A 115,343-nucleotide genomic window follows, 5' to 3' on the forward strand; every position below is an offset into this window, starting at 1 on the left:
GCGGAGGACGATGTTGCGGCTGTGCCGCCGCGCCTGCCGCTCATATAGGGCTCGTGGCGCGGACCGACCTTGGTCGGGATCGCATAGACCGAATGGGTCGCGGTCAGATAGAGCGTGCGGAAATCCGGCCCGCCCCAGGCGAGATTGGCGACGAGCTCGGGCAGGCGGACCTTGCCGAGCAGGTCGCCGGCAGGCGAATAGACCCAGACGCCGCCGGGTGCGGTGACCCAGACATTGCCGCGCTGGTCGCACTTCATGCCGTCGGGCATGCCGGGCTCGAGCTCGGATCGAATGCCGCTGGCGAACACGCGCGGATTGCCGAGCGAGCCATCGGCCTGAACGTCGAAGGCGCGGATTAGCGCCTGCACGGTGTCGTTAACGTAAAGGATGCGCTCGTCGGGCGCAAAGCAGAGCCCGTTCGGCTGGTCGAATAGGTAGCGGTCGACCAAAAGTTTTGGCGCGCCGCCGCCGGGCGGTATCAGATAGACGCCTTGATACCCGAGCTGGCGCGGCCGCTCGACGCCATAGACCGGCATGCGGCCGTACCACGGATCGGAGAAATAGATCGCGCCCGACGAATGGACGCAGACGTCGTTCGGGCTGTTGAGCTCCTGGTTCCCGTAGTGCGAGGCCAGCATCTCGCGCCGCCCGTCGGGGCGCTCGCGGATCAGCGAGGAGGTGGCATGCTCGCAGACGATCAGATTGAGGTCCGCGTCATAGGTCATGCCGTTGCATTTGTTCGACGGGCGCTTGACCTCGACCACGCCGCGCCGCGCATCCCATCTTCGTCGCACGTCGCCGGGCATGTCGGAGAATAGCAGGAAGTTATCGAGCGGATGCCAGATCGGGCCCTCGGTGAAATCGAAGCCCGTTCCCACCTGGCCGACCGGCGCATAGGGATCGATCAGGTCCTCGAACTCGCTGCGCAGGGTGACATGGGTCATCGCGTCAGTCCTTTGCGCTCACGCCGGGAACCAGTTGCGCTGCGGCAGGCTCTGCACGACGGGTCCGGGCACCTGGTCATGCAGCCGGCCGACCACCACGCCGCCTTCGATCTTCGCCGGGCGATCATGCACCGGCAGCAGGTAGCGCGAGCTGGACAGCAGCTTCTTGATCGCAGCCTTCTCCGCCCGCTTGCTGGTGCCGTGATTGCCGGTGGTGCGCGGTTCGGCGTCGTGGATCTCGTTGAAGGGGGTGACGATCTGGTCGTTGAAATCGTAGATGACGTCGCCGCAGATCGTCGCGATGCCATCGGCGGTGTGGACGTGGATGTTCATCGAGCCCTCGGTGTGGGCATTGGCCGCGTCGCAATAGACGCCCGGCATCAGCTCGACCGGACCGGTGATCTCGAGGTCGAGGAAGCGCAGCGCGCTCTTGGTGTGCAGGCGGTCGATCAGGTGCTTGATGTCGGGTGCCGGGTATTGCGGATGCATCAGGCCGGAGACGGAATATTCCAGCTCCTTGCGATTGAGCACCACCGTCGTGTTCATCGGGAACAGATCGTCCTTGCCGGCGTGATCAATGTGGAGATGGGTGTGGCAGACGAAGCGCACGTCGCCCATCCGCACGCCGTGGCGGGCGAGCTGGTTCTCGATCATGTTCTCGTGAAACTGGAGGCCGCGCATGCCGAGCGTCTCCATGATCTGGTTGGAGCGATAGCCGGTATCGACCAGCACCGGATACGGGCCGCCGAGGATCAGGAAGCCGAGCGTGAGCACACGGCGGGTACGGCCGCAATTGTGCCCGAGCACGAGAAAGCTCGATTCCAGCTCGATATCGCCGTAATCCAGGATCTTGATCTCCAACGGCATTACATTCCTCCCAATTCGTGTTCGTGTTTGTGTTCGCAGCGCCTATGGTCCGAGCTGATAGACCCGCGCCGCCGTCGTGCTGAAGATCGCCTCGCGCTGCTGTGGGCTGAGTCGCGCGGTTGCCGCCTCGAAGGCCTCAACGAGCTCGCGATAGCTGGTCCACAGCTTCTCGATCGGAAAGTTCGAGCCGAACAGGCAGCGCTCCGCGCCGAACATCGCGACGGTGTCGGTCACGACATCGGCGATGTGTGAGGCGTCGTTGCGGTGGATGAAGGTGCCGAGCCCCGAGAGCTTCGACACCACGTTCGGACATTGCGCGAGCCGCGCCATGCCGGCTCGCCAGGCTGCGCGTCCCTGTGGCGATAGGTCCTCCAGCATGCCGGCATGCTGCAGGATGAAGGTCACGTCGGGACAGGCGGCAGCGAGGCCGGCCGCACCTTCCATTTGCGGTGCGAACACCTGCAGGTCGAAGCTCCAGCCATAGTCGGCGAGCCGCCCGACATTGCGCCGGATCTTTGGATCGGCGCAGAGATCAGCACGCGCCGCGAAGCGATAGAGCTCCTTCTCGTGCCAGTGCAACTGCATGCGCACGCCGCGGACCAGCGGATAGCGCTTCAGGCGATCGAGTTGCGGGCGGACGTCATCGACGGAGAAGTCGGCATAGGCGACGATCGCGTGCGGCCAGCCATGGTAGTCGGCCGTCTGCTGCACCCAGGCGGTCTCGTCCTCGAACCGATCGGTCGGCCAGTTGGTCTGGACGTAGACCGAACGGGTGACGCCGCTGCCCTTGAGGTCGTCGAGATATTCTTCAATCGGATAGTCGCGGCGGATCGGCTCATAGGGGCCGAAGATGCGGGGCTGCATCGGGCCGGACAGCCAGGCGAGATCGGCCTGACGCCAGATGTGATGATGGCCGTCCACGATATCAGTCACGCAGCTCTCCTTCGTCCGAACGACAGCAGATGCGCAACCACTGCCGCGCTCGACCCGCCGTCCACCAGATCATCGACAAAGCGCTGGATCGCGATCAGCGCTTCGGTTTGCGGCCGAAAGCCGGGCCCGGTTGCGAGCGGCGTCAGCCAACTTACGCGCCAGGCTCGGCGCGACAGTTTTGCAACCGCATCGCGCAGCGCAGCCGGATCGCCGCGCTCGAGGCCATCGGAGACGATCACGACGGCAGCGCCGCGGGCGTATCCGCCAAAGCGCGGAACGGCGAGGAAGGCTTGCAGCGCATCGCCGATCCGGGTGCCGCCGTCCCAATCGCTGACCAGGAACGCGGCCGCGTTCAGCGCCTGCTCACGGCGCTTCAGCCGCAGCGCGCGGGTGACGCGAGTGAGCCGCGTGCCGAAGGTGAAGACCTCGACATTGCCGGCCGCCTGCGCCAGCGCATGGGCGAGCTTCATGTTCTCTTCGGTGCGCGCCTTCATCGAGCCGGAGACGTCGATCAATAGCAGGATCTTGCGCGGGCGCGCGCGGCGACGCAGGCGCCCGAGCCGCAGCACCTCGCCGTCATTGCGGACGCTGTCGCGCAAGGTGCGGCGGAGATCGGCGAACGGACCGCTGCGAGCACGTTGGCGCCTATGGCCGCGCCGTCGCGGCAGCCGCCGTGCCGCCTCGCGCGACAGCCGCCGCAACGGATCGCTGGTCGAGGTCTGCGCGAAGCGGCGCTCGACCAGCGCCTCGGCGCGCGCCGCGGCGAGGCCGGACTCATTGGCTTCGTCGGCGAGCGGCGGCTCGCCCTCGCCGCGGCCTTCTTCCTGGAGGCGGACAGTCTCGTCGTCGTCGCCTTCGGCCCGCTCGATCGCTTCAGAGCCGCGGAAGTGGATGTCGAACAGGCGATCATACGTCGCGCGGCGCTCCGGCGGCGGCGCCAGTGTCGCGAGGCCGGCCTGGCGGATGTGCTCGAGGCTCCGCGGTCCCAGCAATTCGATCGCCGCCAGGAAGCTCGTGGTCTGCTCCGGCGCGATCGAGAAGCCGTTGGCGCGCAGCAGCGCGACAAAGGAGACAAAGACCTGCGCGGCGCGCGGTAGCTTGAGATCGTCGCTCACGCGGCGGCCTCCGCGATGATCGCATCGAGCCGGGGCGAGATGAAATGAAGATCCTCCTCATCCTTCAGCGCGACGCCGATCGAGCGCTTGAACGCGTCGGGCCAGCGCGCGCCGCCCTTGTAGAGCAAGGTCGCGGCCTCCGCCCAGTCGACGGCCTCGGCGATGCCCGGCGCCTTGCTGAGCGGCTCGCGGCGGAGCTTGCCGACTGCGGCGACCACGGCACGGGCGGTCGCCTCGGCGACGCTGGAGGCCCGCATCATCACGATCCGCGCCTCGCGCTCGGCGCTCGGATAATCGATCCAGTGATAGACGCAGCGTCGCCGCAGCGCTTCGTGCAGATCACGCGTCCGGTTCGACGTCAGCACGACGACCGGGTGTTCGGCGGCGCGCACGGTGCCGCGCTCGGGAATCGAGATCTGGAAGTCGGAGAGAAACTCGAGCAGGAAGGCCTCGAACTCCTGGTCGGCACGATCGATCTCGTCGATCAGCAGCACGGTCGCGTCGGGCGCGCGCAGCGCGGCGAGCATCGGGCGCTCGATCAGGAACGCCTCGCCGTAGATGTCGATGCTCTCCTCGCCCGCCTGCCGGATCGCCAGCATCTGGCGCGGATAGTTCCACTCGTAGAGCGCTGCGGCGGCGTCGATGCCCTCATAGCATTGCAGGCGGATCAGCTTGCGGCCGAGCACCGCGGCGATCGCTTTCGCCGCCTCGGTCTTGCCGACGCCGGGCGCGCCTTCGAGCAGCAGCGGCTTGCCGAGCGCGAGCGAAAGATAGGACGCCGTCGCGATGCCGTCGTCGGCAAGGTAATAGGCCGCGCGCAGCGCTTTCTCCAGCGCCTCGGGGCTGTCGATGCCGACGATGTTGGTGCGAACCGGCATGGCAAAACCTCAGCGTCGCGGCTGCGGCCGCGCGCCGCCCTGCGCCTTGATCGCGCGCAGCACCTTCTCCGGCGTGATCGGCAGATCGTCGATCCGTACTCCGACGGCGTTGAAGATCGCATTCGCAATGGCAGGCAGCACCGGATTGGCGCACATCTCGCCCGGTCCCTTGGCGCCGAACGGGCCGTCGGGCGCCGGGCGCTCCAGCACCGCGATATCGTGCGGGCAGATGTCGCCGGGTCCCGGCATCAGATATTCGACGAAGTCGCGCGGCCCGTGCACTGGATCGGGATAATAGGGCTCCGGCGTCTCGTAGAGCGCGTGGCTGACGCCCATCCAGGCGCCGCCGACGAGCTGCTGCTCGACCAGCCGAGGGTTGAGCGCGCGGCCGAGCTCGTAGGCAGAATCCATCCGGACCATCGCGACGTCGCCGGTCTCGTCGTCGACCTCCACTTCGGCCACGAGACAGGCATGCGCGTAGCATGTCGCCGGCGACATCTCGCCGGTCTCGGGATCGACATCGGAGAGCGGCACCAGGAAGATGCCGCGGCCGGAGATCGTCTTGCCCTGCTTGAACTGCGCGGCAATCGCGACGTCCTTGGTCGAGATCGAGCGATGCGGCGCGCCCTTGACGTGGATGTTGCCGCGGCCGTCGGTCTCGAGGTCGGCGGCGTTCACTTCCAGCTCGTCGGCGGCCGCCTCCATCATCACGCCGCGTGCCTCGCGCGCAGCCGCCATCACCGCGTTGCCGACGCGGTGGGTGCCGCGCGAGGCAAACGAGCCCATGCAGTGCGGGCCGGTGTCGGAATCGGCGGTGTCGACGTAGACGTCCTCGACCGGCACGCCGAGCGTCTCGGCGCAGATCTGCCGGGTCACCGACTTCATGCCCTGGCCGAGATCGATGGAGGACAACGCGACGGTGAACTTGCCGCTCGGATTGGAATGTACCAGCGCCTGACTCGGATCGCCGCCGAGATTCATGCCGATGGGATAATTGACCGACGCGATGCCGCGTCCACGATGCCGGGCCATGGTCAGCGCCTCCTGGTGCCGAAGACGGAGGAGAAGCGGGTCGCACCATGCGATGGCGCGCTCGGCCGCGGCGGCGGTGGTGCTGCCGGAGGAGGCGGTGGCGGCGGCTCGCGGCTTGCGACCGGCGCACGGTCATACGTGGTGCGCTGCTGGGTGGTTGCCGCCAGCGGTGCATGCGCCTCGCGCGGGGTCGGCGTCACGGCGGCGCGGGCGCCGCCGCCATCCTTCCGCGACGACATCCGCTTGAACTCCTCGCGGATCGGCCATTTGGCCTTCTCTGCGGCGACCTGCACGCATTCGATCAGTGCGGTGTTCTTGGCTTCGCGCCGATGCGCCTTCATGTCGCCGTCGCGATACGCATTGAGGATCCGGAATTCCATGGGGTCCATGCCGACCAGATGAGCGAGCTTGTCCATCTGGCATTCGATGGCGAAGTCCATCGCAGTGACGCCGAAGCCGCGCATCGCGGTCGCCGGTGTCCGGTTGGTGAACACGCAGTAGACGTCGCCATAGACGTTCGGGATGGTGTAAGGGCCGGGCAGATGCGCCGCGCATTTCACGGCCGCATAGCTCGACAGCCGCGTATAGGCGCCGCTGTCGAAATAAGCGCGCACCTTGCGGGCGACAACGCGGCCGTCACGCATCACGCCGTCCTTGATGTAGATGCGTTCGGCGCCGCGCGGCGGGCCGTATTGCATCTCCTCCTCGCGCCCGAACACGTAACGCACCGGGCGTCCGGTCAGCATCGCGCCGAGAATGCAGAGCGGCTCGGTCAGCGTATCGACCTTGCCGCCGAAGCCGCCGCCCACCGTGCCGCCGATGAAATGGAAGGTGTTGGAGGGAACATCGAGGATCTTGGCGCAGGTGTCGACCGAGAAGAACAGCGCCTGCGTCGAGGTGTAGACGATATAGCGGCCGTTGGTGTCGGGCGCCGCGATCGAGCCGTTGGTCTCGGTCGGAGCATGCTCGATCGGCGACATCTGATAGCGCTGCTCCAACACGTGATCGGCGGAGGCCAGCGCGCGGTCGGCGTCGCCGAACCGCAGCTTCTGATGATCGTAGGTCTCGTGATAGGTGAAGGTGTTCTTCGGATAGACCTCGTTGACGACGGGCGCGCCCGGCTTCAGCGCCTCCTCGACATCGAACACGGCGGGCAGTGGTTCATAGTCGATCCTGACCTTGGCGATCGCCTCATAGGCTTCGCGCGGACTGTCGGCGACCACGGCGACGATCGGCTCGCCCTTGTAGCGCACCTTGTCGACCGCGAGCGACGGCTCGTCATCCTTGCCGAAATTGATCAGGCTGAGCAGCGTGTTGAGGTTGCGCGGCACATCGGAGCCGCGGATGACCCGCCGCACGCCCGCTGACCGTTCGGCTTCCGAGGTGTCGATCCGGCGCAGCCGCGCATGCGAATGGGTGCTGCGGACGACCTTCAGATGCAGCATGCCCTGCAGCTTGTGATCGTCGAAATAGGGCGAGGTGCCGGTGACATGGCCGAGCATGTCCTGGCGCTGCGTGCCCTTGCCGATCTCCTTCAGATTGTCGTCACGCTCGTCGGCGAAGATGTCTTTGCGCAGTTCCAGCATGGCACTGTTCCCTTACGCGCGCGCCCGGCTGCCGGATGCGGCTGACAGCACGGCGTTGATGATCGGCTCATAGCCGGTGCAGCGGCAGATATTGCCGGAGATGGCCTCGACCACGTCCGCGCGGTTCGGCTGCGGATTGCGGTCGAGCAGCGCCTTCGCGGCCATCAGCATGCCCGGCGTGCAGTAGCCGCACTGGGCGGCAAAATTGTCGGCAAAGGCACGCTGCAGCGGATGCAGATTGGGGCCATCCTTCATCCCGTCGAGCGTCTCGACCGAGCGGCCGGCGACCGTTTCGGCGAGCGTCAGGCAGGCGAGATGCAGCTCGCCGTCGACAAGCACGCTGCAGGTGCCGCAGCCGCCCTGGCCACAGCCGAATTTCGGCGTCATGTCGCCGATCAGCTCGCGCAGCGCGACCAACAGGTTGGTGCCGCCGTCGACGAAGATCGCGACGTCACGGCCGTTGTGGCGGAATTGAAGAGCAGTCTTGGTCATGACGATCTATTCCTGACCGGACAACAGGCGGCGGAGGTGGACGCCAACGATCTCGCGGCGATACCAGGCGCTGGCGAGCGCATTGTCACCGGGAGAGGTTCCTTCGACGGCGGCGGCGGCCGCTGCATTGATCGTGGACGAATCCAGCGAGCGTCCTTCCAGCGCGCGCTCGGCGGCGCGGGCGCGGATCGGCGTTGCCGCCATCGAGCCGAACGCGACGCGCGCGCCGACGATGCGGCCGCCATTGGCGGGTAGATGCGCAGCGAGCGTGATCACCGCGCCGCCCTTCGGCTTGATCCGCGCGACCTTGCGGTAGCGGAAGGCATCCGCGCTGCCGGGCTTGGCGAAGGAGATCGCCAGCACCAGCGCGCCGGCCTGCCGGTCGCGCGACTGCAGGAATTCCTCGACCGGGATATCGCGGCCGCCGAGGCCGCCCTGCAGCGACACCGTCGCGTCGAGCGCAAGCATCGCAACCGTGAAGTCGCCATACGGCACGGGCGCGAACAAATTGCCGCCGACGGTGCCCATGTTACGCACCGCCGGACCGCCGATCGAGCGCGCAGCGGCGTGCAGGAAGGCAAGCTCACGCTCGGCCAATATACGCGCAAAAGTGACGCCGGCACCAAGCGTGATGCGGGAACCGGTGGCGTCGATCCTGCTCATCGCATGATCGTTGGCGCGCACGACGGTCGAGATCGAGATGTCGCCCTCGTTCAGCGCCCGCATCACCAGCGTGCCGCCGCCGAGATAGCGGGCGCTGCGATCCGACGACAATGCCGCCGCCGCGTCGTGGGTGCTGGTGAAGGTTTTCACCGTGATGGGCATGATGTCCTTCTCCGCTTACGCGGCCTCCTTCAGATGCCGGCGGATGGCTTCAAATCCCGCCTGGTAGATGTCTTCCGAAACCATTTGCGTGATGCGGTCCTTATCTTCCGGCCGCGTGGTAAAGCGTGATTCCCAGTGCCAGAAGGTGCGGTCGCCGTCGGTCACCGGCAGCAGCCGGACATGGGCCACGTAGTTGAACATCGGGATCGGTGTATCGAGCAGGCAATAGCTGAAGCTCTGCTCGAGGTCGGACAGCGCCAGCAACTGCTCGCGCAGCTCGGAGCCGTCCTTCAGCTTGAACCGCCTGATGCAGCCGATCTTGTCGGACGGCTGCGCGCGCTCGATGGCGCTGGTCGCGACCGCCGGGTGCCAACGATCGTGCCCGTTGAAATCGCGCAGCACGGCCCACGCCGCGTCGGTCGGCGCATCCAGGATCGTGCTCTTGACGATATGCGGCACGGTTACACTCCGGAGCTTCTGGGTCCAACGAGCCGTTCGTGCTCTTTCACCTCGCCCCGCTTGCGGGGAGAGGTCGGAATTTGCGCGTCGCGCAAATTCCGGGTGAGGGGGACTCTCCACGAGACAAACTCGGTCCGTCTCTGCGGAGATTCCCCCTCACCCCAACCCTCTCCCCGCAAGCGGGGCGAGGGGGCGCTGTGTGCCTTGATCGGAATGATTGCGATCACGTTCAACCTCCGAACGCCCGCTTCAGCGCGTCGAATCCGCCCTGGAATACGCCGCCGCCGATGTTGTTGACGAGCTCCGTCTCGCGTTCCGGCGCGCAATCGAATTCGGCGGTCCACTCCAGGAAGGTCTGGTCGCCGTCGGTGACCGGCGTGAGCCGCAGGGTCGCCACGTAGTTCTCCACCCCCATCGGCGATTCGAGGATCGAGTAGGTGCAGAACATGTCGTAGTCGGAGAGGCCGAGCAGCTTCTCGCGGATACGGTCACCGTTGCGCAACCGGAAGTCCCTGACGCAGCCGATCTTGTCTGCGGGTTCGCCACCCTCGATCCGGCTCTCCGCGATCGCGGGATGCCAGTTCGGCAGCCCGTTGAAGTCGCGCACGCGGGCCCAGACCCGATCGTTGCGGGCGTTGACGACGGTGGAGACGTAAACTCGTGCCATGGCGTGAGCTCAGTCCTTCTTGCGCGGCGTGCGCTCGGCCCGCGGCTCGCTGCTGCTCTCCGGCAACGCCTGCTTGGCATCGCCGCCGCTCTTTCGCGTGGAATCCTTGATGCCCTGCATGTCCCGGGCCTCGCGGATCAGGCCGGGCATTTTCGCCAGGCTGCCGCCCTCGACGCCGATGTCGGAGAGGATCGAGTCGATCAGCGGCGCCTGCACCCGGTAGCGCAGCGCGGAGTCGATCACCTCGTCGGTGGCGCTGCGGCCGGTGCCGTTGCCATGGCCGTTGCCGTTGAGGCCATCGACCTGGAGGATGCGGATGCCTTCGATCTTCTCCATCGGCTTCACGCTCTCGCGGACGATGCCCTCGATGCGGTCGAGCAGCTTGCGGCGGAACAGCGAGTAGCGCGCCTGGTCGGTCAGCACGTTCTCGGCCTCGTTGAGCAGGCGCTGCGCCTCGGCCTCGACCGCGGCGCGAACGCGCTCGGCCTCGGCCGCGATCCTAGTCTCCTCGGCCTGCTTCTCGGCGAGCAGCACCTCGACGGTCTTGCGCCGCTTGGCAATCTCGCTTTCGCGCGCGGTGACGACGCGCTCGGCGGCCTCGGTGGCGCGCATCCGTGCGTCTTCGGCGGCGGCGCGGGCCGCGGATTCCTCCAGCGATTTCTGATGCAATGCGATCGCCTTCTCCATCAGCGCGGTTTCGACATCCTTCTCCCTGTTCACCTCGAGCTTGCGCAGCTCGCGCTCGCGGCCGATCCGGGCCTCGTCGAGGCCGCGGTCGGACGCAATCCGGGCGCGCTCGACCTCCTCGCGCGCTGCGATCTCGGCTTCCTGCAACGATTGATTGCGGGCGACCTCGAGCTGCTCGATCGCACGGCGCCGCGCGATCCGCGCCGCTTCCAGCGCCTGCTCGCGGGAGACGTCGGTGGTGTCGACTTCCCTGCGGGCCACGATCTCGGCTTGCCTGACCTGCCGGTCGGCGTCGATGCGCTCGGAACGTTTGGCGGCGAGCGCAATCACGCGCTCCTCGTCGGCGAGCTCGATCGCCTTCTTCTGGTCGATGTTGAGCACTTCGCGGGTCCGCGACGAGGCAATTCGCTCACTCTCCAGCGCCAGCTCGACATCGATGCGCTGCCGCTCGATGGCGTCGCGGCGCTTCAGCTCGGCGGCCTCGATCGCTTCGGTGCGCTCGATCTCGAGCCCGCGGGTTTCCCGCTCGGCGCGAATGCGTTGCGCGGCGACCGACTTCTCCTGCGAGATCCGCGCGGCCTCGATCGCCTCGCGCGAGGCGATGTCGGCTTCCTCGATTGCACGGGTGCGTGCGATCTCGAGTGCCCGGACGCGTTCCTCCTGGGCGATCCGCGACGCCTCGGTGGCCTCGCGTGCGCTGATGCCTGCGATCTCGACCGCCTGGTTGCGCTCGATCTCGAGCTTGCGGGTGGTGTGGTCGGCGGTGATGCGCTCGGCGGCCAGCATTTTCTCGCGGGCGATGCGGGCGGCTTCCACCGCTTTCTGCGCCTCGATCTCGGCCTCCTGGATGGTGCGCACCTGCTGGATCTCCAGCGCGCGGGTCCGCTCGTCGGACGAGATGCGCTCGACATTGACCGTCATGGTCTGGGCGATGCGCGCCTTCTCGGTGGCCTCGCGGGCGGCGATCTCGGCCTCCTCGACCGCGCGCGTCCGCTCGATCTCGCGGCGGCGGGTTTCTTCCTCATTGGCGATGCGCGCGTCGGTGACGACGCGATCCTGCTGGATGCGCGCCTTCTCGATCGCTTCCCGCGCGGCGATCTCGGCTTCCTCGACGGTGCGCATCCGCTCGATCTCGCGCTGGCGGACCTCGCGCTCGGAGGCGATGCGGGTGGTGTCGACCGCGCGCTGGTTGGCGATCCGGGCCTTCTCGATCTCCTCGCGCGCCAGCAGCTCCTTCTCTTCCACGGCCCGGGTGCGCTCGATCTCCTTGTGCCGGGTCTCGCGTTCGGAGGCGATGCGCGCTTCGGTGATCGCCTGTTCGTTGGCGATGCGGGCCTTCTCGATGGCTTCACGCGCCGTGATCTGGGCCTGTTCCGCCTCGGTCTCACGCAGCGCGCGTTCGCGGGCCACTTCAGTGCGCTGCAGGGCGCGGCGCATCTCGATGTCACGCTCCTGCTCGAGGCGGGCGGTCTCGCTCTCGCGCTCGATCTCCAGCGCCTGCCGCTCGGCCTCGAGGTTGCGGGAGCGGATCTTGATCATCGAGTCCTGCTCGATGTCGTTGCGCAGCTTGCGCTTCGCCTCGATGTCCTCCATCAGGCGGGTCAAGCCTTCGGCGTCGAAGCGGTTCGAGGGATTGAAGTATTCGAGGTCGGTCTGGTCGAGATCGGTGATCGCGACCGACTCCAGTTCCAGTCCGTTCTGCGCCAACGCTTCCGCCGCGTTGGCCTTGACGCGGGCGACATATTCGCCGCGCTGCTCGTGCATCTGCTCCATCGTCATTTCAGACGCAACCGAGCGGATCGCCGAGATGAACTTGCCGGAGAGCAGGGTGTGGAGCTGTTCGGGCTCCATAGTGCGGCGGCCGAGCGTGGCTGCGGCGATCGAGACGGCCTCGCGGGTCGGCTGCACCCGAACGTAGAAGTCGGCCTCGATGTCGACGCGCATGCGGTCGCGGGTGATCACGGCGTCCTGCCTGGAGCGCACGATCCCCATCGGCAGCACGTTCATGTTAACCGGCGTGTAGTCGTGGATGAACGGCAGCACGAAGGCACCGCCGTTGATCACCACGCGTTCGCCGAGGAAACCGGTGCGGACGAAGGAGACCTCCTTCGACGAGCGGTGATAGAGCCAGTTCACGACGTACACGATGATGATGATCGCGACGATTGCGACGATGAGCCAGAGGATCAATTCACCTGCCAGCATCCCCGACATCTCTTCCTCCCTTGGTCACGGCGCTTCAGCGTGCGCCGATCGCCTTGAATTTACGAACCTGATCAGTCAGCGCCCGCTCGACCGGCAGGCGCTCCATCGAGGAGGCGCCGTAGAAGCCGTGGCAGTTGCGGGTTTTCTTCATGATGAAATCGGCATCCGCCGGGTCCGCGATCGGACCGCCATGCGCGAGCACGATGATGTCTGAGTTGACGCTGAGTGCGGCCTCGGCCCAGGTTTCGATGCGGGCAGGGCAGTCGGCCAGTGTCAGTGCGGTCTGCGCGCCGATCGTACCGCCCGTGGTCAGGCCCATGTGGCAGACGATGATGTCCGCGCCGGCGATCGCCATCGCGGCGGCTTCCTGCTCGCTGAACACGTAGGGCGTGGTCAGCATGTCCTTCTCATGCGCCTGCGCGATCATGTCGATCTCGAGCGCGTAGGACATCCCGGTCTCTTCGAGATTGGCGCGGAAGGTGCCGTCGATCAGGCCGACGGTCGGAAAGTTCTGCACGCCGGCAAAGCCGAGTGCCTTGAGCTGGTCGAGGAACACGTCCATATCGCGGAACGGATCGGTGCCGTTGACTCCGGCAAGCACCGGCGTCCTGGTCACGACCGGCAGCACTTCGCCGGCCATCTCCACCACGATCGCATTGGCGTCGCCATAGGGCATCAAGCCGGCAAGCGAACCGCGGCCGGCCATGCGGTAGCGGCCGGAGTTGTAGATTACGATCAGGTCGACGCCTCCCGCCTCCTCGCATTTCGCCGACAGCCCGGTGCCGGCGCCGCCGCCGACGATCGGCTCGCCGCGTGCGACCATGTCGTGAAACTTCTTCAACAGCGCCGCACGTTCAAACCTGGGCATGTGTCACCTCGCCACTCTCCGCCGTCCACCGGCGCGTCCAAGCAGCGGCCGGAATGCGCTGACGATGGCGGCGGTGAATTCGGGATCGTTGATGTTGCGCTTGACGTGAACGATTTGCCGATTGCTGGTCTGACGCACGGTGCGCTCCAGCGCACGGAACAGCGCGGCGTCCGCCTCGGGATCCCAGAACGGCTGGCCGGGAGCATCGAGCGCGGAGACGCCGCCCTCCGGCAGGAAGAAGCGTACTGTCCCATCCATCTGGTTGAGCCGCTCGCCGATCCAGCGGCCCATGCGTTCGTTCTCGTCCGGCGTCGTCCGCATCAACGTGACTTGCGGGTTGTGGACGTGAAATTTGCGCTGCCGGTAGCGCTCCGGGACCGTATCGGGCGCACCGAAATTGACCATGTCGAGCGCGCCGACCGAGCCGACATAAGGCACGCGGCTGCGGATGATGGCGCCGAAGCGGTCCTCCGTTGCCGGGAAGACGCCGCCCATCAGGAGGTCGCAAATTTCGGTCGTGGTGAGGTCGATGACGCCGGCGAGCTGACCGGACTCGACCAGCTTTTCCATCGAGCGGCCGCCGACACCGGTGGCATGGAAGACCAGGCACTCGAAGTCCTCGCGCAAATCGGCGGCGATCTTCTGCACGGCGGGGGTGGTGACACCGAACATGGTGATGCCGATGGCGGGCAGACTGGCGCCATCTCGCGGTTTGCCGGCCTGTTCGTCGAGCCGCGCCTTGACCATCCCGACCAGCGCATTGGCGCCGTTGGCGAGTACCGCGCGCGAGATCGAGTTGAGGCCCTGCACGTCGGTCACCGAATACATCATGGTGATGTCGGCTGGCCCGACGTAAGGGCCGACGTCGCCGGACGCGACCGAGGAGATGATGAGTTTCGGCACGCCGACCGGAAGCGCGCGCATGCCGGGCGCGACCAACGATGCGCCGCCCGAACCGCCGGCCGAGATGATGCCAGCGACATTGCCCTGGCGGCGCAGCCACCGCTCGAACGCGTCCGCCATCGCCGTCACCGAGGCACCACGATCGGCGCCGAACACGCCGGAGCCGCCGCGTCCATGGTTCAGCGCGATCTCCTGCGCGGTGACGTCACAGCTTGACGCTTTGCCGCTGGTCGAAACGTCGACCAGGCGCGTGCGCAGGCCGCTGCCCGCGACGATGTCGCGGATGAAGCGGAGCTCGGCGCCCTTGGTGTCAAGCGTGCCGACGACCAGCACGACGGGAGGTCCTGATGTCCTCGATGCTGCCGGTTCACGCCGCGCACCGGTTGCTTGTTCGAGCCGCGTGACGCCGGTCGACTGCGTTCGCGCCGCCGCCTCGATTCGGGCGATCGGCACCGGCTGCGACCAGCGCGTCGGCAGCACGGGATTGGAGACATAGATGCGGACCGGCCCCTTGCGCTCCGGCTGCGGCGCTCTCGCAGCCTCAGCTTTCTGTGGCGCCGCCTCGGCATCGGTTTCGTCGGCGCCGTGCGTGCCGACGCCGAGCAGTCGCTGCTGCAGCTCGCGGTCGGCGGCAAGCCGCGCGGAATCGATGATGCGGTTGACGCGGCCGTTGACCATGATGGCGACGTTGCGCGACACCGCCGTTGCCACACCGATATTCTGTTCGATGACCAGCACGGAGATGTCGCCTTCATCGCCGAGGCGCAGCAGCATGTCCTCGACCTGGGCGACAATGACCGGCGCCAGCCCTTCGGTCGGCTCGTCCATGATCAACAGATGCGGATTGGTCAGCAGTGCGCGTGAGATCGCGAGCATCTGCTGCTCGCCGCCGGAGAGCTGGCTGCCGCCATGGTTCCTGCGCTCGGCGAGGCGCGGGAAGGTGTCGTAGATGCGCTCGATGGTCCAGGAGCCGCGCCGCAGGCCGCCGGCAAGTTGCAAGTGCTCGTCGACGGTCAGCGAGCGCCAAAGGCGCCGGCCCTGTGGGACGTAGCCGACCCCGAGCCGGGCAATCCGCGCCGGGGGCAGCCGCGTCACCTCCTCGCCGCTGATACGGATCGAGCCGCTACTGGCCCGAACCAGGCCCATGATGGCCCTGCACAGCGTGGTCTTGCCCATGCCATTACGGCCGACCACCGAGAACACGCCGGAGTCGAGCGTCAGGTCGACGCCTTGCAGCGCGTGCGAATGCCTGTAATAGACATCGAGGCCTTTCACCTCAAGCGCGGGCGCGGTGCGGCGGTCATTCATGGCCGCCTCCGAGGTAGAGTTCCTGCACCTCGGGATCGGACTCGATCTCGCGCGGCAGGCCTTCCTTGAAGATGCGGCCGTTGTGCATCATCGTCACGCTCTCGACGACGCGAAGCGCAACGTCCATGTCGTGCTCGATGATGATGTAGCCGATGTGCGCCGGCAGCGAGGTCAGGATCTCGATCAGCTCGCGCCGCTCGGTCGGCGACAGTCCCGCGGCTGGCTCGTCGAACAGGATGAAGCGCGGCGCCCCGGCAAGCGCCAGCGCGATCTCGAGCTGGCGCTGCTGGCCGTGGGCGAGCTCGGCGACACGCTGGTCCTTCACGCCGGTCAGATGCACGGCCTGCACCAGCGTTTCGGTCGCGTGCATCAGGGCGTCGTTCTGTCCCGGACGGAGGAACGAGAACCGGCCGCGCGATACGCCGCGGCAGGCGAGATAGACGTTGTCCTGAACGGTGAGACCGGGGAACAGCGCCGAAATCTGATAGGTGCGGCGGAGCCCGCGGCGGATGCGCTCATAGGGCGGGAACTGGGTGATGTCCTCGCCGAAGAAGCGGATCGTGCCGGAGGAGGGCGGGAAGTCGCCGGTAATGCAGTTGAACAGCGTGGTCTTGCCGGCGCCGTTGGAGCCGAGCACGGCGCGCCGCTCGCCGGGGCGCACGGTGATGGTGACGTCGGTCAGTGCCGCGAGCGCGCCGAACAGCCGCGTTACGCCGCGCAGCTCGAGGGCCGCGCCGGCGCCGACCGCCGACAATCGCTGCGCGACGCTATCCATGGCGGCCCCCACCCGGGCGTTTCGCTGAGGATGCGTTGCGGCGCTGCCAGCGCTCCCACAGGCCGATCACCCCGTCGGACGACCAGAACACGATGGCGAGGAAGCCGAGCCCGATCAACAGTCGGAAGCGGTTGCCGTCGAGCCCGAGCTTGACCAGCAGATCGAGCGCGAAGGTGCGCAATAGGACGAAGATGAAGGCGCCGATGAACGGGCCGATCGGCCGGGTGATGCCGCCGACCACGGCGATGATCAGGACATCGATGCAGGCGCCGACGCTGACCGAGCCCGGCGAGATCTGCCGGTAATTCCAGACTTGCAGCACGCCGCCGAGCCCTGCGATGAAGGCGGCGAAGGCGTAGGCCGCGATGCGGTGCGCATTCGGATTGAAGCCGAGCGCCGCCATGCGGCGGGAATTATCGCGCACGCCCTGCAGCGCGAGGCCGAACGGCGCGCGCGAGACGTACTGGACGGCGAAATAGCAGACCGCGGCAACGCCCAGCGTCACGTAGTAGAAGGCGATGTCGGCGCGCCAGTCGACGCCCCAGAAATGCGGCGTCGCGACATTGTTGATGCCGGTGTGGCCGTTGAAGATCGCCCAGTTCTGGTTGGTGAAGTAGTAGAATGCCGCGCCGATCGCCAGCGTGATCATGATGGTGTAGATGCCCTCGGTGCGCACCGCGAGCGCGCCGCCCAGCGTGCCGAACAGCGTCGCCAGCGCCAGCGCCATCGGGGTCGCGAGCCACCACGGCCAGCCGAGGCTGATGTTGGCGTTGCCGCTGACGCCGAACACCGCGACCATGTAGCCGGCGAAGCCCGCGATCGTGAGCTGCATCAGGCTGACCATGCCGCCATAGCCGGCCAGGAACATCAGGCTGAGCGCGATGATGCCGAGGATCAGCGTGGTGCCGAAGATCTCGATCAGGAAGAAGCCGTTGGCGATCAGTGGCATGATCACCAGGATCAGCGCGACCAGCCAGGCCACCGGGTTCTGGAATTCAGGCCAGGCGCGGATGAAGGCGCGCCGTGCCTCCGAGGCTGTGGTCGGGTCGGGGCGAAGCTGGGTGCTCTGCAGCAACGACATGTCATCGCCTCGCGAGCAGGCCCTGCGGCCGCAGCGCCAGCACCAGCACCATGATCAGGAAGGTGACGACGATGGCGTAGGTCGGGATGTAGACCGAGCCGAGCTGCTCGGCGAGACCGATGATGACGGCGCCGAGTGCTGCGCCCGGGATCGAGCCCATGCCGCCGACGATCACCACGACCAGCGAGGCGAGCAGGAAGCGGGTGTCCTCGCCCGGCGACAGCGACTGGAAGGTGCCGCCGACGACGCCGGCGATTCCGGCGAGGCCCGCGCCGAGCGCGAACACCAGCACGAACACGAGCTGGATCCGCACACCGGTTGCGGCCAGGATGTCGCGGTCGTCGACGCCGGCGCGTACGATCATGCCGATCCGGGTGCGGTTGAGCGCGAGCCACATCGCGATCCCGATCACCACGGAGGCGGCGAAGATCACGAGCCGCACCAGCGGATATTGCAGATAGACCGGCTCGCCGGAGGATTTCACCGCGGTGAGCAGCGGGAGCTGCACCGGGCCGATCAGCCAGCTCGGCGTCTGGATCTGGTAGAAGTCGCCGCCGAACACCCAGAGCATCAGGTCGGCGAACACGATCGACAGCCCGATCGTCACCATGGTCTGGCGGAGATCCTGTCCCTCCATGCGGCGGAACACGGCGAGCTGCAGGACCACGCCGACCAGTGCCACCGCGATGAAGGCAACGATGAAGCTCAGGATCCACGAACCGGTCCAGGCGCTGATGGCGTAGCCGATATAGCCGCCGAACAGATAGAGCGATCCGTGCGCGAGGTTGACATTGCGCATCAGGCCGAAGATCAGCGTGAAGCCGCTGGCGACCAGGAAGTAGAGCCCGCCGAGCGTGATGCCATTCAGCACCGCGTTGAGGAACACGCGCTTGCGGCCGATCGCGGCTTCGAGCCCCGGCGGCCAGATCGCGAAGATCAGCCACAGCAGCACCGCGATCACGATGATCGCGATCAGCGCCCAGGCCGGATGGCGTTCGATGAACCGGGTCATCTCCGACGCGTTCCCTCAAGCCGCGTCCTCTCACGGGGCGCGTTTCGGGCATCCTATCGAGGGCGAGGGCGGCGGATTTGATCGAGAGTATCTTTTATCGCGCGAGGAACTCCCTCAGGGCCGTAACACCTTGGCGGCGCGGCGGTAGTCGGTCGGGGCCATGCCGACATTGGCGGCGAAGAAACGGGTGAAGCCGCTCTGCGAGGAGAAGCCGAGATCGAAGCCGATATCGGCGATCGGGGACTCGGTCGCCACCAGCGCGTCCAGGGCCTGCTCCATGATCAGCGTGTTCATGTAGAGATGAGGGGTGACGCCGGTCTGGGTGCGGAACAGCCGGTAGAAATGCGGCCGCGACAGGCCGGCTTCCCGCGCGATCGCATCGAGCTCGATCTCGGCGCCGGGGCTTTCCGACATCAGCTTGATCGACTTGCGGACGCGGAAGTCCGTGATCGCCGCCGCCGCGCGCGCCGCCTGCGCGGCCTGCCAGCTTTCCTCGTAGCAGGACTCGATCAATTGCCTGAGCTCGCTATCGAGGCTGCGCAGCGATGGCGCGCCGCACACCAGGGCTGCCGTGCGGCGGATCAACTTGTCGAGCGCCTCGGTGCGGGGAAAGAAGGTGCGGCCGAAGCGCAGGTTCTGCGCAGTCGCCGCTGCGGGCGCGAACCATTCCGCATTGACATAGAGCACGAAGAAGATCGCGCCGTGCTCCGTGTCCGATGGCAGAAAGTTGTGCGGCTCCCACGGGTTGACCGCGACCACGCTGTCGTCCTTGAGCAGCCAGCGCTGGTCCGAGACGTCTATTTGCGCCGGCGTGCCACCGACGTGAAAGATCAGGTGCCCTTCGCGGTGCGCATGCACGTTGAAGGGGCGGTTCAACTGATAGACCGTCGCGCGACCGAATCGGCCGTGGAAGACGGCAAGCGCCCTGCTCATGCCTCCCCTCCCGCGGGATGTTGTTGTCTTTTCGACAAGCGTTCAACATCCGCCAACGGAAAGCAAGGGCGAGCAGAGCGTCCGATACAACCGCGTCGCCGCCACGGCCGGCTTGCCCGCACTGCAACAAATACGTCAGTACTTCTTGCACTCCGGGATCGTGCGGCTGGGCAGGCCGATCTTGGCGAAGGTCGCGGGATCGTAGCCCAGCGTCTGGTTGACGTTCGGGATCACCTTCACGACCTTGCTGAACAGCGCGCCCTTGCCGTCGTCGACCACCTCGGTGACAAAGTTGGTGCCGATCGCCTGGCGGTTCGAGTCGAGCTTGATCTTGCCGTTCGGCGCGTCGATCTCGATCTTCGCCAGCGCGTCCTTGAGCTTGGCCTGGTTGTTGGAGAGGTCGCCATTGACCTGCCGCAGCGCCAGGATCAGCGCCATCGTCGAGTCGTAATAGTTGGTCGCCAGCAGCGACGGGCTCGGGAAGCGCTTCGCCGGCGGGAAGGAATCCTGGTAGGCCTTCACGAATTTCTGCCAGTTGGGATCGTCCCAGGTGTCGGCCTGGCCGCTCGCTGCGATGGTGCCGATCAGCGCGTTCTTGGCGCTGCCCTTCGACGACAGGATGGTCTGGTCGATCATGATCGAGCCGCCCATCAGATGCGCCTTGCCACCGGCCTGCTGATACTGGTTGAGAAAGTTGACGGCGTCGGCGCCGCCGAGCCCGAGATAGATCGCGTCGACATCGTCAGGCAGCGCGGCGATCACGGAGGCGAAATCCTTGGTGCCGAGCGGCACCCATTGCCGGCTGGTGACCTGGCCGCCGGCGCCGCAGAATTCCAGCACCAGCCCGAACACCTGGGTGTAGATGAAGGAATAGTCCTCGCCGACCGTCGCGATCTTGCGATAGCCCTTGGTCTCATAGGCGTATTTGCCGAGACCGACCTGCCACTGCGCACCATCCATGTTGTAACGGAAGAAGTTCGGCGCCGGGTCGACATAGGTCGCTTCCTGCGCGCCGGAGGCGGCGTTGACGAAGGTCAGCTCGGGATGGGTTTTCGCGAAATTCTTCACCGCGATGCCCTCGTCGCCGGACAGCGGCGACAGCAGGATCTGCACCTTGTCCTGCTCGATCAGCTTGCGCACCGCGCGCACCGCGGAGTCCGGCGTCGCGTCGGTCGAGGCGACGACGAAGTCGAGCTCCTTGTCGCCGATCTTCTTGCCGAGCACGTTGAGCGCAGTCTGGAAGCCGCGCATGCCGTCCTCGCCCAGCACCGTGTAGGTGCCCTCGAGCGTTGCGGTAACGCCGACCTTGATCTTCTCCTGAGCGAACGCCGTGCCCGAAAGCAACAGGCTGCCCAACGCTATCAGTCCCACACTGCCCTTCAACATTGCTCTCCTCCCTGCTGTTGTCGCCGGCGTCCGCGTTGTCAGGCGCAGACGTCCGGTTGTTACGCGCAAGGCTAGCCGATGGCGGGCGCGACGCGGATGTCGTCGCCCTCAGGCGGCTTAACGGGCAGTCTCATTTTGCTTGCTGCGCCGCAACGAGGTTGGTCGCGGCAATGTCGCCGGGAAGCGCCAGGTCCCGGCCTCCGCCGGGACGACGGCGAATGTGTTGCACCGCTGGTGAGTCAGACATCGCGTTCTCGCGACATGAATAGTCCGAGCTTTGCATCTCGTTTCGCCCTCGCATCGGACAGAGGGCGCAGGGAAAGCCCTTTCTTCCATGCGATATTGCCGGCCCATCGCGTCAATCAATTTCTGAGCGCGCGCCGCTGTGTTGGCCCATCTCATGCCGCCTTCAGCCCAGGGATACGCCTGCCTTTGCGCGGCTGATGCCGAGGGTCACAATGCGATGCAGCAGATCCGGGTAGTCCAATCCGTCATGCTGAGCCGCCGTGGCGAACTCCTGGCTCTTCGCGATTTCGGGATTGGGATTCGCCTCGATGAAATACGGAACGCCATCGGCAGAGAGACGAAAGTCGATGCGCGCGTAGCCGTCGAGCCCCAGCGCCCGGTAGATGCGTTTCGCGGTTCGCTGGATACGCGCGGATAGTTCCGGCGCAAGATCCTCGGCTGGTCCATCGACAATTCCGACGCGTTCCTGATAATCGGGATCGTGTTTGGCTTTCTCGGTGGCGATGTGCCGGGCGCCGCGACCGCCCATGCTGCCGAATTTCAATTCCCAAACCGGCAGAACGCGCAGCCGGTTGTTGCCGAGCACACCGACATAGAGCTCGCGCCCCTCGATATACTGCTCGGCGATGGCGGCAGATCCGATCCGCTCGTGGATGAAGGCGACGCGCTCCGCGAGCTTCTCGTCCGTGTCGACGATGGAGGCCTGCGAGATACCGAACGATCCATCCATGTTCAGGCTCTTGACAATGAGCGGCAGCGCGAGGCGCGCCGGCCGTTTGACCTTGTGGCGCATCGGGAACACGGCGAAGGCCGGCACGGCGATCCGGCGATGATGCACCAGCGTCTTGGACAGATCCTTGCCCCGCGCCAGGATCAGGCCGCGCGGGTTGCACCCGGTATACGGGATCCGCATCAATTCGAGATAGCTGGCGATGTGCTGGTCATACACGACCTCGTAGTGGAATTCCTCCAACAGCGTGAACACCACATGCGGCTTGAAGCCTTCGATCTCGTCGCGCACCGGCTTGATTTCCTCCTGTGCGCCGAGCGGGCGAACTTCGTGGCCGGCCGCGCGCAACGTGCTCACGACGTCGTATTCCGTCTTCCACGCGTTGATCTGCTGCGCGGTGTATCCATCGGTCGAGTCCGGAGGCACACAGTCCGGATGCATGAGCACGAGAATGCGAAGGCGTCTCATAGCGCGATCCATTTGCGCCGCGACGGCCCGAACAGCGCGTGCATGGTTTTGGCGGTCAACAGCACGGTGAAGTTGATCACGAGCTTCTGTTCCGGGCCGACGGCACGCAGGTCGAGCTCGCGGCAGCGAGAGATCATGTCGTCAAGCACAGAATCGAGCGTCAACTGGTTCTCGCCTGTCCACCGCGCGACGAGCTGCCGGATTTGGGCGCGGTGCCGCCTGATGAAGGCCGAGGCCGGCCGCCCCCGCCGATGCAGCGGATCGGCGGAAAACAGCCGGGAGAGATCGCGGTCGTAGGTCTTCGGTGGCGTGAAGGCGTAGAACGCCTGCTTCTTCTTGTAGTGCTCGCCGAGCGTTTGGCTGAGCTCATGCAGCGGGTCGACCCGCTCTCGCGTCGTGACCAGCGGTCGCTTCCCTGCAATCTCAGCCATCAACTCGTCGACATATTCGAGCTTCTTCAGCGCCGGCCATCCGGCATACCGCGTCCGCCAGTTCGAACGCGGCCGCAGCCACACCGCGAAGGTTTCAGCGAAATCCTCGTCCGGGTGGCTCTGCGCGTACCAGCGCCGAAGATGCTGGACATAATTGCGGCTGGCCGGATTGGGCCGGTAGTAGCGCGGGTAGTGCTTCGACGACGGGCCGAACAACTTCTGCCAACGCCTGCGGCGTTGCAGTTGATAGCCATGCTGCATGGCATGGCCGGCCTCATGACGGAGAATGGCCATGCACTCGGACCAGGCGCCTCCCTCGACATCGAGCATCATCTTCTTCTCGAGCTTCATCAGGCGGGGATGAGTGAGATAGAAGGGGATGGCAATGCCGGGCACGTTTGCCGGACTGAACCATTCGCTCGATATCCAGGCATGCGGCCGCAGCCGGATGCCCCGCTCCTCGAGCTCCTCATAGAGGGTGCTGAGACAATCCTCGAGCCAGGTGCCCTCGACCGCAACCCTCAAACTGCTGAGCCGTTGCTTGAGCAACTGCTCATCCGACAGTTCTTCCCAAGCATATCTCCGGCGCGGCATAGGACCCAGAAGTCGTGACAACCGATATTTGAATGGTGTCACAGGTTGCCGCAGGCAACAATCACTGAGTGCTCGCGCCGCGGGCCCTGCCGCGTCACCGGCGTGATCGGATGCTACTGCGCCGCAGCTATCGACGTGCTCGTCGAGCCGGCCAGGGTCGATCTGGGGTGGCAGGCTTACGCGGCATGCGACGGTCTGGCGCGAACCGGGCGGCCAAACCGAAATGCGTCGACGGGGGCGATCTCTCCATCGAGCCAATCCTGTTCGCGCGCCAGAGCCCTCCAGGAGTCTTCCATGCGCTTGAAGAGAGCTTTCGTCTGCTTGTTGTTTGAACGCCGGGCGAGCTTGGAACAGATCACCGCGTTGTCCAACAGAAGCTGCGACCGTTTCATGGAAAGTCCCTCCTGTCCTGTTCAGAAGAAACGTAGGCAATCGGGCAAGGCCGTTCAACGAATCCTCCATGACCATTTCGTAACGCTCGTGAACGCGTGTTCATCGCGACGTTTTCGGCCAAGAATATTTGCAGGGAGATGTCGGCGTCCCATGATCGCGTTCGTCGTTCCGATGTCCATCCAATGAAGTCCAGCTCAAGCGAGGAGACAGACGATGCGTGTCATGGTGATCGTGAAGGCGACCGAACAGAGCGAAATGGGGATTCTGCCCACGACCGAATTGTTGGAGGCAATGGGGAGGTACAACGAGGAGCTCGCCAATGCCGGCATCCTGCGCGCTGCCGATGGCCTCAAACCCTCATCCCACGGCAAGCGTATCGCGTTCGACGGCACCGGCCGTACAGTCACCGATGGGCCGTTCGCCGCGACCCGCGAACTGGTCGCCGGCTTCTGGCTCTGGGAGGTCAAGGACACGGACGAGGCGGTCGCCTGGGTGAAGCGCTGCCCAAATCCGATGGCGGGACCAAGCGAAATCGAGATCCGGCCGTTATATGAGATGACCGATTTTCAATGAGACGTCGGCGCCGAGGACGACTGAAATCGATCACTGAATGCGAGCTCGCCGGCAGCAACAGTGCCGGCGAGCTTCGCGGCGCTCCACTCGACTTCGAGCGGTTCGCCGGGACGACTTAGTGAGCCAAACATCGTCACATCAAGGACTGCGGGTCCGGCGCAGTCGTGAGGCTCAACCGCATGCTCGCGAAGGCAAGCGCAAAAGCATTATCGTGCAAACCGGCGAGGGGGCAACGGCCGTCCAGCGTAATAGGGATTGAACAGACAGGTCGCCGGAATTCCCGTGGCGGAGGCCTGGCACTGATTGAACGAGGTGAAGATGCAGTCCATTCGCTCGCCGATCAACGTACCGTAAACATGCATGCAGACCGGGTAGCGTGGATCATACATTTGCGCAGATGCCGGTCGTGTCATCCAAAGCGCGCTCAGTGCAAGCACCAGCGCTCCAACTAACTTCACATCAGGTCTCCCGCCGTTCGTCGCGAGCTTTCATCACTCGCTCTGGTGCATGATAGTCTCAGTGTTACGCTTTGATCCAGTCCCCGGGGAACGGACCCGCCCGGCTAAATCTCTCCGTCGTCCTGGCGAAAGCCAGGACCCATTACCACTGCAGTTGGTTGGACACGAGAATGTGGCCCGAGCGTCGTGCAACAGTGACCATTTGAGGTAACGGGTCCTGGCTTTCGCCAGGACGACGCTGGGGATAGTTCTCGCTCGACCACCGGGATCGTCGATCTGTCAGGTCACGGCTTCGCGCGCTCCGCGAGCGCAGGGACGATCTGGCGGGAGATTGCGATGGATTGGATAGAGCGTTGGGGCCCGCCGGGTATGAACCGGCGAGCCTATGTAGTGTCCGAATTTCGTCGGGCTGTCTGTGCTCAGGCCGTTTTAGCGAAGAGCGTCAGGATGCCGTTGGTGAGATTGACCGCGACGACTTGTGACGAGCTGAGGCCCTTTGCCTTGAGCGCCGATACGGCCTCCGGCGACGCGTCGACCGATTGCTGAAGCTTTCGCAGATCGTCTTCGCTTGCCTTTGCGACGACATTTTCGACCTTCGTGCGCAGCTCGGGCTCAAGGTCCTTGATGTTGACGACCTGTATGCTCCGGATGACGGTGGACTCGTCAGACTGAGACTGTGGCGGCGTCTTGGGTTGGGTTCCTTGCGTCTGCCCCCAAGCAGGCGTTCCGAGGGCGAGCGCCGCAACGATGACGGATGCGGTGGAGATCCGCATGAGCATTCCTTTCTTGGCTTGGTTTGACCCCCAACGCCGGCCAGAACGCGCCGTCCCTGCATATCGTTCCGGATCATATCGCGGCCCGCGACGCAGGATATCGAGATCGGCTTCGCGAAAAGCCACAATTCTCCATGCGGCCAAGCTGATTCTTGATGAGGCCAAGCTGATTCTTGCAACGTTCCCATCGCACTAGCCGAGATCCGAGAACTCTGCTCATTGGAGTTCACGCCAGCTTGACTCAGGATTGCTGCCCGCCCAGCGAATGCCCCTTATGGGCTACGCGCAGGTCGCGGTGACCGGTCAAGCCGAAGCGGACTTCGGAACCGGCCGCGTGGGCCGCATGGGCGACAGCTACCCGTTCAGCATTGACAGAACAATGCGAGCAAGGTCCGCCGTCCGCTCCACCAATCGATCTGCGCCGGCCGCCTCGAGCTCATCCCGGCTGCCATATCCCCAAAGCACGCCAACGCCGCGCATCTTGACCGCGTGAGCGCCGGCGATGTCATGCCGGCGATCTCCGACCATGAGGCTGTGCGAGGCACGGATATCCCGCTGTTCAGACAGGATGTGGGCGAGCAACTGGGGCTTATGGTCGAGCTGGCCGCCCGGCACCGAGCAGTAGATGCCGTCGAAATACGTTGCGAGTTGCAGGTTCTCCAGGATGCGCCGCGCAAACACGTCGCGCTTCGACGTTGCCAGATAGAGTCGCAAGCCGGCTTGCCGCATGTCGCAGAGCGCATCGCCGATTCCGGGGTAAGGCTCGCTTCCGAGCAGACCGCTTTCGCCGTAGTGCTGACGGTAGGCCGCCACGGCTTGATCGAGCCGGTCGTCACCGTGCGGCCGCAGCAGGGCCTGCAAGATGTCTTCGAGCGGCGGTCCGATCGCGCGCCTGATCTCGCGCGCATCACCGGGCTCGTGTCCGAGCGCACGCAGAGCGGCCGAGCAGCTCGCGACAATGCCCGGCTGTGAATCGACGAGCGTTCCGTCGAGATCCAGGAGCACGGAGCGGGCCATCGGCATACTCGACCATAGCGGCCGGGTGCGGGCGAGTAAACGCTTGCTCCTGGCAACCTCGGCCCTGGATCAAAGGTGGATGTGGACCAGGTCTGGGCGTTGCGCGTGCCGGCGGTTACGTCATTTCGAGATCTCCTCGAGCTCGCGATCGAGCGTGCGCGGGCCCCATCCGGCGATGGCGACGACCACGATCAGCATGGCGCCGGCGATCAATCCGAACACGCCCCTGGTGCCCGCGGTCTGCAGGAAGAAGCCGATGATGAAGCTGGCAAAGATCGCGCTGAGCCGGCTCAGCGAGTAGGTGAACCCGACCGCGCGTGCCCGGATCCGGGCCGGGAACAGCTCGGCCTGATAGTTGTGAAACGAGTAGGAGAGGATATTGTTCGAAAGCGTGATCAGCACACCGAACAGGATGAGCAGCGGCATGGTGCCCTGATACGAGAACAGCATTCCGAAGATGCCGATGCAGCAGGCCGCGGCGACCAATTGCCACTTGCGCTCGAACTTGTCGGCGAAGCTCATGGCCAGCAACGGCCCGAACGGGTTGGCGATCGCGATGATGAACGAGTAGAGCAGGCTCTTGCTGACATTGATGCCGGTCTGTTGCGCGATCAACGTCGGCACCCAGGCCGCGAAGCCATAGAAGCCGAACGTCTGGAAGAACTGGAAGACCATCAGCATGAAGGTGCGGCTGCGATAGCGTGGCGCGAAGATCTCGGCCAGGCGTCCCAGGGGCTCGGCCTTCTCCACGGCATGGCTTCCCGGTGTCGCCAGCGCCGCGCCCTTGAGATCGTCCCGGACTTTCTTTTCGATCGCGGTCGTCACCGCATCGGCCTCGTCGAGCCGCCCCTGATTGATCAGCCATCGCGGGCTCTCCGGGACCGAGCGGCGGATGAACCAGACAAAGAGCGCGCCGGTCGAGCCGATCAGGACCACCCAGCGCCAGCCATCCACGCCGAACGGGCTGATCGGTACCAGCATGTAGGAGATAAACGCCACAATCGGCACGACCGAGAACATGACGCCCTGATTGAAGGCGAAGGCGCGGCCGCGCATCGATTTGGGCACGAGTTCGGACACGTAGGTGTCGATGGTGACGAGCTCGACGCCGATGCCGATGCCGGCGATCAACCGCCACAGGCTGACGCCAAGCCCGGTGTCCTGAAACGCCATCACGAAGGTCGCCGCGCTGTACCACAGCATCGAATAGGTGAAGACCGTCCGGCGTCCGTATTGATCGGCGACATAGCCGAACGCGCAGGTGCCGATGAACAGGCCGGTGAAGGTTGCCGCGACGAACAGCGCCGGGCCCGCGAAGATGCTGACGGACACGTCCTTGAGCAATCCCGCCTTCAGAAGACCGGGAACGATGTAGGCGGTCATGAAGAGATCGTAGAGCTCGAACATGCCGCCGAGCGAGAGCAGCGTGATCATCATCCAGACATGTCGCGTGCCGGGGAGCCGATCCAGGCGAGCGAGGATATCCGCGGCGCGCCCTTGGGCGGGCTGGTCGATTGTCGACATTGGGCCTCCCGTTATTTTTTATGGCGAGGGACGCAGCCTACGCCGACCCCGCCATCGGGGCGACTCATCAAAGCGGAGGGGGACCAAAATTCCGGCGCAGTTGGCGATGGAAAAATGCGGAGAGGGGATGGAATGCGGGCTCACGACTCGTGATCGACGAACAGCCGCCAAATGCCCTCAAACAACGCCATGCAGACGAACAGCGTCGACGAGGTCAGCAGAATGCCCACCGCGAGATGATGATACGGGGCCCCCTCGGTCACTCCGAATCCGATCAGCGATGCGCCGATCAGACACGCCCAACTGACGAGCGCGCGCCAGGATTCGCGGATCAAGCCGGACAATGCGCCCGCCGTCGTCGGCTTCTCCGGCTCGGACGGGGCGGTTCGCTGCTCTCTGGTCATGGGCGTGTGACCCGTCGTGAAGCATGCACGCCACATCCTGCGCTACAGGGACATCATCCCGGTGCACTGGTGCGGATGATCGGCGGATTTTGTGCCGGCAAGCGTTCGAGATAATGCAGCGCTGCCTTGAGTTGGCTGTCGTGATCACTACCGATCAGTTGTTCCTTGATCGGCGGCGAAGCGGTTTGGGCGGACGTGCTCTTGGTACCCGGCGTCGCGTCGGATCTCGGCAGCGTTCCGGGATTGGCGAACGCACCGTGGAGCTGGGCTTCGCGCCAGACCAGCGCGTTTGCGACCTGCTCGTCCTTGGCCGCCTCGACGACGACATCGGGCGTGATCCCGTCGCCCTGAATCGAGCGGCCGGATGGCGTGTAGTAGAGCGCGGTCGTCAACCGCAGGGCGCCGTGATCCTTGATCGGGATGATGGTCTGGACCGATCCCTTGCCAAAGCTCTGCGTTCCCATCACGGTCGCGCGGTGGCGATCCTGCAATGCGCCGGCGACGATCTCGGAGGCCGAGGCGGAGGCGCCGTTGACGAGGACCACGACGGGCGTGTCCGGCAGCAGCGCACCCGTTGCGGGAGCCGTGAACGATTGATCGTCATTGCCGTTACGGCCGCGGATCGAGACGACGGTGCCGCCGTTCAGGAAATCGCTGGAGACGTCGACTGCGGATGCCAGCAGGCCGCCGGGATCGTTGCGCAGGTCGAGGACGAGACCGGCCAGCTTGCCGTTGGCCTCGTGCTGCAGCGTCGAGATGGCCTGGTGCAGTTCGTTCGGCGTCTCCTTGCCGAACTCGCTGATCCGCACATATCCCATCTCATTGGCTTCGAGCCTCGACTTGACGCTATGGATCGCGATGACCTGACGGGTGAGGGGCACGTCGAAGGGCGGCTTGCCGTCGCGCTGGATCGTCAACCTGACGATCGTTCCGGGTGTTCCGCGAATCTTCCTGATCACCTCCATCAGGTCAGCGCCATGCGTGCTCTGCCCGTCGACGGAAACGATCGTATCGCCCGGCTGCAAGCCTGCATGGGCGCCCGGCGTGTCGTCGATCGGCGAGAGAACAGTGGGCAAGCCGTTGTGATCGGTGATTTTGAGGCCGATGCCGCCGAACTTTCCGCTGATGTCTTCCTTGGACTCGCGGAATTCCGGCTCGGTCATGTAGGAGGAGTGCGGATCGAGACGGGACAGCATTCCCTTCAGGGCCGCGTCGGTGAGCTGGCTCGAGTCGACCGGGTGGACGTAATCTTGCTGCACGAGCTGCATCACGCCGGCGAGAAGTCCGAGGTCGGCCGTCGAAGGGCCGGCAAGAACGCGTGGCGCCAGACCGAGGCCGATGGCGGCGGCCGATGCGGCGCAGGCGATAGCGATGGCGCGATGAGATCTCTTCATTGCTTGCTCGTCCAGTGAATGCGCTTAAGACGCGAGCGCGCCGCGGAGGCCGCGGCGACGCAGCAGATATTGGTCGTGGTCTTTGATGCCATTCGCGGCTTTCCGATAGCGGCTCCGGTGCTGCCACCGAAATTTGATCGCATCCCGGTGATCGAGCACGCCGTCGCGCTTGGAGAATACGCGACGGCGGGCCAGCCGTCATCCCTGGCTGATCGGCATCGCGACGAAGTGTGTATTGTCCGACGTCTTGACCCGCATCAGGACATCATGCTTGCCGTCGGACTTCGCTTCCGAGAGGGCGCTGCGAAGGTCGGCTGCGGAACTGACCTCATTGCCTCCGACGGACAGGATGACGTCGCCGGACTGCAGGCCGTGCTCGGCTGCCGGACCGCCCGGCTCCACCGCCGTGACCACGACGCCCTTGTCGCCGGCACCTCCGACATCGCCCGCGGGGGCAACCGACAGGCCGAGATGAGGAATCCCTTTCGGCGATCCTTGCTCGGTTTCGTCCGCCCGCGCGACCTTGGTGTCGTTCGGCATCTTGGCCAGCGTCACCGTGACCGTCTGCGTCTCGCCCTTGCGCAGGATATCGAGCTTCGCGGTGCTGCCCGGAGCCATGCCCGAAATCTCGCGCGCGAGCGTTCGCGAGTCCTTGACCGCGTTGCCGTTCACCGAGGTAATCACGTCGCCGGGGCGGATGCCGGCTTGTGCCGCCGGCGTGTCCGGCCGGACCTCGTCGACCAGCGCGCCCTTGGCCTGCTTCAGGCCGAGGCTCTCGGCAATGCCCGTGGTGACCGGCTGCACCTGCACACCGAGCCAGCCGCGCGTCACCGTGCCGTGCTCCTTGAGCTGGGCGACGATCATCTTCACCGTCGGTGCCGGCACGTCGAAGCCGATGCCGACCGAGCCGCCCGAGGGCGAATAGATCGCGGTGTTGACGCCGATGACGTTGCCGTTGGTGTCGAAGGTTGGCCCGCCGGAGTTGCCCTTGTTGATGGGCGCGTCGATCTGGATGTAGTTGTCATAGGGGCCTGCGCCGATGTCGCGTCCCTCGGCCGAGATGATGCCGGCCGTCACGGTGCCGCCGAGGCCATAGGGATTGCCGACCGCTACGACCCAGTCGCCGACCCGAGGAACCTGGCTTTCGAGATTGACGTAGGTGAAGTCGTTCTTGCCGTCGACCTTGATCAGCGCAAGGTCGGTCTTCGGATCGGTGCCGATCACCTTGGCGGCATAGATGGTGCCGTCGTCCGTCGTGACTTGCACGGATGTGGCGTGATCGACGACGTGATTGTTGGTCACGGCATAACCGTCCGCCGAAATGAAGAACCCGGAGCCGACGCCGGTGATGACCTCGTGACGCTGCAGCTTGCCGCCCGGGGTGCCGTCGAAGCCGAACTGGCGGAAGAATTTTTCGAAGGGCGTGCCCTTCATCGACGGCGGCAGGTTCTCAGCACTGGGACCAGTTGTATCGCTCCCTTCGTCGAGCTTCACGCGCACCGAAATGACCGCCGGCTTGACCTTCGCGACCAAGTCCGCGAAGCCGGCGGGACCCTGTGTCTGCAATGTCGGAGTAGCGGCAAAGGCTTGCTCGACAAGTCGGCCGTGCCCCAACGGCCCTGCGATCGCGAGCGCGCCGCCGATCATCGCAACGGAGCCGAGCAGCGCGAGACGTCGGGCCGATAAGATCCTGTGACGCAATTTGGTGTTGTCGTCTGGCATGATGTTTCTCCCGGGATTGGTTGCCTGATATGGCTGGGGAGAAACCTATCGCCGCCGCATTACCGTGTCCTGTCGAGAGCATTAATTCGCGGGATAGGTTGCTAAATTCGCGGTAACGCTCGGCGGGGACGACACATCCGAGATCGCAGGTGAGAACACGTGCCGTAGAGGCGATGCGTCCTGCGCTGATCTCCGAATTCCTAGGCCGTTCGCCGCATATCAAGCGCGGCACCTTTCGGCCGACGCAATGTGAGTCTGTCGGGCGACGCGATGTGAGATCGCGTCTGGCGCGCTTGCCCGTCCCGTCGCTTGCCTAGCGTGCGCCCGCTTGCCGAGGTTGAATCGTCGCAATGCCACCCGGTATCTGAATACGCGAGTAGATCTGGCTCGACAGCAAGTTGTCGCGCGGCGGGCCGCCGCATACGCCGTAATCCGGCGCAAAGGACGCGCAGCAATCGGTCCGTTCGATCGCCGCGACGTGCATCTCAACGCTCGGCGATCAAGATCGTAAGCCATTGTTTTCGAAGCAGTTGGTCGCGTCCCGCGACCGCTCCAGAGCCCCGCGCGGCACTCTCGTTCAAATCCGGCCGGTCCGCTGTCAGCACAATTCGAGGTTTAATTTCGTTCGATTATCGCGCAAATCTACCGATCGGCGATTCAAACAGCTTTAGGATTTGTCGCGCTACCCCCGGTTGTGGGACGCAGATGTCCCATCGTTTCGGAAAGTAGAAAAGGGTACAGCGATGAAGGCTATTTGCGTTGAGTTCTTTAAGGATGAATCGGGGGCTACCGCCATCGAATACGGGTTGATCGCGGCGGGCATCGCGGTTGTGATCATCGGGGCGGTCAAGGGCGTCGGCACGCAGTTGATCGACGTCTTCGGCAAGGTCTCCACGGCTTTGACCCCCGCCGCTCCCCCCAGCGGCGGCTAGTCAAGCAAATCGAATACTGACCAAGCGTTCTCAGCGCATTGTGGCTGGTCAGTTGGCAACGCACCGGGTGGTGACCTGCCCTGTTCACCCGGTGCGTTGCATTTGCCAACCTATCGACCGAGGGCATGTGTGCATCGCGACGTTTGCCGCGCGCTGCTGCCCCGGGACTCATTGATGTCCGCCCTCACGAACAAGCGACCGCCTGCGAGGCAATCGTTTGGCGCTCGAGCAGAATCGTGAAGCTCGCGCCATTGAATCGCCTCGCGGTTCTGATCCTCCTCCATTGATATTTCTCCCTAGACGCCCGACCGATCGTCGCGCGGCGCAATTGGATGTGTCCCATGCCGGAACGCGTGGCCGGGTGGTCAAGTTGTCCGCGGGAGCCGGGGTATATCGACAGGGAGGTCCCGTTGTCCAAGGCAATGCTGCACAAGATGATCCTGCTTGGCGTCGCGCTGTCGCCGATCGCGGCGCATGGTGAAAGCCCGGAGGGGATGACAAGGGTTGGGCCTGCCCTCGAAACAGTCAAGGCATTCCAGGATGACTTCCGGCTGGTCGGCATCGGCGTCTCGGCGAAGGGCCGTGTGTTCGCGACCGCGCCGGCAGGCCGGGCCCGATCGGTTTACAGCATGGTCGAGGTCAATCCGAGAACGGGCGAGCTGAAGCCTTATCCCGACGCTGCCTGGAATAAGTTCGACGAGCAAGGCAACGGCAGCTCGCAGTGGATCTCGGTCCAGGCCCTTTGGGTGGACCGAAGGGACCATCTTTGGGCGCTCGACTCGTCATTGTCCAAGGTCGATCAGGAGCGCCTGCCGCCGAAACTGGTCGAGTTCGATCTCTCGACCAACAAGGTCATCCGGCAATATGACTTCAGCGGCGTCGTGTCCGCGAAGGACTCGCTCAACGACGTGCGCGTCGATGTCGTTCACAACTTCGCTTATCTGACCAATGCGGCGAACAAGGGCAGCCTGGTCGTGCTGGATCTGAAGACCGGCAAGGCACGGCAGGTGCTGGTTGGCGACCGTTCGACGTTTGCCGATCCCAAGCAGCATCTCATGATCGGCAAGGACGCCGCGTTGCGCACCGATGGATCGGTGGTTGCGATCCATGCCGACGGCATCGCACTCTCGCCGGATTCGCAATGGCTCTATTACCGGCCTTTGACCGACCACAATTATTGGCGCGTACCCACCGCGGCGCTGCGTGATGACCGGCTGTCCGACAGCGAGCTTGCCAGGAAGGTCGAATATCTCGGCAGCTCCGTGTTGAGCGGTGGCCTGATCATGGACAGGCGCGGCACGCTCTACGCCGGCGATCTGGAGCACGGCAGCGTCGTCGCCATCACGAGGACGCCGAGCCATACGCTCGCGACCAAGGTCTTCGTTCGTGATCCCGGAAAGCTTTCGTGGGCCGACGGCTTTGCGATCAGTCAGGGCTACCTCTACATCGCCGATTCCCATTTGTGGGAAGTCGCCTTCAAGAACAACCTGCCGCGCTCGGGCCCGTTTACAATTTTCAGGACCAAGCTACCCGAGCCCAATATCCGGAAGCGACGACGCTAGGAACTGCTGAGGTCCCATGGGGCCACAGGTCTTTCGCATGAACGTGCGCAGCCGACCAGGGCGGCATATGGGCCTCGTGGTTCGAGACGCGCCGCAAGCGGCGCTCCTCACCATGAGGGTCTACTATTGTGCCGCAACACAAGACCTCATCCTGAGGAGCCCGCCAAAGGCGGGCGTCTCGAAGGATGGCCGCAGGGCTTTTCTTCCAAATGCGGTTGCCCTACATGGGTCCGGATGCCGGCGCTCGACGGATGCCGAGAAGCTGCTAGACACTGCCCCATGAGCCGCAACGTCCACTGGTTGAACCTGGAATACTGCACGTTGTTTCGCACGAGGAACGACGGGCGAATAGAACGCGAGAACGATCCGGACTGTTCGCGTGGACCGCGATTCTGGCTGGCCGGTTGCGCGGATGGCAACGTGTTCGGAGTGCATGCCGATCTGCCTGACAACCTGGCAGCGGAATTGGAAGCCCTCGCCGCAGACGAGCCGCCGTTCATCCACCCGGCGTCACCGAAATATCTTGAACGCTATCTGTCGCTGCTCCACGGTGATCGTCCCGCGACCGCCGATTTGGGTCTGATCTACGAATTGCCGTGGGCGCATCCGTATCCGGGCCGCGCGCGGCTCGTCAGCAGCGATTCCGAGGAAGGGCGAGATCTGATCCGATCCTGGGCGGCGGACGGAGTTCCGGAAAGCTTCATTGAACTCGGCTTTGGTCGGGCGGCGGACTTCTGGACACCCTGGTGCGCCGCCATTGTTGATGGTGACGTCGCCTCCGTGGCGTTTGCGGCGCGGCTTGCCGAGGCCGGAGCCGAACTCGGGCTGGTGACAGCGAAGCCGTTCAGAGGTCGAGGCCTCGCCGCCGCTGCGACGGCCGGATGGTCGCGGCTTCCCGAACTTCGCTCTCGCACCCTGTTCTACAGCACGGGCCGAGGCAACGTCGCCTCGCAACGCGTTGCCGCTCGCCTCGGTCTCCGGCTTCGCGGAGCCAGCTTGCGGATCTCGTAGGACACGATAGCGGGTGATCGCTGCGAGTGAGCTGCGTCATGACCTGACGGCGCAGGACGAGGGTGCGTGGCTGCCGTGTCGGCAGGGCTGGCACGTGGCGCCGAAGCCGTTCCACTGGCATTCTCGATGTCCGCAGCGTATAGTTTCGCGGGGGTGTTGGCGGTAACGGAATGTCGATCTTCTCACGCAAATGCGGTCTCGCAATCGTGTTGGCGACGCTGTGTCTCGGCGGCCGCGCGGCTGACGCTCAAACCGGCCCGGTGCCATATTGGACCCCGGGCTCGCTGTTCGGCTTCGGTGCCAGTCTCGCCGACGGCCAAAAGGCGGACACCTACGGGAACTTCCCGAGCTTTGGCGAAGGCGGCTCCGCCTATCTGAACGGTAATCGTCCCGAAGGCTGGTTCGTCGGGAGCGAAGCGGGCCGCTTCGGCTTGAGCGGTCTCAACCAGGCTGGAGCGTTCGGCTCGTTTGATTACCAGGGCTCGCGGTTCGGCTATAACTTCAAGGGCGCGGATGGATCATCACCGGTCACGTTCTACGCCGGGTTTGATTCGCTGAAATACAACGCCCCCGGCATCGGCGGACCGATCGCGCCGTTCAGCACCGCGTCGGGCACCAACGCCGGCTATGCGGCGCATGCAGGTATCGAGTATCGGCCGACATCGAATGTGAGCTTGTCGTTCGGGGTTGGTTACACGCAGTTGCAATCGGAACGCACGGACAGCGACATCAATTCACCGCTGCTGCCGGGCCAGTCTCCGATTCTCTTCGGCGGCCGCTAAAGCTGACGAGTTGAATTGAACTAGAGCGGCAACGGAGACTCACCTCTCCCAAGGGAGAGGTGGACCTCCGGCACCGGCTCTCGATCTCATGACGGGCCGGTGGTCAGTCCTTGTACTCGCAGCCAAGCCGCTGCAGTGCCTCGTCGACCCAGCGGCGGTCGCTGGTGCCGGCCAGGATCTGCTGGATGGCCTTTTCCTCGCTCGCCTTCTTGGCCTCGGTCAGCTTGCAGATCTCCTCGGCCTGGTCATACGGCACGCACAGCACGCCATCGTCGTCGGCCACGATGAGGTCGCCGGGCTCGACGATCATGCCGTCGATCGAGATCGCGCAATTGATCTCGCCGGGGCCGTCCTTGTAGGGGCCGCGATGCGCGACTCCGGCGGCAAACACCGGGAACGATCCGGCGCGGATCGCGCCGGCATCGCGGATCGAACCGTCGATCACGAAGCCGGCGACGCCCTTCTTCTCGGCCATCGTCGACATGATCTCGCCGATGATGGCGTTGACCAGCACGCCACCGGCATCGACGACGATGACGTCGCCCGGCTGGGCGAGGTCGATGGCCTTGTGGACCATCAGATTGTCGCCGGGCCGCGTCTTGACGGTCAGCGCGGGGCCGCCGAGCCAGCCGCCGGCATGCATCGGACGCAACCGGTTGGTGCCCGCGATCCGCGACATGCTGTCGCTGATATTGGCGACCGGGAGCGTGCGGAAGCGCGTGACCAGGTCGGGCGATACCTTTCGCTTCGCCTTGTGAATTGCAAATCCTATGGCCATCGATTTTCTCCGGGGTCTGTGATGATCGTTGAAGTCAATTGTTTTGCGATGAGTCCCTCATGGTGAGGAGCGCGGAACGCGCGTCTCGAACCATGAGGCCCCGCCTGGGGCCTGCATCCTTCGAGACGCCCTGCGGGCTCCTCAGGATGAGGGGATGGAGTGCCGGTCGCACAGCGACACTACTGCGCGCGACGTGCGAGATGGGCGTTGAGGCGAGGGTAGACGCGGCGGGCGTTGCCTTCGAATATCTTGGCCTTGTCTTCCGCGCTCAGGGGCAGCGCGTCAATATAGCGGCGGGTGTCGTCGAAATGGTGCCCGGTCTCCGGATCGATGCCGCGCACCGCGCCGACCATCTCGGACGCAAACAGGATGTTCTCGATCGGGATCACCTTGGTCAACAGCTCGATGCCGGGGAGGTGGTAGACGCAGGTATCGAAGTAAACGTTCTTCAGCAGATGCTCCGACAGTGGCGGCAGCTTCATGTCCTGCGCCAGACCGCGGTAGCGGCCCCAGTGATAAGGCACCGCGCCGCCGCCATGCGGGATGATGAATCGCAGGGTCGGGAAGCGCTTGAACAGGTACGATGTCAGGAACTGCATGAAGGCGGTGGTGTCGCCGTTGAGGTAATGCGCGCCGGTACCGTGGAAGCAGGGGTTGCAGGACGAAGAGACATGGACCATCGCCGGCACGTCGAGCTCGACCATCTTCTCGTAGAGTGGAAACCACCATTCATCGGTCAGCGGCGGATCGCACCAGTAGCCGCCCGCCGGGTCAGGATTGAGGTTGCAGCCGACGAAGCCGAGCTCGTTGACGCAACGCTCCAGCTCCTCGATACAGTTGCTCGGCTGCACGCCTGGGCTCTGCGGGAGCTGGCAGACCGGGACGAAGTTGTCCGGAAACAGCGTGCAGACCCGATGCACCAAGTCGTTGCAGATCTTGGTCCATTCCAGGCTGGTCGCAGCCTTGCCGACGTGATGAGCCATGCCGGCGGCGCGCGGCGAGAAGATCGTGACGTCAGTGCCGCGCTCCTTCTGCAGGCGAAGCTGCGCGCCCTCGACGCTGTCGCGGATCTCGTCGTCGGTGATGCCGAGATTGGTCGAGAGCGGGCGCCGTGACTTGTCGGCGAGACCGGCGAGCTGCTTGTCGCGGAAGGCGTGCAGCTTGGGCGGCTCGGTGGTGTAGTGGCCGTGGCAATCGATGATCATGATCTTGCTCTCTCTTTCAGTGCGCAACGGATGACGGGATCGCTGCCGTCAGCTCCGCCTCGCGGGGTTTGACGCGCATGGTGGCGGCGATCGCGGAGGCGATGACCAGGAAGCCGGCGATCCCGACCAGCGCCCATGAGAAGCTGCCGGTGGAGTCCTTGATCAGGCCGATGCACCAGGGGCCGATCAGGCCGCCGAATTGCGCGAGCGTATTGACCAGCGCGATCGACGCGGCGCCGGCGGCGCCCGTCAGCAGCGAGGCATTGATGCTCCAGAACAGCGGGTTGCCGGCGTTCAGGCTGAAGCCGGCGATGCAGAGGAAGACGAAGGCGAGCACCGGGCTCTGGACATAGGCGCTGCCGAGCATCGCGATGGCGGCGAGCAAATAAACCGCGGCGAGATGAAACTTGCGGTCGCCCGTCCGGTCCGAGCTGCGGCTCACCACGATGGTGCCGACGACGCCGAGCAGCGGCGGGATCGCGGAGAGAAAGCCGACCTCGATATTGCTGAGGTTGCCCATGCCCTTGATGATCTGCGGCAGCCATAGCAGCAGGCCATAGATGCCGACCAGCGCGCAGCCGAACAAGGTCGCGAGCAGCCAGACCCTGATGTCGAGGACGCAGTCGATCAACCTGTGCTGTCCTTGTTGCTCGATCTCGGCCCGTTCGGCGGCGAGCTCACCTTCCAACCAGTCGGCCTGCTCGCGAGTGAGCCAGCTCGCCTTGGCGGGACGGTCGGTCAGATAATAGAGCGTGAACAGGCCGAGAAGAATGGTCGGGACGCCTTCGGCGATGAACATCCATTGCCAGCCGTGCAGCCCGGCGGCCCCGTCGAACCAGGTCATGACGCTCGTCGAGATCGGGCCGCCGAGCACCGCCGAGAACGAGCCTGCGATGATGTATCCGGCAACCGCACGGGCGCGATAGCGCGGAGGAAACCAGTAGGTGAGATAGAGCACTACGCCCGGCATGAAACCGGCTTCCGCCACGCCGAGGCCGAACCGCATGACGTAGAGGCTGAGCGGATTCCAGACGAAGGCGGTCAGGGTTGCGACGAGGCCCCAGGTGATCAGGATGCGCGCCAGCCAGATCCGGGCGCCGAGCAGGTGCAGCATCAGATTGCTCGGAACTTCGAGCACCATGTAGCCGAGGAAGAAGATGCTGGCCGCGAAGCCGAAGATCGCGGGGCTGAGGCCCAAATCCTTGTTCATGGTCAACCCGGCATAGCCGAGATTGATGCGGTCGAGATAGTTGAAGAACATCATCACGAACAGGATCGGGATCAGCCTCCAATACACGCGCCGGATGGTTTGCCGCTCCAGCTCGCTTGCAGGTGAATAGGCCATTGACTTCCTCCCTTATTATTATGATGTCGCCGGCGACCGGCGCGCGCAGTTTTCCGGGAGATCGCCAATCGGCTGCGGCGCGATCGCATGGCCGATCGGCGGTGCGCGCAGTGCCGCTTGATCCGATCTTGACGCAAATTCCCGTGTCTCCGCTGGGAGACCCCCGTAAATTCGCGCCAAGATCGGGAAATGGCCCGGCGGGGTCAAATACCTTGTTGACCCCTCACTTATAGGGAATCGGAATAAGCGATGGACTACCGGCAGCTTCGCTACTTCATCGCGGTGGCCGAAGAACTCTCCTTCAGCCGCGCCGCGAAACGTCTGCATGTCAGCCAGCCGCCGCTGAGCACGCAGATCAAGGCGATGGAAGACGAACTCGGGACGCAACTGCTGGCGCGGACGCGCCGCGCGGTGGCATTGACCCAGGCGGGGCAATTGCTGCTCGAGCATGCGCGGCGCGCCGTCGGTGAGCTCGATCTGGCGTCGGAGACCGTGCGTCGCGCGGCGCGGGGCGAGGCCGGCGTGGTTCGCGTCGGCTTCATCGGCTCGGTCCCGATGCTCGACATGTTCGCCGAGCTGTTCCGCAGCTTTCGCTCCAACTATCCGCGAGTGAAGATCGAGCTGCGGAATATGTCGACCGCCAAGCAGCTTCAGGCTATCGCCGATGCCGAGCTCGACGTCGCGATCATGCGGCCGCCGCTTGATTTCAGGCCGGCGGCCGATCTGCAAGTCCACGTCGTCTGGCGCGACCTGCTGATGGCCTTTCTGCCGCTCGATCATCCGCTGGCCGGCGTGCAGGGCCGATTGAAGGTCGCCGATCTCGCCGAGCATGAGTTCGTCGGAATGGCGGACAGCGGTTGCGGTGTGTGCGACCAGTCGGCGATGCTGTGCCGGCGGGCCGGTTTTGCGCCACGGGTGGTGCAGGAGGCGCATGAACTCCGCACCGTGCTGAGCCTGGTTGCAGCGGGCATCGGGCTGTCGATCCTGCCGTCCTGCTATCAGGACGCTGGAGTCGCAAACGTGGTCGCGAGGCCGCTCGATACGCCGGACGCCGAGAGCCGCATGCTGGTGGCGATGCGCACCAGCAATGCCTCGCTGCTGCCGCGGCGCTTCGTCGAATGCGCGCTGCAAGCTTCGTCGCGGAGCGCGCTGCCGCCTGCGGCTGACGTCGTTCCCGTGGCGGGCTGATCTGCGCCACGCCTAGCGCGGCTTCAGATGCGCGACGCCACATCTTGCGTGGAACATTCCGCACACTGCGCTCTGCGGTTCTCACTTAATCAAAGGTAAATCGCGCGAGTTCCCTTGCGCTTGCCCTAGTTTATCCATGATACGCCTATCAACTTCCCGTGTGGTGCCTGTCGAACGCGGAGACAGGGGATCGCCGCGCCTGAGTGGGGCTCGGGTTGAGTCGACAGATGAGTTGGGAGCGGGACAATCAATCGGCTCGTGGTGCGACGATGTCTGCTTCCTTCGCTGGGGCAGGCAAGCCGAGGATATTTTTCTGCGACGCGACGCATCCTGGGGACGGGCTGCGCGGCGATCGCGCTCGCGGCCTGGTCGCTGTGCGAATCGGCTCATGCGCTCGATTTCTTCGGCCTGTTCGGCTCCGACGATCCGCCGCCGGTCAGCGCCACGACGCTGTCCTACCGCCTGGTGATCGAGGCCAAGACGGACGACGGCAAGGAGGATAGCGATGCCGAACAGGCATTGCGTGACGCCTCCGCCACCTATCGCCTTCGGCAGGAGCCGCCGCCGGACAGCGACGGTCTTGCGCGCCGCCTTCAGTCCGATATCAATCCGCTGCTCGACTCGCTTTGGAGTCTCGGCCGCTACAACGCCGAGGTCAGTGTCGCCGTCGATGGCGTTCCTGTCGCTCCGCTCGACGACACCGGCTTCGCTGCAGCGGCGCGCCGGGCCGAGGCTTCGCGCAACCGGACCGTTGTTCCTATCAAGATCACCGCGCGGCTCGGTCCGCTGTTCAAGCTGCGCGCGGTCGATGTCGACTATCCGCGCGATCAAGCGCCACAGGGGTTGCCACGCCGCGCTCTCGCACTAAAGCCGGGCGATCCGGCCGTGTCGGCCGACCTGCGCGCCGCGCAGCTCAAGCTCATCGATTGGTTTCGCAGCAACGGACATCCGCTGGCGAAAATCGCGGACGTCAAGGCAACGGTGGATCACGCCGCGGCCGCGATGGACCTTCGCCTGCGGGTCGATGCGGGCCCCAAGGCCGGCATCGGCGCCGTCACCATCTCGGGTGACGGGGCCGTCGACCCGCGGGTAGTCGCGAGCCATGTTTATCTCAGGGAAGGCGAGCCATATTCTCCCGAACGGCTGGCATTGACCAAAACCTCGATCGCCAAGATCCCGGCGATCGGCGGGATTCGCGTCCGCGAGGCCGACAGGCTCGATGCCAACGGCAACCTGCCGGTTTTCATCGATGTAACCGAACGACCCCGGCATGCGGTGGGTCTGTCGGCGAAATATTCGACGGTCGATGGTCCTGGCATTGCGGGCTACTACGAGGATCGGAACATATTCGGCGGCGGCGAGCGGCTGCGGCTCGAGGCGTCCGCCTCCCTCTTGCAGCGCGTCGATGGAACGTCCTTCAACGGCATCAGCAATCTTCGCGCGTCGGATTTCGGTGCGCGATTCACGGGGACTTTCATCAAGCCAGGCCTGTTCGGCACCCCCAACGATCTTCTGATCGAAGCCACCGCCTTCCGCGAGCGCGTCGGCAACAACGAGCTCGGCGGCTACACCGACGATACCGTGCGCGGCACCATGGGGGTGGTCCACCGCTTTTCGGAGACGGCCTCGCTGCAAGGCGGTCTTCAGGTCGAGCAATCGAAATCGCAGGACGTGCTGGGTCGGGTCGATGCGACGCTCGTCGGCTTCACCGCCACCGGCCGCTACGACACGACGGACAATCCGCTCGATCCGACGCGCGGTGTGCGCCTTGCCGCGACCGTCAACGCCTATCCGAAGCTGATGGGCTCGACGATCAATCTGTTCGAGGGTCGCGTCTCGGGGTCGGCCTATTACGCGCTCGATGAGCAGGCCGACTACGTGCTGGCGGGTCGGCTGGCCGCAGGCTCGCTCGGGGGCGCGCCTTTGGCCGACATTCCGGACTCGCATCGCTTCTTCGCGGGTGGCGGTGGATCCGTGCGCGGCTACGGTTTCAACACCATCTCGCCGATGATGTTCGGTCAGATCACCGGCGGCAGCAGCCTGATCGAGGGCTCTGCCGAAGTGCGCGTGAGGATCACGCCCACCATCGGCCTGGTGCCGTTCCTTGACTTCGGCTCGGTGTCCCGCTCGTCGCTGCCGGGCTTCAGTGATTACGTCGGCTACGGGGCGGGACTCGGCCTGCGTTATCTCACGCCGGTCGGCCCGATCCGCCTCGATGTCGCAACGCCGCTGAATCCGCGGCCCGGCGACAGCCGCTACGCGATCTATGTCAGCATCGGGCAGGCCTTCTGATGCGCGCGCGACGGGCCCTTGTCATCGGCTTCGCCATTGCGGCGCTCGGGCTCGTCTGCGTCACGGTGCTCGGTATCGGCTTCTACGGAATGACCGGCAGAGCCGGCGAGAACCAGCAGGACATGCTCGCGAGCCTCGTCTCGCGCGCGCTCTCGACGCCCGCGACCCAGGTTCATATCGGTGCCGTCGATGGCATCCTGTCGTCGGACGCAACGGTGCGCGACGTCAGCGTCACCGATAAGGACGGGGCTTGGCTGACACTCGACAAGGCCCGTCTCGTCTGGCGGCGCAGCGCGCTGCTGGCGGGCCGGCTGGAGATCGATCGGCTCGAGATCGGCGCGCTCGACATCAAGCGAAAGCCGCTGCCGTCGGACCAGCCGGCCGCGGCGTCCGACCAACCGATCCTGCCCGAGCTCCCGGTGAAAGTGCAGGTGAAGGCGTTCGACCTGCATGCTCTGGTGCTGGGCCAGCCCATTCTCGGCGAGGCCCTGAGCGTCAAGGCGACCGGCAACACCGAATTGGGCTCGCCCTCGGAGGGTCTCGTTTTCAATCTCGACGCGACGCGCACCGATTTCCCCGGCCGCTTCAAGGCTGCGCTCGCCTTTGTGCCGCAGGGCAACGCATTGACCCTCGACGTCACGCTCGACGAGCCCGCTCATGGACTGATGTCCAAGATCGGTCATTTGCCGGGTGAGCCGCCGGTCACCTTCGCGCTTGGCGGCAAGGGCACGCTCGATGCCTTCCGCGGCACCTTGAAGTTTCAGGCTGGACCGACGATCGACGCCGCCGGCGCCATCACGCTCGACCGCAACGGGGCGGGCCGCGTGCTTGCAACCCGCCTCTCGAGCCATCTCGGGCCGCTGCTGCCGTCAGTTGCTGCGCCGATCTTTGCAGGCGAGACCAATCTCGACAGCACCACGCACTTCGGCGACGACGGTAGCGTCGGGCTGGACGGATTGACGCTCACGAGCCGCCTGGCGCGGCTCGATGTGAAGGGGCTGCTCGGCGCCGACAGAGTGATGGATTTCTCGGCCTCGATCCGTGCCCTGCCAAGCAATGGCGACGTCACCGAGACGGACCAGGGCTCGATCCGCAGCCTGGTGTTCGACAGCAGGGTCAACGGGCCGATCAAGGCTCCGACACTCACGGCCAAGCTCGCGCTGGCAGGCGCCCGCTTGCCGGATGGCGATCTCGACTCGCTCGATGCCTCGCTCACGGCGATGCCTCGCGCGGAGCCCTCCGACCCCGCAACGCATATCGTGGTGGACGCGAATTTGCGCGCCTCCGGCATCGTGCCGCGTGACCCTGGCCTCGCAGCAGCGATCGGCAGGACCGCATCGCTCGTGCTCCACGGCAGCACCGATCTGGGCGGCCATGCCACGATCGAGCGGCTCGAGGTCGGCACATCGACGGTCCAGGCCACCTATAGCGGCGATGTCAGCCCCGACCGGCTGCACGGCCGTGCCACCGGAACGATGCCTGATCTCGCCCGCTTCGGCGATCTCGCCGGGTTGAAACTCAAGGGCGCGGTGGCACTCGGCCTCGATCTCGACGCCGACCGCGAGCATGGCCGCGTCGACGCCAAATTGTCCGGCACCGGCGAGGGGATCGCGACCGGTCTCGCAGCGCTGGATGGGCTCGCAGGACCGCGCGTCACGCTCGCGGCCGATGTCAGTGCGGATAGCGGCAGCGATACCTACACCGTCCGCGACGTCTCGCTCGACGGCGCCCATGTTGCGGTCCGCGCCAAGGGAACGGTGACCCGCGAAACGAGCGACCTGTCGGCGCATGTCAATCTGCCTGATCTTGCCGCGGCGGATGCGCGTCTCACAGGTGCGGGCGCGGTCGACGCCAGTCTGACCGGAGGGCTTGCTCATCCCGGCGTGTCGTTTGCGGCCTCGCTGGGTCGCGCCACCGCGATGCGGCGCCCCATTCCGCATCTGCAACTCGCGGCGACCATCAGTGATGTCAAGGGACCCTGCGTTGTCGACGCCAGGCTCGACGGTATGATCGACGGCAAGTCCGCGCGTGGGGTCGTGCAAGCCAGTCGCCAATCGGGCGACACGTCTGCTTCGGCTTTCGCCGGGTGGGACGCCAAGACCATCGACATCGCGATCGGCTCGGTCTCCTTGAAGGGGGCCGGGACGATCGATGCGCAACGGCTCGCGCGCGGGCAGCTTCGCTTCGCCGCCGGCTCGCTCGCCGACCTTTCGCCGCTCGCCTTGATCGACCTCGCCGGCTCGGCGTCGCTCGATCTCGCCGCATCCGTCGAGGACGACCAGCAATCCGTCCGCCTCGCCGGCAAGGGTGCGGCAGTCCGCGCCGCCGGTGCCGCGATCCGCAGTTTCGATCTGCGCGCCGATGCGGCCGATCTCTACCGCCATCCGCGGCTCAATGCGGATGCCAAGGTCACCGGCGTCGAGGTTGCCGGCCAGACCGTCACGAGCGCCACCCTGACCGCGCGGGGAAGCGCCAGCACGAGCACCATCGGCCTGTCGGCCAAGGCCGCCGGCTTCGATCTCGATGCCGGAGGCGTGCTGACGGCCCAGGATCGCACGTGGTTCGATCTCAACCGGTTCTCCGCGCGACGCGGCGCCAGGGCGATCGCGTTGCAGGGACCGGCGCGCTTCACGCTCGACGACGGAAGCGTACTGATCGAGCATTTGGCGCTCGGTGTCGGCAACGGCCGCTTCATGGCTGACGGCAGCGTGGGCAAGGCGCTCAGCGTCAAAGCCGTCGCGAGCGCAATCCCGCTCGGCGAGGCCGATGTCGTGATGCCGGGCCTGGGGCTTGCCGGAACGCTCGACGCCTCGGCGACGATCGCCGGCTCCACGAGCGCCCCGACGGGCCAGTACAAGGTGTCCGTCAAGCAACTGACCGCGCCGCAGGGCCGCAGCGCCGGCCTGCCGCCGATCGACCTTGCGGCAGAGGGCCGCCTTGAGGGAAGCCATGCGAGCCTCGCCGCTACGATCGCCGCGGGAAAAGCCGGCTCGATCACGGCCTCCGGCACGGCGCCGCTCGATGCCGGCGCGCCGATCGCGTTGACCGCGAAGGGCCGTCTTGATGCCGCAGTCGCCAACGCCGCATTGTCAGCGTCCGGCCGCACGGTGTCCGGAACCGTCGTGCTCGATGCCCGCGTGGCCGGCACGCGCGCCAAACCTCAGATCGGCGGCGCCGCTACCTTGAGCGGAGGCGGCTTCCGCGACAGCCTGCTCGGCACCCGCTTCGACAACATTGAAGCGAAGGTGACAGCAGAAGGCGACCGCATCGTCGTCGAGCGCCTCGCCGCGGCGACGCCCAACGGCGGCACATTGTCCGGCTCCGGGCAGGTGCGGGTTGCCCCCGATGAGGGCTTCCCGGGCACGATCTCGATCCGCGGACAGCAGGCGACGCTGGCGGCCAGTGCGCTCGCCACCGCGCAGGCCAATCTTGCGATCGACGTCAGCGGCGCTCTGGCGCGCGATCCGCGGGTCACTGGCCGGATCGACCTGACCCATGTCAGCGTCGATATCCCCGACCGCCTGCCGTCGACGCTGAAACCGATCGACGGTATCAACCACGTCAACGCTTCGGGTCAGGCGGCTGCGCGTCTTGCCGCGGTGCGCAAGGCCGAGGCCTCGAAAGGCAGCAAGGGGCGCGCAGCGCTGTTCAATGCCGCGCTCGATGTTTCGGTCTCGGCGCCGAACCACGTCTTCATTCACGGCCGTGGGGTCAACGCGGAGGTTGGCGGCTCCGTTCATGTGGGCGGCACGACCAACGCTCCAGTGCCGAAAGGCGCCTTCTCCCTCTACCAAGGCAAGCTGGCAGTACTCGGAAAGACGTTGACCTTCACCAAGGGCAATCTCTCCTTCAACGGCGACCTTGCCCCCGAGCTCGACTTTGCGGCGGAGATACAGGCCTCCGACATCACCGCGCAGGTCGGCATCTCCGGGCCTGCCGCCGCGCCGGTCTTCGCTTTCACATCGCAGCCGGAATTGCCGCAGGATGAGATCCTGTCGCGCATCCTGTTCCAGAAGGCGTCGGGCAGCCTGACGACGTCGCAGGCGCTGCAACTCGCGCAGGTGGCAGCGCAGTTCGCGAGCGGCGGCGAAGGGACGATGGACCGTCTGCGTCGCTCGCTCGGCGTCGACAGCCTGGATGTGGGCGCCGGGGCAGGCGGTCCAATGGTCGGCGCGTCACGCGCGATCGGCGACAGGCTGAGCGTGGGCGTGCGGACCGGCGCGAGCGCCAGCCAGTCCGGCGTGTCGGCCAATGTGGACGTCACGCGCCACATCCGCGTCGAATCGGATGTCGACGCGAAAGGCTCGACATCCGTTGGTATTGGAACGCGGTACGAATGGTAACGCGAGAATGATTCTGCGATCGCTTTGATGCGATCTGCGACGACCGAACGAACGATTCCCGCCAATCGTGGTCTAAGGCGTGATGGGGTTAGGTTGGATCGAATCGCGGGGGCTTGGGTCGACCTCTCCCCGTCGGGGAGAGGTCGGATTGCATCGTCAGATGCAATCCGGGTGAGGGCCTTTGCGCTCTCGATAGACCGTAACCCTCACCCGATTTGCTGCGCAAATCGACCTCTCCCAATGGAGAGGTGACCTCCGCTACTGTTCCAGATCAATCCAATCCGATCACACTCTAGTCGCCGCGTCGTTTGGCTTCGGGCCGCACGCCTCGCACGAATAGACGGACCGCAAGGCGCAGACGCCGGTCCTGTTCGGCGGGCGGCTCGGTCATTTCAAGCAGGGCGAGGCGCTGCGGAATTCCGGCGACGCAGTTGAAGAACTGCTCGGCCACCAGACGCAATTGAGACTTCGGAAACTCGATGTCTCCGCGATCCGCATAGAAGGTCAGGATGTGCTCGACCTGATGAAGTCCGCGCTCCCGGTTTCGCTCGGTCAGGCGCTTCATGATCTCGGGAAATTGCGGGGCGACCGCGAACATCAGGCGCCGCAGCGCGACCACGTCGGGTTGCAGCGAAATGTCGATCAGAACGCGGCCGAGTTCATACAGTCCGTGCTCGGGACCGCGGGGTGAGGGCGCAAGCGAGCGCAGCACATCGAGCCGGTCGAGAAAGTTGTACTCGATCGCGGCCACGAAAAGCTCGGACTTGTCGACGTAGCGGGCGTAGATGAAGCGCTTGGCCACCCCGGACTGCCGCGCGATCTCCTCGACCGACACCGCTTCGAAGCCGCGCTCGAGAAACAGCCGCATCGCGGTCTGTAGCAGCACGCCGCGCCGCCGCTCGGCCTCCTCGCGGCTCGGCCGTCCGCCAGGACCACGTCTGAATTCGACGGTTTCCGTCACTCGATTCTCCCAGGGCGCGATGTTGCTCAACCGCATCATGCCCTAATCGCCATGTCCTGACCCGTCTTCATCACGGGAAGCTGATCCGACCGGGCCGCAGTTTCGCTCGAAACGCGCCACGGCCGGATTGACCTTACATAACTTCCGGCATAATGCAACAGCATCGTTGCGTTGCATTTAGTGGTGCCATCATGACCCGGCGATTCCTCATCATTCTCGGCGTGCTGATCGCGTCGGCGATGGCCGGCGGCGTGTGATGGTCCTGGCGCGCGTCGGAGCGGGCGGCTTGGCAGGGCTACGCGGAGGCCGACTATGTAAAGGTCGCCCCGACCCAGCAGGGCTTGCTCACCGCCGTGACCGTGGCGCGCGGCAGCAGGGTCGAGGTCGGCACGCCGCTGTTCGTTCAGGACGAGGGCGCGGACCGCGCCGCGCGCGATCAGGCCGCGCGTCAGCTTCAGCAGGCTCGCGACCAGCTCGCCAATCTCGAGGCTGCGGCCAAGCCGACGGAAATCGAACAGGCGGAGGCCAACCTTGCCGATGCCCAGGCGACGGTCCAGCGCGCCAAGTTCGATCTCGATCGCGCCGAAGCCTTGATCCAGAGCGGCGCGGTCACCAGCCAGACCCTCGATCAGCGGCGCGCGGATTTTCGCTCCGCGACCGCAAAGGTCTCGGCGATGCAGGCGATGCTCACCCAGATGCGCGCGCCGACCGGCCGCCAGGGTGAGATCCAGGCGCAGCAAGCGGCCGTCGATGCCGCGAAGGCCGCGCTCGCCATGGCCGATTGGCGGCTCTCGCAGCGGCGCGCGGCGTCTCCGGTCGATGCCCGCGTGGTCGACGTGCTGGCGCGGCCCGGCGAGACCGTCGCGGCCGGAACGCCGGTCGTGTCGCTATTGCCTCCGAGCAACATCTTCGTGCGCTTCTTTGTGCCGGAGGCGGATCTTGCCCGTGTCCATACCGGCGATACGGTCGTAATCCACTGCGATCGCTGCCACCGCGACATCACCGCGACGATCTCGTTCGTCTCGCCGCAGGCCGAATACACCCCGCCGGTGATCTACAGCGAGGAGAGCCGCGCCAAGCTGGTCTATCTGGTCGAGGCGCGGCCGCCGCCGGCGCAGGCTGCGCTCTTCAATCCGGGCCAGCCGGTGACGGTTGAGCCCTCCGGGGCGAAGCCATGACCGGTCATGTCATCGACGTGCATGATCTGCAGAAGACGTTCGGCGAGCGGCGCGTCGTCAACGGGCTGAACCTGCAGGTGTCGCGCGGTGAGATCTGCGGCTTCCTCGGCGCGAACGGCAGCGGCAAGACCACGACCATCCGCATGCTCTGTGGCCTCCTGGTGCCCGACGGCGGCACAGGCATCTGCCTCGGCCTGGATATCCTCAGCCAAGGCCCGGCGATCCGGCGCCAGACCGGTTATATGACGCAGCGGTTCAGCTACTACGAAGACCTTACCGTGCGGGAAAATCTCGAGCTGGTGGCCGGCGTCTACGAGATGGACGATGCGGATGCGGCAGTGCGGGACATCATCGCGCGGATGAGCCTCGGGCGCTACGAGACGCAGCTCGCGGGACATCTCTCCGGCGGCTGGAAGCAGCGGCTGGCGCTCGCCGCCTGTGTTCTGCATCGTCCGAAACTGTTGCTGCTCGACGAGCCGACCGCGGGCGTCGACGCGCAGGCGCGGCGCGAGTTCTGGGACCTGATCCACGACATGGCTGGCGAAGGGCTGACCGTGCTCGTGACCACGCACTACGAGGCCGAGCGTTGCAACCGGATCGTCTACATGGCGGACGGCCGTATCGTCGTCCAGGGCACGCCCGATGAAGTCGTTCGTCGCGCGGGCTTGCTGGTCTATGAGGCCACGGGCAACGCGATCGACGATGCGGCGCGGCGCCTGCGCCATTTGCCGGGCGTCGAGGCGGCCGCCGTATTCGGGCATGCGTTGCGGGTCGCGGGCACCGACCGCGCGCGGCTCGAGGCGGCGATCGCGCTGGCGCCGGCCTGCGCATGGCAAGAGGCGGAGCCGCGCCTCGAGGACGTCTTCATTCATCAACTCGCTGCAAGGGAGGAGGCACAATGAGCCGCTTCTCCTTCAGAAGGCTCCATGCGCTGTTGCGCAAGGAGTGGATCCAGGTGCGCAGGGATCCGATGACGCTCCGCCTGATCATCGCGCTGCCGATCATGCAGCTCTTCCTGTTCGGCTATGCGATCAACTCCAATCCGAAGCATCTGCCGACCGGATTGCTGCTCGGCGAGCCCTCCAAATACGAGCGCACGATCGTCACGGCACTGCAGAATACCGGCTACTACGACGTGAGGACCTACGCATCGGAGGCCGAGGCGGAGCGGGCGATCGCCAACGGCCAGGCTTTGTTCGTGGTCAATATCCCTCCGAACTTCGACCGCTCGGTCGATCGCGGCGAGACACCCACGGTGCTGGTCGATGCCGACGCGACCGACCCGACCGCGATCGGCAATGCGACGGCGGCGCTTGGCTCTGTCGTCAACAGTCTCAATCGCGACCTACCGGTCATCCGCCAGGCGCAGCCGGCGATCACGCCGTTTCAGTTCGTCATCCACGCGCGCTACAATCCCGAGCAACTCACCGTGCTGAACATCGTGCCCGGCCTGATCTGCATCGTGTTGACGATGTCGACATTGCTGATCACCACGCTCTCGATCACGCGCGAGCGGGAACGCGGCACCATGGAGAACCTGATGGCGATGCCGCTGCGGCCGATCGAGATCATGCTCGCCAAGATCGTGCCTTATGTCGCGATCGGCTACTTCCAGGTCGTCCTGATTCTGGCGACGTCGGCGCTGGTGTTCGGGCTCCCGGTCCGCGGCTCCGTACCGCTCTTGATGCTGGCGCTCGGCCTTTTCATCGCCAGCAATCTGGCGCTCGGGCTGACCTTCTCCACGATCTCGGCCAATCAGATCCAGGCGCAACAGCTCGCGCAGTTCATGCTGCTGCCATCCTTCATGCTGTCCGGCTTCATGTTTCCGTTCCAGGGCATGCCGGTCTGGGCGAGGTGGCTCGGCGAACTGTTTCCGACCACCCACGCGATCCGGATCGTGCGGGCCGTGCTGCTGAAGGGCAACGGCGCCGCCGCGATCATGCCGGACCTGTGGCCGATCGTGTTGTTCACCTTGCTGGTGATCTGCGTCGCCATCTGGTTCTACCGGGAGACGCTCGAATAGCGCTCAGGCGCCGTCCTGTCCGGGATTTTCGAGGCTGAACGTCTCGGACTGCTCGTCATAGGCGAACAGCTCGGCGTAGCGGCCCCACGACACGATGGTCTTGAGCGTTTCGTCCGCATAGTCCTCGGACATGTAGTCCTCGAGCTCGTTGCGGAAACGCGCGGCGGGCGCCATGTGCGAGGGCCGTTCGTCGAGCACGCGCTTGATCAGGCCGAAGACCGGGACGTAGCTGACGAGGTGCTCGGCGAACAGCTTCTTACGGGCGTCGGTATCGAGATGGGCGAAACGCACGCCCGCGTCCGTGAGCACCAGATCGCCCTCGCTCAGATGGGCGAAGTGCAGCAGTTGCAGGGTTTCGCCGAGATGCAGGATCTCATCGGTCTCGAGCTGAAGCTGGCTCGCCAGCACGGGGAGGTCGGCATGCCCGCCATAGGGCGGTCCGGCCAGCGTCTCGATCAGGCCGGACAGCTCGTTGGACGAAACGTGGTCGAGCACCATGCCGACGCCGCCGCCGGGAACGCCCTCGAGCGACGGCGTCTTGGGCTCCTCGCGCTGCGTCATGCGGGCATAGAGTTGCTCGACGAGCTGGCGGAACGTCGGATCCAGCCGGTTGCGCGGATGCTTGAGGTCGATCTTGAACTCGGCGGCGACACGTCCGGGATTCGACGAGAACACCAGGACGCGGTCGCACATCAGCACGGCCTCCTCGATGTTGTGCGTCACCATCAGCACCGACTTGATCGGCAGCCGGCCCTCAATCCAGAGGTCGATCAGATCGGTGCGCAGCGTCTCGGCGGTGAGCACGTCGAGCGCCGAGAACGGCTCGTCCATCAGCAGGAGATCGGGATGCACGACCAGCGCCCGTGCGAATCCGACGCGCTGGCGCATGCCGCCGGACAACTCCTTGGGGTAGGCGGATTCAAAGCCGTCGAGTCCGATCAGGTCGATCGCGGCGAGCGCGCGGGTGCGCCGTTCGTTGGCGTCGACGCCGAGCGCCTCCAGGCCGAGCTCGACGTTCTGCAGCACGGTCAGCCAGGGGAACAGCGCGAACGACTGGAACACCATGGCGACGCCGTTCGGCGGGCCGGCGATCGCCTCGCCCCGGCAAGTCGCATTGCCCGATGACGGCGCGACGAGCCCCGCGATGATGCGCAGCAAGGTCGACTTGCCCGATCCGGAACGGCCGAGCAGGCCGACGATCTCGCCGGCCTGGATGGTGAGGTCGACCTTTTCGAGCACCAGCAATTGCTCGCCGCTTCCTTTCGGGAACGAGCGGGAAACGCCGCTGATGTCGATCAGGGCGGTCTGCTTGGTTTGGTCGAGCATCAGGATTCCTCTCGATCAGCCGAGCCGAAGGCGGCGCTCGCCAAAGGCATAGAGCGGCCGCCACAACAGGCGGTTAAACAACGTGACCAGGACGCACATCACGACGATGCCGAGCACGACCCTGGGAAAATCGCCGGCCTCGGTCGCGTGCGCGATATAGGCGCCGAGGCCGGTGGCGACGAGATGGGTGTTGCCCCAGCTCGCGACCTCGGCGACGATCGAGGCGTTCCACGATCCGCCGGATGCAGTGATCGCACCGGTGACGTAGTAGGGAAAGATGCCGGGCAGCACGACCTTCATCCACCATCGCCATCCCCCGAGGTGAAAGCTGCTGGCCGCCTCGCGCAGGTCGGTCGGGAAGGCGGCGGCGCCTGCGATCACGTTGAACAGGATGTACCACTGAGTGCCCAGGATCATCAGCGGGCTCAGCCACACATTCGGATCGAGGTGGAAGCGGACGATCAGCACGACGAACACGGGGAAGGCAAGGTTGGCCGGAAAGGCGGCGAGAAATTGCGCGAGCGGCTGCATCCGTTCCGCAAGCTTTGGCCGCAGCCCGATCCAGACGCCCACCGGCACCCAGATCAGCGACGCCAGCGCGATCAGCACGATCACGCGCACGAGCGTGATCAATCCGTATCCCACGGCATCGACTACGTCCGACAGTCCGAGCGACGCGGAGAGATATCGATACGCCAGCCAGGCCGCATAGCCGGCCGCACTGACGATCACTGCAATCCAGATGCCGTCGACCACACGCGAGGGTTGGCTGCGCTTGCCGCCAGCCTGCAGCACGGGCAGCCAGGTGACGCGCATCGTCGAGATCGACTTGTTCGCTACGGCGAGCGGATAGGTCAAGGTGCGCAGCGCACGCGTTCGCCTGAAGAGATCGAGCATCCATGACGTCGGGCCTTCGCCGGAGGCGATCTGCTCGAAACGGAATTTGTCGGCCCAGGCGACGATCGGGCGGAACAGCAGTTGGTCGTAGGCAATGATGATGATCAGCATCGTCAACAGTGCATAACCGATGGCGGGCAGGTTCTTCTGCTCGATCGCGGTTGCGACATAGGAGCCGACGCCGGGGAGGGTGACCGTCGTGTTGCCGACGGTGATCGCCTCGGACGCCACAACGAAGAACCAGCCGCCGGACATCGACATCATCGCGTTCCAGATCAGGCCGGGCATCGCGAACGGAACGTCCAGCCGCCAGAACCGCTGCCAGCCCGAGAGATGGAAGCTCTCGGTCGCGTCCTCCAGGTCCTTCGGCACGTTGCGCAGCGACTGATACATGCTGAAGGTCATGTTCCAGGCCTGGCTTGTGAAGATCGCGAACACGCAGGCGAACTCGGCGCCCAGCACGCGGCCGGGAAACAGGTTCATGAAGAACACGACGGTGAAGGTGAGGAAGCCAAGGATCGGCACCGACTGCAGGATATCGAGCATCGGGATCAGCACCATCTCGGCGCGCCGGCTCTTGGCCGCGACGGTGGCGTAGATGAACGTGAAGATCGTCGAGCAGACGATCGCCAGCAGCATCCGCATCGTCGTCCGGAGCGCGTAATACGGCAGGTTGGCCGGATCGAGCGACACCGGAACGCGCTCGAGCTCGGACAACGGCACGGTGGTCTGCTCGCCGCCATAGACGACGAGCACCATCGCGCCGACCAGGAGCAGCAACGCCGCCAAGTCCCAAAAATTGGGCCGCAAGGAGACAGGCCCCCATACGGCTGATCGCATGTCCTGAAACGTCATAAGGCCACCTTCGGGGGCAGGATTCGGCATGCATGCGGCCCGACAGGTCGGAACCGGCCCCGGTCGGCTTATAGGCAGGATTTACGACAATCGGGTAGTCGGAAGATGAGAGTCATAGGCTCTTTCGGAAGCCCGGTCCCGTGCATGACATCGCCGGCACCATGCATCCGCGTCGCCGCGGTACGAGCTGGAGTCTTCGCCACAGCGTTCGCGCTACGCCGGCTGGAAGGGGTGCATCACGGAAGCGCTTTTGCCTGACCCACCTGACCGAGAGGCAATCGCCGCCGTCTGTAGCGAGGTGCACGCCCATGCGCCGTGCCGCTATCGCGACGCCCCGGTAGTCCAGGAATTAAGTGCGGCGCTCCGTGAGAAAGCGAGTCACTACGCCGCCGAGCCGGGCATGATCCAGCGGCTCGGCGAGCGACGCCTTGGCGGTTGCGATCAGATCGTCGGCCGCGTGGCCGCGGTGGAGGTCGCACAGTGCGTCCGCGTAGTCCACGGTGAACTCGGGATGCGGCTGCACTGACAGCGTCGTGCCGTTTGCGTGGAGCAGGGCGGCGTGCGGCGTGAACGTCGACGACATGATGGTGCGCGCGGACGCGGGCGGGACGACGACCTGATCCTGATGCGAGCAGGCGATGGCAATCTCGTTACCCTCGATCAGCCCGTTGTCCGGCGCCAGTTGATAGACGTGACGTCCCATGCCCCAGCCCTTCTCCGACTTGCGCACCGTGCCGCCGAGCGCCTGTGCGATCAACTGGTGGCCGAAGCAGACGCCGACCATCGGAACGCGCTGGTCATGGGCCTTGCGCACGAAGTCCTCGAGCGGGGCAATCCAGTCGAACCCGTCATACACGCCCGCGGGTGAGCCGGTGATCAGGATCGCATCCATCCCGGCCGGATCGGGAAGCCGCTCGCCGCCGGGGATGCTCACGACGTCACATGCGACCGAGGGATCGGCGGCGGCAATCATCCGCTCGAACATCTGCGGATAGGTTCCGTGGCGCTCGCGATAGCGCGAATTGACAAGCCCGGTTTCGATGATGGTGATGTGCGGCATGGCAAAGCGCAGGCGGATGTTGTGTGGCTGGCCCGGGATTTACTCCGAATTGGCGATTCAGCTCAAGGCGCGCGATGGGAAACGAGTCTCTCAGTGCCGCGCGGATGCGCCGCCGCACGCTGCGGTGTTTTGCCGCTCCGGAGGATCAGACCGCGTGCTTCAGCGCGCCCACGGCCTCACATGCAGGCGTGCTCCATATGACGGATCGCGAAGGACGCTTGAGGCCGCCGCATCGACGCACGATCGCGCATATGGCGCGGCAAAAACGGTGATTCATTCGCTCAAGCGCGGTGTCGCAGCTTGCTTGATGGCGTGGAACTGCGTGCGCGCGCTAGCACCTTTCGTGAGGCGTTGAAATTGGAATGTCTCGAATTCTCTGGATAGAAAAAATGCGCGTCGCAGCTTGGCTTGCCCCTTAGAGTCCTTCTAGTGGCGGCGTCATTGCGCTTTGCCTAATTCCCATCGCGACACCGGTGATGCGCGCGTCTTGCGCCGATCGCGACACAGGTCGCGGCCACCGACATCCGCTGGGGAGACGACCTTGAACGATCTGAACACGCCGCGTTCGGCGACCTTGTCCGCCGTCTGCGTATCGGCGCTACTGATGGCTGGCCCATCCGTCGCGCAACAGCCCACCTCGCCGTTGTCGTCCACTTCTGCCGAATCCGGGTCGCAACGCTCCTCTGGCGCGGGACAGGCGCTGCCGCCGGTCGTGGTCTCTCCGTCACAGCGTCGCAATGCCGCTGCGCTCGATCACCGGCGCAAGCCGCTCGCGGCCTCGCGCGTCGGAGCAGCGGGGCGCGCGGCCCATCGTGACAATGCGGCAGCACCTCCCGCGCCTCCAACGGCTGGTGCGCAGCAGGCGGCGCTGCCGCCCAGCTTCGCGGGCGGGCAGGTCGCACGCGGTGCGCAGCTCGGCTTGCTCGGCAACCGCGACTACATGGCGACGCCGTTCAGCTTGACGAGCTACACCGAGCAAACCATCCGCGACCAGCAGGCCACCAGCGTCGCCGAAGTCCTGACCAACAGCGATCCGTCGGTGCGTGCTGCGATCGGCAGCAGCAACCGCTATGACGCGCTGACCATTCGCGGCTTCCGGGTCGAGAACAGCGAAATCGCGCTGAACGGGCTCTATGGCCTGGTGCCGAACTATCGCGTCAATCCGGCGCCGATCGAACGGATCGAGCTGCTCAAGGGACCGGGGGCCTTCCTCAACGGCATGGCGCCGCAGGGCTCGATCGGCGGCAGCGTCAATGTCGTGACCAAACGTGCCGGCGACGATCCGCTGACGCGTTGGACCGCGGGCTACATGTCCGACGGTCGCTTCGGCACGGCGATCGATGTGGCGCGGCGCTATGGCGAGCAGAAGGAATGGGGAGTCCGCTTCAACGGCGCCTTCGATGCCGGCAACACGACGATCGACCGGCAATCGGTGCGCGACGGTGTTGGCTCGCTCGGGGTCGATTACCGCGGCGACCGCTTCCGATGGTCGACCGACATCATCTACCAGAACGACTGGATGAAGGCGGCGGCGCGTGGCTATACGCCGGTGACGGGCATCGCCGTTCCCGTCGCGCCCGATCCCAGGATCAATCTCGCCCAGCCCTTCGACTATGCCAGCGCGCGGAGCATTACCGGCTTGACCCGTGCTGAATACGACTTGTCGTCCAACGTCACCCTGTTCGGCGCGATCGGCGGCAATCATTTCGGCTACGACAAGCAGGAGGCGCCGGGCGCTACGATCCTTGACAGCGTGGGCAACGCGCAGTCGACCTCGCGCTACCAGATCGGCAAGTCGGATACGGTGTCGGGCGAGGCCGGAATCCGGTCGCGGTTCGACATTGGCCCGATCGGCCATGAGGTCGTCGTCAGCGGCAGCTCGCTGCAGCGGACAGACTGGCTCGGTCAGGTCAACTACGCAAACTATCTGACCAACATCTATAGGCCGACCCTGTTCGCGAGCCCGGGCGCACCGGTGTCGTCGTTCCCGGAAGCGAAGTCGGATACCCTCGATCTGAGGAGCGTCGGCGTGGCCGACACCCTCACGATGATGGACGGCCTGATGCAGTTGATTGTCGGTGCCCGACAGCAGCAGGTGGTGTCGAGCAGCTTTGATCCGGTCAGCGGCCTTGCGACGGCGCACTACGATCAAAGTGCGACATCGCCGTCGGTGGCGCTGGTGGTCCGGCCGATCCGCGAGCTCTCGTTCTACGCCAACTATATCGAGGGTCTCACCCCCGGCCCGACGCCTCCTTCCGGCGCCGCCAACACCAATGCGGTGTTTCCTCCATTCAAGACCAGGCAATATGAAGTCGGCAGCAAGCTCGATCTCGGCCGTTTCGGTGCGAGCCTCGCCCTGTTCCAGATCAGCATGCCGAGCGGCTTGATCGATCCGGTCACGAAGATCTACAGCCTCGACGGCGAACAACGGCATCGTGGCATCGAGCTGAACACGTTCGGTGAAGTGGCGCCGGGCGTGCGCGTGCTCGGCGGCGTGACGTTCCTCGATGCCAGACTGACGAAGACAGCAGGGCACATCAATGACGGCCATTACGCCGTCGGTGCGCCGGATCTGCAGGGCAATCTCGGGGTGGAGTGGGACACGCAGTTCCTGCCCGGGCTGACGGCGACCGCGCGCGCCATCTACACCAGCAGGGCCTACGTCAGCGCCGACAATCTACAGAGCGTTCCGAGCTGGACGACGTTCGATATCGGTGCTCGTTACGCGACAAAGCTTGCGGGGCGTCCCACCACATTCCGCGCCACCGTCACGAACATCGCAGACAAGCGCTACTGGATCGCCAACCCGACCGGTTACCTCATCAGCGGCATGCCGCGGACATTGTGGCTCTCGATGACCGTCGACTTCTGACCATCGATGGCGCCGGCGCTCGCGGTCGCCGGTGCCGCGCTCGCGACCGCCGGCGTCGCAATTGCGATGGCCGGCTCGGTGCGGTAGCGCGGGAGCTGATCCTCGAGCGAATAGCCGACGCAGAGCGCAAGGCTCGACCACACCGCCATGCTGAAATAGAGCGACATCCAGGCGATCTCTTCGCGCCATTCGGCGATATCATGCGTCACGACCCAGCGCGTGCTGACATCACGCAGGCCCTCGAGCGGATGAAGCAGCTTGCCGCCGGCGGCGAGCTCGGCGCGCCAGCGGTTCAGGTACATCGGGACATCGACGGTCATCAGGAACGCGAGATAGCCGGCGATGCCGAGGATCGCGACGATGAAGGCCCAGCGCACCGGACCCTGGAACTCCGGCAGCAGCCGGCAAAGCGCGATCCCGACCAGGAAGAAGACGACCGCCCACAGCGAGTTCTCGATCGCGTTGCCGAGATAGTGGGTGGTGAGTACCGCGTACCAGGAAAAGCATTCCGCGATCAGGATGACAGGCACGATGATCCAGGCGATGGTCACAGTGGTCTCGGCGCCGGTCATGGTGCCGAGCTGATGCAGGACGATCGCCCATTGCGCGGCGAAGCAGACTTCGGCGACGGTGGCGACCGAGCGGCCGACAACAACGCTCGACAGCCAAGTGTCGAACAGGCAAATGCGCTGGACATCCGCGCGCGGCAGAATCGAGCGGAAGGCGCAGCCGAACACGTAAGCCGCGCACAGCAACAGCATCAGGCCGATGCCCGACGTACTGCTCAGGGCACCATTGCTCTGTTCGTGGAACTGGCGATACAGCACGAACCACACCGCGACGTTGGCGGTGCTCACCAGGCTCAACAGCCCCCACCAACGGACCACCGGATTTGACCAGGCCAGCGAAACCGGCCGCGCCCGCCACTCCATGCTCATTCACGACTCCGCGTGTAACCGAACTGACATTTCAATGTAGCAATTCTGTCACACGAGGGAGGGAATCACGACTAAAAAATGCGTGTGGGGGGCGGGCTGTGGGCTGCGCCCGGCGAGGAGCGGACCGTTGCGACTTCCGCGCGAACCGTGTGCTATTGTGATCGAAATTGAATTAATCCCCGGTAGGCAATCCCGGCGCGATCATCTACTGAACGCCTTCTTTTTTAGCCTGCGCAAGCTCAACCGAGGCGTTTTGTGACAACGAAAGTGACGGCCAGCTACGATCCGCTGTTGCGCAAGATCCATTGGGCAACAGCGGTGTTGTTCATCGCGGCCATGCTGATCGGGCTTTACTGCGGATTGCAGCCGGCGGGGACGTCGCCGCGGCGCGAGCTGCTCGAGGTGCACAAGTCGCTTGGCGTGACGCTGTTTGTCCTGGCGATCCTGCGGCTCATCGTGCGCGCCGCGACGGTGGCGCCGCCCGAGCCGGGATCGCTCTCGCCGCTGGTGCGGATCGCTGCGCGGCTCAATCACTGGGCTCTCTACGTGATCCTCTTCGCCATGCCCGTCACGGGATACATGTTCTCGTCGGCGGGCGGCTACTCGCTGCGCTATTTCTGGACCTTTAGCTGGCCGCGTCTGTTTGCCGGCAACAAGGCGGTCGCGCATGCGGGCGAGGTCGCGCATGGCCTGCTCGCCTATCTGGTCTATGCCGCGGTCGCGCTGCACGTTGCCGCCACGCTCTGGCATGTCGTCGTGAAGCGGGACGAGACGTTGTCGCGGATGTGGCCGCGCAAAGCATGATTGGGGTTGAATCGCTTTGACTGCGGGCTCAATACACCTCTCCCCAACGGGGAGAGGGCGATTTGCGTTAAGCAAATCGGGTGAGGGGCCGCGGCTCCGTTGAGAGACTGCAACCCCTCACCCGGCGCTACGCGCCGACCTCTCCCAAAGGGAGAGGTGAACCTCCGTCGCTGCTCCGGTCAGCCAGCGTCAGCCGCGCAGCGCGGTTTCCGGAATGGTCCGGCGCACCACCTCGCGCATCGCGAAGCTGGAATGGATGCGGGCGACGCCCGGCATCCGTGACAGATGCTGCTTGTGGATGCGCTCGAAATCGGCGATGTCGCGCGCGATGACTTGCAGGTGATAGTCGTCACTGCCCGACATCAAATGGCAGGACACGACATCGGGGCAGCGCGCGATCGCGGCCTCGAATGCCGCCAGATAATCCTCGCTCTGCTTCTCCAGCGTGATGGTGACGACGACCGTCGTCACCAACCCAAGCGCCGTCGGTTCGAGATCGACGCGATAGCCGCGGATGACACCAGTTTCCTCGAGGTGACGGATACGCCGCGCGCACGCCGTCGGCGACAGGCCGACCTTCTCGGCAAGCTCGATCTGGCTGGCGCGGGCGTCGAAGACCAGTTCGGCCAGGATTCGGAGATCAATACGGTCGAGACCGTCCACGCAGTTTTCCTCTAATTGTCCGGCCGACGACGAAGAATATGAGCGTATTGCCGCGCCGACAAGCTGGATTTCGCTGAGAAACGCCGCCTGACGAGGATTAGCCTCACGTCAGGCGGAAACGATTCTTTCAGGAGCGGATCATGCGCGTTGGCGTGCCTAAGGAGATCAAGGTCGAGGAATATCGGGTCGGGCTGACGCCGGCGTCGGTGCGCGAATATGTGGCGCACGGGCATGAGGTCGTGGTGCAGCGCGGGGCCGGCGACGGTATCGGCTCCGGCGATGACGTCTATCGCCAGGCCGGCGCCAGGATCGCCGATACGGCCGAGGAAGTGTTTTCCGCGGCCGACATGATCGTGAAGGTGAAGGAGCCGCAACCATCGGAATGGACGCGGCTACGCGAGGGCCAGATCCTTTTCACCTATCTTCATCTTGCGCCGGACGTTCCCCAGACCAAGGGATTGCTTGCCTCCGGATGCACCGCGGTTGCCTATGAGACCGTGACCGACGCGCACGGCGGGCTGCCGCTGCTCGCGCCGATGAGCGAAGTCGCCGGCCGGCTTGCGATTGAAGCGGCGGGCGCCGCGTTGCGCAAATCGGCCGACGGCATGGGCAAGCTGCTTGGCGGCGTGCCCGGCGTTCCGCCGGCGCGGGTCGCGATCATCGGCGGCGGCGTGGTTGGCAGCCATGCGGCGCGAATGGCCGCGGGGCTGGGCAGCGATGTCACCGTGCTCGATCGCTCGCTGCCGCGGCTGCGCGTGCTTGATGAGTTGTTCGCAGGCCGCGTCCGCACCCGCTACGCCACGCTGGAAGCGATCGAGCAGGAGGTCATTGCCGCCGATGTCGTGATCGGCGCGGTTCTGGTCCCCGGCGCCAGCGCACCGCGGCTGGTGTCGCGCGCGCAACTCGCCAGCATGAAGCGCCGCGCCGTGTTGGTCGACGTCGCGATCGACCAGGGCGGCTGCTTCGAGACCTCGAAGCCGACCACGCACCAAGCGCCGACCTATCTGGTGGATGACGTCGTGCACTATTGCGTGGCCAACATGCCGGGCGCGGTGCCGGTCACCTCGAGCCATGCGCTCAATCACGCCACCCTGCCGTTCGGTCTCGCGCTTGCATCGAAGGGGTTGCGCGCGCTGGTCGAGGATCCGCATCTGCGCGCCGGCCTCAACATCCATCGTGGCCGCATTACCAACCGCGCCGTCGCCGAGAGTCAGAACCTGTCCGTCGTGATGCCGGAGGAAGCGCTGGCGTCGTGAGTGCGTTCGCTATACCCGGCCACGTTGAAAGAGGGCCGTTGTCATCTGCGTAGCCGGATGGAGCGCAGCGACATCCGGGATCAGGTTGAACTGCTCCTGGATTGCGCTTCGCTCCATTCGGGCTACGGGTCGTTGTCAAGCCGCACAGATGCAGGCCTCCTCCATGTCGTGTTCGCCACTCGGCTCTGGCGGGGCGGTCTGGCGCGTGATTTGATGCCCGCAGTCAAAGCCGCGCCACGCGGCATTCGGCGGCCTGTGCCGCTGGCCTCAAGAAGCCAAAGGGAGCACTGTCTTGCAAAAGACCGGTCGCACGATGCTGGCCAAGATCTGGGACCAGCATGTCATTGCCCGCTTGAGCGAGGATACGGATCTTCTGCACATCGACCGCCATCTGCTGCACGATCTCGGCGGCTCGCGCGGACTGCTCGATCTCAAGAGCAGAGGTCTCAAGGTTCACAATCCCGAGCTGACATTTGCGACCCCCGACCATGCGATTTCCACCGCGCATGGTCGCGCCGGAACCAGCAAGATCGGGCAGGAGCTGTTGGCTGCGCTGCGGGTCGAGAGCGCGGCGAGCGGGATTGCGATGTTCGACGTCGACCAACCCGGCCAGGGCATCGTGCACGTCATCGGGCCGGAGCTCGGCTTGAGCCTGCCGGGCGCAACTATCGTCTGTGGCGACAGCCACACCTGCACGCATGGCGGCCTCGGCGCGCTCGCTTTCGGCATCGGGTCGAGCGAGCTTGCGCATGTGCTGGCGACCCAGGCGCTGATCCAGCGCCGGCCCAAGACGTTGCGCGCCCGTTTCGAGGGCAAGTTGCCGCTCGGCGTCACCGCCAAGGACATGATTCTGGCGCTGATCGGGCAGATCGGCGCAGCCGGGGGCACGGGCTATGCGGTCGAATATACCGGCAGCGCGATCCGTGACTTATCCGTCGAGGCCCGGCTCACGATCTGCAACCTCTCGATCGAGCTCGGCGCCAAGATCGGCATGGTCGCGCCCGATCAGAAGGCCTTCGAATTCCTGCGCGACCGACCCTATGCGCCGAAGGGCGAGATGTGGGAGCTCGCAGTCAAGGCGTGGCGCGAGCTGCCGAGCGATCCGGACGCGGTGTTCGACCGCGAGGTGGTGATCGATGTAGCGAAGATCATCCCGCAGGTGACCTGGGGCATCAGTCCCGAGCACGTCATCGGCGTCGATGGCCGGATTCCCGATCCGAAGTCGGTTGACGATCCGGTGCGGCGCGCGGCGATCGAAACCGCGCTGGACTATATGGGCCTGCAAGGCGGCGCGCCGATCGCGGGCACGCCGGTCGATTGGGTGTTCATCGGATCCTGCACCAACAGCCGGCTGAGTGATCTGCGCGCGGCGGCGGAAGTGGCACGCGGCCGCAAGGTGGCTCCCGGCGTACGCGCCTGGGTCGTGCCGGGCTCTGAGAACGTCAAGCGCGAGGCGGTCGCCGAAGGGCTCGACAAGATCTTCACCGACGCAGGGTTCGAATGGCGCGAGCCGGGCTGCTCGATGTGCCTTGCCGCCAATGGCGAGGTGGTAGCGCCCGGGCAACGCTCGGTCTCGACCTCGAACCGGAATTTCGTCGGCCGCCAGGGCCCGCGGGCGCGGACGCATCTGGCGAGCCCGGCGAGCGCAGCGGCGTCGGCCATTGCCGGCGCGATCGCCGATGTCAGGACGATGGGACACTGACGATGCCAAAACCGTTCAACAAGCTCACTGCGACCGCCGCGCCGATCATGCGCAGCAATATCGATACCGACGTCATCATCCGCATCGAGCGGCTGGTCGGCAATTCGATCCGCGGCACGCTCGGCAAGTGGGCGTTCGGCTCGCTGCGCTATCTGCCCGACGGCTCGGAGAATCCGGATTTCATCCTCAACCGCGAGCCGTATCGCCAGGCGGAGATCCTGGTGACGGGTCCGAACTTCGGCTGCGGCTCGTCGCGCGAGGGCGCGGTATGGTCGCTGCAGGAGATGGGCATCCGCGCCATTATCGGTTCGGGCTTTGGCGACATCTTCTTCGCCAACTGCTTCCAGAATGGAATCTTGCCTGTCGTCGTCGACAAGGCGGTGGTGGATTCGCTGGCGGCCGATATCGAGGCGACGCAGGGCGCGGGCAAGGTCTCGATCGATCTGGAGACGCAGACCATCGTGTCGCCGTCCGGCGCGCGCCATTCGTTCGAGATCGATCCGAGGCGGCGCGAGGGATTGTTGAAGGGGCTCGATGAGGTCGCGCTGACCCTGCAGCGCGATGACGAGATCCGCGCCTTCCAGGCCTCGGACCACGCGGCGCGGCCCTGGATTCATTTTTCAAGGACGCCGGCATGAGCACGCACTCCAATATGGTCAAGGTCGCCGTGGTCGGCGGCGAGGGCATCGGTCCCGAGGTCACGGCGCAGTCGCGCCGGGTGCTCGAATGGTTCGCGGCCAAGCGCGGCGTGCCGATGACGCTGCGCGAGGCGCAGTACGGGTTGATCCCGTATCTGGCGACCGGCAAGGTGTTGCCGGAAGACACCGCCGAGGCGATGGACGAGGCCGATGCGATCCTGTGGGGCGCGACCGGTGGGCCCGAGACCAAGGAGGTGCCGGCGGCAGCGCGCAAGGCCGGCAGCCTGCTCGGTCTGCGCAGCAAATACGATCTCTACGCCAACCTGCGGCCGATCGTGGCGAGCCCGGCGCTTGCGGCCTCCGCGCCGCTGAAGCCCGAAGTGCTTGATGGCGTCGACTTCGTCATCATCCGGGAGCTGACCAGCGGCATCTATTTCGGCGAGCCGCGCGGCATCGAGACGCTGCGGGACGGGCAGCGGCGCGGCTTCAACACCGAGCAATACACAACCCACCAGATTCGCCGCGTCGCGCGGTCGGCCTTCGAGCTGGCGCGAACGCGGCGGGGCAAAGTCTGCTCGGTCGACAAGGCCAATGTGCTGGAGACCAGCGTGCTGTGGCGTGAGGAGGTCACCGCGCTCCACAAGGAGGAATTCTCCGACATCGAGCTGACCCATCTCTATGTCGACAATGCCGCGATGCAGATCGTGCGCGCGCCGCGGCAGTTCGACGTCATGGTCACCGGCAACATCTTCGGCGACATCCTGTCGGACTGCGCGGCGATGGCCTCCGGCTCGCTCGGCATGCTGCCATCAGCGTCGCTCGGACCGGTCGACCGCTACGGCCGGCGCAAGGCGCTCTACGAGCCGGTGCACGGCAGCGCGCCCGACATCGCGGGCAAGGGCATCGCCAATCCGCTCGGATCGATCCTGAGCGTCGCGATGCTGCTGCGCCTGACGCTGAGCCGTGCCGCCGACGCCGACCTGCTGGAGAAGGCGGTGCAGGCCGCGCTCGCTTCCGGCGCTCGGACCGCCGATATCGCCGAGGCCGGCGCGAGGAAGCTGTCGACCGTCGAAATGGGTGATGCAGTGCTACGTGCGCTCGACAAGGTCGCGGCGAAGGAGCATGCGTGACGGCCGGGTATCATTAGCGTAACGCGGAATGAACTGCCGTCAGGCAGCTCCTCGGGCTCCAACGGAAAGCGCCGGAGATTCGACCAGATTGTCCGAAGGTGAAGTCTCGCCATCGAGCCAGTCCTGCTCCCTGGCCAGCGCGCGCCAGGCAGCCTCCATCCGCTTGTATCGATTGTAGGTCGGCTCATCGGACGCGCGCTCTGCGAGCTGGGCGCAATTCTCCGCATTGTCGAGGAAATGCTGCGACTGTTTCATGGAACGTCCTCCTTGGTAAGGACGTGGGACATCGTTTCAGGCTATTCAACGCACCAAACATGATCATTTCGCCACAGTGGTGAACGTCTGTTCATCGAGTTCCATGATCGTCCTTGGCGTGAGGACGTGAGCAGTTGCAGCAAGTCAGGGAGCGCGAGCCGTGATCGACCCAATTGTCATAAGGGGAATGTATCCCGCTGCAACAGCGTCGATCATGACGACGATCGACGGCAACCAAGCCTCACCCGAAGTTGACCCGGTTGCGGCGGACTTTTTTGTTTCTCTTCCGATTTGATGGCGGAGCCCCGAGCGCGTCTCAGGCGTTGTTGGCCGTGTGCACTCCGTGGAGGGACAATGGCGGTCGAGACGGAGCTCAAATTCCGCGTTCCTGCGCGCAAGCTGAAGATGTTGGTGAGGCCGCGGATTGCCGGTAGCAGGAGCGATAAACCGTCCGAAAGCAATCTGGTTTCGACCTATTTTGACACCGCCAAGCACAAGCTGAAGCGGCGCGGCCTCTCGCTGCGCATCCGCCAGGACGGCCACGGATACGTCCAGACCATCAAGTCAGCGGGCGGCACGCAGTTCGACCGGGGAGAGTGGGAGACCGAACTCGACAATGACGAGCCCGATCTGAGTAAAGCCGACAACACACCGCTCGAGGCCATCGCATCCAGGAAACTGCGCCGCAAGCTGAAGCCAGTGTTCGAAACGTCGGTGCGGCGGATCACCGTGCCGTTGCGCATGAAGCAGAGCGAGATCGCGCTCGCCATCGATCGCGGGCAGACCACCGTCGGACAGCGGTCGCGCCCGATCGGGGAGATCGAGCTCGAGTTGAAGAGCGGGCAGCGGCTCGACCTGTTCCGCCTCGCGAGGGCCCTGGAGCGGAAGGCGGGGGCGGAGCTCGACCTGCGCTCGAAATCCGAACACGGATACGAGCTTGCCGGCGATCAGGAGCATTTCGTTGTCTCGGCCGAGCACATCGTGCTGGAGCCTGAACTCACGTCCGGCGAAGCATTTCGGGTGATCGCCCGCTCGGCATTCCGCCACTTCTCGTCGAACGCCGATGCGGTCCGCGACGGCGAGCCGGAAGGAATTCATCAGATGAGGGTCGGCCTGCGCCGGTTGCGAACGGCAATCTCGCTGTTCTCAAAAATCCTGACTGGACCGAGTACGGAAGAGGCCAAGGCGCAACTGAAGTGGTTAGCCAATGAGCTCGCGCCGGCGCGCGAGCTGGACGTCTTTATCAAGGAGGAGATCGAGCCTGCCTCCCACGATGCATTGCTGCGGCGTGGCGGCAAGGTGATCCGTCAGGAATTTTCCAGGAACCGCGACCGTGCTTTCGCGCGCGCGAGGACGGCAGTCAATTCGGCGCGCTATCGCGGTCTGTTGATCGACATACTGCAATGGATCGAGGCTAGGCAGACGATCGCCGCAGCGGACGATGGAGGCCCAATCGACAAATTTGCTACCGCGCTGCTCCGTCGCCGCATCAGGAAGCTGCGCAAGGGCGGCACGCGTCTCGACGAGATGTCTGCGGCGGAGCGGCACAAGGTGCGCATCAGAGCCAAGAAAATCAGATACGCGATCGATTTCTTCGAGAGCTTGTTTTCCAGCAAGCGCGAGCAAAGGCAGCTTGCGCGGCAGTCAAAGCATCTGAAGCGGATCCAGGACGCGCTCGGCTCGCTCAATGATTTCGTTGCGCACCGCAGGCTGGCGGTTGATGCTGCACTCAAGGCGCCGCATCGAAAGGAGCGCACCCGCGCTTTCGCGTCTGGCGTGGTGCTCGGCCGTGAGGAGCAGGCGATCAAGCCCTTGATCAAGATCGCAACGAAAGAGGTGCGCGGACTGGGGAAGATTTGACGCGCCTTGCCGCCTCATCGCGGATCGCCCGACATCGATGCCGCGCCGGCGATAGGCCAATCACCCGTCACGCGCCTCGCGCTCCACCGCTGTGGCTCGCTTGCGGCACTCATCGGCGTAAGCGCGCAGGCGCTCAGCAGTCAGCGCATCGATGCCGGTGCGTGCCAGCCGCTCGGCGCGATCGGCTTGATCCTTGAGATCCTTGCTCGTCCGGGTCATGTCTGCCTCCATGCCAGGACAATTTGAATCGAGTTGCGACGTTCCCCGGCCGATTGCGGCATGGCTAACGAGCGGTTAACCGGTGGCGCGGGCTTGCTTTAGGTCACCGGCGCGGGGTTGAACAGCGTGAGGTCGTTGTGGATGCCCCAGCGATCCGACCACGGCTTGGTGCGGCCGCTTGCGACATCGAGAATCAGGCGGAACAGGTCCCAGCCCGTCTCCTCGATCGTCTTCTCGCCGGTCGCGATACAGCCGGCGTCGAAATCGATCAGATCCTTCCACCGCCGTGCCAATTCGCTGCGGGTCGCGACCTTGATCACCGGCGCCGCGGCAAGGCCATAGGGCGTGCCGCGGCCGGTGGTGAACACCTGCAGCGTCATTCCGGAGGCAAGTTGGAGCGTGCCGCAGATGAAATCGCTTGCCGGCGTCGCCGCGAACAGCATGCCCTTCTGGCGTGCCTTCTCGCCGGGCGAAAGCACGCCGGTGATCGGGCCGGAGCCGGACTTGACGATCGAGCCCAGCGACTTCTCGACGATGTTGGCGAGCCCGCCCTTCTTGTTGCCCGGCGTGGTGTTGGCGCTGCGGTCGGCGCCCCCGCGAGCAAGGTAGGCGTCGTACCACGCCATTTCGCGGATCAGCGCCCGGCCGACCTCCTCATTGATGGCGCGGCGGGTCAGAAGCTGAATGGCGTCGCGGACTTCAGTCACCTCCGAGAACATCACGGTTGCTCCGGCGCGCACCAACAGGTCGGCGGCGAAGCCGACGGCTGGGTTTGCTGTGACACCGGAGAAGGCGTCGCTGCCGCCGCATTGCAGGCCAATCACGAGATCGGAGGCCGGGCAAGTCTCGCGCTTGCGGGTGTTGAGCACCTTCAGCCGCGCCTCGGCCTGGGTCATGATGGCGTCGACGATCGCGCCAAAGCCATCAAAGGCTTCGTCCTGCATCCGCACGATGGCGTCGCCGACGCCTTCCGGCACCAGCCGCTCGGGCGCGAGCTTCTCGCAGCCGAGACCGACGACGAGAATTTCGCCGCCGAAATTCGGGTTGAGCGCAAGATTCTGCAGCGTGCGGATCGGCACCACGGCATCGGGCGCCGATATCGCGACGCCGCAGCCATAGGCATGAGTCAGCGCCACGACGTCGTCGACGTTCGGATACTTCGGCAGGAGCTCGGCGCGAATGCGCTTCACCGCATATTCCATCGTGCCCTTGACGCATTGCACCGAGGAGCTGATGCCGAGGATGTTCTTCGTTCCGACCGAGCCGTCGGGATTGCGATAGCCCTCGAACGTAAAGCCTTCGAGCGGCGGCAGCGCCGCCGGCACCGCGGTCGCGATCTCGAGCTGATCGAGCGGCGGCGCGTCGGGCATACGGATGCGCGCCTCGTCGACCCATTCGCCGGCTGATATCGGCGACAGCGCGGTGCCGATCACCTCGCCATAGCGGATGATCGGTGCGTCTTCCGCGATGTCGACGAGCGCGGTCTTGTGCCCCTGCGGCACGAAGGCGCGCAGCGTCAGGCCGCAAGCGAAGCGGGAGCCGGCGGGCAGTCCGAAATCATTCACGACGATCGCGACATTATCGCGCGCGTTGAGCTTGATGTAGCGAGGTTGTTCTTTCGCTGCGACGTCCTGGTCCATGATCGTTTTTCACAAACTCGCTGTGCTTTGGGGAAGTCGGCCGAGCCGCCGACGGCCACCTCTCCCCAACGGGGAGAGGGCGCGGGTGAGGGGGCACAAGTCTCACGAGGGACCGTAACCCCTCACCCGGATCGCATCTGCGATGCGCTCCGACCTCTCCCGAGGGAGTGGTGGGCAGCGTCGTCGTGGTACGTGCGCCGTCATCACCCGGGGAAAGTATAAGCCGTCTTCACCGCGGTGTAGAACTCGCGCGCATAGGCGCCCTGTTCGCGCGCGCCGTAGCTCGAGCCTTTGCGGCCACCGAACGGCACGTGATAGTCGACGCCGGCGGTCGGCAGGTTGACCATCACCATGCCGGCCTCGCTGTTGCGCTTGTAGTGCGAGGCGTATTTCAAGCTGGTGGTGCAGATGCCCGAGGCGAGGCCGAACTCGGTGTCGTTGGAGATCGCAAGTGCCTCCTCGTAGTCCTTGGCGCGGATCACGCAGGCGACCGGACCGAAGATCTCCTCGCGCGCGATGCGCATCTGGTTGTTGGCTTCGGTGAAGAGCGCCGGCTGAAGATAGAAACCGGGCGTCTCGCGGTTCAAGAGCTCGCCACCCCAGGCAAGCTTGGCGCCCTCGTCCTGGCCGATCTTGAGATAGCGGAGGTCCTGATCGAGCTGGCTCTGGTCGACCACCGGGCCGATATGCACACCGCTCTTCAGGGCGTCGTCAACCGAGAGGCCCTTCATCCGCTCGGTCATGGCGCTGACGAAGCGGTCATGAATGCCCGCGGTGACGATCAGGCGCGAGGACGCGGTGCAGCGCTGGCCAGTCGAGAAATAGGCGCCGTTGATGGCGACCTCGACCGCGACCTTCAAGTCGGCGTCGTCGAGCACGACCAGCGGGTTCTTGCCGCCCATTTCGAGCTGGAACTTCTTCATCGGCGTCGAGAGCACGCAGGCCTGCGCGATCTTGCGTCCGGTGGCGACCGAACCCGTGAACGAGATCGCAGAGACATCGGGATGTTCGAGCAGGGTCTGGCCGACCACCGCGCCGGAGCCGATCACGAGGTTGAACACACCGGCCGGAATGCCGGAGCGCGCGATGATCTCGGACAACGCATGCGCCGAGCCCGGCACCAGCTCGGCCGGCTTGAACACCACGGTGTTGCCGTAGCAGAGCGCGGGTGCGATCTTCCAGGCCGGGATCGCGATCGGAAAATTCCACGGCGTGATCAGACCGATGACGCCGACCGGCTCGCGAGTGATCTCGACCTCGAGGCCGGGCCGGACCGACGCGCCCTTTTCGCCCATCAGCCGCAGCGCCTCGCCGGCGAAGAACGCAAATATCTGGCCGGCACGCGCGACCTCGCCAATGCCTTCCGGCAGCGTCTTGCCTTCCTCGCGTGCAAGCAGGCGCCCGAGCTCTTCCTTGCGGGCGAGGATCTCGAGAGAGATTTTGTTCAGCGCGTCAAAGCGCTCCTGCGGCGTCGAGCGGGCCCAGGCCGGGAAAGCGGCCTTTGCCGCGGCGATCGCCTTTTCGGTCTGCGCCTTGTCGGCCCGGGCGTATTCGCCGACCACGTCCTTGGTATTGGAGGGGTTGATGTCCCGCGTGATGCCGGAGCCGTCGACCCATTCGCCGGCGATGAAGTTCTTCTGGTGAGCGGTCATGTTTCTCTCCAACTCTTGTTGTTAGCGCACGAGGCAGGGACGCTTGTCGTCGAAGGTCCAGCCCGGGATCAGGAACTGCATGGCGAGCGCGTCGTCGCGAGCGCCGAGGCCATGCTGCCTGTATAGCGCGTTCGCCGCCGAGATGGCACCACGATCGATCTCGATGCCGAGCCCCGGGCGATCGGGGATCGCAATCCTGCCGCCCTTGATCTGCAGCGGCTCCCTGGTCAACGCTTGGCCGTCCTGCCAGATCCAGTGGGTGTCGATCGCGGTCACCTTGCCGGGGGCGGCGGCGCCGACATGGGTGAACATCGCGAGCGAAATGTCGAAATGATTGTTGGAGTGCGAGCCCCAGGTCAAGCCGTTGTCGCGACAGGTCTGTGCCACGCGCACCGACCCTTGCATGGTCCAGAAATGCGGATCGGCGAGGGGAATGTCGACCGCGCCGAGCCGTAGTGCGTGAGAGAGCTGGCGCCAGTCCGTCGCGATCATATTGGTCGCGGTCGGCAGCCCGGTGGCGCGGCGGAACTCGGCCATGATCTCGCGACCGGAGAAACCGGCCTCCGCACCGCAGGGATCCTCGGCATAGGCGAGCACGCCGTGCATGTTGCTGCAAAGGCGGATTGCCTCGTCCAGCGACCAGGCGCCGTTCGGGTCCAGGGTGACACGGGCTTTCGGGAAGCGCCTGGCGATCGCGGTGACGGCCTCGATCTCCTGCTCGCCCGTGAGCACGCCGCCCTTGAGCTTGAAATCGGCAAAGCCGTAATGCGCTTGCGTTGCTTCGGCGAGCCGCACGATGGCCGCCGGGGTCATTGCCTCCTCGTGGCGGAGGTTGAACCAGTCGGGCTTGCCGGTTTCGCCTTCGACGTAGGGCAGGTTGGTCTTGCTGCGATCGCCGACGAAGAAAAGATAGCCGAGCGTCTCAACGCTGGCGCGCTGCTGGCCTTCGCCGAGCAGAGCTGCGACCGGCAGCCCGAGATGCTGGCCGAGCAGGTCGAGCAGCGCGGATTCGACTGCGGTCACCGCATGGATGGTGACGCGGAGATCAAACGTCTGCTTGCCGCGGCCGCCGGCGTCGCGGTCGGCGAATGTCCGGCGCATCGAGGCCAGGATATTGTTGCAGGCACCGATGGTTTGGCCGACGACGAGGTCGCGCGCGTCTTCCAACGTCTTTCGGATCTTCTCGCCGCCCGGCACCTCACCGACGCCGGTGTGGCCGGAATTGTCAGTGAGGATGACGAGGTTGCGGGTGAAGAACGGCGCGTGCGCGCCGCTCAGATTGAGGAGCATGCTGTCGCGGCCGGCGACGGGGATCACTTCCATCGCGGTGACGATTGGGGCGCCGGAAAAGCCGGCACGGATCGTTTCCTGGATCATCTGCTCCTCCCTCTGTCCTTGCTCGGTTCGGCTTATTCTGCCGCCTGTTGGGTAGCCGTCCGTGGCAGCTTCGCCACCAGTGCCGTGAGCTCGGCCATCTCCTGCTCGGTCAGGTCGGTCAGCGGCGGCCGCACCGGGCCGGAATCGCGGCCGATCACCTTCATGCCGGCCTTGATGATCGACACCGCATAGCCCTTCTTGCGGTTGCGTATCGCGATCAACGGCAGGATGAAATCCTTCAGGCCGGCATGGATGGTCTGATGATCGCGCCGGCGCACCGCGGCATAGAATTTGGTGGCGAATTCCGGCACGAAATTGAACACGGCGGACGAATAGGTCGTGACACCCATGTCGAGATAGGGCAGCGCGAAGGTTTCCGCCGTCGGCAGCCCGCCGATATAAGTCAGGCGATCGCCGAGTTTTGAATAGACGCGGGTCATCAACTCGATGTCGCCGATGCCGTCCTTGTAGCCGACGAGGTTCGGGCAGCGCTCGCAGAGCCGCGCCAGCGTATCGGGCTGCAGGATCGCATTGTCGCGGTTGTAGACGATGACGCCGATCTTCACCGACGCACACACCGCCTCGACATGGGCGGCGAGACCATCCTGTTCGGAATGCGTGAGGTAGGGCGGCAACAGCAGCAAGCCGTCGGCGCCGGCCTTCTCTGCGCCAACAGCGATCTCGCGCGCGATCGCGGTGCCGTAGCCGGTGCCGGCCAGCACGGGCACGCGGCCCTTGGTCTCGTCGACCGCGACCTTCACCACCTCAGGAACTTCAGTCGGCGTCAGCGAGAAGAATTCGCCGGTGCCGCCAGCGGCGAACAGGCCGGCGACGTCGTAACCGCACAACCAGTCCATGTTGCTGCGATAGGTTGCTTCGTCGAACGAATAGTCCGCCTTGAACGGGGTCACGGGAAAAGACAGGAGGCCGCCGCCGATGTGCCGGGCCATCTCCTGAGGGGTCATCTTGCTCATGGCGCCACTCCTTGAAAGCTTTGGGGATCAGGATGCGCGAGAAACGCGCATTCACAGCGGCATTCTTAAGAAACGGTTCGATGCGCGTCCAAGCCAAACGCGGTATCGAACGATGCGTTATCGGCATCGATCGTCGCCGCCATGCGGCCCGGCTATTTCCGTTGCGATGTGGATCAATGAGGGCAGCAACTGATTGTCGTAATCACGCCGCCACACCAGAAACAACTCGACCGGCGCCGCCGCCCGCAACTTCAGCGGCTTCAGCCTCACGTCGGCGATCTTCAGGCTCGCGGCGGCTTCCGGGACGATGGCGACGCCAAGCCCGGCGCGCACCATCGCGAGGATCGAATGGATCTGGCTGAGATGCTGGACATAGCGCGGCAGCACATCGGCGCGCGTGAACTGCGTCACCAGCAGGTCGTGGAAGTAGCGGGCTTCATAGGGTGAATACATCACGAAGGGCTGGTCGTCGAAGTCCTTGATCGTGATGATCTCGGCGGACGCCAGCGGATGCCGTTTCGGGATCGCGGCGAGCAGCGGCTCGGCGACGACGCGCCGGCTTGCGAATTCGGGCCGCGCAATCGGCGGCCGGAGCAGGCCGGCATCGATCTGACCGGTGGTCAGCGCCTCGAACTGATCGCCCGAAACCATTTCCTTCAAGGAAAAGTCGACCTCGGGCAGGCGGCTGCGGCAGGTCGCGATCAGATCGGGCAGAAAGCCGTAGGCTGCGGCGGCCGTGAAGCCGATCTTGAGCGAGCCGGTCTTGCCGAGCGCGATGCGCCGCGCCACTTGCGATGCGGATTCGGCCAGCTTGAGGATGCGCCGCGCCTCGGGCAGGAAGCTGCGCCCCGCCGGCGTCAGCCGCACCGAACGGCTGGTGCGCTCCAGCAGCGGCGCGTCGATGATGTGTTCGAGCACCTGGATCTGCCGGCTGAGCGGCGGCTGGGTCATGTTGAGCCGTGCCGCGGCACGACCGAAGTGCAGCTCCTCGGCCACCGTGACGAAGCAGCGGAGCTGATTCAGGTCGAACATCGATACCGGCCCGGAATGGATGAGGCGGGGTTTGGTGCGTTCTAGCATCGATGCCTGCCGGAGACCAAGAAGACAAAACGGCGGCCGAGGCCGCCGTTGAACCGTTGTCACTGGAGACGGCTCTTACGCCGCCTTTAGCTGCACGCGCTTGATCTCGCCGACGATGAAGAGATAGGCGACCGCCGCGACCAGGGCGTTGGCCCCGACGAACACCAGCGCGCCGTTGAACGAGCCGGTGGCGGCGAGGATGTAGCCGATGATGATCGGCGTCGTGATCGAGGAGAGGTTACCGAAGGTGTTGAACAGGCCGCCAGAGACGCCGCCGGCTTCTTTCGGTGAGGTGTCGGAGACGACAGCCCAGCCGAGCGCGCCGATTCCCTTGCCGAAGAAGGCGAGCGCCATGAAACCGACCACCAGCGCCTGTCCCTCGACATAGTTGCAGCCGATGATCGCCATCGACAGCAGCATGCCGCCGACGATCGGAATCTTGCGCGCCATGGTCAGCGAGCCGGTGCGGCGCAGGATGTAGTCCGAGATGACGCCGCCGAGCACGCCGCCGATAAAGCCGCACAGCGCCGGCAACGTGGCGACAAAGCCGGCCTGCAAGATCGACAGCCCGCGTTCCTTCACGAGATAGACCGGAAACCAGGTCAGGAAGAAGTAGGTCAGCGTGTTGATGCAGTACTGGCCGATATAGACACCGAGCATCATGCGGTTGCCGAGGAGCTGGCGGATATGAGCCCATTTCGGACCGCCGTCCTGGGCCTTGCCGTCCTTCGGTGCGTCCATGTCGACCAGCGCGCCGCCCGCCTTGATGTAGTCGAACTCGGCCTCGTTGATCGCGGGATGATCCTTCGGCTCGTAGATCGTCTTGATCCAGACGATCCCCACAACGATTCCGAGCCCGCCCATCACATAGAACACATGACTCCAGCCATGCTCGTGGGCGATCCAGCCCATCAGCGGCGCAAAGATCACGGTCGCGAAATACTGCCCCGAATTGAAGAAGGCCGATGCGGTGCCGCGCTCATTGCCGGGGAACCAGGCCGCGACGATGCGCGCGTTGGCCGGGAACGACGGTGCTTCGGCAATGCCGACCAGGAAGCGCAACGCGAACAGCACGATCACAGCGGATCCCGCAGCCAGGAAGCCGACCATGCCCTGCATCGCGGTGAAGGCCGACCACACGATGATGCCGATCGCATAGACCCATTTGGAGCCGAAGCGATCGAGCAGCCAGCCGCACGGCACCTGCGCGATCACATAGGACCAGCCGAAGGCCGAGAACACATAGCCCATCGCAACGGGATCGAGATGCAATTCCTTGGAAAGGGCGGGGCCTGCGATCGACAGCGTGGCGCGATCGGCATAGTTCACGGTGGTGACGAGAAACAGCATCGTCACGATCAGAAGCCGCACGCGGGATCGCCGCGCCTCGGCGGCGGACACAATTGCGCTCATGGCGCCTCCTCGAAGATTTCCTCGAGGACTGTCCTAGAGAGATGGCGACAATCGGTCCAAGCCGAAGCTTGTATCGATCCATACCGATTTTGAATTGATCCGGCCGGTGCCATGCCACCTTTGCACCAGTTGCGTCGGCCGCAGAATTAGTGTACGTTGAGTACAGTTAATGGGGCGCGGTGTCGCGCTCTTGCATCGGGGTCGATTTCATGACCACGCCTCGCGACTACGACGTGTTCGAAGCGGGCGACGTGACGCTGCAAAGCGGCGCCGTGTTCCCTCGGCTCAGGCTGGCTTACAAGACCTATGGCACCCTGAACGCGGCCAAGGACAATGTCATCCTCTATCCGACATCGTTCAGCGCGCAGCACACGGACATCGAATGGCTGGTGCAGCCGGGCGGAGCGCTCGATCCCAGCAGCTACTTCATCATCATCGCGAACCTGTTCGGTAACGGTCTGTCATCCTCGCCGTCGAATTCGACCGACGTGCTCGGCAATGCACCGTTTCCCGCCTTCAGCTATTACGACGCCGTTGCGGTCCAGCGCCGGCTCCTGATCGAGCAGTTTGGCGTGTCGAGGCTCGCGCTGGTCTATGGCTGGTCGATGGGCGGCATGCAGGCCTATCATTGGGCCGCGCGCTATCCGGACATGGTGGAACGGGCGGCGGTGGTCTGCGGCAGCGCCAGGTGCTCGCCCTACAACCACGTCTTTCTCGAAGGCGTCAAGACGGCGCTGACGGCCGATCCGGCCTATCAGGACGGCCGCTTCGTCACGAAACCGGTGGCCGGGCTCCGCGCAATGGGACGTGTCTATGCCGGCTGGGCGATGTCACATGAATTCTATCGCGACGAGGTCTGGCGCGAGGCCGGCTTCACATCCCTTGAGGATTACCTGGCCGGCTCATGGGATGGTGCGTTCGCTCGGCGCGACGCCAACGACCTGTTGGCGCAGATCGCGATCTGGCAGAGCGGCGACGTCAGCCGCTGCGATGAATTCGGCGGCGACTTCGACCGTGCATTGGCCGCGATCAGGGCGCACATGCTGCTGATGCCCGGCCGCACCGACCGTTATTTCGACATGCGCGACAACGCGGATGAGCTTCCCCGGCTGGTCAATGCGCGTTCGGCAGCGCTGCGCGCGATCCCCTCGATCCACGGTCACCGCGCCGGCAATCCGATCAACAACGCCGCCGACCGCGCCTTCATCAACGCCGAGATCTCGGCGCTCCTGCAACGCTGACATGTGAGACGACGATGAGCATCGCGGAGACCCATGACGCCGGACCTCGTTTGAAGCCGCTGAGCCCGGAGAGCTTGCGCGACCTGTCGGTCAAGTCGAACCTTCCCGGTGCAGTGCGTGCGGCGAGCCACTACGGAATGATCGCGATCATCGGAGCTCTGATCTGGCTGGTCGCGTCGCGCCACGGTTTGCCCTGGGCGTTGCCGCTGATTGCCGCGCAAGGCTACTTTGTCGCTTTCCTTTTCATGGTGGTGCACGAGACCGCGCACAAGACCGCGTTCCGCAGCCGCGTGCTCAACGTTTCGGTCGGTAATCTGTCCGCCTTCTTGATCGGGCTGCCTTACGAATACTACTACCTGTTCCACTGGGACCATCATCGCTACACACAGGACCCCGAGAAGGATCCGGAGCTGATCGTCGGCCCCAAGCTAGGTTCGGACGCCCAGCTCGCGATCGCCTATTCGGGATTGCTGCAGGTGCTGGTCCGCATTCGCCTGATGTTGCGGCACGCGCTCACCGGCGAGGTGACCGTGCCCTGGATTCCGCAAAACAAGCGTGCATCGATCGTGACGGAGGCCAAGCTCTATCTTACGGGCTATCTGCTGCTGCTTGTGGCATCGCTCGCGCTGCACAGCGCCATCCTGCTCTGGGTCTGGGTCGTGCCGCTGCTGGCCGGTCAGCTCATCCTGCGCCCCTACCTCTATGCGGAGCACACCGGTTGCGAGCGGACGCGCAGCGCGTTCGAGAACACGCGCACCACGATGACAGGCAGAATCATGAAATGGTTTGCGTGGAACATGCCTTACCATGTCGAGCACCATGCCTACCCGACGGTGCCGTTCCACGCCCTGCCGGAGCTGAACGCGATCGTCGATGGCCACATCGTGTATCGCGGCAGGAACTACCGCGCCGTGACTCGCGAGACCTGGGCGTGGTTTCGCCGTCAGCGGCAGACTGCCGCCTGACGAATGTCATGCGTCCGCGTGCGGCCGCAGCACCAGGTTGACGAGGTTGCGGGCGTAGGCTGAGGTCAGCGGCTTGATGCCGAAGACATAGCGATAGAACAGGCTGCCATAGATCGCGTCATAGAGGTCGCCGGGCGCGCCGTTAGCGCCGATGCTGCCGTCCTGTTGGCCCGCGACAATCGTCTCCAGCATCTTGCTGCGGCGAAGGCCGAGATAACGCTCGTAGAAGAGCTCCGCCGATCCAGCCTTCGAGATGCATTCCGAGATCACCGCGAGCTGGACACGCCCGAACTCGCCCTGCAGCGCCTCGACATAGGTTGTCACGTGGCGGCGGATGCGCGTCACCGCAGTGCCTGTCCCGGGCAACGGCACGGCACGCGAGGCCTGGTCGAGGAAGGCGTCGATCAGCAATGCCTCGCGTGACGGCCACCATTTGTAGATCGTCATCTTCGAGACGTTGGAATGGCGTGCGATCGCATCAATCGTGGTGGCGGCAAGGCCGGTGGTCGCCATCAGAATGTAGGCGCTTTGCAGGATGGCGGCGGTGGTCGCGGCGGAGCGCGGTCTGCCGCGGCGCGCCGTCGTGCCATCCTCCGTTTCCGCCTTGCTGCCGGCCATTGCCCGAATTCCCCCAGTGTGTCTGAATCATTGCACCGTTAGGCAGGGCATAGCACAAATCGGGCGGTTTTCAGACGCGACGCCGATCGCGTACCGAGACAAACCGGGCTTCTGCCGCGTCTTGTTCAGTAGCCGCGTGTACGATCGATGGCATTTGGGGGACGACGACCGGCGCCGATCGCGGCGGCCGTTGCGGCAAGCGTTGTCGCGACGGCGTTGATGCTGACGTCGCTCGCGTCATGCGGCGTGATGACGATCCGCGGATGGTGCCAGAACGCATGCGCGGGCGGCAGCGGCTCGCTGGCGAAGACGTCCAGCGCGGCGCCGGACAATTGGCCGCGGTCGAGTGCCGCGAGCAGGTCGGCTTCGACGAGATGCTCGCCACGGCCGACCTGGATCAGGTAGCCGCCGCGGCGCATTCTGCCGAAGACTTCGCCGTTGAGGATGCCGCGTGTCTCCGATGTCAATGGCAGCAGGTTCACCAGCACCTCGGTTTCGCTGAGCATCGCGGCGAGCCCGGCCGGTCCGTGAAAGCCGCGGCCGGCCTGCGAGGCCGGCTTGGCGGTTCGGCTCCAGCTCATCACGGGAAAGCCGAGTTGGGCGAGGTCTGCGGCGACCCGCTGCCCGATTCCGCCATTGCCGAGAATGCCGACCGGGACATCCTCGGCGCGACGCTGGTCGCGGCGTTGCCAGATCCGGTCGCGCTGCTGGGCGCGGAAGGCTGCAAATTCGCGTTGATGTCCGATCACGTGCCAGGCGATGAAGCTCGACATCATCTGCGCCTGCCCGGGATCGACCACACGGACCACGTCGACATCAGCCGGCAGGCTCGGGCATGCCATGATGTTGTCGACGCCGGCAGCGATCGAGCAGACCGCCCGCAGGTTCGGATAGCGTTCGAACGCGTCGTCGGGCGGATGCCAGGCAAGCGCGAGGCGGATATCCTGGTCCTGCGCGCCGGCGGCATGATCCACCAGTTCGACGTGAGGCGCGGAGCGCGCGAACTCCGCGCCGAAATAGCCGCGCAGATCGAGGCGCTTGCTGACCAGAACGCAGCGCATCGTCAGGCCGCTCGCGACGAGGAGATTTGACCTGGCACGGCGGCGAGCAGTTCGCGGGTATAGGCATGTTCGGGGGCCGAGAACAGTGCCGCCGTCGGCTTCAGCTCGACGATCGCGCCGCGCTGCATCACCGCGATCCGATCGCAGATTTGCGCCGCCACGCGCAGGTCGTGGGTGATGAACAGCATCGACAGGCCGAGCCGTGCCTTCAGATCCTCCAGCAGATCGAGCACCTGCGCCTGGACCGAGACGTCGAGCGCGGAGACGGCTTCGTCGGCGACGATGATCTCCGGCTCGAGCGCGAGCGCACGCGCGATGCCGATGCGCTGACGCTGGCCGCCGGAGAATTCGTGCGGATAGCGTTCCAGCGCGCTGGCATTGAGGCCGACAAGGCCGAGCAGCTCGCCGGCGCGCTGCCGCGCCGTCTGCGGATCGGTGCCGTGCGCGATCGGCCCGTCGGCGATGATGTTGCCGACCTTGCGGCGCGGATTGAGCGAGGCGAACGGATCCTGGAAGATCATCTGGATGCGGCTGCGCTCCTTGCGCAGCGCCCGGCCGTCGATGCGCGTGAAATCGGTGTCGCCGAGGCGCACCGTGCCCTGGTCCGGCTCGATCAGGCGCATCACCAGCCGCGCCACCGACGACTTGCCGGAGCCGGATTCGCCGACGAGGCCGAGCGTCTCGCCTTTGAGGATGTCGAAATTGACCTCGTGGGCGGCGCGCACGCGGCGCTCCGGCTGAAACCAGCCGCCGCCCGACACATAGGTCTTGTCGAGGCCGATCACCTCGACGGCCTTGGCGCGATCCGCGAGCGGCGCGCGCTGCGGCGGCTGCATCGACGGCACCGCCGCGAGCAGTGCGCGGGTGTAGGGATGGTGCGGACGCCGCAGCACGTCATCAGCGACGCCCTGTTCGACAACCTTGCCGTGCTGGAGCACGACGACGCGATCGGCGATGTCCGAAACGACCCCGAAATCATGGGTGATGAACATGACCGCCATGTTGCGGCGGCGCTGCAGGTCGCGGATCAGTTCGAGGATCTGTGCCTGAGTGGTGACGTCGAGCGCGGTGGTCGGCTCGTCGGCGACGAGCACGGCCGGCTCCAGTGCGAGCGCCATCGCGATCATCGCGCGCTGGCGCTGGCCGCCGGACAATTGGTGCGGATAGGCGCGGATCGAGCGCTCGGGGTCGGGCAGGCCGACCTCGCGCAGCAGTTGGAGTGCCTTCTGCTTGCGCGCCTTCGGCGTCAGCAGCCTGTGCGCCTCGAACATCTCGGCGATCTGGTCGCCGATCCGCATCAGGGGATTGAGCGCGGTCATCGGCTCCTGGAACACCATTGCGATGTGGCGGCCGCGCAGCGCGAGCCAGCCGGCGTCGTCGAGGGTGAGCAGGTTGTTGCCCTCATAGTCGATCTCGCCAGCCTCGCGGATGATGGTGTCGGGCAACAGCCCCATCAGCGCATGCGCGCACATCGACTTGCCGGAGCCGGATTCGCCGACTATGCAAAGGATCTTGCCGGGCTCGAGGTCGAACGAGACGCCGTCGACGGCGTAAGGACGGTCGGAGCCTGGCGGCAGCGCGAGCTTGAGGTTCTTGATCGAGACGGCGATGGCGGCGGACATGCGTTAGCGCCCCTCCTTGTTGAGGCGCGGATTGAGCGCGTCGTTGAGGCCTTCGCCGATCAGGTTCAGCGCCAGCACCGAAAGCAGGATCGCGATGCCGGGGAATACCGTGATCCACCAGGCCTGGCGGATGACAGTGCGACCGGCGCCGACCATGTAACCCCAGGACATCAGATTCGGGTCGCCGAGACCGAGGAAGGAGAGCGAGGATTCCAGCAGGATCGCGGTGGCGACCATCAGTGAGGCCAGCACGATCACCGGCGACAGCGCATTGGGCAGGATCTCGCGCCAGATGATCCAGGTGTGGCTCTGTCCGATGACGACGGCGGCCTGGACGTATTCGCGGGTGCGCAGCGACAGCACCTCGCCGCGGACCAGGCGCGCGACCGGCGGCCAGCTCACGATCGCGATCGCCAGCACGATCGAGACGATCGAGGGTCGCAGGATCGCGACCAGCACGATCGCGAGCGCAAAGCTCGGCACGGTCTGGAAAAACTCCGTGAACCGCATCAGCGCGTCACCGATCTTGCCGCCGAAATAGCCGGCGAGCGCGCCGACGGGAATGCCGACCGCTAGCGCGGCCATGGTCGAGACGAGACCGACCAGCAGCGAGACGCGGGCGCCATGGACGATGCCGGCGAGCACGTCGCGGCCGAGCGCGTCGGTGCCGAGCGGCAGGCCGGACACCGTGAACGGCGGCAGGAAGGGCCGCTGCACCATGCGCCACGGCGAGGTCGGAAACAGCAACGGACCGAACAGGGCGATCGCGACCGCGACCAGCAGGATCGAGAGTCCGATCGCGCCGCCCGGATTGCGTAGCAGGGTTTTCCAGAATTTGTTCATGACGCGAACTCGATGCGCGGATCGACCGCGCGATAGATCAGGTCGGTGATCAGATTGAAGGCCAGCACGATCGCCGAGCAGATCACGAATACGCCGAGCAGCAGATTGTAGTCGCGCTGCAGCAGCGCCTCGTACATCAATCGGCCGATGCCCGGCCAGGCGAACACGGTTTCGGTCAACACGGCGCCGCCGACCAGCGTGCCGGCTTGCAGCCCGGCCAGCGTAACGACGGGCAGCAGCGCGTTGCGTAGCACGTGGCGCCGCTGGATCACGGCGTCGCGCAGGCCTTTGGCGCGCGCGGTCTTGACGAAGTCGTGCCGCTGCACCTCGAGCATCGAGGCACGGGTCATGCGGGCGTAGGTCGCCATGAAGAACAGGCCCATGGTCGTCGCCGGCAGGATCAGGTGCGCGCCGACATCGAGCACATGGGCAAAACCGGTATAGTTGGCGCCGACGGTCTCGTAGCCGAAGCTCGGCAGCCAATCCATCGCGACCGAAAACAGCAGGATCGCCATCAGCGCCACCCAGAACAGCGGCGTGGCGTAGAAGATCAGCGCCAGGACCGTGATCGCGGTGTCGGCCCAGGTGCCGGCAAAGCGCGCCGCCAGCGTTCCGAACAGGACACCGAACGACAGCGAAATGGCGAAGGCCGAGACGGTCAGCAGCAGCGTTGCCGGCAGCCGCTCGGCGATCAGCGTGGCGACCGGCATCTGCTGGCGAAACGAGAAGCCGAGATCGAGCGTCGCGATGCCCTTGACGTAGCGATAGAGCTGCACCGGCAGCGGCTGGTCGAGACCGAACTTCTCGCGCAGTTGCGCGACGAAGATCTGGTCGCTGGCGCCGGCCTCGCCCGCCATCACCATCGCCGGATCGCCGGGCGCCATGCGGATCAGCATGAAGTTGAGGACGATAATCGCGAGCAGAACGACAACGGCCTTTGCGAGCCTCTGGGCAATGAATGCGAGCATCGATGACTTCGGTTGCGTTCGAGGGAGAACAGAGCAGCCGCGGCGCTCGGCGAGCGCCGCGGCCCGTTGATATCGCTTACTTGTCGAGCCAGGCGTCGCGGAAGCCGTCGTTGACGCCGATTGCGGTGGTGATGAGGTTCTTGACGTTGCAGCGGGTGATGGTCGGGAACTGCAACTCGAGCTGCCAGGCCACCGGCACGTCGTCGGTCAGGATCTTCTGCGCCTTGGCGTAGATCTCCTCACGCTTCGAGTCCGGGAACGCGTTGGCGCCGTCGGCGAAGAGCTGATCGATCTCCGGGTTCGAGTAACCCTCGACATTGTTGAACGGCGAACCCTTGGCGATCTGGCTCGAGACGTAGTTGCGGCCGACGCCGAGCGCGGGGTCGCCGTACTGATAGAGATAGGTGAAGGCGATGTCGTAATCCCAGTCGGAGACTTTCTGGTTCCAGCCGGGGACGTCGGTTGCGATCATCTCGACGTTGATGCCGACGTCCTCTAGGTTCTGCTTCACGGCTTCTGCCCACCGCTGCCAGGTTTCGCCGTAAGGCAGCGGCAGCAGCCGGACCTTCTCGCCCTTGTAGCCGCCTTCCTTCAGCAGCGCCTTGGCCTTGGCCGGATCGTAGTCATACTTGGTCGCCTTGTCCGTGTAGTATTTGATCGTGGAGGCCGACGGGCCGGTCGCGATCTTGCCGAGGCCGTTCCAGATCACGTCCCTCGCGAAATTGCGATCGATCGCATACATCAGCGCCTGACGGAATTTCTTGTTCGCAGTCGGGCCGGAACGGTTATTGAGCCACAGCCAGGAATGCGGGCTAAAGAACTCCCAGCCGGCGCCGGTGACGCAGACATTCTTCAGCTTCGAGAGCCGCGGTACGTCGAAGTTTTCGACTGAGCCGCCCGGCAGCACGTCGACCTTGCCGGTCTCGAACGCTACCGCGCGCGCAGCGGCGTCGGGGATCACGTGCCAGTAGATCTCGTCGAGATAGGGCTTGCCCTTGATGTAGTAGTCTGGATTCTTGACCAGCCGGATGAAGGAGCCTTTCTGCCATTCCTTGAACATGAACGGACCGGTCCCAATCGGCGTGTTGTTGGCGGGGTTGGTCTTGTAGTCGGTGCCTTCGTAGATGTGCTTCGGGATCATCGGCAGCGAGCCGACCTCGAAGATGCCCATGAACGGGCCGAACGGCTGCTTCAGCGTGAACACCACGGTGCTGTCGTCAGGCGTCTCGACCTTGTCGAGCTGGGCGAGATTGGCGCGGGCGCGCGGATGGGTCTGCTTGAGGAACTCGATCGAGAATGCGACGTCCGCCGAGGTGAACGGCTTGCCGTCGTGCCAGGTGACGCCCTTGCGCAGCTTGAACGTATAGATCTTGCCGTCCTCGCTGACGGTCCAGCTCTCGGCGAGACCCGGCAGCGGCTCGAGCTTCGGTGAGTAGCGCAGCAGGCCTTCATAGATATTGCCGGCGACCATCTGGGTGGGGCCGTTCTGCACCAGGCCGAGCATCAGGCCCGGCGGCTCCGGCTGGATCACCGCATTGATCACGCCGCCCGATTTCGGCTCCTGTGCAAGCGCGGCGGTGCTCATAGCGCTCGCCACGAAAAGCCCAAGCAATACTCGTTTCAACATATCCAATCTCTCTTGTGTTTGATTCGCCCGGCCGCGGCTTCCGGCGCGAGGCCGATGACTAGTTCATGAAATCTGGGTCGGTGCGCTCCAGCATCCGTTTGAAGGCCGCCCATTCGGCATCGGGCACGCCCTTGGTCTCGATGCTGTCGTAGAAGGTCGCGTATTGACCGGCGGTCTTATGTGCGACCGCATCGGAAAGCGTCGCGATCTCGGCACCGGCGGCCTGAATCGCGAGCTGCGCGCGGCAGGAGCGCTCCAGATTGTGCATCAGCTTGAATGCCTCGGCGACCGAGCGGCCGCAGGTCAGCATGCCGTGATTACGCAGCACCATCACGAACTTGTCGCCGAGATCGGCAACCAGGCGCTGCCGCTCGTCGAGATCGAGCGCGATGCCCTCATAGTCGTGATAGGCGAGGCAACCGGTGAACTGCATCGACCATTGATTGAGCGGCAGCAGCCCGTGCTTCTGGCAGGACACCGCGACGCCCGCCACCGTGTGGGTGTGCAGCACGCAGGCGACGTCCGGCCGCGCGGCATGCACCGCGCTGTGGATGGTGAAGCCGGCCGGATTGATGCCGAGCCCGAGCGGATCGTCGATGATGTTGCCGTCGAGATCGACGGTGACGAGGTTCGAGGCGGTGACCTCCTCGAAGCGCATGCCGTAGGGGTTGATCAGGAAACGGTCATGCCGGCCGGGTAGCCGCACCGAGATGTGCGTGTAGATGCTGTCGTCAAGACCAAGCCGGTGGATGAGCCGGTAGGCCGCCGCAAGATCGATGCGGGTCTGCTCGTTTTGGTCCTTCACGGCTTCCGGCCGCACATGCGTCCTCATTTGTGCCCAGCGTCCTCTGTCAGCGGATCGTCCTTGTTGCGGCGCGAGATGCCGCGCGCGTAAGCTGTCGACAGTCGACCTATCAAGCAAGACTAAACTGTCGACAATCGACGATTAAATAATGTACAAGGGTTAAAACGGACCCTTCCCGATGCGCACGATGTCCCCGCCGGTCGGATTGCCGGCCCTTGCCGAGACCGATCTGGTCGGCCAGGTCGCACGCCTGCTGACCCAGGCCATTGTTCAGGGGCGACTCGCTCCGGGGACGAAAGTTGTCGAAGCGGGGATTGCACGCGAGCTCGGCGTCAGCCGGGCACCGGTCCGCGAGGCGGCGCGGCTGCTTGAGCAACAGGGCCTGCTGGTCGCCCATCCGCGCCGGGGCTTTTTCGTCCGACAGTTCGCCGCCGACGATATCGACGAGATCTACGATCTGCGCTTGTGCGTCGAGCGCCACGCCGCGGTGCTTGCCGCGCGCAACCTTGTGCCCGAGACACGCGACATGCTGCGTCGGCAGATCGACGTGCTGCACGAGATGGCCGATCTCGACGATCCGGCGCGACAGGTCGAGGAGGACTACCGATTTCACCGCCTGATCTGCGAGATCGCCGGCAACAAGCGGATGCTGCGTCTGTTCGACGATCTCGCCTCCGAGCTGCGCATGGTGATCGGCCTGATCGGCCGCCTCTATGACGATCCGCACGAGATCGCGCGCACGCATGAGCCGGTGCTCGCCGCGATCGAAGCCGGCCATCCCGAACGCATCGTCGCCCATGTCGACTATCACATCGGTCACGCCTGGCGCGAGGTCGGCAGGTTGGTGCGGGACATTCCGCCGTGGCCGGCGGCGGCGAAATAGGCGCGCGCGGTCGCGCCGGCGCGGTACCGGCAATCAATATCTTCATTCAATGAACAGGAGTGTCTCGTGAAGGCTGTCTATAGTGACCTGCATCGCAGCCATGATCCGCAATTCTTTCTGGTGCGTGGTGTGGTTCAGCGCACCACCGAGCAACCCGAGCGCGCCGATCGGCTGTTGGCAGGGTTGAAGGCAGGCAAGCACACGGTGGTCGAGCCGACCGCGTTCGGGCAGGGACCTCGGGCACGGGTGCACAGCCCGGAATATCTGAGCTTCCTCGCCGAAGCCTGGGAGGCGTGGGCGGCGCTCGGCGACCAGGGGCCGGAGATGATCGCGAACATGCACCCGGTGCGTAACGCCGGCACCTATCCGACCCACATCGTCGGCCGGCTCGGCTGGCACACCGTGGATACCGCGTGCCCGATCGGTCCGGGGACCTGGGCCGGCGCCTGCGCATCGAGCGATGTTGCGGTGACGGCCGCGCAAATGGTGCTCGACGGCGAGGACGCCGTCTATGCGCTGTGCCGCCCGCCCGGTCACCATGCCTATCGCGACCTCGCCGGCGGCTTCTGCTTCCTCAACAACAGCGCGATTGCGGCCGAGCATCTGCGCCAGAACCATGAACGGGTCGCGATCCTCGATGTCGACGTGCATCACGGCAACGGCACTCAGGGCATCTTCTACGAGCGGCCGGATGTATTCACCGTCTCGATCCACGCTCATCCATCGTTCTTCTACCCATTCGTGTGGGGCTATGCTCATGAGCGCGGTGCAGGCCCTGGCGTCGGCGCCAATCTCAACATTCCTTTGCCGAAAGGCACCGGCGATGATGACTACATGAAGGCGCTTGCGGCGGCAGAGAAAGCGATCAGCGCCTTCGCGCCGACCGCGCTCGTGGTTGCCCTCGGGCTCGATGCCTCCGAAAAGGATCCGCTTGCCGGCCTTGCAGTCACCACCGACGGCTTCCGGCGCCTCGGCGAGGGGCTCGCCCGGTTCGGGCTGCCCACGGTGCTGGTGCAGGAGGGCGGTTATCTCTCCGATATTCTCGGCGCCAACCTGACAGCCGTGCTCGGCGGGTTTGAAGCCGCCCGCTAAAGCGCGATGGGATTGAGTTGAATCGTCATCGCGCTTTAGCTTTGTTCGAGCATGGTCTTTTCGGAAAACCGCCTCACACTTTTCCGGATCATGCTCTAGCCGCCCGGAGAGCACTTGGCGATCCGAAACAGTCAGCAACCGAAAGGAGCATGGTCTGGCTAGGAATCGGCGCGGACATGTGCTCTTTCTTTGCTGCCGGGCATACTAGGCGAGGACGATCATGAGCGATCTGTTTCGTGTTGCTATTGTCGGCGAGGTCGCGCGGGCAGCACGTGCCCGCGGTCGGAGCGTCTGAGAATTGACCATGCCATCAGCCACGATCGATCGCGCGCCCTTTGGCACACTGCCCGATGGTTCCGTGGTCGAACGCGTGACACTGCGCGGGGCGGACGGTCTTGAAGCTGCCATCCTGCCCTACGGCGCCACGCTGCAATCGCTGATGACGCCCGATCGGGACGGACATGGCGACGACATCGTCCTTGGCCATGACGACTTCGATGGCTATCTCGCGCAGCGCAAGTTCTTCGGCGCGACCGTTGGCCGTTATGCCAACCGGATCGCCGGCGCACGCTTCACGCTCGACGGGAGGGCTGTTACGCTCGATGCCAACAACGGTCCCAATGCGCTGCATGGCGGGTTGGAGGGCTTCGATCGCAAGCTCTGGGAGATCGTTGAACTCGCCGACAGTCCCGCACCGACGCTGGTGCTGGCACGCACGAGCCCACATGGCGAGGAAGGCTATCCCGGTAATCTGCAGACGCGCGTGACCTATCGCATGAGTGGCACGGAGCTTTCGGTGACGTTCGAGGCGACGTCCGACCGTCCGACGGTGGTCAATCTGACCAATCACAGCTTCTTTAATCTCGAGGGCGCGCGCTCGGGCCAGCCAATTCTTGATCATCGGCTGATGATCGCTTCGGATCACTTCCTCGCGGTCGACGCGACCGCGATCCCGCTACCGGAACCGCCGCGTCCGGTCGATGGTACGCCCTTCGACTTCCGGACACCGATGGCGATCGGGGCGCGCATCAGAATGGACGACGAGCAGCTACGGCTCGGCCGCGGCTATGACCACAATTATTGTCTGGCGTCAGGCACGGGTCTGCGCCTGGCCGCACGCCTCGAGGCGCCTGGCAGCGGCCGGGCGATGGAGCTGTTCACCGATCAGCCGGGATTGCAATTCTATTCGGGCAATTTCCTCGACGGCTCCACAGCGGGCAAAGGCAATCGTCTGTACCGGCAATCGGACGCGTTGTGTCTCGAGCCGCACGCCTGGCCGGATACGCCCAACCGCCCCGACTTTCCCTCGGCGCGGCTCGATCCGGGCCAGGTCTATCGGCGCTCGATCGTCTATCGCTTCTCAACAGTGTGAGCATCTGGATGACAAATCGCGGCGATGATGCGTTGATGGAGGAAGTGCCGACATCGGTGCTGTCGGATGAACGTTGCCATCTCGGCGAAGGGCCAACATATGACGCCACGACCGATACCGCCTGGTGGTTCGACGTCCGCGAGCGCCGCCTGTTCGAGCACCGTTTTGCCGATGGGCGCACCATCGTTCATCGCTTGCCGAGGATGGCGAGCGCGCTGGCGCGGATCGACGGTGCGCGGCAGCTCGTCCTCACCGAGGATGGGCTCTATGTTCGAGACGTCGGGGACGGCCGCCTGGAGCTGTTTGTTGCGCTGGAAGCGGAAAACCCGGTGACGCGGTCCAATGACGCGCGCGTGCATCCCTCGGGCACGTTCTGGCTCGGCACCATGGGACGTCAAGCGGAGAAGGGGGCAGGTGCGATCTACGCACTGCATCGCGGCCGCATCACGCGGCTCTATCCGGAAATCACGATCCCGAACGCGATCTGCTTTTCGCCTCGAGGCGACATCGGCTATTTCGCGGATACGGCGACCAATGTGCTGTATCGCGTGCCGCTCGATGCATCGACCGGCTTGCCGGTCGGCGAGCCCGTCGCGCTTATCAGGCACGAAGGCGTCGGCGGCCTCGACGGCGCGATCGTTGATGCGGACGGCATGATCTGGAACGCGCGCTGGGGCGGCGGCTGTGTCGATGTCTACGATCCGAGCGGCCGCAGGTTGCGCTCGTTGCGCGTGCCGGCGAAGCAATCCAGTTGTCCCGCCTTTGTTGGTCGCGACTTCTCGCGCGTGCTGGTCACCTCGGCCTGGCAGGACATGGACGAGGCGCAGCGCGCCGCCGATCCCGAACATGGTAGGACTTTTCTGCTCGACGCCACAGCCCGGGGCCGCCCGGAGCCGGACGTCAAACTGTCCTGACCCGCAGGCCGAAACTGCGCGAAGCCGGCAGGTGACATTTCGAGGCACTGGTCCAATGCAGGAACACGATTAGGCGTGCGCTCAGGGCAAAGGTTGATCGTGATGTCCGGAGTTCGCTGACATGGACAGACTTCGGCTACGCACCGTGCTCGGGAATCACCGGCACGTTCAGGCGCTGAAGTCGGGCGCGCTGCGTTCAAACCTGTTCGATCTCGACGTCATTGAGTTCGCGCCGACCAACGCCGCCTTCAAGCCGATGGTGCGGCAGCAGGCATTCGACGTCTGCGAGATGGCGGTCGTCACCTATCTGATGGCGAGGGCGCACGGCAAGCCGCTGGTGTTGTTGCCGGCCGTCATGCTGGGCCGATTCCAACATGGCCACGCCCTGTATCGCGCCGATCGCGGCACGCTTGCTCCCCGCGATCTCGAGGGCAAGCGGGTCGGCATTCGCTCGTTCACGACCACGACCGGAGCGTGGATGCGCGGCATCCTTGCCAATGATCATGGCGTGAACCTCGACAAGGTCGATTGGGTAACCTTCGAGGACCCGCATGTCGCCGAATACGTCGACAGGACAGAGCGTGCGCCGAAGGGAAGGAGCATTATCCAGATGCTGAAAGACGGCGAGCTCGATGCTGTGCTGGGCGAGACCTCGAGCGATTCCGCGCTCAAGCCGCTATTTGCCGATCCGGCCGGAGAGGCTGCGCGCTGGTATCGACGGCATGGCGTGGTGCCGATTAATCATCTGGTGGTGGTAACGGAAAGGCTCGCGGCTTCGCGGCCTGATGTCGTGCGCGAGCTCTATGATCTTCTCAAGCGCAGCAAGGCCACCGCTGAGCCGCCCGGCGCTCCGGACCTGCTACCCTTCGGCGTCGAGGCGAACCGCAAGCCGCTTGAACTGATCATCGACTATTGCGTTCAGCAGGCGTTGATCCCGCGGCGCTTGCAAGTGGACGAGCTGTTTGATGACGCAACACGGGATTTGAACTGATGACAATCGCGAACGATCCGAGGCAATGGCAGGTCGGCCTGCTCGGCTACGGCGAAGTCGGCCGCATCCTCGCCGAGGACCTGCGCCAGCAGGGCGTCAAGGTCCGCGCCTACGACATCAAGTTTGCAGGCGAACCGGGAAAGCCGCTGCGCGAGCACGCGGCGCAGATCGGTGTCGAGCTGATGCGATCGCACGCTGACCTCGCCGCGCAGTCGGATTTCATCGTCTCGGCCGTGACGGCAAGCCAGGCGGTGTCGGTGGCCGAGGCCGGTGCGCCCGCGATCCGGAAGGATACCTGGTTCCTCGATTTCAACTCGGCGTCACCCGGCGCCAAGCAACGCGCCGCGTCTCACATCGACGGTGCCGGCGGCCGCTATGTCGAGGGCGCGGTGATGACCTCGGTGCCGCCGTACCGAATCAAGGTGCCGCTGCTGCTCGGCGGCCGGGGGGCGCGGGAGCTGGCGCCGCTGTTGGTTGCACTCGGCTTCGCGGCCAAGGTCGCAAGCGACCAACTCGGCGTCGCCTCGGCGGTCAAGATGTGCCGCAGCATCATGATCAAGGGCCTGGAGGCCATGGTCATCGAGAGCTTCACGACCGCGCGCGCCTATGGCGTCGAGGATGCAGTGCTCGCCTCGCTGAAGGAGACGTTTCCGGCGATCGACTGGGAAAAGCAGGGCGCCTATTTCTTCCAGCGTGTGATCGAACACGGCCGGCGGCGCGCCGAAGAGGTGCGTGAAGTGGCGGAGACCGTGCGCGAGGCCGGGCTCACGCCATGGTCGGCATCGGGCACGGCAGAGCGTCAGGCCTGGGTCGCCGACCTTGCCGGCGAGGGTGTGTTCGGCGCAAAGGACACCGAGGGTTTTGCCCGCAGCGCCGACTGGCGCACCGAGGCGGATCGGATCCTGGCGCGGCTCAAGTCCGGATCGCGGCCATAGGGTCAGGCCTCGCCGCATGACGGATGATGGCGGCGAATCCGCCGCGTTTCCCGCCGCCGCGGGATGCGGTATTGCTTCAGCAAAATTCATCCTGGAGACATGGTCATGAAATTTTCCGGCAAAGTGGTTGTTATCACGGGAGCGGCGCGCGGCATCGGCAGGGCCTGCGCGGAGCGCTTCCTTACCGATGGCGCGAAGGTCGTCATCTCGGATGTCGACGGTGGCGCGCTCGCCAAGACTCTAAACGAGCTTGAACTGCTCGAACATCCCGGTGACCTGCGCACGGTCGAGGCCGATGTCAGCAAGCGTGCCGATGTCGACCATATCGTCGCCACGGCCGTCAAGGAGTTCGGCCGGCTCGACGTCATGGTCAACAATGCCGGCGTTGCCCGCAACCGCGATTTCCTTGAGATCAGCGAGGCCGAGTTCGACGATGTGATGGGGATCAACCTCAAGGGTGCGTTCTTCGGTGTCCAGGCCGCGGCCCGCCAGATGATCGCGCAGGGCGGCGGAGGCGTCGTCATCAACATGTCCTCGGTCAACGCGCTGCTCGCGATTCCTTCGCTTGCGACCTATGCGATGTCCAAGGGCGCGATGAAGCAACTCACCTCGGTGGCCGCGGTGGCGCTGGCGCCACACGGCATCCGCGTTGTGGCGGTCGGGCCCGGTACGATCCTGACCGAGATGGTGGCAACCGCGATCTTCTCTTCCGAGGACGCGCGGCGCAGCGTGCTGTCACGTACGCCGGCCGGCCGTTGCGGTGAGCCGAGCGAGGTCGCCTCCGTCGTGGCGTTCCTCGCCAGCAACGATGCCTCATACATCACCGGCCAGACCATCTATCCCGACGGCGGGCGGCTGATCCTGAACTACACGGTCCCAGTCAGCGACCAGAAATAGGCGAGGCGACCGCGCCAAGGTGGCGGCAGTTCAGCGCTAGCGTCCCTTGAATTGCGGCTTGCGCTTGTCCATGAAGGCGCGGCGGCCTTCACGAAAATCCTCGCTGTCCATTCAGTCGATGCCGATCTGCTTGATCGCGGCCATGTCGCGGTCGTCAGGATCCTTCAGCACCTGCGCGATGGTGATCTTGGCGGCCTTGATCGCGAGCGGCGCATTGCCCGAGATAGTGCGCGCGATCTCCATCGTCGCGTCCCAAAGTTCGGCATCCGGCAGTACCCGATCGACCAGCCCGATCCGCAGCGCCTCCGCGGAATCGATCCGCATGCCCGTGTACATGATCAGCCGGGCCCAGGACGGGCCGACCAGCGACACCAGATGGCGCAGTCCGTCAAAGCCATAGGCGATGCCGAGTTTGGCCGCGGGAATGCCGAACTGGCCACTCGTGCCGGAGATGCGGATGTCGGCGAGCATCGCGACCTGCATGCCGCCACCGAGGCAGAAGCCGCGGATGCAGGCGATGGTGGGCTTCGGATAGTCGGCAAGCAGAGCGCGCTGGGCGGCGCTGCGCCGTGAATACTCCTCCGAGGCTTTGGCATTGTGCCTGGTCTTCTCGAACTGGCTGACGTCGGCGCCTGAGACGAAGGCCTTGTCGCCGGCGCCGACCAGGATCACGACCCGGACATCGGGATCGTCGCGCAAGGCCGTCAGTGCCTCGCCAAATCCTTCCCACATCTCGAGCGACATCGCGTTTCGCTTGTCGGGATTGTTGAAGGTGATGACGCCGACGCCGTCGATCACGCTTTGCAGGATCTTGCCGTCGGCGAGCGATGTCTGGGGGATGTCGGGCATGCTGAGGTCCGGTCTGGTTCAGGAATCGGGCAGCGGGCCGAACGGGCACGTTGGAGCCTGCCTCTCAAACATGAGTCTAGCGAAAACCGTCCGCTCGTCATCCCGCCTCAGGAGAGGACCTGATACACGCATAGCGCGCTTACGGATCATTTTCTGCCCTCCGTAGTTGTGCGGTGTCAGAAATAAACGCCCCGGCAAGGCCTGACGTTTACACTGGCCGGAGCCCGGCGTCCGTCCCCGGTTTAGGCTTTCATTAGCAATTCGCCGGTAGAACCGTACGGCACCCTGGCGCCGGGACCCATTCCGCGCCAGGTTGTGGCGTGAGCCGCAGCGCCCGCTGCCGGCGGAGCGTCGCCCCGGACGGCGCTTTCCCCCGCGCCGGCCGGAAGAGTCAAATCCACCGAAGCTTGTACGATCAGATCACGTCCAGCGAGGACTTGCCGTGTCTGTTGAAAAGTTTCTGAAGCAGCGCGCGGTCAAGATCACTGTTTATGGCAGCTACACGCTGCCGAACTGGTACGACGCGCACGGCCGGCTGCGCACCTTCGCCTGCCGTACCACGCGCGTCTCGCCGTTCCGCATGATCGTTGACGTCCCGGTCGTCGGCAAGATCGGGGATCGGTTGACGTCGTACTTCGAAGAGTTCGGCAGATTCGAAGGCTCCATCACCGACACCATGAGCGGGAGCTTTCTGTTCGAACTCGAGATGACCCGCGCGATGCGCGAGAAGTTCGCCGACAAGCTGACCTGGATCGAGAAGAGGCAGAAGGATCCGAGCATCCTCGAGGTGCGCGACAATCCGCGTTTTATTCCATCGGATCCTCACGCCGTACTGACACTGGCCGACGGCAGCGTGCGAAGTTGCTTGCTGATCGACGTTTCGCTGTCGGGTGCGGCGGTGTCGTCCGAGGCGCAGCCGCCGATCGGCATGCCGCTCGCGGTCGGTGCGTGCATCGGACGCGTGGTTCGGCATCTCCCAAACGGGTTCGCAATCAAGTTCGTCGAGAGCTACAAGCAGAAGGACCTGGTGCGGCTGATCTCGCGCAAGACCAGGGAGCTTCAGTCGGCCCCCGAGGCTGATCCGGTTGCGTAGTCGCCGGGCGCGCAGCAGCTCACGGTGCCAGATCCTCGGGATCGTGCGCCGACTTCAGCCGCAACGCACCATCGTCCGGCGCCACCGCAATCGCGATCTCCCGCGCGAGGTTGGTGCATTCGGCCCAGAGCAGGAAGAACACCAGCGGCGGGCGCTGGCCCGCCTGCAGCATCTGCCGGCAACGCTCCGCGGCGCCTTCGATCGCCCACCATTGCCGTGCGATCACCATGACCCGACGGAAGCTTCGCAAGGTCCCGGAGAATTTTTGCGGATCGGCGCCCGAACGGGTTCCGCAATGGTTCAGCCAATTCAGCCCGGCATAGATCGCGATCCCATAGTCCTCGATCGCCGTGCCCGTGAAATCGATAATCGTATTCTCGTGCGGGCGTTGCCGCAGGAAGGCGTCGATCATCTCGGCCTGGCGCTCGGGATTGATGAGCAGCGGCGGGTCCTGCCGCGGCACGAGCGGAAGATAGCGCATGGCTTCGAGCCGCGTGTGCTCCCAGATGGCGCGGACATCGCCGTTTGCGTCCGCCGGCTTGCGCTTGCAGGCCGGATAGAGCAACGCGCCGTTGTCGACGAGGTCGAGATAGCGCGGCACCGCTTTGTCGAGGGTGGCGAGAAACGCCGATGGGTCGGTGAGGCCGCCGAAGTCGAAGGCGGCATCGTCCAATGGCTTCTTGACGCGTGTCCAGCCAAACGTGGCCATGCGGGCGCCCCGATCTCAACCCGTCCTTAAGCTAGATGGAAAATGAGGCGAATCAAATGCGGCATTTGCGGCTGGTTGACCGGGGCAATCCCCACTCATAAGTCATGATCATCGGCGCGCCGTGCAGCTTGCCCCGCAACCGCCGACTGCCGGGACCGTATCGCCATGACCGCCTCAGATCGTCAATCGCATTGGCAGACCGTCTACCTGACCAAGGGCGAGCAGCAGGTGAGCTGGTCGCAGGCTGATCCGCAGCCATCGCTACGCCTCATCGAATCGGTCGCCGGGAGCCGGGACGCAGCCATCGTCGACGTCGGTGGCGGCGCCTCGCGCCTTGTCGACGCTCTGCTCAAGGACGGCTTTCATGCGCTGGCGGTGCTCGACATCTCCGATGCCGCGCTCGCGAGCGCGCGGGAGCGGCTCGGCGAGGCGGGCAAAGGCGTGCGCTGGATCGTCGGCGATGCGACCATCTGGCAGCCGGAGCAAGCCTTTGACGTCTGGCACGATCGTGCCGCGTTTCATTTCCTGGTCGATGAAGCGGACCGCGCGTCCTATCTCGACAGGCTCCATCGCGGTGTGAGGGCAGGCGGCCACGCCGTTATCGCCACCTTCGCGCTTGACGGTCCGGAGAAATGCAGCGGCCTGCCGGTGCAGCGCTACGATCCCGCGTCACTCGGCCGGACGATTGGTCCGGCATTCGAGCTGATCGCGCAGGAACCGCATCGGCACGTCACGCCCTGGGGCGCGACGCAATCTTTCCAGTTCAGCGTGCTGCGGCGCCTGTAGCGAATCGTCGACCCGGCATCAGACGACTTGCGCGACCTTGTAGGCGATGCCGCCCTCGACGAGGTAACCTATCCCCACGCAGACGATGTCGTTAAGCCACGCGTATTGGCGCGAGCCTGTCTCGAACAGCGGGGTGGTGCGGAAATAGTAGCTGCGAGGATCGACCTGGTAGCGCCTGACTGGATCAGCGATCTCGGCGCGCAGCTCGGCTGGCGTGACCCAGCGGCCGCCATAGGTCATGTGCACCAAAGCGCCGTCATGCGTCTTCAGCACCAGCCGCACATCCAGCGACATCGTTCCGTCCGGGCGAAACAACGCCCAGTCGCCGCCGTCGGCGAGAACCTCGCCGCGCAATCGCGGCCCCTCGAATGTGCCGCCGGCCGCGCCGAACAGCACGCGACGGCCAAGCGGGCCTTCGCCGATATCCAGACGCGGCTTGAGATCGATCACGATGTCGAACAGATGCTCGGTGGTGATCGCGTCCAAGTGCTTTACGCGTGGGTCGCTCATCGCTGAGTCCTACCGCTTTGAGGTCGTCATTCCGCAGCAACCGGAACGGAGGGCCGCTGCGGAAACAGCTTGTTGCGCACGGCATCGGTCGACACCCCAGACTGGGCGCAGAGCTCGGACAGGTCGAAGATGAAGCGCTCGCGGGCGATCAGGCCGTCCTTGAAGCCGAACTGGATCACGACCGGCAGTACGGCGCGCTTGCCGTTCGGGGTGACGCCAAAGCGATCGCCGGTCATCGTCATGCGGGCGGTGCCCCAGCAGATCAGCGTTTCGCCATTGCCGGCATGACCATCGAGCGCGACGTCATAATCCGGAAACGACACAAAAAACCGCGCCAGCGCGGCTTCGTTCTCGGCGAGGCCGCGCGCCTTGGTCCCGAACGCCGGCGTTTCCAGCAGCATGTCGGGGTGAAACAGCTTCATCGCCGCGGGAAGGTCCTGACGGCTCTTGGCCGCAGCGAGCGCGTTGGCGAGCCCGAACATCTGGTGCGTCTCCACGGGCGGTCCTCCATCCATTCAGAATGTATCTAACATACACAATGTATGATATATACTGTTCGTATCATGGCGGTCAATGTCTATGTTCACCGGATGCGCCGCGATGGGATCCAGCGAAGCCGCCGGGACGAACACACTGAAGCCACGCGACAGGCATTGCTGTCGGCGGGACGCGAGATCTTTGCGCAAGAGGGCTACCAGGCCGCGAGCATGGAGGCGATTTCGCGGGCGGCGCGGGTCACGAGAGGCGCGTTTTATCACCACTTCGATGACAAGAAGGCGCTGTTCGACGCCGTCGTCGTTGCGATGCAGGTCGAGGCGGCCGCTACGATTCAAGAGCGCGCGAGGGCGCAACGGAAAATCCGGGATCGCCTGACGATCGGCATCGACGCCTATCTGGACGTCTGCCTGGAGCCCGCCTACGGGCGCATCGTGATCCAGGAAGCTCCGGCCGTTCTCGGCAATCAGCGCTATCGCGAGATCGAGGAGGCGCACCCCATGGCGCTGCTCGGCGCCACGCTGAATGCACTGAAGCGCGACGGCGAGATCGCCTTTGACGACATGGGCCTCTTGACCCGGCTGCTTGATGCCATGATCTGCAAGGTGGCGATCATGCTGCCGGACGCAGACGACGCCAGGAAGCTGCGGAAGGATGCGCACAAGCTGTTCGAAAGCCTGCTGACCGGCCTCAGTCAGAAGGAAGGGTGACGAAATGACAAATGCGCCACGCGCCATTGGCGAGATCGCGAGCTACCACGCCCATGTTTACTACGACCCCGCGTCCAGTCGAGCCGAGGCGGAGCGGCTACGCAACTGGATCGGCGAACGCTTCCTGGTCACGCTCGGGCGGTGGCACGACGTCAAGGTCGGCCCGCACGATCAGGCGATGTATCAGGTGGCGTTTGCGGCCGAGCTGTTTCCCACAGTGGTGCCATGGTTGATGCTGAACCACGGTAGCCTGAGCATCCTGGTCCATCCCAACACGACCAATCCGCGGCGCGATCATCGCGACGATCCGCTCTGGATTGGGACGCCGCTTGCCGTCCATGCCGACAAGCTGCCAGAGGAGGCCGAAATGGAGCATGCACCGGCGCCGAACACGACGCCGAGCTTGCGTCCCTGAGCGCGGCGCGCAGATTCCGCTCTGCGTTCGGGTCTCTAAAGTTTGAGCGAATTACGCTGCAACCAAGTCGTTTCAAACTCATTGCGTTTTGCAACGTGAGGTTAAGTCGCGGTTCCTACGTTCGGCCCGACAAATTGTTGTTTCGGGCGTTCGTATGTTTTTTTCGTTTCGAAGCAGATCGCTCTGGCGGGTGGTTGGGCCGCTGATTGCGATCGTGTTTTTGCAGGCGAGCCTGTCGGCCGGCAGTCTCCAGGTCATGTCGGCGGTGCGCGCCTATGTGGCGGGCGAGAGTCTCTGGTCCAAGGGGCAGAAGGACGCCATCCACGATCTCCAGATCTATGTCAGCACCGGCACGCCGGACTATCTGCAGAAGTTCGACACTGCGATCGCGGTGCCGCTTGCCGATCGCACCGCGCGGCTGGCGCTTGAAGCGCCTGGTGACAACGAAGCTGCGGCGCGCGCCGCGTTCGCCCGGGCAGGCAATCATGATGACGACATCGGCGGACTGATTTGGCTGTTCAAGTATTTCCGCAGGCTGCATCACGTCGCCGGTGCCGTGACGGCGTGGCGGAATTCGGATCTGCTGCTCGACCAGCTCAGCCAGATTCGCAACGAGGCCGAGAACGACCGCGCATTGCACGATCCGTCGGCGGCGACCATCAGGCATTGGGCGGAACGGATCGGCGCGGTCGACGCGGCGCTAAGCGCGCTTGCCGTCGATTTCTCGGATCATCTCGGCAGGGCCTCGCGTCAGGTGTCCTGGCTGCTGTTGCTCGTCAACGCCCTGATCGCCGCCTGCCTCGCCGGCATCGTCCTGTTCCACACGCGACGGATGCTGCAGCGGCGCTGGCTGGCGGAGACCGCGCTCGCCGTCGAGAAGGAGCGCGCCCAGCTCACACTGGCGTCGATCGGCGACGCCGTGATCGTAACGACGCCTGACGACCGCATCGGCTACATGAATCCCGCTGCGGAGCGGCTGCTCGCGGTGGGGCAGGATGCGACCGACCGGCCGGTCTCGTCGCTGTTCAGGATCGCCGAGCAGCCGCTGCAGGGCTCGTTCCGGACACTCGAGGCCGGCGGCGAAAGCGCGTCGCAGCAGCGGCTGCTGCTGCGACCCGATCAGTCCAGCGTGCCGGTCTCCGTGGTCGAAACGCCGATCATGCACGCAGGCCACCCCGCCGGCCGCGTCATGATCATTCATGACATGACGGCAGAGCGGCGCCTGGTCGAGGAGTTGGCGTGGGCAGCGTCACATGATGCGCTTACCTGCCTCGCCAACCGGCGTCAGTTCGAGTTCGAGCTCCACACATCGATGGCGGAGCCCTCAGCCGCAAGTGCGGATTTGATGCTAATCGATCTCGACCAGTTCAAGATCATCAACGACACCTGCGGTCATATGGCGGGTGACCGGCTGTTGAAGCAGATCGCGAGGCTACTGACGACGGAGATTGGCGGTGACGGGCTGGTGGCGCGTCTCGGCGGCGACGAGTTCGGCATCCTGCTGCGCGAGGACGGCGGTGTTGCCTCAGACGTTGCGGAGCGGATCAGGGCAGTGATCGAGCAGTCGAGCTTCGTTCATGAGGGCTCGAGCTTCCGGATCAGCGCGAGCATCGGCCTGGTCAGGCTGCACGATTGCGCCGGCGTGCAGGACGCGTTGCGGCTCGCCGACGTCGCCTGCTTCCTCGCCAAGGACAAGGGGCGCAACCGCGTCCAGGAGCACCGCCCCTCGGACACCGACTTGACGGTGCGCGTTACCGAGATGAGCTGGGTCAACCGCATCCGCAAGGGCTTGGATGAAAATCGCTTCTGCTTGTACGAGCAGGAAATCCGTCCCGTTGCCGGTACACTGAAGGGCCAGGAGCGGCGCGAGCTGCTGTTGCGCTTGCGCGATGAGAATGGTGGCCTGGTGCCGCCCGGCAGCTTCCTGCCCGCCGCGGAGCGCTACGGGCTGATGCCGCTGATCGACCGTTGGGTGGTGCGCCGCGCCTTCGAGCTCATCGCCGAGCGCAAGCACAGCCACCGCAAGATTGCCGGCTATGCCATCAACCTTTCCGGCGTGACCATCGGCGACAGCGATTTCGTCGAGTTCGTCGCCGAGCTGTTCATGCAGTACGACGTTCTACCGACGATGGTGTGCTTCGAGATCACCGAGACCAGCGCGATCTCCAATCTGGACGAGGCGCGGAAGTTCATTGCGCGGCTGCGGGAAATCGGTTGCAGTTTCTCGCTCGACGATTTCGGCACCGGGATGTCATCGATCGCCTATCTGAAGCACCTGCCGGTCGACTTCATCAAGATCGACGGCTCGTTCGTGAAGGAGATCGTGAGCAGCAAGGTGGATCGCGCGATGGTCGAGATGATCACCAAGACCGCGAAGATCATGCAGAAGCAGGTGGTCGCGGAGTTCGTCGAAAGCGTCGCCATCCTGGACGAGTTGCGTCAGATCGGGGTCGACTACGTTCAAGGCTTTGCCATCGGCAAGCCCGTGCCGGTCCTGACCCTGCGGGAAGAAAAGATCGCGTGACTGCCAGGAATTGACCCGAATCGGGGCATTTTCGGCCGCTTCGGCCCTCCGAGGCACTGATTCTCGGTTATTTTGCACCCCGAGAAGCTTAAAAAAGCGTGCCTTCGCGCTCTATGTCTCGATTATGCCTTACTCTAATTCCCTGATAGACTGAGGTTTCGGTGAATCCCATATGGGCCGGAACAGGCCCGAGAACACCGAACTTGGGGATGGATGGGTCAACGAACGACGAAAGCTGCCGGGCGCAGGTCGAGCCGCGGCGTGTCAGTGGTGGGCAGCACGGCATTAGCCGTGGGCGCGCTTGCCCTGTCGTCGGGTCTGGCCGCGTGGATGGTTGGTATTGATCCCACCGCCTGGCTGCATGGACCGGCTTTAGCCAACACCTCAGCCGCGCTGACGTTCGACGACCGCTTCGGCTCGCGCTCCACGCTGAACTCCGCATCGATCTATTACCCGGTGCGCCGCGGCATCCGCTCGGATCGCGGCGACTTCAAAGCCGAGTTCGACCAGATCGAAGACGCGCTGGCTGGCCAGCAGTTGCGTAACACGCAGATCGATCTGCCTAGCCAGGAGGCCGAGACAGTCGCCTTGCCCCCGCCCGCTTCGGCTGTCGCGGCAATACCGATGCCGCGATCCCGGCCGGCGGAAGCCAACCAGATCGCCCGGAACGATACACCATCCTTGCCGCCACCTGCGCCCGTGCAGCAGGCCGATAACCGGACGTTCTTCCAGAAGCTCGCGGCAAAGCTGCAACTGGCCTCGCTCGATCCGAATGACGGGCTGCTGTCCGGTCCGAGCCCGAACCTCAGCGCGCTCGGTTATGACAGCACCACGGCGGTCTACGACATCACCGGTCGCGTCGTGTACATGCCCGACGGCACCAAGTTCGAAGCGCATTCCGGCCTCGGCAACCTGCTGGATGATCCTGCGCATGTGAACGCCCGCAACGCCGGCGCGACGCCGCCCGGCATCTACGAGATGAAGCCACGCGAAAAGCTGTTCCACGGTGTCCCCGCATTGCGGATGACGCCGGTCGACGGTAGCGACACGTTCGGACGCGTCGGCCTGCTCGTTCACAGTTACATGCTTGGCCCGAACGGCGACTCCAACGGCTGCATCTCGGTCAAGCACTACGACAGGTTCCTGCAAGCCTACCGCAGCGGCATCGTCAAGCGCATCGCCGTCGTAGTCAGCATCAAGGACACGCAGTCGGCTTCCAGCCGCTCGCCGTCGAACTCGTAAATCGCCCTCCATCGAATAGCAGTCTTCTCGGCAGGCGGCTGTGGCGCAGCCGTGCGTCGCCCGTACTGGCGGCCAATGTCGTGCCAGCTCCGAGAGCGCAAAATCCCTCGGCGATCTCGCAAATCGTCTAGCTATGTATACATTATTGGGCCCATTCAGGCGGATTTTTCCCATTATTTGCTAATTCCATACCATTAATGTATACAGACAGTACTCAGAACGCCAGGGAGGCCTTGATGTCAAAACCCTTCCCGATGAACGCCTGGTACGCCGCCGGCTGGGATGCCGAGATCAAGCAGGCGCTGCTGCCGCGCACGATCTGCGGCAAGCACGTCGTGATGTATCGGAAGGGCGACGGCGGAGTCGTGGCGCTGGAGGATGCCTGTTGGCACCGCCTGGTGCCGCTGTCGAAGGGCCGGCTCGACGGCGATACCGTGGTCTGCGGCTATCACGGCCTGAAGTACAATTCGCAGGGCCGCTGCACCTTCATGCCTTCACAGGAGACGATCAATCCGTCGGCCTGCGTGCGCGCTTATCCGGTGGTTGAACGCCACCGTTTCGTCTGGCTTTGGATGGGCGATCCTGCGCTCGCTGACCCCGCCCTGGTGCCCGATATGCGCTGGAATGACGATCCCGCTTGGGCAGGTGACGGCAAGACTATTCACGTCAAGTGCGACTATCGCCTCGTGGTCGACAACCTCATGGATCTCACGCACGAGACCTTTGTGCACGGCTCCAGCATCGGCAATGACGCTGTCGCCGAAGCTCCCTTCGACGTCACCCATGGTGAGAAGACCGTGACGGTGACGCGCTGGATGAAGGACATTGAGGCGCCGCCGTTCTGGGCCAAGCAATTGCGGAAGCCGGGTCCGGTCGACCGCTGGCAGATCATCCGCTTCGAGGCGCCGTGCACGGTCAATATCGATGTCGGCGTCGCGCCGGCCGGGTCGGGTGCGCCCGGGGGCGACCGCTCGCAGGGCGTCAACGGCTATGTGCTCAACACGATCACGCCGGAGACGGAGAAGACCTGTCACTACTTCTGGGCCTTTGTCCGCAATCACCGCGTCACCGAGCAACGTCTGACCACGGAGATCCGCGAGGGCGTCGCCGGCATCTTCCACGAGGACGAGATCATTCTTGAGGCACAACAGCGCGCGATGGACGAGAACCCGGACCGCGTGTTCTACAACCTCAACATCGACGCCGGCGCGATGTGGGCGCGACGCATCATCGACCGCATGGTAGCGAAGGAAAACCTGCCACAACATCTGCAGGCGGCCGAGTAGTTCAGGAGCAAGCAGTGCCGGAACGCGAGGCCGATCGCTCCGTGTCGCAGACCGTGCGGGCACAGCTCGCGCTGCGCGACCTGATTCTCTCCGGCGGTCTCCGTCCGGGCGAACGCATTTCGGAATTGCAGGCGGTCGAAACCACCGGTGTCTCGCGGACTCCGGTACGGATGGCGCTGGTGCGACTGGAGGAGGAAGGCCTCCTGGAGGCGATTCCGTCGGGCGGCTTCATGGTCAAGGCATTCTCCGAGCGCGACATTCTCGACTCGATCGAGCTGCGCGGCACGCTCGAGGGTCTTGCCGCGCGGTTTGCCGCTGAACGTGGCGTCTCCGCGCGCGATCTCGAGCCGTTGAAGGAATGCGTGAACGAGATCGATGGCCTGGTGCGCCGGGATCCGGTCTCAGTCGAGGCGTTCTCGTCTTACGTCACGCTAAACGCGCGTTTCCATGCGCTGCTCACCGAGCTGTCGCGCAGCCCGCCGCTGATCCGGCAGATCGATCGTGCTTCGGCACTGCCGTTCGCCTCGCCCAGCGGTTTCGTGATGGCGCAATCGGCCTTGCCCGAGGCACATCAGATACTACTGATCGCGCAGGATCATCATCGCGTCGTGGTCGACGCGATCGAGAACCGGGAGGGTGGACGGGCGGAGGCGGTCATGCGTGAGCATGCGCGGCTCGCCGCGCGAAATCTGCGGCTGGCGCTGCGCAACCGGACCCATCTCGAGCTGCTGCCGGCCTTGGCGCTGATCAAATCGGCCGCGGCCGACTGAGCGGAGAGTTTATGCGCTACATCGAGAGCTGGACCCCCGCAACCATCGTCGCCACGCGCGACCTCACGCCCGGCATTCGCGAATTCCTGCTGCGCCCCGACTGCGTCGCCGTCGAATCCTATCCCGTTGGCAGCCATATCCAGATCGGCGTTACGATCGACGGACGGCCACAGACGCGCTGCTACTCGCTGGTCGGGGAAGCGGATGCGCAAGGCTACCGGATCGCGGTGCGCCGCGCGCCAGAGTCCCGCGGCGGGTCGCGTTACCTGTGGTCGCTTGCGCCGGGGGCCCGCATCAATATCACGCTGCCGATATCGCTGCTGCAACTCGACTGGTCGCGACGGCATGTCTGCTTGGTCGCCGGCGGCATCGGCATTACACCGATCGTCGGCGCGACGCAGGCGCTCGCGCGCCGCGGCGCCGAAATCACGCTGCACTATGCGGTGCGCTCGCGCGATGATGCTGCCTATCTCAACGTGCTCGAAACGCTGCTCGGCCGTCGCCTGACCGTCTACGCCGGCGACGAAGGCCACCGGCTCGATCTCGGCACGGTATTCGCGGCGCTGCCGCAGGATGCGATGACGTTGTTCTGCGGTCCGATGCGGATGTTGGATGCGGCACGGCACGCCTGGGAGGCGGCAGGCCGGCCGATCGCCGACCTGCGCTATGAGACGTTCGGGTCAAGCGGGCTGTTGCCGACCGAAGCATTCCGCGTACGGCTCAAGCAGGAGGGCGTCGAGGTCGTGATCCCGCATGACCGTACGATGCTTGATGTGCTCAACGACGCCGGCCACGAGGTGATGAGCGACTGCCGCCGCGGCGAGTGTGGCGTCTGTGCGATTGACGTGATCGATGTCGACGGCGAGATCGACCATCGCGATGTCTTCTTCAGCGACCGCGAGCGTCGGGAGGGTCGCAAGATCTGCGTCTGCGTGTCGAGGGCTCGCGGCACCATCACGGTGGACACATTGCGGCGGGCGGACGTTATCTGAGGCGATCCGTCGCCTGACTACGCGGCGTGCATCGACTGCTGGCGATGACGATCGAGTGCGGCGGAAATCTCGCTTGCCGACATCGGCCGGCCGATCAGGTAACCTTGGACCTCGTGACAGCTAGTCTGACGTAGATATTCGAGTTGGTCCGCGGTCTCGACGCCTTCGGCCACGACGCCGATTTCCAGGTCCTGCGCGAGCGCGATGACCGATTTCACGATCGCTCCGCAATCCGGCTGGGTCAGCATGTCGCGGATGAAGGACTGATCGATCTTGATGCGACTGAACGGCAGCTTGCGCAAATAGGTCAGCGACGAGAATCCGGTACCAAAGTCGTCGAGCGCGACGGTCAGTCCGAGCTCGAGCAGCGAGTTCAAGATTGCCGGTGCCGATCCATATTTCGAGATCAGCATCGACTCGGTGATTTCGATCTCGAGCCGGTGCGGCGACACGTTCGCCTCGGTCAATGCCTGCACGATCGTCTGCAGAACATTCACACTCTGGAACTGGACGGCGGAGAAGTTCACCGCGATCCTGAGATCGTCCGGCCAACGCGACAGCGTCGCACAGGCGCGGCGGATCACCCATTCGCCGAGCTGATGGATCAATCCGGTCTCCTCGGCGATCGGAATGAATTCGGTCGGAGGGATCAGGCCGCGCACCGGATGTTGCCAGCGCAGGAGCGCCTCGAAGCCGGTGATGCGGCCGCTGCGGATATCGAGGAACGGTTGATAGACAAGGAACAGCTCGTCGGCATCGATGGCGCGTTCGAGGTCCCGCTGCAGGGCCCTGCGGTCGCGAGCCGACTGGTCGTCGCCCGCCTCGAAGAAGCAGATGGTGCCGGGTCCTGATTTCTTCGCCCGATAGAGCGCGATGTCGACATGCTTGAGGAGGTCGTGGGACGTGTTGCCGTCCCGTGGCGCCAGCACGATGCCGATGTTGATTGCGCTCGTGATCTCGTATCCTTCGATCACGAAGGGATCGGCAAATGCCGACACGAACCGCTCGGCGAGCGCGAGGGCATCTTCCACCCTGGTCGGGTTCGACATGATCAGCGCAAATTCGTCGCCGCCGATGCGCGCGACGTGTTCGTCCGCGCGCGTGCATCGCTGCAGCCTGGCCGCGACCTGCACCAGGAATTCATCGCCGGCGCGATGGCCGAACCTGTCGTTCACCTCCTTGAAGCGATCGAGATCGAGCAGCAGCACGGCGAATTCCTCGCCGGTCCGGGCCAGCCGATTGAGAGCGCCTGACAGCGTTTCGTTGAAAGCGACGCGGTTTGGCAGATGCGTCAGAAGATCCTGCCGCACCGTCCGCTCGGCTTCGTGCTGCGCAATGATTCGCCGCCTGAACTCGAAGGCATGGACGAAGACGCCGCGCAGCAGCACAAGCCCGTAGACCACGACCAGGACCGCAACCAGGAGGTAGACGAAATCGTCCTCCCGGCCGAGGCAGATCGCGGTGCCGAGGAAGATCGGCGCGGTGAATGCAATCGCCGCGATCGGAATGGTGGAGAAGGCGAGGGCGCCGCCGGCCAGCATTCCGGCGCACAGGCAGGTGATGACCAACTGCGCGCCGCTTGAGGCATCCGCGAAGAAGGCGACCGGGACGATGCCCCAGGCGGCGCCCAGCGCCAGCGCATTGCGCACGAGCCGGTATATCGTCCGGCGTGACACGAATTGCGGCTTTGCGATGCGTCGCGAGGCCCGCGCCTGCAGGCCGAAGAAAAGGGCCGCGCTGCTCACCCCTATCGCCCACACGAGGGCAAAGGCCCAGTCCGGCGATTGCCACAGCGCGACCGCGAGCACCAGCGCGTTGCAGGCGTTGGCCAGCATGATGCCGGCCGAATAGCCGAGCACGAGCGAGACCTGCTCGGCCCGGATGTGGCCCGCGAGTGCGTCATCTGTCGCCGGCGCGCCGAAGGCGGAGAGGTCGCCGGCGAGCATCTTCGCGAGATATGAACTCAGGTACATACGCATTGCCGATACTGCGCGATTGGGCCCGGCGCCGAGCCTAAAAGTTCGCTGCAAACCTTTGACAAAATATGAATTTTTGAAATGAACCGAGCCGCATGGGCGCCCCTTGGTTCCCAATCGGCGGCATTGCTAACAAATCGATACAAATGCGCGAGATCACGACGTCAGGCGACGTGCTGACGCCGAAGGCATCCTCTCCTTTGGCGAGCCCGTCGGCCTATTCGGCGGCAGGGATGCAGGACCATGCCGTCGCTGTGGTGGTCTGCGGCCGGTCCGTTACGTCTTCGCCACCGGCAATAGCTCCGACGAGCCCACTTGCTAGGTGCGGCAACTGCTGCAGAATCCCACTGCGGGCCGCACACATCACTTCTTGATGTCGGCTGCGACCAGGACGCGATGGCCGCGCAGTAGTTCCTGCAGGGCCTGCAGCGCCGCGACGCCGCATTGGGTGTCCTGCTCGCCGTTGCCGCCGCTCAGCCCGATGCCGCCGACCACCTCGTCGTCCACGACGATTGGAAATCCGCCGACGAACACCGCGAACTTGCCGTCGAAGCTCCACTGGATGCCGAAGGCTTCGTTGCCGGGCAGGGCCGGGCCGTTCGGCGGTTGGTTGAAGAGGTGGGTGGAGCGCTTGTGCCCGGCCGCGGTGAACGCCTTGTTCCACGCGATCTGCGGACCGGTGACCCGTGCACCATCCATCCGCTCCAGCGCCAACGGATAGCCGCCCTCATCGGTGACGCAGACCGTTTCCAGGACGCCGATCTCCGCGGATTTCCGGATCGCCGCGGCGACCATGTGGCGGGCTTCGGCAAGCTCAAGTTTGAACGACTGTCTCATCGCTTCTTTCCATGGATGGAGTGACGCCGTCGGTTGCGGCCTAGGTGCCGCGGTAGACGGTCTTGATCTGGGTGTAGAATTCGAGGCCGGTGCGGCCGGACTCGCGGAATGTCGAAGTGCTCGATCGCTTCAAGCCGCCGAACGGCGCGTTGATCAAATTGCCGGTGGTGGTGCGGTTGATCTTCACCGTCCCTGACTGAATATCGTTGGCGAAGTCGTGCATGACGCGCGGATTGCGTGTCACGATCGCAGCCGACAGGCCGTATTCGCTGGCGTTGGCCTTGGCGATGGCGTCGGCATAGCTGTCGACCTCGATGATCGCGATCACAGGGCCGAAGATCTCCTCGCGCGCGATCGTCATCTCCTGGGTCACGTCGGTGAAGATCGCGGGCGATACGTAATAGCCGCCGTCGTAGCCGGCGCCGGTGAGCCGGTCGCCGCCGTGGAGGTGCGTCGCCTCGTTCTTCCCGATCGCGACATAGCGCAGCACGGTTTCGAGCTGCTTGGCTGTCGCCAACGGTCCCATGTCCATGCCGCTCGCAAGGCCGCTGCCGATCTTCATCGCCTTGACCTTTGCGAGCAGACGGGCGGTGAACTCGCCCCGCACTTGCTTCATGACCAGCACCCGGCTGGTGCCGGTGCAGGCCTGGCCCGCGAGCGAGAAGCCGCCCTTGATCGTCAAGTCGACCGCCTGATCGAGATCGGCATCGTCCATCACAATCAGCGGGTTCTTGCCGCCGAGCTCCATCTGCGTGCGGGTGGTGAAGCTGACCGACCGGCAGATATGCTCGCCGGCTGCGGTTGATCCGGTGAAGGAGATGGCACGGATGACCGCCGGCTCGGTGACGGCGGCGCCGATCTCACTGGCCTTGCCGGTGATGAAGTTGAGCACGCCTTTCGGCAGCCCGGCGGCGATCAGCGCTTCGGCGAGGCGATAGCCGCTGAGCGGCGCGTCGGATGACGGCTTGAATATCACGGTGTTGCCGGTGACCAGCGCCGGCGCGATCTTGCGCGCCGGTATAGAGATCGGAAAATTCCAGGGCGTGATCACCGACACCACGCCGAGCGGCTCGCGCAGCGTGTAGACCGTCATGTCGGCATCGTCGTTCGGGAACACCTCGCCGGTCAGCGATTGGCCCTCGACCGCGTAGAACCGAAGGGTTTGCGCCGAGCGCAGCACCTCGTCGCGGGCGAGGCCGAGCGACTTGCCCATTTCCCGCGTCATTTCGCGCGCGATCTGATCGGCACGAGCCTCGAGCTGATCCGCCGCGTGGTTCAGGATCGCCGCGCGTTTGGAGACGGGCGTCTTCCTCCAGCCCGCGAACGCGGCGGATGCGGCGTCGACGGCCGCCTGAGCCTCGGCGGCTGTCGAGGCCTGAAAGCGTCCGACAAGGTCGGCATTGTCGGCTGGATTGAGGTTCGCGAACAGCCGCCCCGAAGCGCTGCGGACGCGCTCGCCGCCGATCAAGTTCGGATATTCCTCGATATCCGCGGGACTCGCCGCGGGCATGCGTGCTTCGCGTGCTGCCGTCTCAGTCATCGTCATGAGATCCTCATTCAATGCCAGATCAGAACCGCGCAGATGGTCGACATTGCGAGCCCGACCAGCACCGGGATCATTGCCGTTCGCACGATCCGGAAGACCGGCACGCGGGCGAAGCCGGCCACCGCGATCAGTGATGACCACGCCACCAGTGTGCCGCCGCCGGTCCATACCGCGCCCATCTGGCCGACTGCGGCAAGCGTCGCGGGCTCCAGTCCGACCGACGGCGCCAGCGCGCCCGAGAGCGAGCCGGTCAGCGGCAAGCCGGCGAAGCCGGAGCCGTCGATGCCGGTGATCATGCCGGCGATCAGAACGCCAAAGGCCACGAACAGTTGATTGCCGGGTATCCAGGCCTGCGCCGTCTGGATCAGTTCGAACAATAGGCTGGGCGCCTGCGCGGCAGGCACGCCAAGGATCGGCGAGGACAGGCCGGGTTCTGCGCCGAGAAAGAAGAAGCCCGCGATCGGCAGCACGGAGCCCATCGCCTTGAACGCGAACACAAAGCCTTCGGTGATGTGATCGGCGCTGGTGTCGAGGAAGGTGCGCAGATCGCCAGTGACGGAGGATGCACAGATCATCAGCAGGGCGGCAACGCCGCCGACCAGCGCGGCGGCATCGCCGCCCTTGAGGTCGTGGCCGATGCCGAGCTTGGCCAGCACCATCACCGCGATGACGCAAAGGAAGGCGAGCGGGGTCGCGATGGCAAAGAACTTCGACCAGCCTTCGCGGCGGGACGGCACCTGGGCGAGCTCCTTGTCGATCTGAGCCTGGGTTGCGAACGGCCGCTGGCCTTCGGCGGTGGCGCGCGCGATCTCGGCCTTGTCGAACGTGCCCTCCTGCTCCAGGCGCGCCAGCTCGCCATTGTTGGACTGGGATTGCCAACGCTCCAGCAGTTGGTCGTCCGCCTTGGTGATCGATTTGCGGATCGACAGATAGGCGAGCGTCAGCGCGATGCCACCGGTAATCAACGAGAGCACGAGCGCCCGGTCCGCCACCGTTGCGGCGCTGACCGCAGCGCCTGCCGCCTTGGCGCTGATCCCGGGGGCGACGCCGATCACGTAGTCCGATGACAGCGCCATGCCCTGTCCGGCGATCGCAATCGCGATCGCGCCGCCGAGCGGCGGCAGCCCGGCCGCAATCGCCGCCGGCAGCAGCACGGCGGAGACCAGCGGCACTGCGGGCGTCGGCCAGAAGAACAGCGAGATCACGTAGGTGATGGCGGCGAGCACGAAATAGGCGGCGTGTCCCGTCTTCATCACGGCGCGGAACGGCTCGACCATGCGGATGTCGGAGCGCAGCACCTTCAGCGCATTGAGCAGCGCGGTCATCAGTGCAATCACCAGGAAGATGTTGAAGAGCTCTTTCGCGGCGGTGAAGCTCGCGTTGAAGACGCTGGCGAGCGCAGCGACCGGACTGTGGGTCCATGCCAGCGCGACCAGGAAGGTCGCGAGCACCGATGGCACAACCACGTTGGCGCGCCAGATCATGGTCAGGACGATGGTGGCGACGCCGAGCAGATAAACCCAATGCGCGGCAACGATTGGAGCGTGCTGCATGCCCTTGTTTCCCCCTCAGGAATGTTCGCCATGATGTATACTGTATTCAAAGTTGGCAAGATCAAATTGCAAGCTTTTCGTCGGAAGATGCCGGTACGGCCTCACCGCTGATCGTCACCACCGCACGACAATGCATCGATAAACGGCGGAAATGCCGCATTTTTGGCCAAAGCCGGCTGGCGCGTCGAGCGGTCGATTTCAACGTTGACAGCATCCAATTTAGTATACAGTATACCGAACTTGTCGTTTCCGGTTGAAGTCGGCGCCCGGGCGGCATTCGTCACGGCACAGGAGCGCGATGATGCAGAAGCTTATGGATCATGTGGAATTTCGAACGGCCCTCGAAAACGCCATCAAGGGGAAGAGCGCCAACAAGGCTCCGTTCAGCGTGGCGTGGGCTACCGGCAAGCTGAGCCGCGCGCATCTCGCGCGCTGGGCCGAGAACCACTACCACTATGTCGGGCCGTTCGCCGACTACCTCGGCTACATCTATGCGCGGATGCCCGAGCAGTATCAGGAGGCCAAGGACTTCCTGCTCGCCAACATGTATGAGGAGGAGATCGGCGGCGACCGTCACACCGATCTCCTGATCCGCTTCGCGGAAGCTTGCGGCACGACCGCGGCGCGGGTCAAGGATCCCGATAACATGACGCCGACCACGCGCGGGCTGCAGAGCTGGTGCTACTCGGTCGCGATGCGCGAGGACCCGATCGTCGCGGTGGCCGGCCTCGTGGTCGGCCTGGAATCGCAGGTGCCGTCGATCTACCGCAAGCAGACGCCGACGCTGCGCGAGAAGTACAAGTTCACCGACGAGGAAGTCGAGTTCTTCGATCTCCACATCGTGTCGGACGAAATCCACGGCGAGCGCGGCTACCAGATCGTGCTCGAGCACGCCAATACGGTGGAGCTGCAACAGCGCTGCCTCAAGATCTGCGAGATCGGCGCGCAGATGCGGCTGCTTTACACGACCGCGCTGTACCACGACTACGTCGCCAGCGACATTCCGCTGTCGGAGCTCGATCTGGCCAGCGGCGTCCCCGCCGACCAACGCGTCCTGCTGCAGGCTTGATCCACGGCGAAATGGAGAGCGGCGCGATGCCCAGCGTGGTCTTTCACCGCAACGGCGAAACCTTCGTCGGCGAGATCAAGGAGAACACCAATCTCGTGGTGCGCGCCGGCATCCGCCAGTTTCCCTATCCCAACTTTCTCTACGGTTGCGGGATGGGGAAGTGCGGGAAATGTGCGTCGCTGATCATCAAGGGCGGCGAGCATTTGCCGGAGCCGAACTGGAAAGAAAAGAAGCGCCTCGGCGCCAGGATTGAGCAGGGATATCGGCTGGCCTGCCAGCTCTGGCTGACGCACGACATTGAATTGTCGCAGGAGGCGACGCCGCTGGCGGATGTTGTCCCGCCGACCGTCACCGCGGCAGGGAGGCCGTGACCGATGTATGTGATACTGACGAGCAAGCCGGGACAATTCCACACCGAGATCGCCGAGGGCCTGCGGCCGCTCGCCGCCTACGATTATCTGTTCTACGGCGTCAGGAAGGCGACCTTCGTGATCGCGGAGCTGGTCAAGGAGACCAAGGTCAAGGTCGTCGACGAAGCGTGGTCACCGCCGATCGTGAACGAGGTGCCTTCGAAGTTTCTCGAAAAGTTCGAAACGCCGGAGCGGGCGCTGCATGAGCTCGAGCACCTCGTCTCGTTCGGGCACATGGATACCAAGCTGCGCAAGCGCTGAGCCGATGCCACGATGATCAAAGTCACGTTCCTCACCAACGGCGGAAAAACCGTGACCGCGCCGGAGAACAGCAATCTGCTGCGCGTCTCGCTACGTGAGCAGGGCGGCATTCCCTTCAAGTGCGGCGGCGGCCTCTGCGGCACCTGCAAATGCCGGATCGAGAAGGGCATCGAGAACACCGACGCGATCAAGCCAAAGGAGCGAAAGCACCTCACGGAGGAGCAGTTCGCCGCCGGCTATCGGATGGCGTGCCAGACTTTTCTAACGGGCAGCGTGAGCGTGTCCTGGACGCCCAGACCGGCGCTACAACCGGTTGGCCGTGTAGCTGTTGACGGCGATTGACTGCGGCTTGATGGCTTGCGGCCGGCAGTCTAAATACGCTGATGTCGCCGTCGGCCGGGAGACTGGCAGCTCGCAGGACCTCGTTGTGCGACGGTCCAGGCAATGAGTGGAGTGCGGCCGGACAGGTCACTTCATGGCAGGCAGGCTCGGAAACCCCAAACGTCTCGGCGACGATTACCTCTCCCTCCACGGCCGGGTCATCGAAGAACTGCGCCAGGCAATCCTGAGCGGGCGGCTGAAGCCGGGCGAGCGGCTGGTCGAGGGGCGCCTCGCCGATGAACTCGGCGTCTCCCGCAATCCGGTGCGCGAAGCGATCCGCGTGCTTGAGTCGGAAGGGCTGGTCGAGGTGACGGCGCGGCGCGGTGCATCCGTCGTGACGATGACCGACGAAGAGGCGCGGGAAACCATTGAGGTTCGCGCGTTGCTCGAGGGACAGAATGCCCGCCTCGCGGCGCGCCGCCGCGAGGAAAGTATCATCAAGCGCATTGCGGCGGTGTTGAAGCAGGGCAACGAAGCGGTTGCGGCGCGGCGCTACAATTTGCTGTCCGACCTCAATCAGCAGTTCCACCACGAACTGGCGGAAGCCGGGCGCAATCGCGTGCTTGCGGACCTGCTGAAGCGGCTGCGCGAGCGCACCGCGATGCTGTTCTCGCCGACCGACCCGGTGCGCCAGGCCCGCACCTGGGACGAGCATGCCGCCATCCTTCGTGCCATCATCGCCGGCGACGAGCGCGCCGCGGCCACGCTGGCGACTGAGCACGTGATGCGGGCCGGCGCGGATTTTCTTTCGAGCCTTCATGTTCCGGATGAGGAGGCTTCGCTGGAACAGGTGTCGGCGAAATACGGCCTGCCGTCGCCATCGTCGAGGTCCGGTCAAGCGGCACAAAAGCCCGCGCGGCGCGGCCCGGCCCCGGCAGCCACACGGCGGCGCAAAGCCGAGGGCTGAGCAACGCGGGACCTGCTGCGCCGACCTCCTGTATTACCTCTCAGCGTCGACGCTCCATCTTTCTTGACCGTACCTGCCACGCTCGCTACGTCTTCTCGGGCCGGCCACGACGCGTGGCGAGACCCGCGGGTGCCGGACGCGCCGTATGGCCGGGGGAAACGAATGAACAACAACAATGGAGCGTCGCCGAACGACGCTGCCGAGTTCGATTATGTGATCGTCGGAGCCGGCTCGGCCGGCTGCGTGCTCGCCAACCGACTGAGCGCCGACGGCAAGCATTCCGTACTGCTGCTCGAAGCCGGACCGAAAGATAGCAATATCTGGATCCACGTCCCGCTCGGTTACGGCAAGCTGTTCAAGGAAAAATCCGTCAACTGGATGTACCAGACCGAACCGGAGCCGGGGTTGAACGGTCGCCAGGTGTTCCAGCCGCGCGGCAAGGTGCTGGGCGGCTCCAGCTCGATCAACGGCCTGCTCTATGTGCGCGGCCAGCACGAGGACTACGACCGCTGGCGCCAGCGCGGCAATGCCGGCTGGGGTTATGACGACGTCCTGCCGTATTTCAAGCGGGCCGAAGATCAGCAGCGCGGATCCGACAAATATCACGGCAAGGGCGGGCCGCTGCCGGTGTCGGACTGGCGGCATCACGATCCGTTGTCGGAGGCCTTCGTTCTCGCCGCGGCCGAAGCCGGCATTCCCACCAATCCGGATTTCAACGGCGCCACCCAGGAGGGCGCCGGCTTTTTCCAGACCACGACGCGGCGCGGCCGGCGCGCCAGCACCGCGCGGTCCTATCTGCGTCCGGCGCTGGCGCGCGGCAATCTGCGCGTCGAGACCTCGGCGCTGGCGCAGCGCATCCTGTTCGAGGGTCGCCGCGCCGGCGGGGTGGCGTACAAGCAGAACGGACAGTTGCGGATAGCAAAGGCGCGCAAGGAAGTCCTGGTGTCGAGCGGGGCGTATAATTCGCCGCAATTGCTGCAGCTCTCCGGAGTTGGCCCCGCCGATCTGCTGAAGCAGCACGGCATCGATTTGGTGCTGGACTCGCCCGGTGTCGGCAACGACCTTCAGGATCATCTGCAAGTTCGCATCGTGACGCGATGTCTGCAGCGGGTGACGCTCAATGACGTCGTCAACCATCCGCTGCGGCGGATCTGGGCCGGTGCGCATTATGCCGCCTTGCGCCGCGGGCCGCTGACCATCGCGGCCGGCACTTCGGGCGCGTTCTTCAAGACCAGTCCGCGCCTGGCGACGCCGGATATCCAGATCCACTTCATCCCGTTCTCGACCGACAAGA

At 64.9% G+C, this 115,343-nt stretch carries 103 protein-coding genes and 1 pseudogene (2 of these 104 running past the window's edge); 43 read left to right on the forward strand and 61 right to left on the reverse strand.

Annotated elements, in window-relative coordinates:
- The 22 genes from P6U30_RS07695 to P6U30_RS07800 all read right to left on the reverse strand — a co-directional run.
- Positions 1-944: the 5' portion of an isochorismatase family protein gene (locus P6U30_RS07695; protein ID WP_407168818.1), read on the reverse strand. Its footprint begins 631 nt before the window's first position; 944 of the gene's 1,575 nt are visible here — the first part of the coding sequence; the start codon lies at positions 942-944; its stop codon lies beyond the left edge, outside the window.
- A gap of 18 nt (positions 945-962) precedes the next feature.
- The gene (locus P6U30_RS07700; protein WP_407150769.1) at positions 963-1,811 is read right to left on the reverse strand and encodes an MBL fold metallo-hydrolase; all 849 of its coding nucleotides are present in this window, start codon (positions 1,809-1,811) and stop codon (positions 963-965) included.
- Between the two features lie 42 nt (positions 1,812-1,853).
- Entirely contained in the window at positions 1,854-2,744 is an 891-nt protein-coding gene (locus P6U30_RS07705) for an amidohydrolase family protein (RefSeq protein WP_407168819.1), read from the reverse strand.
- On the reverse strand, positions 2,741-3,859 hold the full coding sequence (locus P6U30_RS07710) for a vWA domain-containing protein (RefSeq protein ID WP_407168820.1): 1,119 nt from the start codon (positions 3,857-3,859) through the stop codon (positions 2,741-2,743). The genes P6U30_RS07705 and P6U30_RS07710 overlap by 4 nt, the downstream gene beginning before the upstream one ends.
- Positions 3,856-4,737, reverse strand: coding sequence for an AAA family ATPase (locus P6U30_RS07715; RefSeq protein ID WP_407168821.1), 882 nt, complete (start codon positions 4,735-4,737; stop codon positions 3,856-3,858). Before P6U30_RS07715 ends, P6U30_RS07710 begins: the two co-directional genes overlap by 4 nt.
- A 9-nt stretch (positions 4,738-4,746) precedes the next feature.
- Positions 4,747-5,769: a xanthine dehydrogenase family protein molybdopterin-binding subunit gene (locus tag P6U30_RS07720; RefSeq protein WP_407168822.1), complete on the reverse strand. Its 1,023-nt coding sequence runs from the start codon at positions 5,767-5,769 to the stop codon at positions 4,747-4,749.
- Positions 5,770-5,771: 2 nt separating this feature from the next.
- On the reverse strand, positions 5,772-7,355 hold the full coding sequence (locus P6U30_RS07725; RefSeq protein ID WP_407168823.1) for a xanthine dehydrogenase family protein molybdopterin-binding subunit: 1,584 nt from the start codon (positions 7,353-7,355) through the stop codon (positions 5,772-5,774).
- Between the two features lie 12 nt (positions 7,356-7,367).
- Positions 7,368-7,847, reverse strand: a complete 480-nt coding sequence (locus tag P6U30_RS07730; protein WP_407168824.1) for a (2Fe-2S)-binding protein — start codon at positions 7,845-7,847, stop codon at positions 7,368-7,370.
- Positions 7,848-7,853: 6 nt separating this feature from the next.
- On the reverse strand, positions 7,854-8,672 hold the full coding sequence (locus P6U30_RS07735; protein WP_407168825.1) for an FAD binding domain-containing protein: 819 nt from the start codon (positions 8,670-8,672) through the stop codon (positions 7,854-7,856).
- A 15-nt stretch (positions 8,673-8,687) separates the two neighbouring features.
- Entirely contained in the window at positions 8,688-9,131 is a 444-nt protein-coding gene (locus P6U30_RS07740) for an SRPBCC family protein (RefSeq protein ID WP_407168826.1), read from the reverse strand.
- Between the two features lie 229 nt (positions 9,132-9,360).
- Positions 9,361-9,798 (reverse strand): SRPBCC family protein, encoded by a 438-nt coding sequence (locus P6U30_RS07745; protein WP_106326043.1) that lies wholly within the window; start codon positions 9,796-9,798, stop codon positions 9,361-9,363.
- Positions 9,799-9,807: 9 nt separating this feature from the next.
- Positions 9,808-12,699 (reverse strand): flotillin domain-containing protein, encoded by a 2,892-nt coding sequence (locus P6U30_RS07750; protein ID WP_407168827.1) that lies wholly within the window; start codon positions 12,697-12,699, stop codon positions 9,808-9,810.
- Between the two features lie 25 nt (positions 12,700-12,724).
- Positions 12,725-13,558, reverse strand: a complete 834-nt coding sequence (locus P6U30_RS07755) for a phosphoenolpyruvate hydrolase family protein (RefSeq protein ID WP_407168828.1) — start codon at positions 13,556-13,558, stop codon at positions 12,725-12,727.
- 3 nt (positions 13,559-13,561) lie between these two features.
- On the reverse strand, positions 13,562-15,769 hold the full coding sequence (locus P6U30_RS07760; RefSeq protein WP_407168829.1) for an ABC transporter permease: 2,208 nt from the start codon (positions 15,767-15,769) through the stop codon (positions 13,562-13,564).
- The gene (locus P6U30_RS07765) at positions 15,762-16,544 is read right to left on the reverse strand and encodes an ABC transporter ATP-binding protein (RefSeq protein ID WP_024583050.1); all 783 of its coding nucleotides are present in this window, start codon (positions 16,542-16,544) and stop codon (positions 15,762-15,764) included. Before P6U30_RS07765 ends, P6U30_RS07760 begins: the two co-directional genes overlap by 8 nt.
- Entirely contained in the window at positions 16,537-17,625 is a 1,089-nt protein-coding gene (locus P6U30_RS07770) for a branched-chain amino acid ABC transporter permease (RefSeq protein ID WP_407168830.1), read from the reverse strand. The genes P6U30_RS07765 and P6U30_RS07770 overlap by 8 nt, the downstream gene beginning before the upstream one ends.
- 1 nt (position 17,626) lies before the next feature.
- The gene (locus tag P6U30_RS07775) at positions 17,627-18,637 is read right to left on the reverse strand and encodes a branched-chain amino acid ABC transporter permease (RefSeq protein WP_407168831.1); all 1,011 of its coding nucleotides are present in this window, start codon (positions 18,635-18,637) and stop codon (positions 17,627-17,629) included.
- A 114-nt stretch (positions 18,638-18,751) separates the two neighbouring features.
- Entirely contained in the window at positions 18,752-19,570 is an 819-nt protein-coding gene (locus P6U30_RS07780; RefSeq protein ID WP_407168832.1) for an AraC family transcriptional regulator, read from the reverse strand.
- Positions 19,571-19,705: 135 nt separating this feature from the next.
- Positions 19,706-20,956 carry an ABC transporter substrate-binding protein gene (locus P6U30_RS07785; RefSeq protein ID WP_407168833.1) on the reverse strand — a complete coding sequence of 417 codons (1,251 nt, stop codon included), beginning with the start codon at positions 20,954-20,956 and terminating at the stop codon, positions 19,706-19,708.
- Positions 20,957-21,365: 409 nt separating this feature from the next.
- Positions 21,366-22,400: an ATP-grasp domain-containing protein gene (locus tag P6U30_RS07790; RefSeq protein ID WP_407150787.1), complete on the reverse strand. Its 1,035-nt coding sequence runs from the start codon at positions 22,398-22,400 to the stop codon at positions 21,366-21,368.
- On the reverse strand, positions 22,397-23,380 hold the full coding sequence (locus P6U30_RS07795) for a putative zinc-binding metallopeptidase (protein ID WP_407168834.1): 984 nt from the start codon (positions 23,378-23,380) through the stop codon (positions 22,397-22,399). Before P6U30_RS07795 ends, P6U30_RS07790 begins: the two co-directional genes overlap by 4 nt.
- A 221-nt stretch (positions 23,381-23,601) precedes the next feature.
- The gene (locus P6U30_RS07800; RefSeq protein ID WP_407168835.1) at positions 23,602-23,817 is read right to left on the reverse strand and encodes a hypothetical protein; all 216 of its coding nucleotides are present in this window, start codon (positions 23,815-23,817) and stop codon (positions 23,602-23,604) included.
- A 214-nt stretch (positions 23,818-24,031) separates the two neighbouring features.
- Here P6U30_RS07800 and P6U30_RS07805 point away from each other — a divergent pair, with 214 nt between their 5' ends.
- Positions 24,032-24,391, forward strand: a complete 360-nt coding sequence (locus P6U30_RS07805) for a YciI family protein (protein WP_407168836.1) — start codon at positions 24,032-24,034, stop codon at positions 24,389-24,391.
- Positions 24,392-24,597: 206 nt separating this feature from the next.
- Here P6U30_RS07805 and P6U30_RS07810 read toward each other — a convergent pair whose 3' ends face one another.
- From P6U30_RS07810 to P6U30_RS07840, 7 genes are all read right to left on the reverse strand, one after another.
- On the reverse strand, positions 24,598-24,804 hold the full coding sequence (locus P6U30_RS07810) for a DUF3551 domain-containing protein (RefSeq protein WP_407170397.1): 207 nt from the start codon (positions 24,802-24,804) through the stop codon (positions 24,598-24,600).
- Positions 24,805-25,268: 464 nt separating this feature from the next.
- Entirely contained in the window at positions 25,269-25,622 is a 354-nt protein-coding gene (locus P6U30_RS07815; RefSeq protein ID WP_407150791.1) for a hypothetical protein, read from the reverse strand.
- Between the two features lie 354 nt (positions 25,623-25,976).
- Positions 25,977-26,645 (reverse strand): HAD hydrolase-like protein, encoded by a 669-nt coding sequence (locus P6U30_RS07820; RefSeq protein WP_407168837.1) that lies wholly within the window; start codon positions 26,643-26,645, stop codon positions 25,977-25,979.
- Positions 26,646-26,759: 114 nt separating this feature from the next.
- On the reverse strand, positions 26,760-28,163 hold the full coding sequence (locus P6U30_RS07825; protein ID WP_407168838.1) for an MFS transporter: 1,404 nt from the start codon (positions 28,161-28,163) through the stop codon (positions 26,760-26,762).
- A gap of 140 nt (positions 28,164-28,303) precedes the next feature.
- On the reverse strand, positions 28,304-28,567 hold the full coding sequence (locus P6U30_RS07830) for a hypothetical protein (RefSeq protein ID WP_407168839.1): 264 nt from the start codon (positions 28,565-28,567) through the stop codon (positions 28,304-28,306).
- A gap of 53 nt (positions 28,568-28,620) precedes the next feature.
- Entirely contained in the window at positions 28,621-29,961 is a 1,341-nt protein-coding gene (locus P6U30_RS07835) for a S41 family peptidase (protein ID WP_407168840.1), read from the reverse strand.
- A gap of 198 nt (positions 29,962-30,159) precedes the next feature.
- The gene (locus P6U30_RS07840; RefSeq protein WP_407168841.1) at positions 30,160-31,683 is read right to left on the reverse strand and encodes a Do family serine endopeptidase; all 1,524 of its coding nucleotides are present in this window, start codon (positions 31,681-31,683) and stop codon (positions 30,160-30,162) included.
- A 743-nt stretch (positions 31,684-32,426) separates the two neighbouring features.
- On the opposite strand from P6U30_RS07840, the gene P6U30_RS07845 reads away from it, so the two are divergent.
- The 4 genes from P6U30_RS07845 (at position 32,427) to P6U30_RS07860 (ending at position 35,970) form a co-directional block, all read left to right on the forward strand.
- The gene (locus P6U30_RS07845; protein WP_407168842.1) at positions 32,427-32,615 is read left to right on the forward strand and encodes a Flp family type IVb pilin; all 189 of its coding nucleotides are present in this window, start codon (positions 32,427-32,429) and stop codon (positions 32,613-32,615) included.
- A gap of 410 nt (positions 32,616-33,025) precedes the next feature.
- Positions 33,026-34,177, forward strand: coding sequence for an L-dopachrome tautomerase-related protein (locus P6U30_RS07850; RefSeq protein ID WP_407168843.1), 1,152 nt, complete (start codon positions 33,026-33,028; stop codon positions 34,175-34,177).
- A 279-nt stretch (positions 34,178-34,456) separates the two neighbouring features.
- Positions 34,457-35,188 carry a GNAT family N-acetyltransferase gene (locus P6U30_RS07855; RefSeq protein WP_407168844.1) on the forward strand — a complete coding sequence of 244 codons (732 nt, stop codon included), beginning with the start codon at positions 34,457-34,459 and terminating at the stop codon, positions 35,186-35,188.
- A 170-nt stretch (positions 35,189-35,358) separates the two neighbouring features.
- A complete protein-coding gene (locus P6U30_RS07860; protein ID WP_407168845.1) occupies positions 35,359-35,970 on the forward strand; it encodes an outer membrane protein in 612 nt (203 codons plus the stop codon).
- A gap of 103 nt (positions 35,971-36,073) precedes the next feature.
- Here the strand turns inward: P6U30_RS07860 and P6U30_RS07865 are convergent, their stop codons facing one another.
- The 3 genes from P6U30_RS07865 to P6U30_RS07875 all read right to left on the reverse strand — a co-directional run bounded on the left by P6U30_RS07865 (position 36,074) and on the right by P6U30_RS07875 (position 39,298).
- On the reverse strand, positions 36,074-36,748 hold the full coding sequence (locus P6U30_RS07865; RefSeq protein ID WP_407168846.1) for an RraA family protein: 675 nt from the start codon (positions 36,746-36,748) through the stop codon (positions 36,074-36,076).
- A gap of 179 nt (positions 36,749-36,927) precedes the next feature.
- Complete coding sequence (locus tag P6U30_RS07870) at positions 36,928-37,953, reverse strand: amidohydrolase family protein (RefSeq protein ID WP_407168847.1); 1,026 nt, start codon at positions 37,951-37,953, stop codon at positions 36,928-36,930.
- A 16-nt stretch (positions 37,954-37,969) separates the two neighbouring features.
- A complete protein-coding gene (locus tag P6U30_RS07875) occupies positions 37,970-39,298 on the reverse strand; it encodes an MFS transporter (protein ID WP_407168848.1) in 1,329 nt (442 codons plus the stop codon).
- A gap of 249 nt (positions 39,299-39,547) precedes the next feature.
- Between P6U30_RS07875 and P6U30_RS07880 the strand changes: the two genes are divergently transcribed.
- The 3 genes from P6U30_RS07880 to P6U30_RS07890 all read left to right on the forward strand — a co-directional run bounded on the left by P6U30_RS07880 (position 39,548) and on the right by P6U30_RS07890 (position 47,121).
- A complete protein-coding gene (locus tag P6U30_RS07880) occupies positions 39,548-40,486 on the forward strand; it encodes a LysR substrate-binding domain-containing protein (protein ID WP_407168849.1) in 939 nt (312 codons plus the stop codon).
- Positions 40,487-40,747: 261 nt separating this feature from the next.
- Entirely contained in the window at positions 40,748-42,778 is a 2,031-nt protein-coding gene (locus P6U30_RS07885; RefSeq protein WP_407168850.1) for an autotransporter assembly complex protein TamA, read from the forward strand.
- A complete protein-coding gene (locus P6U30_RS07890; RefSeq protein ID WP_407168851.1) occupies positions 42,778-47,121 on the forward strand; it encodes a translocation/assembly module TamB domain-containing protein in 4,344 nt (1,447 codons plus the stop codon). Before P6U30_RS07885 ends, P6U30_RS07890 begins: the two co-directional genes overlap by 1 nt.
- Positions 47,122-47,413: 292 nt before the next feature.
- On the opposite strand, the gene P6U30_RS07895 is transcribed toward P6U30_RS07890, so the two are convergent.
- A complete protein-coding gene (locus P6U30_RS07895; protein ID WP_407168852.1) occupies positions 47,414-48,082 on the reverse strand; it encodes a TetR/AcrR family transcriptional regulator in 669 nt (222 codons plus the stop codon).
- 341 nt (positions 48,083-48,423) lie between these two features.
- Here P6U30_RS07895 and P6U30_RS07900 point away from each other — a divergent pair, with 341 nt between their 5' ends.
- From P6U30_RS07900 to P6U30_RS07910, 3 genes are read left to right on the forward strand one after another with little or no spacing between them, the layout of a single operon-like run.
- Entirely contained in the window at positions 48,424-49,260 is an 837-nt protein-coding gene (locus tag P6U30_RS07900; protein ID WP_407168853.1) for an HlyD family secretion protein, read from the forward strand.
- Entirely contained in the window at positions 49,257-50,162 is a 906-nt protein-coding gene (locus P6U30_RS07905; RefSeq protein ID WP_407168854.1) for an ABC transporter ATP-binding protein, read from the forward strand. The genes P6U30_RS07900 and P6U30_RS07905 overlap by 4 nt, the downstream gene beginning before the upstream one ends.
- Positions 50,159-51,283, forward strand: coding sequence for an ABC transporter permease (locus P6U30_RS07910; protein ID WP_407168855.1), 1,125 nt, complete (start codon positions 50,159-50,161; stop codon positions 51,281-51,283). Before P6U30_RS07905 ends, P6U30_RS07910 begins: the two co-directional genes overlap by 4 nt.
- Before the next feature lie 3 nt (positions 51,284-51,286).
- Here P6U30_RS07910 and P6U30_RS07915 read toward each other — a convergent pair whose 3' ends face one another.
- The 3 genes from P6U30_RS07915 to P6U30_RS07925 form a co-directional block, all read right to left on the reverse strand.
- A complete protein-coding gene (locus P6U30_RS07915; protein ID WP_407168856.1) occupies positions 51,287-52,609 on the reverse strand; it encodes an AAA-associated domain-containing protein in 1,323 nt (440 codons plus the stop codon).
- Between the two features lie 15 nt (positions 52,610-52,624).
- Positions 52,625-54,361 carry an ABC transporter permease gene (locus P6U30_RS07920; RefSeq protein WP_407168857.1) on the reverse strand — a complete coding sequence of 579 codons (1,737 nt, stop codon included), beginning with the start codon at positions 54,359-54,361 and terminating at the stop codon, positions 52,625-52,627.
- A gap of 349 nt (positions 54,362-54,710) precedes the next feature.
- Positions 54,711-55,421: a type 1 glutamine amidotransferase gene (locus P6U30_RS07925; RefSeq protein WP_407168858.1), complete on the reverse strand. Its 711-nt coding sequence runs from the start codon at positions 55,419-55,421 to the stop codon at positions 54,711-54,713.
- 541 nt (positions 55,422-55,962) lie between these two features.
- On the opposite strand from P6U30_RS07925, the gene P6U30_RS07930 reads away from it, so the two are divergent.
- Positions 55,963-58,293, forward strand: coding sequence for a TonB-dependent receptor (locus tag P6U30_RS07930; RefSeq protein ID WP_407168859.1), 2,331 nt, complete (start codon positions 55,963-55,965; stop codon positions 58,291-58,293).
- On the opposite strand, the gene P6U30_RS07935 is transcribed toward P6U30_RS07930, so the two are convergent.
- Positions 58,236-59,225, reverse strand: coding sequence for a hypothetical protein (locus P6U30_RS07935; protein WP_407170398.1), 990 nt, complete (start codon positions 59,223-59,225; stop codon positions 58,236-58,238). The two genes, P6U30_RS07930 and P6U30_RS07935, sit on opposite strands and share 58 nt — an antisense overlap.
- Before the next feature lie 261 nt (positions 59,226-59,486).
- On the opposite strand from P6U30_RS07935, the gene P6U30_RS07940 reads away from it, so the two are divergent.
- Positions 59,487-60,035: a cytochrome b gene (locus tag P6U30_RS07940; RefSeq protein WP_407168860.1), complete on the forward strand. Its 549-nt coding sequence runs from the start codon at positions 59,487-59,489 to the stop codon at positions 60,033-60,035.
- A gap of 189 nt (positions 60,036-60,224) precedes the next feature.
- On the opposite strand, the gene P6U30_RS07945 is transcribed toward P6U30_RS07940, so the two are convergent.
- Positions 60,225-60,698 carry an Lrp/AsnC family transcriptional regulator gene (locus P6U30_RS07945; protein WP_407168861.1) on the reverse strand — a complete coding sequence of 158 codons (474 nt, stop codon included), beginning with the start codon at positions 60,696-60,698 and terminating at the stop codon, positions 60,225-60,227.
- A 140-nt stretch (positions 60,699-60,838) separates the two neighbouring features.
- Here P6U30_RS07945 and ald point away from each other — a divergent pair, with 140 nt between their 5' ends.
- From ald to leuB, 4 genes are all read left to right on the forward strand, one after another.
- Positions 60,839-61,954: an alanine dehydrogenase gene (gene ald, locus P6U30_RS07950; RefSeq protein ID WP_407168862.1), complete on the forward strand. Its 1,116-nt coding sequence runs from the start codon at positions 60,839-60,841 to the stop codon at positions 61,952-61,954.
- Between the two features lie 313 nt (positions 61,955-62,267).
- Positions 62,268-63,656 (forward strand): 3-isopropylmalate dehydratase large subunit, encoded by a 1,389-nt coding sequence (leuC, locus tag P6U30_RS07955; RefSeq protein ID WP_407170399.1) that lies wholly within the window; start codon positions 62,268-62,270, stop codon positions 63,654-63,656.
- A 2-nt stretch (positions 63,657-63,658) separates the two neighbouring features.
- Positions 63,659-64,294, forward strand: a complete 636-nt coding sequence (gene leuD, locus P6U30_RS07960; RefSeq protein WP_407168863.1) for a 3-isopropylmalate dehydratase small subunit — start codon at positions 63,659-63,661, stop codon at positions 64,292-64,294.
- On the forward strand, positions 64,291-65,424 hold the full coding sequence (gene leuB / locus P6U30_RS07965) for a 3-isopropylmalate dehydrogenase (protein ID WP_407168864.1): 1,134 nt from the start codon (positions 64,291-64,293) through the stop codon (positions 65,422-65,424). The genes leuD and leuB overlap by 4 nt, the downstream gene beginning before the upstream one ends.
- Positions 65,425-65,463: 39 nt before the next feature.
- On the opposite strand, the gene P6U30_RS07970 is transcribed toward leuB, so the two are convergent.
- Positions 65,464-65,679, reverse strand: a complete 216-nt coding sequence (locus P6U30_RS07970) for a hypothetical protein (protein ID WP_407168865.1) — start codon at positions 65,677-65,679, stop codon at positions 65,464-65,466.
- 160 nt (positions 65,680-65,839) lie between these two features.
- Here P6U30_RS07970 and P6U30_RS07975 point away from each other — a divergent pair, with 160 nt between their 5' ends.
- Together P6U30_RS07975 and P6U30_RS07980 are read left to right on the forward strand one after the other, a co-directional pair.
- Positions 65,840-65,974, forward strand: coding sequence for a hypothetical protein (locus tag P6U30_RS07975; RefSeq protein ID WP_407168866.1), 135 nt, complete (start codon positions 65,840-65,842; stop codon positions 65,972-65,974).
- A gap of 59 nt (positions 65,975-66,033) precedes the next feature.
- On the forward strand, positions 66,034-67,539 hold the full coding sequence (locus P6U30_RS07980; protein ID WP_407168867.1) for a CHAD domain-containing protein: 1,506 nt from the start codon (positions 66,034-66,036) through the stop codon (positions 67,537-67,539).
- Positions 67,540-67,599: 60 nt separating this feature from the next.
- On the opposite strand, the gene P6U30_RS07985 is transcribed toward P6U30_RS07980, so the two are convergent.
- The 7 genes from P6U30_RS07985 to P6U30_RS08015 all read right to left on the reverse strand — a co-directional run bounded on the left by P6U30_RS07985 (position 67,600) and on the right by P6U30_RS08015 (position 75,894).
- Positions 67,600-67,758, reverse strand: a complete 159-nt coding sequence (locus P6U30_RS07985; protein ID WP_407168868.1) for a hypothetical protein — start codon at positions 67,756-67,758, stop codon at positions 67,600-67,602.
- 98 nt (positions 67,759-67,856) lie between these two features.
- Positions 67,857-69,398 (reverse strand): galactarate dehydratase, encoded by a 1,542-nt coding sequence (garD, locus tag P6U30_RS07990; RefSeq protein WP_407168869.1) that lies wholly within the window; start codon positions 69,396-69,398, stop codon positions 67,857-67,859.
- Between the two features lie 203 nt (positions 69,399-69,601).
- Entirely contained in the window at positions 69,602-71,050 is a 1,449-nt protein-coding gene (locus P6U30_RS07995) for an aldehyde dehydrogenase family protein (protein ID WP_407168870.1), read from the reverse strand.
- Positions 71,051-71,071: 21 nt separating this feature from the next.
- The gene (gene gudD / locus P6U30_RS08000; protein ID WP_407168871.1) at positions 71,072-72,427 is read right to left on the reverse strand and encodes a glucarate dehydratase; all 1,356 of its coding nucleotides are present in this window, start codon (positions 72,425-72,427) and stop codon (positions 71,072-71,074) included.
- Positions 72,428-72,459: 32 nt separating this feature from the next.
- On the reverse strand, positions 72,460-73,401 hold the full coding sequence (gene kdgD / locus P6U30_RS08005; RefSeq protein ID WP_407168872.1) for a 5-dehydro-4-deoxyglucarate dehydratase: 942 nt from the start codon (positions 73,399-73,401) through the stop codon (positions 72,460-72,462).
- Between the two features lie 117 nt (positions 73,402-73,518).
- Positions 73,519-74,433, reverse strand: coding sequence for a LysR substrate-binding domain-containing protein (locus tag P6U30_RS08010; RefSeq protein ID WP_407168873.1), 915 nt, complete (start codon positions 74,431-74,433; stop codon positions 73,519-73,521).
- Positions 74,434-74,556: 123 nt separating this feature from the next.
- Positions 74,557-75,894 carry an MFS transporter gene (locus P6U30_RS08015; protein ID WP_407168874.1) on the reverse strand — a complete coding sequence of 446 codons (1,338 nt, stop codon included), beginning with the start codon at positions 75,892-75,894 and terminating at the stop codon, positions 74,557-74,559.
- 209 nt (positions 75,895-76,103) lie between these two features.
- Here P6U30_RS08015 and P6U30_RS08020 point away from each other — a divergent pair, with 209 nt between their 5' ends.
- Together P6U30_RS08020 and P6U30_RS08025 are read left to right on the forward strand one after the other, a co-directional pair.
- Positions 76,104-77,135: an alpha/beta fold hydrolase gene (locus tag P6U30_RS08020; RefSeq protein ID WP_407168875.1), complete on the forward strand. Its 1,032-nt coding sequence runs from the start codon at positions 76,104-76,106 to the stop codon at positions 77,133-77,135.
- Positions 77,136-77,149: 14 nt separating this feature from the next.
- Positions 77,150-78,100, forward strand: coding sequence for a fatty acid desaturase (locus P6U30_RS08025; RefSeq protein WP_407168876.1), 951 nt, complete (start codon positions 77,150-77,152; stop codon positions 78,098-78,100).
- 6 nt (positions 78,101-78,106) lie between these two features.
- Here P6U30_RS08025 and P6U30_RS08030 read toward each other — a convergent pair whose 3' ends face one another.
- The 7 genes from P6U30_RS08030 to P6U30_RS08060 form a co-directional block, all read right to left on the reverse strand.
- On the reverse strand, positions 78,107-78,718 hold the full coding sequence (locus tag P6U30_RS08030; protein WP_407168877.1) for a TetR/AcrR family transcriptional regulator: 612 nt from the start codon (positions 78,716-78,718) through the stop codon (positions 78,107-78,109).
- Positions 78,719-78,843: 125 nt separating this feature from the next.
- Positions 78,844-79,779 carry a 2-hydroxyacid dehydrogenase gene (locus P6U30_RS08035; RefSeq protein ID WP_407168878.1) on the reverse strand — a complete coding sequence of 312 codons (936 nt, stop codon included), beginning with the start codon at positions 79,777-79,779 and terminating at the stop codon, positions 78,844-78,846.
- Positions 79,780-79,781: 2 nt separating this feature from the next.
- A complete protein-coding gene (locus tag P6U30_RS08040; protein WP_407168879.1) occupies positions 79,782-81,401 on the reverse strand; it encodes an ABC transporter ATP-binding protein in 1,620 nt (539 codons plus the stop codon).
- Positions 81,402-81,404: 3 nt separating this feature from the next.
- Positions 81,405-82,244 carry an ABC transporter permease gene (locus P6U30_RS08045; RefSeq protein ID WP_407168880.1) on the reverse strand — a complete coding sequence of 280 codons (840 nt, stop codon included), beginning with the start codon at positions 82,242-82,244 and terminating at the stop codon, positions 81,405-81,407.
- Positions 82,241-83,212 (reverse strand): ABC transporter permease, encoded by a 972-nt coding sequence (locus tag P6U30_RS08050; protein ID WP_407168881.1) that lies wholly within the window; start codon positions 83,210-83,212, stop codon positions 82,241-82,243. The genes P6U30_RS08045 and P6U30_RS08050 overlap by 4 nt, the downstream gene beginning before the upstream one ends.
- Positions 83,213-83,288: 76 nt before the next feature.
- A complete protein-coding gene (locus tag P6U30_RS08055) occupies positions 83,289-84,839 on the reverse strand; it encodes an ABC transporter substrate-binding protein (RefSeq protein WP_407168882.1) in 1,551 nt (516 codons plus the stop codon).
- Between the two features lie 58 nt (positions 84,840-84,897).
- Entirely contained in the window at positions 84,898-85,671 is a 774-nt protein-coding gene (locus tag P6U30_RS08060) for a class II aldolase/adducin family protein (protein ID WP_407168883.1), read from the reverse strand.
- Between the two features lie 151 nt (positions 85,672-85,822).
- Here P6U30_RS08060 and P6U30_RS08065 point away from each other — a divergent pair, with 151 nt between their 5' ends.
- From P6U30_RS08065 to P6U30_RS08095, 7 genes are all read left to right on the forward strand, one after another.
- Entirely contained in the window at positions 85,823-86,527 is a 705-nt protein-coding gene (locus tag P6U30_RS08065; protein ID WP_407168884.1) for a GntR family transcriptional regulator, read from the forward strand.
- A 66-nt stretch (positions 86,528-86,593) separates the two neighbouring features.
- Positions 86,594-87,619 (forward strand): histone deacetylase family protein, encoded by a 1,026-nt coding sequence (locus tag P6U30_RS08070; RefSeq protein WP_407168885.1) that lies wholly within the window; start codon positions 86,594-86,596, stop codon positions 87,617-87,619.
- A 304-nt stretch (positions 87,620-87,923) separates the two neighbouring features.
- Positions 87,924-88,991: an aldose epimerase family protein gene (locus P6U30_RS08075; RefSeq protein WP_407168886.1), complete on the forward strand. Its 1,068-nt coding sequence runs from the start codon at positions 87,924-87,926 to the stop codon at positions 88,989-88,991.
- Positions 88,992-89,026: 35 nt separating this feature from the next.
- Positions 89,027-89,905 (forward strand): SMP-30/gluconolactonase/LRE family protein, encoded by an 879-nt coding sequence (locus P6U30_RS08080; RefSeq protein WP_407170400.1) that lies wholly within the window; start codon positions 89,027-89,029, stop codon positions 89,903-89,905.
- Between the two features lie 121 nt (positions 89,906-90,026).
- Positions 90,027-90,896 carry an ABC transporter substrate-binding protein gene (locus P6U30_RS08085; protein WP_407168887.1) on the forward strand — a complete coding sequence of 290 codons (870 nt, stop codon included), beginning with the start codon at positions 90,027-90,029 and terminating at the stop codon, positions 90,894-90,896.
- Positions 90,897-90,901: 5 nt separating this feature from the next.
- Positions 90,902-91,831: a DUF1932 domain-containing protein gene (locus P6U30_RS08090; protein WP_407170401.1), complete on the forward strand. Its 930-nt coding sequence runs from the start codon at positions 90,902-90,904 to the stop codon at positions 91,829-91,831.
- Positions 91,832-91,936: 105 nt separating this feature from the next.
- Positions 91,937-92,728 carry an SDR family NAD(P)-dependent oxidoreductase gene (locus tag P6U30_RS08095; RefSeq protein WP_407168888.1) on the forward strand — a complete coding sequence of 264 codons (792 nt, stop codon included), beginning with the start codon at positions 91,937-91,939 and terminating at the stop codon, positions 92,726-92,728.
- Between the two features lie 36 nt (positions 92,729-92,764).
- Here P6U30_RS08095 and P6U30_RS08100 read toward each other — a convergent pair.
- Positions 92,765-93,577 (reverse strand): annotated as a pseudogene (locus P6U30_RS08100) (enoyl-CoA hydratase).
- Positions 93,578-94,019: 442 nt separating this feature from the next.
- On the opposite strand from P6U30_RS08100, the gene P6U30_RS08105 reads away from it, so the two are divergent.
- The gene (locus P6U30_RS08105) at positions 94,020-94,670 is read left to right on the forward strand and encodes a PilZ domain-containing protein (RefSeq protein ID WP_407168889.1); all 651 of its coding nucleotides are present in this window, start codon (positions 94,020-94,022) and stop codon (positions 94,668-94,670) included.
- 19 nt (positions 94,671-94,689) lie between these two features.
- On the opposite strand, the gene P6U30_RS08110 is transcribed toward P6U30_RS08105, so the two are convergent.
- Positions 94,690-95,379 carry a hypothetical protein gene (locus tag P6U30_RS08110; RefSeq protein ID WP_407168890.1) on the reverse strand — a complete coding sequence of 230 codons (690 nt, stop codon included), beginning with the start codon at positions 95,377-95,379 and terminating at the stop codon, positions 94,690-94,692.
- 165 nt (positions 95,380-95,544) lie between these two features.
- On the opposite strand from P6U30_RS08110, the gene P6U30_RS08115 reads away from it, so the two are divergent.
- The gene (locus P6U30_RS08115; protein ID WP_407168891.1) at positions 95,545-96,165 is read left to right on the forward strand and encodes a class I SAM-dependent methyltransferase; all 621 of its coding nucleotides are present in this window, start codon (positions 95,545-95,547) and stop codon (positions 96,163-96,165) included.
- Between the two features lie 18 nt (positions 96,166-96,183).
- Here P6U30_RS08115 and P6U30_RS08120 read toward each other — a convergent pair whose 3' ends face one another.
- Together P6U30_RS08120 and P6U30_RS08125 are read right to left on the reverse strand one after the other, a co-directional pair.
- Positions 96,184-96,675: a DUF3237 domain-containing protein gene (locus P6U30_RS08120; protein ID WP_407168892.1), complete on the reverse strand. Its 492-nt coding sequence runs from the start codon at positions 96,673-96,675 to the stop codon at positions 96,184-96,186.
- Between the two features lie 26 nt (positions 96,676-96,701).
- Complete coding sequence (locus P6U30_RS08125) at positions 96,702-97,172, reverse strand: ester cyclase (RefSeq protein ID WP_407168893.1); 471 nt, start codon at positions 97,170-97,172, stop codon at positions 96,702-96,704.
- A 66-nt stretch (positions 97,173-97,238) separates the two neighbouring features.
- On the opposite strand from P6U30_RS08125, the gene P6U30_RS08130 reads away from it, so the two are divergent.
- The 7 genes from P6U30_RS08130 to P6U30_RS08160 all read left to right on the forward strand — a co-directional run bounded on the left by P6U30_RS08130 (position 97,239) and on the right by P6U30_RS08160 (position 105,109).
- Positions 97,239-97,880 carry a TetR/AcrR family transcriptional regulator gene (locus tag P6U30_RS08130; RefSeq protein ID WP_407168894.1) on the forward strand — a complete coding sequence of 214 codons (642 nt, stop codon included), beginning with the start codon at positions 97,239-97,241 and terminating at the stop codon, positions 97,878-97,880.
- Positions 97,881-97,884: 4 nt separating this feature from the next.
- Positions 97,885-98,295, forward strand: a complete 411-nt coding sequence (locus tag P6U30_RS08135; RefSeq protein ID WP_407168895.1) for a DOPA 4,5-dioxygenase family protein — start codon at positions 97,885-97,887, stop codon at positions 98,293-98,295.
- Positions 98,296-98,449: 154 nt separating this feature from the next.
- The gene (locus P6U30_RS08140) at positions 98,450-100,819 is read left to right on the forward strand and encodes a putative bifunctional diguanylate cyclase/phosphodiesterase (RefSeq protein WP_407168896.1); all 2,370 of its coding nucleotides are present in this window, start codon (positions 98,450-98,452) and stop codon (positions 100,817-100,819) included.
- 261 nt (positions 100,820-101,080) lie between these two features.
- Complete coding sequence (locus P6U30_RS08145) at positions 101,081-102,061, forward strand: DUF2778 domain-containing protein (RefSeq protein ID WP_407168897.1); 981 nt, start codon at positions 101,081-101,083, stop codon at positions 102,059-102,061.
- Positions 102,062-102,297: 236 nt separating this feature from the next.
- Positions 102,298-103,347: a Rieske 2Fe-2S domain-containing protein gene (locus tag P6U30_RS08150; RefSeq protein WP_407168898.1), complete on the forward strand. Its 1,050-nt coding sequence runs from the start codon at positions 102,298-102,300 to the stop codon at positions 103,345-103,347.
- Between the two features lie 14 nt (positions 103,348-103,361).
- A complete protein-coding gene (locus P6U30_RS08155; RefSeq protein WP_407168899.1) occupies positions 103,362-104,117 on the forward strand; it encodes a GntR family transcriptional regulator in 756 nt (251 codons plus the stop codon).
- Positions 104,118-104,128: 11 nt separating this feature from the next.
- Positions 104,129-105,109 (forward strand): PDR/VanB family oxidoreductase, encoded by a 981-nt coding sequence (locus P6U30_RS08160; protein ID WP_407168900.1) that lies wholly within the window; start codon positions 104,129-104,131, stop codon positions 105,107-105,109.
- A 17-nt stretch (positions 105,110-105,126) separates the two neighbouring features.
- On the opposite strand, the gene P6U30_RS08165 is transcribed toward P6U30_RS08160, so the two are convergent.
- The 4 genes from P6U30_RS08165 to P6U30_RS08180 all read right to left on the reverse strand — a co-directional run bounded on the left by P6U30_RS08165 (position 105,127) and on the right by P6U30_RS08180 (position 111,021).
- Positions 105,127-107,088: a putative bifunctional diguanylate cyclase/phosphodiesterase gene (locus tag P6U30_RS08165; RefSeq protein WP_407168901.1), complete on the reverse strand. Its 1,962-nt coding sequence runs from the start codon at positions 107,086-107,088 to the stop codon at positions 105,127-105,129.
- A 360-nt stretch (positions 107,089-107,448) separates the two neighbouring features.
- Entirely contained in the window at positions 107,449-107,922 is a 474-nt protein-coding gene (locus P6U30_RS08170) for a GlcG/HbpS family heme-binding protein (RefSeq protein WP_407150852.1), read from the reverse strand.
- A gap of 40 nt (positions 107,923-107,962) precedes the next feature.
- Positions 107,963-109,468, reverse strand: a complete 1,506-nt coding sequence (locus P6U30_RS08175) for an aldehyde dehydrogenase family protein (RefSeq protein WP_407168902.1) — start codon at positions 109,466-109,468, stop codon at positions 107,963-107,965.
- 11 nt (positions 109,469-109,479) lie between these two features.
- Complete coding sequence (locus P6U30_RS08180) at positions 109,480-111,021, reverse strand: hypothetical protein (RefSeq protein ID WP_407168903.1); 1,542 nt, start codon at positions 111,019-111,021, stop codon at positions 109,480-109,482.
- Positions 111,022-111,322: 301 nt separating this feature from the next.
- Between P6U30_RS08180 and P6U30_RS08185 the strand changes: the two genes are divergently transcribed.
- From P6U30_RS08185 to P6U30_RS08210, 6 genes are all read left to right on the forward strand, one after another.
- On the forward strand, positions 111,323-112,090 hold the full coding sequence (locus P6U30_RS08185; protein WP_407168904.1) for a TenA family transcriptional regulator: 768 nt from the start codon (positions 111,323-111,325) through the stop codon (positions 112,088-112,090).
- A gap of 26 nt (positions 112,091-112,116) precedes the next feature.
- Entirely contained in the window at positions 112,117-112,461 is a 345-nt protein-coding gene (locus tag P6U30_RS08190) for a 2Fe-2S iron-sulfur cluster-binding protein (RefSeq protein ID WP_407168905.1), read from the forward strand.
- Between the two features lie 3 nt (positions 112,462-112,464).
- Positions 112,465-112,761 (forward strand): ferredoxin, encoded by a 297-nt coding sequence (locus P6U30_RS08195; protein WP_407150857.1) that lies wholly within the window; start codon positions 112,465-112,467, stop codon positions 112,759-112,761.
- Between the two features lie 12 nt (positions 112,762-112,773).
- Entirely contained in the window at positions 112,774-113,103 is a 330-nt protein-coding gene (locus P6U30_RS08200) for a 2Fe-2S iron-sulfur cluster-binding protein (protein WP_407168906.1), read from the forward strand.
- Positions 113,104-113,236: 133 nt separating this feature from the next.
- Positions 113,237-114,049 (forward strand): GntR family transcriptional regulator, encoded by an 813-nt coding sequence (locus P6U30_RS08205; protein ID WP_407168907.1) that lies wholly within the window; start codon positions 113,237-113,239, stop codon positions 114,047-114,049.
- A gap of 162 nt (positions 114,050-114,211) precedes the next feature.
- Positions 114,212-115,343: the 5' portion of a GMC family oxidoreductase gene (locus P6U30_RS08210; RefSeq protein WP_407168908.1), read on the forward strand. Its footprint extends 506 nt past the window's final position; only the first 1,132 of its 1,638 coding nucleotides appear in the window; its start codon is at positions 114,212-114,214; its stop codon lies off the right edge, out of view.

The organism is Bradyrhizobium sp. ORS 111, assembly GCF_045571485.1.
Lineage (GTDB): Bacteria > Pseudomonadota > Alphaproteobacteria > Rhizobiales > Xanthobacteraceae > Bradyrhizobium.

Excerpts from the sequence above, each read along its gene's own strand:
- P6U30_RS08055 (WP_407168882.1), bottom strand. The coding sequence starts at position 84,839 with ATGTTGAAACGAGTATTGCTTGGGCTTTTCGTGGCGAGCGCTATGAGC.
- P6U30_RS07935 (WP_407170398.1), bottom strand. The coding sequence starts at position 59,225 with ATGGAGTGGCGGGCGCGGCCGGTTTCGCTGGCCTGGTCAAATCCGGTG.
- P6U30_RS08020 (WP_407168875.1), top strand. The coding sequence starts at position 76,104 with ATGACCACGCCTCGCGACTACGACGTGTTCGAAGCGGGCGACGTGACG.
- P6U30_RS08030 (WP_407168877.1), bottom strand. The coding sequence starts at position 78,718 with ATGGCCGGCAGCAAGGCGGAAACGGAGGATGGCACGACGGCGCGCCGC.
- P6U30_RS07890 (WP_407168851.1), top strand. The coding sequence starts at position 42,778 with ATGCGCGCGCGACGGGCCCTTGTCATCGGCTTCGCCATTGCGGCGCTC.
- P6U30_RS08050 (WP_407168881.1), bottom strand. The coding sequence starts at position 83,212 with ATGCTCGCATTCATTGCCCAGAGGCTCGCAAAGGCCGTTGTCGTTCTG.
- P6U30_RS07780 (WP_407168832.1), bottom strand. The coding sequence starts at position 19,570 with ATGAGCAGGGCGCTTGCCGTCTTCCACGGCCGATTCGGTCGCGCGACG.
- P6U30_RS07870 (WP_407168847.1), bottom strand. The coding sequence starts at position 37,953 with ATGATCATCGATTGCCACGGCCACTACACCACCGAGCCGCCCAAGCTG.
- P6U30_RS08015 (WP_407168874.1), bottom strand. The coding sequence starts at position 75,894 with ATGAGCGCAATTGTGTCCGCCGCCGAGGCGCGGCGATCCCGCGTGCGG.
- P6U30_RS07970 (WP_407168865.1), bottom strand. The coding sequence starts at position 65,679 with ATGAAACAGTCGCAGCATTTCCTCGACAATGCGGAGAATTGCGCCCAG.
- P6U30_RS07875 (WP_407168848.1), bottom strand. The coding sequence starts at position 39,298 with ATGGCCTATTCACCTGCAAGCGAGCTGGAGCGGCAAACCATCCGGCGC.
- P6U30_RS07735 (WP_407168825.1), bottom strand. The coding sequence starts at position 8,672 with ATGCCCATCACGGTGAAAACCTTCACCAGCACCCACGACGCGGCGGCG.
- P6U30_RS07730 (WP_407168824.1), bottom strand. The coding sequence starts at position 7,847 with ATGACCAAGACTGCTCTTCAATTCCGCCACAACGGCCGTGACGTCGCG.
- P6U30_RS07815 (WP_407150791.1), bottom strand. The coding sequence starts at position 25,622 with ATGCGGATCTCCACCGCATCCGTCATCGTTGCGGCGCTCGCCCTCGGA.
- P6U30_RS08065 (WP_407168884.1), top strand. The coding sequence starts at position 85,823 with ATGCGCACGATGTCCCCGCCGGTCGGATTGCCGGCCCTTGCCGAGACC.
- P6U30_RS08040 (WP_407168879.1), bottom strand. The coding sequence starts at position 81,401 with ATGTCCGCCGCCATCGCCGTCTCGATCAAGAACCTCAAGCTCGCGCTG.
- P6U30_RS08170 (WP_407150852.1), bottom strand. The coding sequence starts at position 107,922 with ATGAGACAGTCGTTCAAACTTGAGCTTGCCGAAGCCCGCCACATGGTC.
- kdgD (WP_407168872.1), bottom strand. The coding sequence starts at position 73,401 with ATGAGCAAGATGACCCCTCAGGAGATGGCCCGGCACATCGGCGGCGGC.
- P6U30_RS08190 (WP_407168905.1), top strand. The coding sequence starts at position 112,117 with ATGCCCAGCGTGGTCTTTCACCGCAACGGCGAAACCTTCGTCGGCGAG.
- P6U30_RS07810 (WP_407170397.1), bottom strand. The coding sequence starts at position 24,804 with ATGACACGACCGGCATCTGCGCAAATGTATGATCCACGCTACCCGGTC.
- P6U30_RS08135 (WP_407168895.1), top strand. The coding sequence starts at position 97,885 with ATGACAAATGCGCCACGCGCCATTGGCGAGATCGCGAGCTACCACGCC.
- P6U30_RS07860 (WP_407168845.1), top strand. The coding sequence starts at position 35,359 with ATGTCGATCTTCTCACGCAAATGCGGTCTCGCAATCGTGTTGGCGACG.
- P6U30_RS07760 (WP_407168829.1), bottom strand. The coding sequence starts at position 15,769 with ATGAATGACCGCCGCACCGCGCCCGCGCTTGAGGTGAAAGGCCTCGAT.
- P6U30_RS07985 (WP_407168868.1), bottom strand. The coding sequence starts at position 67,758 with ATGACCCGGACGAGCAAGGATCTCAAGGATCAAGCCGATCGCGCCGAG.
- P6U30_RS08150 (WP_407168898.1), top strand. The coding sequence starts at position 102,298 with ATGTCAAAACCCTTCCCGATGAACGCCTGGTACGCCGCCGGCTGGGAT.
- P6U30_RS08120 (WP_407168892.1), bottom strand. The coding sequence starts at position 96,675 with ATGAGCGACCCACGCGTAAAGCACTTGGACGCGATCACCACCGAGCAT.
- P6U30_RS07830 (WP_407168839.1), bottom strand. The coding sequence starts at position 28,567 with ATGACCAGAGAGCAGCGAACCGCCCCGTCCGAGCCGGAGAAGCCGACG.
- P6U30_RS07755 (WP_407168828.1), bottom strand. The coding sequence starts at position 13,558 with ATGCCCAGGTTTGAACGTGCGGCGCTGTTGAAGAAGTTTCACGACATG.
- P6U30_RS08025 (WP_407168876.1), top strand. The coding sequence starts at position 77,150 with ATGAGCATCGCGGAGACCCATGACGCCGGACCTCGTTTGAAGCCGCTG.
- P6U30_RS07805 (WP_407168836.1), top strand. The coding sequence starts at position 24,032 with ATGCGTGTCATGGTGATCGTGAAGGCGACCGAACAGAGCGAAATGGGG.
- P6U30_RS07925 (WP_407168858.1), bottom strand. The coding sequence starts at position 55,421 with ATGCCGCACATCACCATCATCGAAACCGGGCTTGTCAATTCGCGCTAT.
- P6U30_RS07825 (WP_407168838.1), bottom strand. The coding sequence starts at position 28,163 with ATGTCGACAATCGACCAGCCCGCCCAAGGGCGCGCCGCGGATATCCTC.
- P6U30_RS07750 (WP_407168827.1), bottom strand. The coding sequence starts at position 12,699 with ATGTCGGGGATGCTGGCAGGTGAATTGATCCTCTGGCTCATCGTCGCA.
- P6U30_RS08165 (WP_407168901.1), bottom strand. The coding sequence starts at position 107,088 with ATGCGTATGTACCTGAGTTCATATCTCGCGAAGATGCTCGCCGGCGAC.
- garD (WP_407168869.1), bottom strand. The coding sequence starts at position 69,398 with ATGGACCAGGACGTCGCAGCGAAAGAACAACCTCGCTACATCAAGCTC.
- P6U30_RS08115 (WP_407168891.1), top strand. The coding sequence starts at position 95,545 with ATGACCGCCTCAGATCGTCAATCGCATTGGCAGACCGTCTACCTGACC.
- ald (WP_407168862.1), top strand. The coding sequence starts at position 60,839 with ATGCGCGTTGGCGTGCCTAAGGAGATCAAGGTCGAGGAATATCGGGTC.
- P6U30_RS07840 (WP_407168841.1), bottom strand. The coding sequence starts at position 31,683 with ATGCCAGACGACAACACCAAATTGCGTCACAGGATCTTATCGGCCCGA.
- P6U30_RS08045 (WP_407168880.1), bottom strand. The coding sequence starts at position 82,244 with ATGAACAAATTCTGGAAAACCCTGCTACGCAATCCGGGCGGCGCGATC.
- gudD (WP_407168871.1), bottom strand. The coding sequence starts at position 72,427 with ATGATCCAGGAAACGATCCGTGCCGGCTTTTCCGGCGCCCCAATCGTC.
- P6U30_RS07785 (WP_407168833.1), bottom strand. The coding sequence starts at position 20,956 with ATGTTGAAGGGCAGTGTGGGACTGATAGCGTTGGGCAGCCTGTTGCTT.
- P6U30_RS08060 (WP_407168883.1), bottom strand. The coding sequence starts at position 85,671 with ATGAGGACGCATGTGCGGCCGGAAGCCGTGAAGGACCAAAACGAGCAG.
- P6U30_RS08175 (WP_407168902.1), bottom strand. The coding sequence starts at position 109,468 with ATGACGATGACTGAGACGGCAGCACGCGAAGCACGCATGCCCGCGGCG.
- P6U30_RS07715 (WP_407168821.1), bottom strand. The coding sequence starts at position 4,737 with ATGCCGGTTCGCACCAACATCGTCGGCATCGACAGCCCCGAGGCGCTG.
- P6U30_RS07720 (WP_407168822.1), bottom strand. The coding sequence starts at position 5,769 with ATGGCCCGGCATCGTGGACGCGGCATCGCGTCGGTCAATTATCCCATC.
- P6U30_RS07905 (WP_407168854.1), top strand. The coding sequence starts at position 49,257 with ATGACCGGTCATGTCATCGACGTGCATGATCTGCAGAAGACGTTCGGC.
- leuB (WP_407168864.1), top strand. The coding sequence starts at position 64,291 with ATGAGCACGCACTCCAATATGGTCAAGGTCGCCGTGGTCGGCGGCGAG.
- P6U30_RS08185 (WP_407168904.1), top strand. The coding sequence starts at position 111,323 with ATGCAGAAGCTTATGGATCATGTGGAATTTCGAACGGCCCTCGAAAAC.
- P6U30_RS07910 (WP_407168855.1), top strand. The coding sequence starts at position 50,159 with ATGAGCCGCTTCTCCTTCAGAAGGCTCCATGCGCTGTTGCGCAAGGAG.
- P6U30_RS08130 (WP_407168894.1), top strand. The coding sequence starts at position 97,239 with ATGGCGGTCAATGTCTATGTTCACCGGATGCGCCGCGATGGGATCCAG.
- P6U30_RS07775 (WP_407168831.1), bottom strand. The coding sequence starts at position 18,637 with ATGACCCGGTTCATCGAACGCCATCCGGCCTGGGCGCTGATCGCGATC.
- P6U30_RS07765 (WP_024583050.1), bottom strand. The coding sequence starts at position 16,544 with ATGGATAGCGTCGCGCAGCGATTGTCGGCGGTCGGCGCCGGCGCGGCC.
- P6U30_RS08080 (WP_407170400.1), top strand. The coding sequence starts at position 89,027 with ATGGAGGAAGTGCCGACATCGGTGCTGTCGGATGAACGTTGCCATCTC.
- P6U30_RS08010 (WP_407168873.1), bottom strand. The coding sequence starts at position 74,433 with ATGTTCGACCTGAATCAGCTCCGCTGCTTCGTCACGGTGGCCGAGGAG.
- P6U30_RS07865 (WP_407168846.1), bottom strand. The coding sequence starts at position 36,748 with ATGGCCATAGGATTTGCAATTCACAAGGCGAAGCGAAAGGTATCGCCC.
- P6U30_RS07920 (WP_407168857.1), bottom strand. The coding sequence starts at position 54,361 with ATGACGTTTCAGGACATGCGATCAGCCGTATGGGGGCCTGTCTCCTTG.
- P6U30_RS07915 (WP_407168856.1), bottom strand. The coding sequence starts at position 52,609 with ATGCTCGACCAAACCAAGCAGACCGCCCTGATCGACATCAGCGGCGTT.
- P6U30_RS07980 (WP_407168867.1), top strand. The coding sequence starts at position 66,034 with ATGGCGGTCGAGACGGAGCTCAAATTCCGCGTTCCTGCGCGCAAGCTG.
- P6U30_RS07820 (WP_407168837.1), bottom strand. The coding sequence starts at position 26,645 with ATGCCGATGGCCCGCTCCGTGCTCCTGGATCTCGACGGAACGCTCGTC.
- P6U30_RS08195 (WP_407150857.1), top strand. The coding sequence starts at position 112,465 with ATGTATGTGATACTGACGAGCAAGCCGGGACAATTCCACACCGAGATC.
- P6U30_RS08085 (WP_407168887.1), top strand. The coding sequence starts at position 90,027 with ATGGACAGACTTCGGCTACGCACCGTGCTCGGGAATCACCGGCACGTT.
- P6U30_RS08075 (WP_407168886.1), top strand. The coding sequence starts at position 87,924 with ATGCCATCAGCCACGATCGATCGCGCGCCCTTTGGCACACTGCCCGAT.
- P6U30_RS07745 (WP_106326043.1), bottom strand. The coding sequence starts at position 9,798 with ATGGCACGAGTTTACGTCTCCACCGTCGTCAACGCCCGCAACGATCGG.
- P6U30_RS07845 (WP_407168842.1), top strand. The coding sequence starts at position 32,427 with ATGAAGGCTATTTGCGTTGAGTTCTTTAAGGATGAATCGGGGGCTACC.
- P6U30_RS07770 (WP_407168830.1), bottom strand. The coding sequence starts at position 17,625 with ATGTCGTTGCTGCAGAGCACCCAGCTTCGCCCCGACCCGACCACAGCC.
- P6U30_RS07855 (WP_407168844.1), top strand. The coding sequence starts at position 34,457 with ATGAGCCGCAACGTCCACTGGTTGAACCTGGAATACTGCACGTTGTTT.
- P6U30_RS08160 (WP_407168900.1), top strand. The coding sequence starts at position 104,129 with ATGCGCTACATCGAGAGCTGGACCCCCGCAACCATCGTCGCCACGCGC.
- P6U30_RS07800 (WP_407168835.1), bottom strand. The coding sequence starts at position 23,817 with ATGAAACGGTCGCAGCTTCTGTTGGACAACGCGGTGATCTGTTCCAAG.
- P6U30_RS08200 (WP_407168906.1), top strand. The coding sequence starts at position 112,774 with ATGATCAAAGTCACGTTCCTCACCAACGGCGGAAAAACCGTGACCGCG.
- P6U30_RS08035 (WP_407168878.1), bottom strand. The coding sequence starts at position 79,779 with ATGCGCTGCGTTCTGGTCAGCAAGCGCCTCGATCTGCGCGGCTATTTC.
- P6U30_RS07700 (WP_407150769.1), bottom strand. The coding sequence starts at position 1,811 with ATGCCGTTGGAGATCAAGATCCTGGATTACGGCGATATCGAGCTGGAA.
- leuC (WP_407170399.1), top strand. The coding sequence starts at position 62,268 with ATGCTGGCCAAGATCTGGGACCAGCATGTCATTGCCCGCTTGAGCGAG.
- P6U30_RS07835 (WP_407168840.1), bottom strand. The coding sequence starts at position 29,961 with ATGAAGAGATCTCATCGCGCCATCGCTATCGCCTGCGCCGCATCGGCC.
- P6U30_RS08205 (WP_407168907.1), top strand. The coding sequence starts at position 113,237 with ATGGCAGGCAGGCTCGGAAACCCCAAACGTCTCGGCGACGATTACCTC.
- P6U30_RS08140 (WP_407168896.1), top strand. The coding sequence starts at position 98,450 with ATGTTTTTTTCGTTTCGAAGCAGATCGCTCTGGCGGGTGGTTGGGCCG.
- P6U30_RS08180 (WP_407168903.1), bottom strand. The coding sequence starts at position 111,021 with ATGCAGCACGCTCCAATCGTTGCCGCGCATTGGGTTTATCTGCTCGGC.
- P6U30_RS08095 (WP_407168888.1), top strand. The coding sequence starts at position 91,937 with ATGAAATTTTCCGGCAAAGTGGTTGTTATCACGGGAGCGGCGCGCGGC.
- P6U30_RS07995 (WP_407168870.1), bottom strand. The coding sequence starts at position 71,050 with ATGACCGCTCACCAGAAGAACTTCATCGCCGGCGAATGGGTCGACGGC.
- P6U30_RS07790 (WP_407150787.1), bottom strand. The coding sequence starts at position 22,400 with ATGAGACGCCTTCGCATTCTCGTGCTCATGCATCCGGACTGTGTGCCT.
- P6U30_RS07725 (WP_407168823.1), bottom strand. The coding sequence starts at position 7,355 with ATGCTGGAACTGCGCAAAGACATCTTCGCCGACGAGCGTGACGACAAT.
- P6U30_RS08110 (WP_407168890.1), bottom strand. The coding sequence starts at position 95,379 with ATGGCCACGTTTGGCTGGACACGCGTCAAGAAGCCATTGGACGATGCC.
- leuD (WP_407168863.1), top strand. The coding sequence starts at position 63,659 with ATGCCAAAACCGTTCAACAAGCTCACTGCGACCGCCGCGCCGATCATG.
- P6U30_RS07880 (WP_407168849.1), top strand. The coding sequence starts at position 39,548 with ATGGACTACCGGCAGCTTCGCTACTTCATCGCGGTGGCCGAAGAACTC.